The following is an 84,871-nucleotide window of genomic DNA, read 5'->3' as shown; positions in this document are numbered from 1 at the left end:
TATGGCTGCCTTTTTGTGATGCACTTTCTTGGCGGCCTGAGCTTTCTGTTCGGTGGTCGCTTTCTTATGCTGTTTCTTACTGTGATGTTTGACGGTCCCGGCATCCTTAGTGCTGGTGGCGGTACTGTGTGCCATCGGTGCGGCGGCCGGTGCGGCAGTCGGTTCGGCAGCGAACGCGGCAGAAGAAAGGCCCATCGCAGCAGCAACAACCAGAGCTAATACTTTATTCATTTTGCTATCCTCACTATTCGCTGATTGGTCAGCCCCGCAGTGGAGCCGTTGAGGATATGTTAGGTATTGGTGCCGCAATTGTCCGTGTGTGTTTGGTGTCGGTAGGTAACCGTATGTACAAACGTCTGGATGGCGTTGATTACGGCGCGACGGGCTGCTGCACGGACAGCCAGTAGGCGAGTAGGGCTAAGATATACAGTTTCTCTCCGCCGCTTAAGGCACGATCGGCTGGAATATGGTGCCACTTTGCCAGGCAACCGCGGCAGCAGGTGGCGGTGGCATGCTGGGCGATGAAGACCGGATGCCCCCGCATGGGGGTTTGGCGGCCATCGTTGGGGGGGAGGGGGGGCGCGAGGCGGGTCTCGATAAAGTCATGGGCATGGCGCAATATCTGCGCCATGCCCTGATGCTCCAGATAATGCCATTCGGCGCTGCCGAGGCGAAAGCGGCGGCGGAATGTCGAGCGTTGTAGCCGTTGCCAGACGGCGGTGGAGAAAGGTAACACGTGAGTCTCCGTGGAAAAAGGGAAAACCTACCTTGCACCTTTCGCCGCCGGATGACAATCCGTGCGTTCAGTTGCAGGCGGTGAATACATGGGATTGTGAATTTCTTCGCTGTCTCGTCGTTCTCTGCCCCAGATAGTCAAGACGAGGGGAGCGTACTGAGCGGTTGCTCGCCGGCAAAGATGTTACTGAGTGCGCCGCCGTTGGTCTTGGATCATCTGGCGCTGGCCCTGCTGACTTTCCTGCTGCTACTTCTCTGCCCGTTGTGTGCTCTCTCTTGGCTCGGCTCCTTGACTATCGTCAGCTCTTGCTCCTTGTCCGTCATAGTTCCGCAGGTTCAGATGCCCACCAGCGGTTAGGGAGTTATTCTGGTCATATCAGTGGCAGCTCCATCTGCGTAACAATCGAATCAACGAGCCTCTGTCGCGCCAGGAGTGACAGGTTAAACACGCGTTTCATCATCAGAACAGAGGTAGTGAAAACCGGACACTGAACCGTCTGTAGCATTCAGCATCGCCAATCATCTAAAGTTTTTATTTATTCAATAGCACTCATTACATAACATGTGTTTTATGATTAATATTATTTTTATTTATGGCAAAAATCATATTTCCCATGCCATCATTCAATTTAATATGTGGTTATTAATTTTTAAATATAATGATGTCTGGTTCACAATTCTAGCTAATTAAAGTTTAATATATTACTCAAGCTTGGTAATAAAAATATGCCAGTATGGTTACGTAATAAGGCATTTTATGCCTAAGTAATAGTGGCGTTCTCAATAAGTAACTTATTTTAATGTAATTATTGGATTGAATGTCATTATAAGAAATGGATGTGAATAACTTATCTAATACTAGTTATTATTTTATTGAGGGGAAACGCTGATTTGGATGTGTCATCAGTAAATTAGCTTACATTCCTTAAGCATCCTTTTTGTAGTGCTGGAGACAGGGAGTGATAGTGATTATTGCTCTGGGAATTAAAGAGAAGTGCCTAATATCATGTTGAGAAAATATTTTTTAACGCGATTTTTATCTATGTGACTGGAGAAAGAATAAGTGAATATAAAGAAAAAACCTATAATTATTGATACAGACCCAGGAATTGATGATGCAGTTGCTTTGGCCATTGCTATGCATCACCCAGATTTAGATGTTCGTTTAATTACTACGGTTGCCGGCAACGTCGATGTAGAGAAAACAACTAATAACGCATTAAAATTAGTTGACTTCTTTGGAAAGAATGTTCCTGTGGCAAAAGGTTGCAATAGTCCCTTACTTATTAAATTAGAAGATTCGGCCGATATTCATGGGGAAAGTGGGATGGATGGCTTTGCCTTTCCTAACGCAACCTCGACATGTTTAAAAATTCATGCTGTAGAGGCAATGCGTAAGGAAATTATATCTAGTAATGTACCCGTTACTCTTGTGCCAATCGCTGCTTTAACCAATATTGCCTTGTTGTTCACTCTTTATCCAGAAGTAAAACAAAAAATAAAAGAAGTTGTAATGATGGGGGGTTCTCTCTCAAGAGGGAATACGAATACGAGTGCTGAGTTCAATATATATGTTGATCCACATGCTGCGCAAATTGTCTTTCAATCAGGGGTTCCGTTAACGATGGTTGGCCTGGATGTGACGAGTCAAGCTGTATTAACAAATAATGAAGTACAGCTCATTAGAAGCCTTGGTAAACTTGGAGAAATGTTTTATGGGTTATTTTCTCATTATAGAGGCGGTAGCTTAACTACAGGTTTAAAAATGCATGACGTGTGTGCTATTGCATATTTAACATCTCCTGGCTTATTTAAAACTATGCAGACATTTATTGAAGTTGCTTTAGATGGACCTGGCGCAGGGGCGACAATTGCAGATTTAAAAATGAAATATCATCATAAAGCAAATGCAGAGGTCTGCGTGTCTATTGATGTTGAAGCATTTCAATTGTGGGTGATTGAAAAAATGAAAGCGATTAATAAAAAAGGAGAGTAAGCATGATAGAAATTTTATTAGTGTTGATAGCACTGGTTGTAGTTGCATATCTAATAATAAAAAAATACCATCCAGCGCTCAGTTTAATTATCTGCGCGCTCGGTTTGCTCATATGCGCATGGTTACTGGGGCACCCCATCTATCCGCAAGGGCAGGGAACAGGGTTTGGATTGTTTGATATATTTTTAGAATTTAAAGATACAATTGTCAAACAGGTAAGTCAAGCTGGTATTGTTATTATGATTCTCTTTGGTTATTCAAGCTATATGAATGCAATTGGTGCCAATCAAATGGCTGTGAATTTTTTAGTAAAGCCTTTGTTAAAGATAAAACACAAATCATTGTTTGTTCCGTTGGTGTTTTTACTTGGTAATTTAATGTCTTTGGTTGTTCCTAGTGCATCGAGCTTGGCGATTATTTTGATGGCTGTTTTATATCCAATGCTGACGAGTATGGGAATATCATCATTAACGGCTGCTGGCGTTATCGCAATGACGGCGACGATTATGCCGACACCATTGGGTGCCGATAACGTAATTGCGGCAAATACACTGGGTTATGATGTATTAAGTTATGTTGTTTGGCATGCTAAAATTTCATTGCCATCATTACTAATTATTGCTGTTGTACATTTTTTTTGGCAAAAATACTGTGATAAAAGAGACGGGGATGCTGCGTTTGTCTCTCTAAGTGAAGATGTTTTGAGTAAACAACAGAAAATTGACGTGCCCAGATTTTATGCAGTTTTACCCGTATTGCCGTTATTGTTAATTATTGGCGTAGGGATTGCTGGAGTATTTGTTAAGGGAATAGTGATGGATATTTTTGTTTTAACATTTATTTCTTTCTTTATTTCTGTTTTTAGTAAAGCGGTTCGTCTCAAATCATTTCAGCAAGTTCAAGATAAGGCCGTGGAGATGTTTAAAGGAATGGGGCAGGGGTTTAGTCAAGTTGTGATGTTGGTCGTTGGTGGTTCGTTATTTACAACTGCAATTCAAACATTAGGGATTATTGGCAGTATTATGTCTTCAGTGCAAACAGCAAACTCTGCGGGAATTATTACGACGCTAATTTTTAGTGGTGCAACAACACTTTTTGGTATGCTTAGTGGTGGTGGCTTGGCAATGTTCTATGCCATGATTGAATTAATTCCTGGGATTGCGGAGAAAGCGGGTGTTGATGGTATTTTAATTTCTTTACCAATGCAAATGATTGCAAATTTAACTAGAACAATTTCACCTGTGGCGGCAGTTGTGATGATTGTTGCATCTACGGTGGGAGTAAGTCCTATCAGAATTTTAAAGCGTACAAGTGTACCAACAATTATTGGAATAATTAGTGTGGTTGTTCTTTCTATCCTCGAGTTGCCTAACTAATTAGTGATTGAATTATTAAAGTTAAACTAGGCTGTATCCTTTAATCGCTTAACAGATTGTAAAAGAGATTGATGCCGCCTAGTTTCACCCATGACAGATTCTTGCATACCGTTTTGTCGTAACAGCTGGCAATGCCATACTGTTCTTTTAATAATCGGCTAAAACATTTTTCCACAACGTTACGGTAGCGTGGTAGTGATAAGCGCCATTGGCGAACGGTGAGCGCCTATCTGAAGCTATTGTTGATTAGATTTTCTGGTTATAACGACCGTTATCCCTTTTCGTTGAAGCGTGTAATGAAGTGCAAGCCCGCCGGCGTTAAGTGTTGTCAGCCGGTACGGCATAACCACGTCGCTGGCATGTTGCCAGTCTGGCGTTGCCTGCCGTAGGGAGAGTTTGCGCTCTTCGTGCTGGATGTAGGCTAGCTGCTTTACTTCTTTTGGTAGCGGATGACAATCCGTGCGTTCAGTTGCAGGCGGTGAATACATGGGATTGTGAATTGTTATCGCTAAGGTAAGATAACCCAAGTTAATCATGGGGGCGATGATGGCGCGACACAAAGGGATGGCGAAATGGTTATTGGCGCTCGCGTGCCTGGTGGTGCTGGTCTGCACCAGCCAGCGCATGGCCGGCGTGCATCAACTGAGCCAGTCGTTCCCCCTCGCTGTCTCGTCGTTTTCTGCCCCGGATAGTCAAGGCGAGGGGAGTGCACCGAGCGCCTGCTCGCCGGGGGCAAAGATGTTACTGAGCGCGCCGCCGTTGGCCTTGGAGCATCTGGCGCTGGCCCTGCTGACTTTCCTGCTGCTACTTCTCTGCCCCTTGCGTGATCTCTCCCGCCTCGTGCGCTATCGGCCTCCGGTGCGCTCGCCGGCGCAACGGCGTCTCCATCTCAGGTTGTGTGTCTTCCGCGAATAACGCCGGACGGGTGCGCTCGTCCTCTTTTACTGTTATTGGCGGAGAATAATTATGTCTTTGATTTTTAGGGCGCTGGCCATCGGCCTGTGCCTCTGGCTGCCCCTGGGGTGGGCAGCCGATAGCGGCTGGTTACTGGGCGACAGTAACGGCCAAGCCCGAGTGCGCTTTAGCGCCGCCCGGCAGGATGCGCAGCGGGTCGATCTGGTGGTGCAGGTAGCGCTCGCCAGTGGGTGGAAAACCTATTGGCGCGCTCCCGGCGAAGGGGGTGTGGCACCGAGTATCGCTTGGCGTACACCGTCGCTGGCGGTGCATTGGCGTTGGCCGGTACCGCAACGTTTTTCGGTGGCGGGGCTGACGGCGCAGGGGTATGTCAATGATGTCAGCTTCCCGATCCAGGTAAACACTACGGCGACCCGCCTGCAAGGTGTGCTGACCCTGCCGTTATGCAGTGATGTGTGTGTGCTGCATGATTATCCGTTCGATCTGGATCTATTATCTGCACCAACGGCCGAATTCCGTCATACCTTGGCGCAGGCGGAGGGAACGTTGCCGCTGGATCATGGCATGGTGGATCGGGTCAGCGCGGGTTATGAGCGCGGCAACCTGACCTTGCGCATCGACCGCGCCGGTGGCTGGCAACACCCGGCGATCTTCCTGGCGGGCCCCGAGGGGGCGGCGTTCGCCGCCCCGCAACTGTGGCAACAGGCAGAGACACTGTATGCCCGTGTCGCGGTCAGCGATGGCTGGCAGGGCACGGCCCCCGATCTGCGCGCGGTGCCATTGACGTTGGTGATCAGCGACGTCGGCGTGGCGCAACAGATGACGGTCAGTGCGGACGTGGCGAGTGTGGCACCGCCGGGGCCGCCGGCGGGCAGCGCGACGCTGCTCGGCGCGTTGCTTCTGGCGCTGGCCGGCGGTCTGATCCTCAATCTGATGCCCTGTGTGCTGCCGGTGCTGGCCTTGAAGTTGGGGAGTGTGCTGCATGCTCCGTTAGTGACGGCACGTCAGCTACGCCACCAGTTTCTGCTCTCGGCGGCGGGGATCATCGCCTCTTTCGCGTTATTGGCGGGCTTGATGAGCGTCTTGCGTCTCACTCAGCAGGCCGTCGGCTGGGGGATCCAGTTCCAAAGCCCTTGGTTTATCGGCGTGATGGGGGCGATCACCTTGTTGTTCGCCCTTAATCTATTCGGCTTTTTCTCGCTCACCCTCTCCAGCGCGTTGATGACCCGTCTGGCTGGCGCGTCCCAGGGACACTTCTGGCAGGGAATGTTTGCCACGCTGTTGGCGACACCGTGCTCGGCCCCCTTCATGGGCACCGCCTTGGCCTTTGCTCTGGCCGCGCCCTTGCCGCAATTGTGGCTGGTGTTTTTGGCACTGGGGGTAGGGATGAGCGCGCCTTGGCTGGCCATCGCCGCTTGGCCGCATCTGGCTACCTGGCTCCCGCGCCCCGGACGCTGGATGTTGCATCTGCGGACGATATTGGGGGTGATGATGCTGGCCTCCAGCCTGTGGTTGCTGTCGCTGCTGGCGGCTCACCTCGGTTGGCCTGTCATCGTGGCGTCGATGACGTTATTGGCGTTGCTATTGTTGGGGTTGAGCTGGCGACGCTACGCGCTCCGCGGCCTGGGATGGGCGCTGTTGACGACACTATTGCTGTCTGCCATCCCGTTGCTGATGTACGGGGAGAGTGCCCTGACGCCGCAGCAAGATCGCGTTGACTGGCAGCCGCTGAGCGAGCAGGCGGTGCAACAAGCCTTGCAGCAGCGCAAGCGCGTGTTCATCGATGTGACCGCCGACTGGTGTGTGACCTGTAAGGCGAACAAGGTGAATGTGTTGCTGCGCGACGAGGTGCAGCAGGCGCTGCGTGCCGACGATGTGGTGGCGTTGCGTGGCGATTGGACATTACCCTCGCCCGCGTTGGAGGCGTTCATGCGCCAGCGGGGCGCGGTGGCGGTACCCTTCAATCAAATTTACGGCCCGGCCCTACCACAGGGTGCGGTGCTACCTCCTCTGCTCGATCGCCGGCAGTTGCTGGCCCAATTGGCTGCGGCCAAGGAGTAAGCGATGAAGATCATGTTGCGGACAATGATGACGATGATACTGGTGCTGTTAACGTTGGCGGCCCCGGGGGCGAGGGCGGCGGATGATGCGGAGACGTTGCTGTTCCATAATCCGGCCACGCCGCGCCTGGGGGCCGCCGACGCACAGCTGACGGTGGTGGTGTTTACCGATTACAACTGCCCTTACTGCAAGCGTCTCGATCCGCTGCTGGAGCAGCTGGTCGAGCGCAATCCGCGGGTGGCGGTCGCCTTCAAGCTGCTTCCCTTCAAGGGGGAGAGCTCCCATCAGGCGGCACAGTTGGCACTGACCCTGTGGCGTCAACAACCCGAGCGTTTTCTGGCGTTACATCAGGCGTTGATGGCTAAGCGCGGTTATCATTCGACGGGATCGATACAGGCGGCGTTGCAGCGTAGCGGCAATGCCGGGCTCCAGGCCGATAGTCAGGGGACGATCCAGGAGTTGCGCGATTCGCTGCTGTTGGCGCAGGTGTTGGGGGTTCAGGGGACGCCGACGTTGGTTATTGGCAAGCAGTTGATCCCCGGGGCGATCGACTATGCCCAATTGGAGCAGGCGGTCGAGACCGCGCTGGCGCAACAGCCATGAGACGCCTGGGGCGTTGGGCGCGGCAGGGGGCGTTGCTATTGTTGTTGCTGGCTATGGTCACGGGGGTGATGGACATGCTGCGTCGCCCTCAGTTGCCGGCGGTGTTACCCGCGCAGTTAACGGATCTGGCAGGACGTCCGCTAGCGCTGACGGCGCTCAGCGCCGAACGCCCATTGCTGATCTATGTCTGGGCCAGTTGGTGCGGCGTATGTCGCGTGACCAGCCCAACGGTCGACGCCTTGGCTCGCCACGGTGAAAACGTGGTGACGCTGGCATTGCGCTCGGGAGATGATGCGCGTTTGAGCCAGTTGCTGACGCAGCGGGGGTGGCGCTTTCCGGTGATCAACGACGCCGATGGGCGCTTGAGCGCGGCGTGGCGAGTCGGTGTCACACCGACCTTCATCATTCTGTCGCGCGGACAGGTGGTCGGCAGCACCACGGGCTGGAGCAGCTATCCCGGTTTATGGCTGCGCTTGCGTTGGGCGCAATGGTTCGCCTAGCCTGACGGGACGCCCGGCGGTGTGGCGGCCGCTGGACGGACTGTCCCCACGATAAGCGACAGGCTGTGGTTAGGTATCACATTTATTTAGTGGCAGAATTAGCGCAGCTCAATCCAAACTGGCTAGCGGGTAGGAGAAACGATGAAGATTGTAGTCGATGAGAATATGCCGTACGCCGAGGCGCTGTTTGGCCGCCTCGGCCAGGTGCAGGCGGTGCGGGGGCGTCCGTTACCCACCGACGCACTGGCGGGCGCCGATGCGTTGATGGTTCGTTCGGTGACGGCGGTCAATCAGGCGCTGTTGGCCGATCAGACGGTGCGTTTCGTTGGCACCGCCACCGCTGGAACCGATCATGTGGATACCGATTGGTTGGCGCAGGCGGGGATCGGTTTCTCCGCCGCACCCGGTTGCAACGCGATCGCCGTGGTGGAGTATGTCTTTTCGGCCCTGATGATGCTGGCGGAGCGCGATGGCTTCGTGCTGCGTGATAAGACTGTGGGGATTGTCGGCGTGGGTAACGTCGGCAGCCGGCTGCAACGCCGCTTAGCGGCGTTGGGCGTTCGCACCCTGTTGTGCGATCCACCGCGAGCCGATCGCGGCGATGGCGAGATCTTCCATCGCCTGGCGGATCTGCAACGCGAGGCGGACATCATCACCTTCCACACTCCGCTGAATAAGTCCGGTCCTTATCAGACCTGGCATCTGGTAGATGAGGCGTTCCTCGCGGCGTTGCCGCCGGGGCGTATCTTGATCAATGCAGCGCGTGGCGCCATCGTCGACAATGCGGCACTATTGCGTGCCTTGCAAGCGGGACAAGATCTGCGTGTGGTACTGGACGTATGGGAGCCGGAACCGATGTTGTCGTTGCCCCTGTTAGCCTGTGTCGATGTCGCCACCCCGCATATCGCCGGCTATAGCCTTGAGGGTAAGGCGCGTGGCACCACCCAGGTGTTCGAGGCGTTCAGTGCCTTCCTCGGGCGGCCGGAGCGGGTCGCCTTGGCCGATCTGTTGCCGCCAGCGCCGGTGGCGGCGGTGCGTATTCAGGGCGCGCTCGATCAGGCGATGCTCAAACGTCTGATGCATCTGGTGTATGATGTGCGCCGTGATGATGCGCCGTTGCGCCGCGTCGCCGGGCAGGAGGGGGCATTCGATCGCCTGCGTAAGCACTATCCGGCGCGGCGGGAGTGGTCGTCGCTTCAGGTGATTTGCGACGATAGCGCCACGGCCGAGCTGGTGACGGCGTTAGGATTTAGCGCACGCATCGCCTGAATGGTGCGCAGACTGTAACATTTTATCGCCAGTGCGCCATGGTGCGTACTGGCGATTTTTGCTGAGTTATCAAGAGGACGGCAGGGCTCATGTTTGCCGTCCGAGGAGAGTTAAAATGAGCGAAGGCTGGAATATTGCCGTATTGGGCGCGACGGGAGCCGTTGGGGAAGCGTTACTGGAGCAGCTCCAGGCACGTGAGTTTCCGTTGGGAGAACTGTACCTGCTGGCCAGTGAGCATAGTGCCGGGGAGAGCATCCGGGTGAATGGCCGCCAGATGGTGGTGCAGGATGCGGCCAGCTTTGATTGGGCTCAGGCCCAGTTGGCGTTCTTCGTCGCCGGACGTGAGGCGTCGCTGCGCTATGCCGAGGAGGCGGGCAACGCCGGGTGTCTGGTGATCGACAGCAGCGATGCTTTTGCGCTGGAGGCGGATGTTCCGCTGGTGGTGCCGGGGGTCAATCCGCATGCGCTGGCCGAGTACCGCAACCGCAACATTGTGGCGGTGGCCGACAGTCTGACCAGCCAATTGTTAACGGCGATCCACCCGCTGAGTGCCGAGAATGGTCTGGCTCGCATCGGCGTGACCTGCCTGCTCTCTGCCTCCGCCCACGGTAAGGCGGCGGTAGACGAACTGGCCGGACAAAGTGCTCGTCTGCTTAACGGTATGCCATTCGAGCCGGGCCTGTTTCAGAAGCAATTGGCGTTTAACCTGTTGCCGTTGTTAGCGGACGAGCAGGGCAGTGTCTGCGAGGAACGCCGCCTGGTGGATCAGGTGCGTAAGGTGTTGCAGGAGCCGGGATTGCCGCTGACGGTGAGCTGCATTCAGTCACCGGTCTTTTATGGTCATGCCCAGTGTGTACAGCTAGAAACCCTGCGCCCGCTCAGTGCCGAGGAGGCGCGAGAGTTGTTGGCGCAGACTGGCGATATTCGTCTGAGTGACGAGGATGACTATCCGACCCAGGTGGGTGATGCCTCGGGTAATCCACACCTGAGCATCGGTTGCGTGCGTAATGATTATGGCATGCCGGAGGCGGTACAGTTTTGGTCGGTGGCGGATAACGTGCGTTTCGGCGGTGCGCTGATGGCCTTGGAGATCGCCGAGCGTCTGATGCAGGAGTACCTGTATTGATGACGCAGCAACCGTTGGCCGGGCAGACGGCGCGCCCGGTATATCACATCGCGTTGGGGATCGAGTACGATGGCAGCCGCTATGCCGGCTGGCAGCGTCAGCAGGAGGTCGATAGCGTGCAAGCCCGGCTGGAGGCGGCGTTGTCGCGGGTCGCCAGCGAGCCGGTGACGGTGTTCTGCGCGGGGCGTACCGATGCCGGGGTGCATGCTACCGGGCAGGTGGTACACTTCACTACTCATGCCTGTCGTCAGGAGGGGGCATGGACCATGGGAGTCAATGCTCACCTGCCGAAGGATATCGCGGTGCGCTGGGTCAAAGCGGTCAGCGCCGATTTTCATGCGCGTTTTAGCGCAACGGCCCGCCGCTACCGCTATGTTATCTATAATCACCGCTACCGTCCGGCGGTGTTGCAGAGCGGTGTGACGCATTTCTACCATCCGCTGGATGCCGAACGGATGGCGCGCGCCGGCCAGGCGTTGCTGGGGGAGAACGACTTTAGCTCGTTTCGCGCCGCCCAGTGCCAGTCGCGTACCCCGTGGCGTAACGTCTCTCACCTGTGGGTCAATCGTTATGGCCCCTATGTGGTGGTCGATATTAAGGCCAATGCTTTCGTCCACCACATGGTACGTAACATCGTTGGCAGTTTGCTGGAGGTGGGATGCGGCAACCAGCCTGAGGGGTGGATCGCCGAGTTGCTGGCTGCCCGCGATCGTACGCTGGCGGCGGCGACCGCCAAGGCCGCCGGGCTGTATTTGGTCGCCGTGGATTACCCGGCACAGTTTGCGCTACCACAGCCGCCGTTAGGGCCGCTGTTTTTACCCGATTGATAACCGGAGCCGTGATGGAATATTTACAGTGGATCGTTGATTTTATTCTGCATATTGATGTGCACTTGGCGCAATTGGTGGCCCAGTATGGCGTCTGGATCTACGCCATCCTGTTTTTGATCTTGTTCTGCGAAACCGGTCTCGTGGTTACCCCATTCTTGCCGGGGGATTCGTTACTGTTCGTCGCCGGGGCATTAGCCTCGTTACCGAGCAATGAGATGAACGTGCATCTGATGGTGGCGCTGATGGTCACGGCGGCGATCCTCGGCGATGCGTTGAACTACACCATCGGTCGCCTGTTTGGCGAGCGTTTGTTTAGCAACCCTGATTCGCGCATTTTTCGTCGCAGTTACCTGGACAAGACCCATGCGTTCTACGAGCGTCACGGTGGAAAGACGATTATTTTGGCGCGTTTTGTCCCTATCGTGCGCACGTTTGCTCCCTTCGTCGCCGGGATGGGGCATATGACGTACCGCCATTTCGCCGCTTATAACGTGATCGGCGCCCTGCTGTGGGTCCTCTCTTTCACCTACGCCGGGTATCTGTTCGGTAACGTGCCGCTGGTGCAGGAGAACCTGAAGCTGCTGATCGTGGCGATCATCGTGCTTTCGATCCTGCCAGGGGTGATCGAGATCTGGCGCCACAAGCGCCAGGCACGGCGTGCGATGCGCTCTAAGTAGGTCACAAAATCGCCGCGCTTCGCTCACGCGGAGTGGGTGAAAAATGTAAACTCGGCACGGTTCGACCAGTTTTTTATCTACACAGTCGAGCCGTTGTGGTTTAATGAACGGCATTTATGGTCTGTTACCTGCCGGTAAAAAGTGGCCCGTCTCCCTGAAGTCAAGGAGACGCTGGCGAAAACCCGTCTCAGTGTTGGCTGGGGCTTTATTTTGTTCTCTCGGCAGGGGCAGAGGACTGGCATTCCGCCAGGTTCAAACAGAAAGGTCATCGATGAGCTGGATTGAACGCATTCTTAATAAGAGCAATATCTCTCAAACCCGCAAGGCAAGCATTCCGGAAGGGGTATGGACCAAGTGCGATAGCTGCGGTCAGGTCCTCTACCGCGCCGAGCTGGAGCGCAATTTAGAAGTCTGCCCTAAGTGCGACCATCACATGCGCATGACGGCGCGTATGCGTCTGAATACGCTGTTGGACGAGGGGAGCCATGTCGAATTGGGCAGCGAGCTGGAGCCGAAGGATGTCCTGAAGTTTAAGGATTCCAAAAAGTATAAGGATCGTCTCGCCGCGGCTCAGAAAGAGACCGACGAAAAAGATGCGCTGGTGGTGATGAAGGGGACGTTGCACGGTATCCCGGTGGTCGCTGCTTCCTTCGAGTTCTCCTTTATGGGCGGATCGATGGCATCGGTAGTGGGGGCGCGGTTCGTGCGCGCCGTCGAGCAGGCGCTGGAGGATAACTGCGCCCTGATCTGTTTTTCCGCCAGCGGCGGCGCCCGGATGCAGGAGGCGTTGATGTCGCTGATGCAGATGGCGAAAACCAGCGCGGCGTTGGCGAAAATGCGCGAACGCGGTCTACCTTATATCTCGGTATTGACCGATCCGACGATGGGCGGCGTCTCCGCCAGCCTGGCGATGTTGGGCGATATCAACATCGGCGAACCGAAGGCCTTGATCGGCTTCGCCGGCCCGCGTGTCATCGAGCAGACGGTCCGCGAGAAGCTGCCGCCGGGATTCCAGCGCAGTGAGTTCCTGCTGGAGAAAGGCGCCATCGACATGATCGTGCGCCGCCCGGCGATGCGCGACAAGCTGGCCTGCCTGGTGGCTAAGATGACTGGGCGTCCGGCCCCATTGGACGAGGCGGTGCCGGCGGTGCACACGGCGGAAGACGGCGCACAGGCCTAATTCCCCGGTGAGCTTCCCCGGCTTAAGGCCGGGCGCGGCGTGGGGTATCGCCTGCGTCGCACCACGTTAGGGAACCGGTCCCGTTCCGGGGCCGTTCATCCTCCGCAACGGCTAGATTACGGGACGTAAAACAGCATGAATACGCTTCCTACTCCACAGGCGACCTCGCCACTCTCTACCTGGCTTGAGTATCTCGAGCAACTACATAATAAAACCATCGATCTCGGTTTAGCGCGCGTGCGGCGTGTCGCGCAGCATCTGGATCTGTTGACGCCGGCGCCCGTGGTTTACACCGTGGCGGGGACCAACGGTAAGGGCACGACCTGTCGTACGCTGGAAGCCATCTTGATGGCGGCCGGTTATCGGGTCGGGGTCTATGGTTCCCCCCACTTACTGCATTATCGCGAACGGGTACGTATTCAGCATCGCGAATTGGATGATGCGGCGCATGCCGCCGCTTTCGCCGCCATCGAGGCGGGGCGTGCGGGTGTGTCGTTAACCTATTTTGAGTTCGGTACCCTGGCGGCGTTGTACCTGTTCAAGCAGGCGGCGCTGGATGCGGTGATCTTAGAGGTCGGCCTGGGGGGACGTCTGGACGCCACCAATATCGTCGACGCCAGTGTGGCGGTGGTGACCAGTATCGCGTTGGACCACACCGATTGGCTGGGCGATTCGCGTGAGAGTATCGGTCGGGAGAAGGCCGGTATTTTCCGTGCGGGAAGACCCGCCGTGGTCGGTGAGGCACAGATGCCGGAGTCTATCGCGGCGGTGGCGGCACAGTGCGCGGCTCGATTGCTGCGACGTGGCGTCGACTGGGACTTCAGCGTCACGGCGTCGGGGTGGCGCTGGTGCGCCGGGGCTAACACGCTCGATGATTTGCCGTTGCCTCAGGTTCCGTTGGCCAATGCGGCGACGGCATTGGCGGCGCTGGCCGCCGGACCATTGGTCGTCGATGAGGCGGCTATCCGCCAGGGGCTATGCAATGCCTCCCTGCCAGGACGTTTTCAGCAGGTCGGGCAGGCACCGCGCCTGATCCTGGATGTGGCGCATAATCCGCATGCTGCCGCCTACCTGGTGCAACGCCTGCAAGCGTTGCCGCGGCCTAAGCGGCTGCGTATGGTGATCGGCATGCTGAGCGACAAAGACATCGCCGGCACCTTGGCCTGCCTGACGCCGCTGGTCGATGAATGGTACTGTGCGCCGTTGAGCGGGCCGCGTGGTGCGCCAGCGTCTGCGCTGACGGCGCACCTGCCGGCCGGCGCACGCGTGTTCGCCGATGTCGAGCAGGCTTGGCGCCAGGCGATGGCTGAGGCCGAGGCCGAGGATACGGTGGTGGTCTGTGGCTCGTTCCACACGGTCGCGCAAGTGATGGCGGTTCTACCGTCAGGAGGACGGGGTGGCGAGTAAGTTCCAAAACCGACTGGTCGGGACGGTGATCCTGGTCGCCCTGGGGGTGATCGTACTGCCTGGCCTGCTAGACGGCCAGAAAAGGCATTATCAGGATGATTTTGCTGCGATCCCGCTGGTACCGCGTCCGGGAGAAGACGATCCCACGGATGCCATTCCGCCGGTGACGCAACCGTTAAGCGAGACGCCGCCCACGGCGTCGCACACCGGGAGCGTCGCCGCGCCAGGCGGTACGGCGCCGCTGTCACCGCCGACCTCATCCAACACCGTCTCGCCGACGCGTGGCAACGGGGAACTGGTGGAGTTGAAACCGGTCGAGAGCCGGGCGCCGGAGCCGCGTAAGGTCGCGGAAGTACCGACGATTGCGCCGACTCAGCCGGTCGAGAGTCGGCCTAAACCCCGCGAAGCGGAGCGTCGCCCGGCAGTGGCCGAGCCGGCGAAGCGTGTGACACCGCCGGCCCCGGCCCCCGTACCGGCCCCCGCACCGTCGCCGCGCGCGGAGCAGGCGCCGGTCGGTCAAGCCTACGTAGTGCAGCTTGGGGCGTTACGGAACGCCAGCAAGGTGAACGAGATCATCGCCAAGCTGCGTCTTTCCGGTTACCGGGTCTACAGCGTGCCGGCGACCCCGGTACAAGGGGAGATAACCCGGCTATTCGTCGGCCCGGAAGCCTCGCGTGCCAAACTTCAGGCGGCGTTGCCGGAGCTGAACAGCCTGAGCGGACTGAATGGGCAAATCCGCAATTACAGCGTGCGTTAAGGCACGCATGGGAGAGGGATACGGCGCTGTCCGCATTGGCGGGCAGGGCCGTTTTTTTCATGAAAACGCGTGTGTGACGAGGCGGATTTATTTACGCCATGTCAGGGAAATCTGCTACGCAAACGTTTTCTTTTTCTGTTAGAATGCGCCGCGAGTAGGATAGCGCGGCAATTCATGCTTTGGAATTATCATGGTTTGGATTGATTGGGTCATTATTGGCATCATCGGATTTTCCGCTTTAGTTAGCCTGGTCCGGGGATTTGTGCGCGAGGCGTTGTCACTGGTTACCTGGGGGGCCGCGTTCTTTGTTGCCAGCCATTTTTACTCCTATCTGGCCGCCTTTTTTACCCGTTTTGAAGATGCGCTGGTGCGTAACGGTATTGCGATTGCGGTGTTGTTCATCGCAACCCTGATCGTCGGCGCTATCGTTAACTACGTGATCGGTTCTTTGGTGGAGCGTACCGGCTTGAGCGGTACGGATCGGGTGCTTGGCGTCTGTTTCGGCGCGTTGCGCGGTGTGTTGATCGTCGCAGCCCTGTTGTTCTTCCTGGATACCTTTACGGCGATGGCGCAGAGCGAAGAGTGGCAGCAGTCCCGGCTCATCCCGCAGTTCAGGCCTATCATCAGGTGGTCGTTTGACTATCTGCAAAGCACGTCGAGTTTCTTACCGGAGCATATGCCTGCCATGCCGCTCCGGTAACGCTGATGAGGAAATGACAACATGTGCGGTATTGTCGGTATCGCCGGTTTTACGCCGGTAAACCAGTCCATCTATGATGCATTGACGGTGTTGCAACATCGCGGCCAGGACGCCGCGGGCATCGTCACCATCGATGATAACCATACCTTTCGCCTGCGTAAGGCTAATGGGCTGGTGAGCGATGTGTTTGAGGCGCGCCATATGCAGCGTCTACAGGGAAATATGGGGATAGGGCATGTGCGCTATCCCACCGCCGGCAGCTCCAGCGCCTCCGAGGCACAGCCGTTCTATGTGAATTCCCCCTTTGGCATCACCTTGGCGCATAATGGTAATCTGACCAATGCCCATCAGTTGAAGCAACAACTGTTCGAGCATGCCCGGCGCCACGTCAATACCTCCTCCGATTCCGAAATCCTGTTAAATGTGTTCGCCTACGAGTTGGATCGCTACGATAGCTATCCGCTGAGTGAGGAGAATATCTTTGCCGCTGTCGCGGCGACCCATCGCCAGATCCGCGGTGCCTACGCCTGCGTGGCGATGATCATCGGCCACGGTATGGTTGCTTTCCGCGATCCGAACGGTATTCGTCCGCTGGTGATCGGTAAGCGTGACTTAGCGGATGGCCGCACCGAGTATATGGTCGCCTCGGAGAGCGTGGCGTTGGATACGCTCGGCTTCGACTTTATCCGTGACGTGGCACCGGGCGAGGCGATCTACGTCAACACCCAAGGGCAGCTGTTCACGCGCCAGTGCGCCCAGGAGCCAAAGAGTCACCCCTGCCTGTTCGAGTATGTCTATTTTGCCCGACCGGACTCGTTCATCGACAAGATCTCGGTCTACAGCGCTCGGGTGCGCATGGGGCAGAAGCTGGGGCAGAAGATCGCCCGGGAGTGGGAAGATCTGGATATCGATGTGGTGATCCCGATCCCGGAAACCTCTTGCGATATCGCCCTGCAAATCGCGCGCATCCTGGATAAGCCCTATCGCCAGGGGTTCGTTAAGAATCGCTATGTCGGCCGTACCTTCATCATGCCGGGTCAGCAATTGCGGCGTAAGTCGGTGCGCCGCAAGCTGAACGCCAACCGTGCCGAGTTCCGTGATAAGAATGTGTTGTTGGTGGACGATTCCATCGTACGCGGTACCACCTCTGAGCAGATTATCGAGATGGCGCGTGAGGCGGGGGCCCGTCGAGTCTACCTGGCCTCTGCCGCGCCGGAGATCCGCTTTCCGAATGTCTATGGTATCGACATGCCGAGCGTCAGTGAGCTGATCGCCCATGGCCGCGAGGTGGATGAGATCCGTCAACTGATCGGCGCCGACGGCTTGATCTTCCAGGATCTCGACGATCTGATCGCGGCGGTGGGGGAGGATAATCCGGATATCGAGCAGTTCGAGTGCTCGGTGTTTAACGGTGTCTACATTACGCGCGATGTGGATCAGTCCTACCTAGACTACCTGCAATCGTTGCGTAGCGATGATGCCAAGGCGCTGAGCAACCAGCAGCAGGCCGAGGATCTGGAACTGTATAACGAAGGCTAACGGGCACAAGGCCATCCTGTTCCCAATAACGGGCCGCAGTAGCGGCCCGTTTTCGCTTGCACCGTCTAACGGCTTGCGGCAAAGTCGCAGCAGCAGAATGAATGAGGATGAGTGACGGGCGATGAAACGACTGATTATCGGTATCTCCGGCGCCAGTGGCGTGATTTACGGTATCCGTTTACTGGAGGTGTTGCGTCCCCTCCCCGAGGTGGAGACTCACCTAGTGATGAGCCAAGCGGCGCGTCAGACGTTGGCCTTGGAGACGGATCGCAGTCTGCGCGAGGTCTTGGCCTTGGCAGATGTGGTGCATGATGTGCGTGATATTGCCGCGTCGATCTCCTCGGGTTCTTTTAAGACCGCCGGCATGGTGATCTTACCCTGCTCGATCAAGACCCTCTCCGGTATCGTGCACGGCTACAGCGATACGCTGTTGATCCGCGCCGCGGACGTGGTGCTGAAGGAGCGTCGGCCTCTGGTGCTGTGCGTCCGCGAGACGCCGTTGCACTTGGGGCATCTGCGTCTGATGACCAGCGCTGCCGAACTGGGCGCGCTGATCATGCCGCCAGTGCCTGCCTTCTACCACCGTCCCCAACGCATCGAAGAGATTATCGATCAGACGGTGAATCGGGTGTTGGATCAGTTGGATATCACCCTAGCACAGGAGTTGTTTCCTCGTTGGCAGGGTGGGCGTGGGGCGGCTGGTAGCGCGAGGTGAGGCGCTTATTGGGCGGCGATGTCGAATTGGCTGCCGTTGACTGCCGCCGCCGCCGGCGAGCAGAGCCATAGCACCAGATCCGCGATGCGATGCGATGCGTCGCCGGGGCTGGTGTGGTGTGCGTCGCTCGACTGTATGGGGGGCGGGGGGGGAATCGTGACGCTGGGGATCACCTGATTGACCGTGATGCCCTGCGGCCCCAGATCCTGCGCCATGGCACGCGTAAGCGCACCCAGCGCAGCGCGTCCCATAGCGCAAAGCGCGTCGCTGTGATCGCTCACTTGTCGCGTGCTGCTGATGTGGATAATGCGTCCCCCCGCCGGCATCTGGCGTGCGGCCAGTTGGCTGGTAAGAAACACCGCGCGAACATTGATGGCCATACTCTGTTCAAATTCGCGCAACTCGATCTCGTCGAAAGGCTTGCAGATGATCACCGCGGCGTGATTCACCAGAATATCGATACGTCCCCACTGTTCCAGCGTGTGGGTGATGGCGCGCACGCAAGTCTCTGGTTGACGAGCGTCAGTACGCAAGGCGACGATCTCGCCCCCCTGTTGACGGACTTGCGTCGTCAGTAGTTGGGCTTCCTGCTCCGCGTGGTGGTAGGTCAGCGCGACGCGTGCGCCGGCGGCGGCGAGTGCGCGGACGATGGCGGCGCCGCTGCCTTGGGCGCCTGCGGTGACCAGCGCGACTTTATCGTGCAATAAGGCTTGCTTCATAGATGCTCCACTGATGGGGCGCCGTGCCCGACACGGGTGTCGGGGATTGTCGCCACCGCGGTTTGCCGCGGCGGCCAGGTATAGCGCCAACGGTCGTGGGCGTGCTGTACGGTCTGGCCTCGGCGCACACCGTCTAGAGACACCCAGCCATCAGTGTAGTCAACGTGCTACATCGCTCCGGACGCCCGGTGCGCTCGCCTGCACATTATGTGCGTTTATTTGACGAGGTCATCCAATGCCTCGCGTAAATCGTAGTAACGGAACCCGAATCCCGCCTCTTCCAGACGACGCGGTAACACGCGTTGACCGCCGAGTAACATCAGGCTGGCCTCACCCAACAGGGCGCGTAGCGCTAGCGCTGGCATTCGCATCAGGGTCGGGCGTCCCAAGACCTCGCCGAGTGTCGCCACGAACTGCTCATTGCGTACCGGGTAGGGCGCGGTCATGTTAAACGGACCGTGCAAGGTGGGGTTATCAAGCAGATAGAGGATGGCGTTGATCATGTCGTCGAGATGGATCCACGACAGATATTGATGCCCGCTGCCTAATTCGCCGCCGAGGCCCAGGCGGAATAGCGGCAGCATCCGCCCCAACGCACCACCTTGTGCGGCCAGCACGATGCCGGTGCGCATCAGACAGACACGGGTTTGTTGGCTCTCGGCTTCGCGTGCCAGCGCTTCCCAGCGGGCGCACAGACGGTGAGTAAAGTCGTCCACGGTAGCATCGTCTTCATTTAACGGTGTATCGTCCTGGTTGCCGTAATAGCCGACGGCAGAGCCGGACAGTAACACGCTGGGGGGACGTTGGCTGGCCCGGATTAGGGTGGCCAGGCGTTGAGTGATCTGCCAGCGGCTGTCGCATAGCCGTTGCTTCTGCGCGGCGCTCCAGCGTTTGTCGGCGATCGGCTCCCCTGCGAGGTTGATGACCGCATCGTAGCCATCCAGCGAGCTGAGGGCATCGAGCGAGCTCAGCAGCGTGACCGCCGAGCCGAGCCGTTGCCTGGCCCGCGTCACGTCACGCGTCAGGGCCGTCAGGTGGTGGCCGAGAATGTGTAGCCGGGCGCAAAGCGCGCTACCGATAAGGCCGGTGGCGCCGGTGATCAAGATCTCCATAGGTAGGCTCCTTGCGGTGCACGCGGGTGCACCATCCGCTTCGCTTAATCCCCGCAACTGTAGCGCATGGTCATGGAGACCGAGTCGGCATAGCGCAGGGCGTAGAGTTTATCGACCTCTACTTCAGCATAGGTGACCCAGGGATGTTCACAAGCGATGTTTAACACATCCTGCGTCAATTTCTCCAGCAGGGCGAAGCGGTTTTGCTCTACATGAGCGATGATACGCTTGGTGATAGTGCGATAGTTAAGCGCATCAGCGATATCTTCGCTGTGGCGCGCGTGCTGTGCCGGGTAGTGAATAGCGACGTTGATCACCACATCTTGGCGGTTGGCGATCTCCTCCTCCTTGATACCGATGAAAGTACGTAAACGTAGGTTCTTGATTTTAATGATGGCGTCGGCAACGTGTTGACTCATAAGACATCCTGAATAATAACGACGATGGCAAGCGGCATCGGCCGCCCGTCACAATAACGGCATGTTACGCCTGGGCGAGTTGGTAGGCGCGCCGGGTTGCGGGACGCGCCTGGATAGCGTGGAGCCAGCGTGTGACCGCTGGGTAATCGGCCAGATCGATGCGTTGGCGCGGATGTAACACCACCCAGGGATAAGTCGCCATGTCGGCGATGCTGTAGGCGTCACCCGCCAGATAGGCGTGGCGCTGTAATTGGCGCTCTAGCACGCCGTATAGGCGTACGGCCTCCGTCTGGTAGCGCTCAATGGCGTAAGGGACCGGCAGTGGGGCATAGTAGTTAAAATGGTGACTTTGCCCGAGCATCGGGCCGAAACCGCTCACCTGCCAGAACAGCCACTGGAGGGTATCGGCGCGCGTTCGCAGATCGCGCGCGAGAAAGCGCCCGCTCTTTTCCGCCAGGTAAAGCAAGATGGCCCCGGACTCGAACAGGCTAAGCGGCGCGCCGCCGTCGGCTGGTTGCTGATCGACGATCGCAGGGATCTTGTTGTTGGGGGAGATGGCGAGAAAATCGGGGGTAAACTGCTGGTTGGCATCGAGTGCGATGCGGTGTAAACGATAGGCTAGGCCGCACTCTTCCAGAAACAGGGTAATCTTGTGGCCGTTGGCGGTCGGAGCATAATAAAGATCGATCATCATCTCTTCCTGTGAGTGAGGGGATGTCTGGCGACTATAGAGCAAATCGCAGGGGGAAAAAAGGACGATGTTAACAGATTGTTTTCTTATGGCGCGGCGTTAGCCTGGGCGGTGTTTATTCGCGCTGAGCGGGTCAGCCGGTGTTTCGCGCCGGAGGAAACATGGCATACTGTGTCAGAGAGGGGCCGCAGTCGTCGGACGTTGCGTGCCTACTTGCCCGCTGTTGACTGCCATCAGGAGTGTTTATGAATGCCTCTGCGATAGTTCTCTATTCCGATAGCCGTTATTTGAGTCCCTATGTGATGTCCGTCTTCGTCGCCCTGAAAGAGAAAGGGCTGCGTTGCGAACTGGTGCCTGTCGATTTGGCCGAGGGAGAGAATCACCAGGAGCCGTATGCAGAGATCTCGCTGACGCGTCGAGTCCCTACGTTGCTGGTCGATGGCTTTGCCCTGGCGGAGTCCTCCGCCATTTGTGAATACTTGGACGAAACTTTCTGCGCGCCGCACTATGCGCCGCTCTATCCGCGTGAGCGGCAGGCACGCGCGCTGGCGCGTGAGGTGCAGGCCTGGCTACGCAGCGATCTGGCCGCGTTGCGTCGGGAGCGGCCCAGCGAGGTGGTGTTCTGTGGTCAGCGCTTAGCGCCACTCTCCGCTGAGGCGGAGTATGAGGCGGCGCGTTTGGTGGCGGCGGCGCAACGTCTGCTGCCGTCCGGTCGGCAAAATCTGTTCGGCGAATGGTGTATCGCCGATACCGATCTGGCATTGATGCTGAACCGTTTGGCGCTGCATGATGACGGCCTGCCCGAGCGTTTGGTGGCGTATGCACATTTTCAATGGCAGCGCGCCTCGGTGTGTCAGTGGCTGGCCTTGGGGCGTCGTGGCGTCTGAGACTGGTGTCGTCTTCCCCGGCTGGTTACACTGTGCCTCTGCATCATGCCGTCGGGCGCAGGTGTAGGCTATGGTCGAGTGTTTGTTGAGAATTCCACGATGAAACTGATGTTTATCTCCGATATCCACGGCTCGCTCAGCGCGACAGAGCAGGCGTTGTCGTTGTTCGAGCGCAGTGGCAGCCAGTGGCTGATCCTGTTAGGCGATGTGCTGAATCATGGACCACGTAATCCGCTGCCGGATCACTACGATCCGCCCGCCGTTGCCGAACGCTTGAACGGTTATGCGTCACGCATCATCGCCGTGCGCGGCAACTGTGATAGCGAGGTCGATCAGATGCTGCTTACCTTCCCATTGATGGCATCGTGGCAGCAGGTACTGTTGCCGACGCGGCGGCTGTTTCTGACTCACGGTCATCTGTATCATCCGCAGCAATTGCCGCCACTGGCTGCCGGCGATGTGTTGGTCTACGGCCATACCCATCTGCCGCAGGCGCAGCGGCATGGGGAGCATATTTATTTTAATCCCGGCTCCATCAGTTTGCCGAAAGGGGGCAACGTACCGAGTTTCGGTATGCTGGAGGGGGAGCGGATGTGGGTTCAGGCTCTGCACGGTACAGAGAGACTGGCAGAGGTACGGTTGTAATTGACTTTGGCGAGGGGCCATGCCGCCGCAGGGGGCAGAGGCAGAGTGCGCGTAAGCGCGATTGAGAGAGTGTCATAGGGTAGCAGAGGATGGTGGAGCAGCAGGTTAATAGCGAGATCGAGTGGGTGGATATCGTCGATGAGCACAACGAGGTCATCGCGCAGGCCAGTCGGCAGCAGATGCGTGCGCAGTGCTTACGTCACCGTGCCACTTATATTGTGGTGCATAACGGTATGGGGCGGATCTTGGTGCAGAAGCGTACCGAGAGTAAGGACTTTTATCCCGGCTGGATGGATGCTACCGCCGGCGGCGTGGTGCAGAGCGGCGAGAATATGTTGGAGTCGGCGCGTCGTGAGGCGGAAGAGGAACTGGGGATCGCCGGTGTGCCTTTCGCCGATCATGGCCTGTTTTACTATCAACAGGCGGATTGCCGGGTGTGGGGAGGCCTGTTTAGCTGTGTCTCTCATGGCCCTTTCGCCTTACAGGAAGAGGAGGTGGAGTCTGTCTGCTGGATGACGCCGCAAGAAATCGCCGCCCAGTGCGATAGCTTTACCCCCGATTCTATTCACGCCTTGTCGCTGTGGATGGCGCGCAATAGCGACGGTGAGGCGCCGGCATTGTGTACCCGTTGCAGCGAGGTGGATGCGAGCCAACCGCCCGTATCTACGCCTCCGGCGCGTGCAACGGATGATGATGCCGACACACCGGCATAAAGCAATCATCAGGTTTGTAAATTTTATTTGATACAATTATCACATCTATTTGTTATGTAAAAAGTTACCGTAAAAATGGGATTTTTACATAAGGAAAAATGATGAAACCTGTATTGCCTCTGGTCGCCGGCATGATGCTGGCCGCCCTCTCATCCTTACCGGCCCAGGCGGGGCTGTTCTCGTCATCCGAGGTGGATGCGGAAAAGCAAGCGGTGCAATTGGCTCGCGAGACCGTACACGGTGAGTATCAACTGTTGACGGTGCAGGAGCTGAAGCAGTGGATGGATGAGAAGAAGCCGATGCTGATCGTCGACACCATGCCTTTTGCCGACTCTTACAAGAAACAGCATATTCCCGGAGCGGCCAATATGGCCTTTCCGATGGGGGATATGAATGTCTGGGATAACGCCACCATGGGAGCGACGACCCAGGCCGATTTCATCCGCCTGCTCGGTGCGGATAAGGCGCGGACGCTGGTGTTTTATTGCGGTTTCGTGAAGTGTGCGCGTTCACATAACGCGGCATTGTGGGCCAAGAAGCTGGGCTATCAGCACGTCTACCGCCTACCGGGGGGGATCACCGCCTGGAAAGAGGCCGGCTATCCGCTAGAGAAAGGCGGCTCGGCGGCAGCGAGCGAGGCGGCCAAGGGCGGTACCTGTACCCAAGGGTGTTAAGCATGGGGTTGCGGCGCTAGCCGTGTGTCCGACGCGGTGAACATATGATCCGGTCGGCATAAAAAAGGCTCCCAATGGGAGCCTTTTTGTTACGCCTGAGCCTGGATTTACTTCTGCTGGGCAGACTGGATGGCGGTTAGGGCGACGGTGTAGACGATATCGTCAACCAGGGCACCACGCGACAGGTCGTTGACCGGTTTACGCATGCCTTGCAGCATCGGCCCGATAGAGACCAGATCGGCGGAGCGCTGTACCGCTTTGTAGGTGGTGTTGCCGGTGTTCAGATCCGGGAAGATGAACACGGTGGCTTTCCCGGCGACCGGTGAGTTCGGCGCCTTCGACTTGGCCACATCGGCCATGATGGCCGCGTCGTACTGCAACGGACCGTCGATGACCAGATCCGGACGTTTTTCTTGCGCCAGACGGGTGGCTTCACGCACTTTCTCGACGTCGCTACCCGCGCCGGAGTTACCGGTGGAGTAGGAGATCATCGCGACGCGCGGCTCGATGCCGAAAGCGGCGGCGGAGTCGGCAGACTGGATGGCGATCTCAGCCAGCTGTTCAGCCGTCGGATCCGGGTTGATGGCGCAGTCGCCATAAACCAGAACCTGTTCCGGCAGCAGCATGAAGAAGACGGAGGAAACCAGTGAGCTACCCGGTGCGGTTTTGATCAGCTGCAACGGCGGACGGATGGTGTTGGCGGTGGTGTGTACCGCGCCGGAAACCAGGCCATCGACCTCGTTCTGCTCCAGCATCAGGGTACCCAGTACCACGTTATCTTCCAACTGATCGCGGGCGGCGACTTCGGTCATGCCCTTGTTCTTACGCAGCTCGACCAGACGCGGCACATACTTTTCGCGTACGGCGGCCGGATCGACGATCTCAATACCGTCGCCTAGCGTCACGCCTTGTGCGGCGGCGACGCGCTGGATGTCATCCGGGTTACCCAGCAACACACATTGTGCGATGCCGCGTTCGGCGCAGATAGCGGCCGCTTTCACGGTACGCGGCTCGTCACCTTCCGGCAGGACGATGCGCTTGCCTGCCTTGCGGGCCAGTTCAGTCAACTCGTAGCGGAACGCCGGCGGAGAGAGACGACGTGAACGTTCGGAGGTGGCGCTCAGGGAGTCGATCCACTCGGCATTGATGTGGCTGGCGACGAAGTCTTGCAGCTTCTCGATACGCTGGTGGTCGTCGGCCGGGACCTCCAGGTTAAAGCTTTGCAGGCTCAGTGAGGTCTGCCAGGTGTTAGTGTCGACCATGAATACCGGCAGGCCGGTCTGGAAAGCGCGTTCACACAGTTTGCTGACGCGGGCATCGATTTCATAGCCGCCAGTCAGTAGCAGGGCGCCGATCTCGACACCGTTCATCGCGGCCAGGCAGGCGGCGATCAGCACGTCCGGACGATCAGCGGAGGTGACCAGCAGAGAGCCTGCGCGGAAGTGTTCGAGCATGTGCGGGATGCTGCGCGCGCAGAAGGTGACGGACTTGATGCGACGGGTCTGAATGTCACCGGCGTTGATTACACGTGCTTTCAGGTGGTTAGCCATGTCGATGGCGCGGGTGGCGATCAGTTCGAGGCTCCAAGGGATGCAGCCCAGCACCGGCAGCGGGCTGTTGGCAACCACTTGGGCGACGTCCAGGCTAGCGACGCGGTTTTTGGTGGAGTCGTCGAAAATCTCTGACAGATCCGGACGGGTGCGGCCCAGTTCGTCGACCGGGGCGTTCAATTTATTGATAATTACACCGGCGATGTTTTGGTTCTTGCTGCCGCCGAAGCTGGAGCGAGCCAGTTCGATGCGCTCTTTCACCTGATCGATGCTGTCGTTACCCATCGCCATAACGAAGACGATTTCAGCGTTCAGCGTCTTGGCAATTTCGTAGTTCAGCGCGTTGGCGAATTGATGCTTACGGGTCGGCACCAGGCCTTCGACTAGCACCACCTCGGCATCTTTGGTGTTTTCGTGATAGCGCGCGACGATCTCTTCCATCAGCACGTCTTGCTGGTTAGAGCTCAGCAGCGCTTCGACGTAAGACATACGCAGCGGTTCGGCAGCCGGGATGGTGGAGTTGGCACGGATGATGGTGGTGGTCTGATCCGGCGCATCGGCATCGGTACGCGGCTGGGCGATCGGCTTGAACACGCTCAGGCGTACGCCTTTCTGCTCCATGGAACGAATGACACCCAGGCTAACGCTGGTCAGGCCAACGCTGGTGCTGGTGGGGATCAACATGATTGTACGGGACACGATAGCAACCTCTTTTGAGTAGTCCGCCGCGGCGACGGAAGCGGCGGCGGTAAAAGGGAGTCTTGCTGGCTGGCGGAGCCCTACAGCCTCGCCACCAGCGACACCGCCCGGGTGGGGCGGCGTCGGCGAGTTAGGCGGTCAGACGGGAAGCGTCTTGCGCGATAACCAGCTCTTCGTTGGTCGGGATAACCATGGCCAGGCGGCTGCCTTCTTTGGTGATCACGCCTGACTTGCCGAAGCGCGCGTCCAGGTTGCGCTGGTGGTCGATTTCCAGGCCCAGCAGTGCCAGCTTATCCAGCGTCAGTTCACGCACCATCGCGGCGTTTTCACCGATGCCACCGGTGAAGATGACGGCGTCCAGGCGGCCATCCATCAGTGCGGTGTAGGCACCGATGTATTTCGCCAGACGGTGGCAATACACGTCCATGGCACGTTTGGCATCGGCCTTGGTTTCGTAGTTGTCTTCGACATAACGGCAGTCGCTGGTGACTTCAGTCAAGCCCAGCAGGCCAGACTCTTTGGTCAGCAGGGTATTGATATCGGCGACGCTCATGCCCAGGGTATCGTGCAGGTGGAACACGATGGCCGGATCGATATCGCCGGAACGGGTCCCCATCACCAGGCCTTCCAGCGGGGTCAGGCCCATGGAGGTGTCGACACACTCGCCGTTACGGATGGCGCTGACGGAACCGCCGTTGCCCAGGTGGCAGGTGATAACGTTCAGCTCTTCTACCGGCTTGTTCAACATTTTGGCCGCTTCACGGCTGACATAGTAGTGGCTGGTGCCGTGTGCGCCGTAGCGACGGATGCCGTGCTCTTTATACAGGTGATACGGCAGGGCGTACAGGTAGGATTCTTCCGGCATAGTGGTGTGGAACGCGGTATCGAATACGGCGACGTTCTTCTCTTTCAGCAGCGGGAAGGCTTTGAAGGCTTCTTCGATGCCGATCAGGTGAGCCGGGTTGTGCAGTGGGGCAAACGGGATCGCATCCTTGATGCCTTGTAACACCTCGTCGTTGATCACGGCGGAGTGAGTGAACTTCTCGCCGCCGTGTACGATACGGTGACCGATAGCGGTCAGTGCGGCAGAAAGTTCCGGCTTCTGTGCCAGGATGGTGTTAACGATGAAGTTCAGAGCTTCACTATGAGCTGCGCCTGCGCCCAGCGCCGCTTCGTGTTTCGCACCGTCCATTTTCCATTTAATTCGGGCTTCAGGGAGGTTAAAACATTCGGCTAAACCAGACAGGTGCTCTTCACCGTTGACCGCGTTGATGATGGCGAATTTCAGGGAAGAACTGCCGCAGTTAAGAACCAGTACCAGCTTCGACATGGAAGTACCTACTTGTTATGCGTGGTTAGAAAGTGTACCAGACAGGCGCTAAGCGTAGCGCAATACGCTGCCGGCATTTATGATTAACATCATGTGCGGCACGATCTGGCATAAGGCCGCGGTACGTGCCGTTCATAAACGGTGTTGCATCAAAATAATCCGCCCTGTGGACGGCCACGGTATCCGGGGAAAGCGGCCAAGGCGCCTTGCGGTGCCGTGCATCTCTCCTCAAACCATGCAGGTTCACAGCAGCACGCTTGGGCGCCGCGGCATGACTGCCACTGTCCGTCGCTCCCTGCGGGGGAGTGTGCTGCTGTGAGCCCGCCCATCTAGCGTCAACGTGCCATATGAGGCAGGGTTGCGGCATCGACGGGGGGCGATGAGTGCGGACGTCAGCGGCGTGGAGGATTTTTTACCCTTCTTGACTGACGGCGGCCTCAAGGCCGGCTTAGAATACCGATAGCGGCCTTTAAAAACAAAATAAATTTGAGTCCGCCTATTTTTTGTAGTCATTTTACTGTGTTTGTTTAATATTTATCGAATAAATTGAGGTTGCCATGTCATCAGCTCCTACGCCCCATGTCGCCTGGTTCCGCCTTTTCCAGCGCGGTCAAATCTATATGAAGACGTGGCCGAATGAGAAACGGTTGGCACCGGTATTCCCCGAGCACCGGGTATCCCGAGCGACGCGTTTTGCCATCCGCTTTATGCCCCCCATCGCCATGTTTACCCTGTGCTGGCAGATCGCGTTGGGCGGGCAATTGGGCCCGGCCGTCGCGACGGCGTTGTTCGCCTGTAGCCTGCCGATGCAGGGATTATGGTGGCTGGGTAAACGTTCCGTGACGCCGCTCCCCCCTACGCTATTGCAGTGGTTTCATCAGCTACGCGACAAGTTGTCGGCGTCCGGCATCGCCTTGGCACCTATCGAAGGCGCGCCGACCTATCAGTCGTTGGCTGAATTGTTGCGCCGTTGCTGTAAGCAACTGGATAAGACCTTTCTAGACGATATTTAAAGAGGGCGCTGGTACCTTGGTTAATGTGTTGTAAGCAAAATACAGCACACTTGAAAATAGAAAGGCTGTCTTGGTAATGGGTACATCCTTTTATTGTGGCGAATTCCCGCCAAGATCAAAAAACATCTTTTAGTGCTCTGTTGGCGAATGGGGCAATATGTCATGCTGAACGGTAAACATTGATCGTGGTAACTCTGGCCGTCGTCGGCCAATAAGGACAGTAAAGATGGAAATGACCAATGCACAGCGCCTGATCCTCTCAAATCAGTATAAGATGATGTCGATGCTCGACCCTGACAATGCCGAGCGCTATCGTCGTCTGCAAACTATCATCGAGCGAGGATTCGGGCTGCAACTGCGAGAGCTCGATCGTGACTTCGGCGAGCTGCCGGAAGAGACCTGTCGCACCATCATCGACATTATGGAGATGCATCATGCGCTGCAAGTCTCTTACAATAACCTGAAGGAGCGTCAGGATATCGATGCCCGTCGCTTGGAGTTCTTAGGCTTCGATGCAGCGACAGAGGCGCGTTATCTGAGTTATGTCCGGTTCCTGGTCAATACCGAAGGGCGCTATACCCATTTCGATAGCGGTACACACGGCTTCAACGCCCAAACCAAGATGTGGGAGAAGTACCTGCGCATGCTGGCCGTTTGGCATGCCTGTCCGCGCCAGTACCATTTAAGTGCCGTGGAGATTACGCAAATTCTGAATGCGTAACGCCGGCTGATTTTGCTATGAGGAGTACCCGTGAAGTGTAAAGGTTTTTTGTTTGACCTGGATGGAACCCTGGTGGATTCATTGCCGGTGGTGGAACGTTCGTGGATTAACTGGGCCAAGCGTCAAGGGATCAATCCTCAGCAAGTACTGGCGTTTATTCATGGCAAGCAGGCGATTACCTCTTTGCGCCATTTTTTGCCGGATGCCGATGCCGCGCGTCTGGAGGAGGAGTTTGCGTGGCTGGAGGAGCTGGAGTCGCGCGATACCGACGGTATCGTGGCCATGCCCGGCGCTGCCGAGTTGATCGCCACGTTGCAGACGCTGCAACTCCCTTGGGGGATCGTCACGTCTGGCACGGTGCCGGTCGCTTATGCGCGCTGTAAGGCCGCGGGCTTGCCGAAACCAGCGGTATTTGTCACCGCCGAACAGGTACAGCGTGGCAAGCCGGAGCCGGATGCCTACCTGTTAGGCGCGCAGAAGCTGGGCCTTGCGCCGGGCGCCTGCGCGGTGGTCGAGGACGCCCCCGCAGGGATCTTGGCCGGTTTGACCGCCGGTTGTCAGGTGATTGCCGTTAATGCGCCCGCAGAGACGCCAAAACTGGATAAGACGACCTTGGTATTGCGTAGCTTGGCGCAAATCACCGTGACCCGTGTCGGCGATGAGGCTGAGATCCTACTGACGCAAGATTAAGCGTTCAGCCGATCGCTCCCGGCGGCGAGGCCTCGCGTTACGTCTCGCCGCCGTCTCTTCTGGCCTCGATACCTGATACCGCCTATACGCATTTTCGCCAGGGCGCGGTGCGTCCACGGGTGCCCCCGTCTCAGCTCCCTCCACCTCGTTACATGCCGCCGGTTCAACGCGAAGGGGGTCGCTATGGCTATGGCACGCGTTTTCCTGCTGGCGCCATAGCATTCCGCTTTCCTGTGAACTTGCTTGTGCTAAGCGCTCCACTCCACGCATTCCATGTCCATATCGCCTCGCCGCGCTCATTTGCCAGCGTGCCGCCGTGGGGCGAGAGACTTGTCATCTCGCCATGATGAATGAGAGAACAGGGCGAGCGCCGAGGCAGGCGATCAGCTTACCCGCCGCCGCTAGCCGAGGGGGATTACGGCAATAGGCGTACGGGTAGTGGCATGCGACGGGCTGGCGCCGCCTTTCCCTGCCGCCAGGGGACGGCGAGGCGGATGAAATCCCCCTGCATCCCGCGCTTATTTTGTGGCATAGTGAATAATAGCTAACCCGTTTGTGTTATCCATGGTTGATGGATAGGCCCTACGTTCGTGGGGGAACAACGGCAGGAGAGGGATTGCAATAGGGAGAGCCCGTGAACGGTCAGTTAGTGTGGGTTTTGAGTCTGTTGGTGGTTGCCATCATTCTGTTCGCCACCAACCGGCTGCGTATGGATGTCGTCGCCCTGCTGATCATCGTGGCGTTTGTGTTGAGTGGGACGCTAACGTTGGCCGAGGCGACGGCCGGTTTCAGTGATCCCAATGTGTTGCTTATCGCTGCCTTGTTCGTGATCGGCGATGGCTTGGTGCGTACCGGTGTCGCCTATCAGGTCGGCGAGTGGTTGATGCGGGTAGCCGGTGACAGCGAAGCCAAGATGTTGGTGCTGTTGATGGCGACGGTCGCCACGCTGGGGGCGGTGATGAGTTCGACCGGGGTGGTGGCTATCTTTATTCCGGTGGTGTTGAGTGTGGCGGCGCGCATGAAGACCGCGCCGGGCCGCCTGATGATGCCGCTGAGTTTCGCCGGATTGATCAGCGGTATGATGACCCTGGTGGCGACGCCCCCCAACATGATCGTCAGCAGTGAACTGGTACGCGAAGGCTTTTCCGGCTTACGCTTCTTTAGCGTTACCCCGATCGGGGTGATGGTGCTGCTGTTAGGCATCGGCTACATGTTGGTGGTGCGGCATTGGCTGGGCGCGACGACGCAATCCTCCGACAAAGAGCACTGGCAGCGGCGTACTTTCCGCGATCTGATCCGTGACTATCGTCTGGCTGGGCGCGCTCGGCGCTTGGCGTTGCGCCACGGTTCGCCGTTGATCGGTCATACCTTGGATGAGTTGCATCTCCGCGCGCGTTATGGTGCCAATGTGGTAGGCATCGAGCGCTGGCGTAAGTTCCGGCGGGTGATGGTGAGCGCCTTTGGCGATACCGAGTTGAAGGCGCGCGACGTGTTATTGATCGACATGTCCGATCCTGAGGTGGATGTGCGCACGTTTTGCGCCGAGCAATGGTTGGAGCCGATGGTGTTGCGCGGCGAGTATTTTTCGGCGCAGGCGCGCGATGTCGGCATGGCTGAAGTCACTCTGGTGCCGGAAGCCGAGGTGATTGGTAAAACTCTGCGTGAGGTAGCGTTTCGTACCCGCTATGGGCTCAATGTGGTCGGCATTCGACGTAATGGCGGCGCGCTGGAAGGGAAACTGGTGGATGAGCCACTACAGATGGGGGACATCCTGTTGGTGATCGGTAGCTGGCGCCAGATCCGCCAGTTGCGTCAATTGCAGCAAAATGCGCGTAATTTTGTGGTGTTGAGCCTGCCGGCGGAGGTCGACGACGAAGTCCCGGCGCTCTCGCAAGCACCCCATGCCCTGTTCTGTCTGGCGTTGATGATCGCCATGATGCTCACGGCGGAGATCCCCAATGTGATCGCCGCCCTGATCGCTTGCCTGCTGATGGGGAAGTTCCGTTGCATCGATATGGAGAGCGCCTATAAGGCGATCCATTGGCCTAGCCTGATCCTGATCGTCGGTATGTTGCCGTTCGCCTTGGCGTTGCAGAAGACCGGTGGCATCGAGCTGGCGGTGCGTGGCTTGACCGAGGCCGTCGGCGGCCTGGGCGCGCGCGGTATTCTCGGCTGTCTGTTTGTGCTGAGTGCGGTGATCGGCCTGTTTATCTCTAACACCGCCACCGCCGTGTTAATGGCGCCGATCGCCATCGCAGTGGCGCGTGAATTGCAACTGTCGCCTTACCCTTTCGCCGTTATCATCGCCATCTCCGCCTCGGCGGCCTTTATGACCCCGGTCTCTTCCCCGGTGAATACCCTGGTTCTGGGGCCGGGTAACTACCGTTTCGGTGACTTTGTCCGCGTCGGCGTCCCCTTCACCCTGTTGGTGATGGTACTCAGCGTGGCGGTGGTGCCCTGGTTGTTTCCATTCTGAGGGAGCCCCCCGGTTTGGCGGGGGGAGCGGCTTACAGCGGCGTATCCTGGCTTATCTCATCCAGTGACAGCGTGAAGCTGGGGACGAATACCGTCATGAAGTAGTCCATCTCCGGGCTATGGCGTTGTGCCAGGGTCTTCTCCAGGCGCGCTTTGGCCAACAGAAACTCTTGGTTGCCGGCGGAGAGCTCTTCCAGACACTTGAGGTAGGCGCATAAGGCGTCGGCCTGCTTGATGATCTGGCGCTCCTCCTCGGGGTAGTGGCGCTCGTCGATCAAGGGTAGAAAGTCTTGGCGTAACTCGGCAGGCAGCATGGCCAGCAACTTCTGCTGCGCCACCGCCTCGATCTTCTTATATTCGTGAGCGATTTGCGGATTGTAGTACTTGATCGGTGTCGGTAGATCACCGGTGAGAACCTCACTGGCGTCGTGGTACATCGCTTGTAACGCTACGCGCTCCGCATCCACGCTACCGCCGAATTTACGATTTTTGATGATCGCTAAGGCGTGAGCGACGAAGGCGACTTGAAGACTGTGTTCGGAGACGTTTTCGGTGCGCACATTACGCATCAGCGGCCAACGGCTGATCAGCTTTAGACGGGCCAAATGGGCGAAGAAGTGACTTTGGCTAGAACTCATGGCGGTGTTATGCCTGTCGCAATAGAAAGGGTGTTGCCATTATGCGCTAAAAAAGCGTACGGCGCCCGTCGGCGCCGTAGTCGATCAGTATTTCTGATGGTAGCCCGCGAGGAAGCGCCCCAACTTGTGGATCGCGCTATCCAGTTCGTCCACACGGGGAAGGGTGACGATGCGGAAGTGATCCGGCTCCGGCCAGTTGAAAGCGGTCCCCTGCACCAACAAGACTTTCTCCTGTAGCAACAGATCCAGCACCATCTTCTGGTCGTTGTGGATGTTAAAGCGCTTGGTGTCGACTTTGGGGAACATATACAGCGCACCGCGCGGCTTGACACAAGAGAGGCCGGGGATCTGGTTGATCAACTCCCAGGCCCGGTTGCGCTGTTCATACAGACGACCGCCGGGGCAGATAAATTCGCTGATACTCTGGTAACCGCCCAATGCGGTTTGGATGGCGTGCTGCATCGGTACGTTAGCGCACAGACGCATGGAGGCCAGCATCTCCAGCCCTTCGATGTAGCCTTTGGCGTGCTTTTTCGGCCCACTGAGTACCATCCACCCCTGGCGGAAGCCGGCGACACGGTAAGTCTTCGACAGGCCGTTGAAGGTGATCACCAGCAGATCGGGGGCCAGTGAAGCGATAGAGATGTGTTGGGCATCGTCATACAGGATCTTGTCGTAGATCTCATCGGCGAAGATGATCAGATTGTGCTCCCGCGCCAGATCTACGATCTGTTCGAGCAAGGCCTTGCTGTAGACGGCCCCGGTCGGGTTGTTGGGGTTGATGATGACAATGCCGCGGGTGCGCGGGGTAATTTTACTGCGGATATCGTCGATGTCTGGGAACCAGTCCGCTTGCTCGTCACAGCGATAATGGACTGCATGGCCGCCGGAGAGCGCCACGGCGGCGGTCCATAATGGATAGTCGGGCGCCGGTACCAGCATTTCGTCGTTGCTGTTGAGTAAGGCCTGCATGGACTGCACGATCAGTTCGGAAACACCGTTACCGATGTAGATGTCTTCGACGGTGACGTCATGGATGTCGCGGGCCTGATAGTGTTGCATAATGGCCTTACGCGCCGAGTAGAGTCCCTTAGAATCGCTGTACCCTTGCGCCGTCGGTAGGTTTCGGATTACGTCGACCAGGATTTCATCCGGGGCCTCGAAGCCGAAAGGGGCGGGGTTACCAATATTCAGTTTGAGGACTTTGTTACCTTCTTCTTCCAGACGTTTGGCTTCTTTCAGTACCGGGCCGCGAATGTCGTAACAGACGTGGTCCAACTTATGGGATTTTTCAATCGGAGACATAACACAATGGCCTTAATGTGATTCAGCGTTGCCGCTGACGGATCGGTGTCCTTACTGACACGGCAATCAAAATACTGTACTCCCCACGATCGGGCTTTAGAAGACAGATGCCTGTTTTTAGTGCAAAACAGTATTATTTGGCCATAATTGTTAGCAAAAAAAATGGAATTACTGCTTTTTTGTGAAGTTTTTAACTTAAATATGTGTATAGATCGGAATTTAATTTTGGTTTCAGCGTCGAGCTACGTAAAGTTGAGAGAACAGTAGAGGGAGAATCGGGTGAAAAAATCAAGCCAAGTACCGTGGGTGGCCCCCTTGTCGCGGCTACCGTTTAGTCTGATGCCGTTGCTACGTCTACAGCGTCGCCACTATGGTATGGTGCTGAATCCTGTCCGCTGGTGGGGGCGCTTCCCGCGTCTATTTTGGCTGATCGCCCTGTTTGTCGGTTATCTCGAACGCCGTCAATCCTCGCTGACGCCTAGCCTGCGCGCCTTGGTGATGACCCGAGTTTCCCAGCGTTGCGATTGTGCTTTCTGCATCGATGCCAACAGCCTGCGACTGGCGCAGCATAGTGGATCGCTGGAGAAGGTGTTGGCGGTAGCCGACTGGCAACAGGCCGACTGTTTCGTGAGCGCCGAGCGCGCGGCCTTAGCTTACGCCGATGCGGTGACTGCGACGCCGCCGCAGGTGACGCCTGAATTGCAACAAGAGTTGCGCCGTCATTTCGATGATCGCGCCCTGACGGAGTTGACGGCGCTGGTGGCGTTTCAGAATCTCTCGGCGCGTTTTAACGCCGCGTTAGCCATTCCCGCGCAAGGTTTGTGTACGCCACCGACGGGACGCTCAGGGGGCGAAGATGCTTGATCGTTACCTGCACCCCCCGTTGAAACCCGTACTGGCGCGCCTGGCCGTAGGCTTGGATCGTCGCGGCCTGCGTGCCGACCATTTGACCCTGGTGGGCTTCGCCATCGGGGCGCTGGCGCTGCCGCTGCTGGTGATGCAACAGTATGGCGCGGCGCTGCTGGCGGTGGGGCTAAACCGATTATGCGATGGTTTGGATGGGGCTCTGGCGCGTCGGCAGGGCTTGAGCGATGCTGGCGGATTTCTGGACATTTCCCTCGACTTCCTCTTCTATGCCTTGGTACCGTTAGGCTTTGTCCTGGCCGATCCTCAGCATAATGCCTTGCCTGGCGCCTGGTTGCTCTGTGCCTTCATCGGCACCGGTAGCAGTTTTTTGGCTTTCGCCGCGCTGGCGCAGAAACATCGCCTAGAGACGCTGGCCTATCCGCATAAGTCGTTCTATTACTTAGGCGGATTGACGGAGGGGACGGAGACTATCGCGTTATTCGTGGCGTTTTGTCTCTGGCCGACGTTGTTCGCTCCGCTGGCCTGGCTGTTCGGTGCCTTATGTTGGTTTACGACCTTGACGCGGATCTGGGGCGGCTATCATACCCTGCGCCGAGTGGCGCAGGGGAAGGGCGAGCCAACGCCCTAGAGGGGGAGCATTACCAACTGCTCTCTGGGCCGCGCTCGCCGTGCACTTGCGGATTGGCCGGATTGGCGGACCATTCGTACCAGCCGCCATCATAGACCCCGATATGCGGCCAGCCCATGGCGCGGGCGTACATGAAGGCCTCGGAGGCGCGCCAGCCGGTACCGCAGTAGAAAGCGACCTGTTGGTTCGGTGTGATATGCCAGGCGCGCCACATGGCGGCGATATCATCCGCAGAGCGCATGGTACCGTCTGGGTTGTGAAAATCTTCCATATGGGTCGCATCGCTTCCGGCGTGGCCCCAACGGGCGCCGGCGATCTCCCCTTTAGGCTTGATATAGCTATAACCACTGGTCGTGCCGATGAATTCCGGCCAAGAGCGGATGCTGACCAGGGAGGCATCGTGGCGTCCTAATAGTTGGCGGGCCTGTGCCGTCGAGAGCATCAACTGCGGCGCGCCCGGTAGCGGGGCACCGAAGTCGGGGGCTGGCGTTGGGGCGGCGGGCAGGCCACGTTCGACCGGCAAATCGGCTTGTTGCCAGGTTTGGAAGCCGCCGTCTAACAAGCGCACATCTTGTACGCCGGCATACAATAGGATCTGCGCGACCCGGGCGGCGGCGTAGACGTCGCGACCGTAGAGGATCACGGTGGTATCATGGCGAATGCCTTGTTTAGCCAGCAATGCCTTCAATTGGGCGTCGGGGACTTTATTCCACAGCGGTTCGCTTTCTACCGTATTGGTGTCGATGTAACCGGCTCCGGGAATATGGCTGAGCAGATACTGTTTCGGCGCCCCCCAGGCCGCCTCGAACAGCTTCCATGCTCCGTGCGGAGCGTTGGCGACCGGCTTACCCTGTTGCAGATCGGCGATCCACTGTGGGTAGACCAGCTGTTCATAATGTGCCAGGCGCTGCAAGCGTGCCGGTTGTGTCAGGGCATCGCTTAGCGTGGTGACATGGTGGAAACCAAGCTGAGTGAGGCGTTGCGTTACCGCGCTGATCTCGGCTGGGTTGCCATACAGCGCCAGGGTTTGTTGTGGCGTGATATGGTGGGCATCGGCCCACTGGCGCAGTTGCTCCTCATTCATCTGCGGCAACCAACTGGCGGCCAGATTCAGGGCTCCGGGTTCATGACCGGAGAGGCCCTGAGCGGGCCAGCCATTATAGAAGGCGCTGGGGCGGGTATCGATGATGACCCCCTGTTGTGCCTGGAGGGCGGTGAGCGGCAGTGCCTGGGTGGCGGCGCTGGCGTTCAGCGAAAGGGTCAGCCATAGGGCGGCGAGCAGTGCAAAGAACGGTTTCATACACCATTATCCATCATACAAAAGTACGCGAGAGAGTGGGCGATGCTACACCAATCCGCGTTAAACGCACAGTCGTTAGCCTGCTAACTTGGCGCGGGTGACACGTCGCTGGCGATTTGGCCGAGTGAGAGAGTGAGAGAGGCGATGTCGAACGGAATGAAAAGGGGACTCATCGCGCTGGCGCTGATCGCCGCGCTGTTGCTGGCCGGGGGAAGCGCCATGCATCAACAACTGGCGCAGATCTGGCAATTGCTGGCGTCATTGGATATCGACGCGTTGCTTGGCTACCTGCGTAGTTTCGGCCCCTGGGCGATGGTGGTCTCTTTTTTCCTGATGCTTTTTCAGGCCTTGGCCGCCCCCTTGCCCGCCTTTGTCATCACCTTGGCTAACGCCGCCTTGTTTGGCTGGTGGCAGGGGGCTTTGCTCTCATGGTTTAGCGCCACAGTGGCGGCAGCCGTTTGCTTTGTCCTTGCTCGTCTATTAGGGCGCGATGCGCTGGCGCGTTGGCTCGCCGCACCAACGTTGCAGCGTTGCGATCGCTTCTTTCAGCGTTATGGCCGCTATACCGTGCTGATCTGCCGCCTACTGCCTTTTGTCTCTTTCGATGCCGTGAGTTATGCCGCCGGTTTGACTGCGATGGGCTTTGGGGAGTTTCTGCTGGCGACTGCGATCGGCCAACTACCGGCAACGCTGATTTATTCCTATGTCGGTGCGATGTTGAGCGGGAGTTTGCAAATGATAGTCTGTGGCTTATTGGTATTATCGGCAATAAGCATTATGATTTACGCAATCAAGCACCAGCCAACGGCTAATGATTAATTTAAATTAATATTTCTTGACCATTAAAAGGATATCGCGCATATGGATTGCATTAACTTTTCTTAACTGTTCGCTATAGGCGAAGCTTTCATTCTGTCGAATCTACCGTAAAAGAAAAAACCCTTTATTATCATTGTGTTGATTGCGGCATTCTGCCGCAGGTTCACGATTCCTTGTAGTATTTTGCAGCAAAAAAGTAGTTGATTGCCCCTATGTTTTCTTTGTCATTTTCAGCCATAATTATTGATAACGTAGCGTGATCTTTATCGTTCTGTTAGCTAGGGATTGAGGTGAATTATTGCAATTTCTAGCCGGGCTAATCTTAACCTTAAAGATTGTCCTATTGTCGAGAATGCCAGGGTAAATTATTTTTGATTTATAACGAGAAAAGATATGAGCAACGGACCACGTCCCCCCATCAATCTGGATTTGGATTTACTACGCACCTTTGTCGCTGTTGCGGACGTAAAAACGTTCGCCGCCGCCGCAACCTGTGTACAACGCACCCAATCGGCTGTGAGCCAGCAGATGCAGCGCCTGGAACAGTTGGTGGGAAAAGAGCTATTTGCCCGTCAGGGACGCAATAAGTATCTGACTGAGCATGGCGTCCAGTTGTTGAGTTATGCCCGCAAGATCTTGCGTTTTAACGACGAAGCTTGCTATTCATTGCTCAATGACCATCTGCAAGGCACATTGGTGATCGGTGCGACCGATGACAGCGCCGATAGCATTCTGCCACAACTGCTTGGCCGCTTTACTGCACTCTATCCTAAGTTGGCGATCGATGTGCGCATGCAGCGCAACGCCGATATCCGCCTCATGTTGTTGAATAATGAAGTCGACATGGCGATTTACACCGGCCGACGCGAGCCCGCATTACCCGGGATGCTGTTGCGTCGCTCACCGACGGTGTGGTTTTGTGCTACCGACTATGACTTTACTCCCGGTGCGCCGTTGGATCTGGTGGTATTGGATGAACCCAGTGCCTACCGCGATCTGGCCACTGCGGCATTGGATGCACAGGGGCGGCCTTGGCGCTTGGCCTATGTCGCCACCACCTTGCCGGCCCTTCGCGCGGCGTTAAAGGCAGGATTAGGGATCTCGGCGCGACCGATCGAGATGATGAGCTCGTCGTTGCGCGTTTTGGGGGAGGCTGACGGGTTGCCGCGTTTGCCGGATACCGAATACAGCCTGTGCCTGGCGTCGCACTGCACCAATTCCTTGGCGCAGGCCTTGTTCGATGCGTTGCGTGAGGGCGGGACTTCGGCGTTGGACGCGGGATCACTCGCATTGATTGCGCCAGCGGATGATAATGCATTGTGAATGTTTATCTATAAAACGATATATTATTCGGCACTATAATTAATTTATTGAATATTACCGGCGCTCGGCGCCGGTTTATCCTATTTTCTCCTCTTGTTTTCCTCTCCCGTGACTTTTCATTTTATAAATAGAAATCATTCGCAATAAAGCGTAAGGGAGCGCTGCGTTGTCATTTAGACTGGAATAAACCGCGATTTTTATTAATATCATCACAGGATTAAACGTGCGCTAGATCATAAAAATGTCGCAGATACCTCATCCTATGGACAGGCATGGCGTCAATAAATGATATAGTAGAAACCATACGTTCACGTTTTTTTACATTCCAGCCACGTTTATTGGGTATTTTATACTGCTGATCAACGTTTGGATGTGCGAGAATCTGTTCGTATGTTTATTTTTTGTTAACATGACTTGCATTTAACGTTGCTAATGTTGACAAAAGGTTATCAAGAAGAGTAGAACACACAGGATACATACGCTGTCTGTGTCAGTGGGTGCATCGGCCAACGAGCAGCCGCTCCTGTGATGATTTCCTTCCCTTGGGCGTTGTGGTGATTGCCGGCTGGAGCGATTCGGCAACGGCAACTACCGCGTTAAATGAGTAAGCATAGAGTATGTCAACAGCCACTGAAGTTATCGCCCAGCATTGGGCATTCGCCGTTTTTGTCCTCGTCGCTCTCGGACTGTGTGGGTTCATGTTGCTTGGGGCGTACGCTCTGGGGGGCAAGGCGCGCGCGCGCACCAAAAATATCCCCTATGAATCCGGTATCGACTCGGTCGGCTCAGCCCGGTTGCGTCTCTCCGCCAAATTTTATCTCGTCGCCATGTTTTTCGTCATTTTCGACGTCGAGGCGCTCTATTTGTACGCTTGGTCGGTTTCCGTGCGTGAAAACGGCTGGCTGGGTTTTGCCGAAGCCGCCCTGTTTATCTTGGTGCTGCTGGCCGGCCTATTTTATCTGGTGCGTATCGGTGCCCTGGATTGGACCCCCGCCCGCTCTAAGCGCCGTATTACACATGAAAGTACTATCGTCATGACCGATAAGCGTCCGCAGTAACACTGGGTGTGACGCTAGGATTTACCCGCTTTATCAAGATATGAGGCAACAAAGATGGATTACACGCTGACGCGCATCGATCCTGATGGTGACAATGATCGCTACCCACTGCAAAAACAGGAGGTTGTAAGCGATCCCTTAGAGCAACACGTGCACCGCAGCGTCTATATGGGCAAGCTCGATCATGCATTGCACGATATGGTCAACTGGGGGCGCAAAAATTCGTTGTGGCCTTACAACTTCGGTCTCTCCTGCTGCTATGTGGAAATGGTGACATCGTTCACCGCGGTGCATGACGTGGCGCGTTTTGGTGCGGAAGTTTTACGTGCCTCGCCGCGTCAGGCGGACTTTATGGTGGTTGCTGGCACCTGCTTTACCAAGATGGCACCGGTCATCCAGCGCCTGTATGACCAGATGCTGGAGCCGAAATGGGTGATTTCCATGGGGGCCTGTGCCAACTCCGGCGGCATGTACGACATCTATTCCGTGGTGCAAGGGGTGGATAAGTTTATTCCGGTGGATGTGTATATCCCGGGTTGTCCGCCGCGGCCGGAGGCTTACATGCAAGCGCTGATGCTGCTGCAAGAGTCGATCGGTCAAGAGCGCCGGCCGCTCTCTTGGGTGGTGGGCGATCAAGGGGTTTATCGCGCCAACATGCAGTCGGAGCGTGAACGCAAGCGAGCAGAGCGCATCGCGGTGACCAACCTGCGTACCCCCGACGAAATTTAAGCGCGACGCGGCGGGTCGCCGCGTTTGCCGTTGGCCTTTAGCCCGTTTTGCCCCGCGCTGGCGGTGGCAAGTGTCATTCAATGCGTGGTGATAAAAAATTATGACAGATTCGACGACGCACGATCGCGAGATGCCGGCGTGGCAGACCCACGACCATCTCGACGATCCGGTTATCGGGGAGTTGACCAAGCGCTTTGGGCCGGAGGCGTTTAGCGTCCAGCCGACCCGGACCGGCATGCCGGTGGTATGGGTCAAGCGTGAACAGTTGCTTGAGGTGATGGCGTTCCTGAAACAGTTGCCGAAGCCTTATGTGATGCTGTTCGATTTGCACGGTATGGATGAACGCCTGAGAACTCACCGCCAAGGACTGCCGGCGGCGGATTTCTCCGTGTTCTACCAGCTGATTTCCATCGATCGTAACCGCGACATTATGCTGAAAGTCGCCCTGGCCGAGCAAGATCTGCATCTGCCGACGGTGACCCGTCTGTTCCCTAACGCCAACTGGTATGAGCGGGAAACCTTCGACCTGTTCGGCATCACCTTCGACGGTCATCCTCATTTGACGCGTCTGCTGATGCCGCGCACCTGGCAGGGACACCCGCTGCGTAAAGACTACCCGGCCCGTGCCACTGAATTCGATCCGTTCGAGCTAACCAAGCAGAAGCAGGATCTGGAGATGGAGTCGCTCAAGTTTCGCCCGGAAGAGTGGGGCATGCAGCGCGGCACCGCCAATGAAGACTTTATGTTTCTTAACCTGGGGCCGAACCATCCGTCATCCCACGGTGCCTTCCGCATCGTATTGCAGCTGGATGGGGAGGACATTGTCGACTGTGTACCGGACATCGGCTATCACCATCGTGGTGCCGAGAAGATGGGCGAGCGCCAGTCCTGGCACAGCTACATCCCCTATACCGATCGTATCGAATATCTGGGCGGTTGCGTCAATGAGATGCCTTATGTCTTGGCGGTCGAAAAGCTGGCCGGTATCGAGGTACCGGAGCGGGTGAAGGTGATCCGCGTGATGCTCTCCGAGCTGTTCCGCATCAATAGCCATCTGCTGTACATTTCTACCTTTATCCAGGACGTTGGCGCCATGACGCCGGTATTCTTCGCCTTTACCGATCGTCAGAAGATCTATGACATCGTCGAGGCGGTGACGGGCTTCCGTATGCACCCTGCTTGGTTCCGTATCGGTGGTGTGGCGCATGACCTGCCCAAGGGCTGGGATCGTCTGTTACGCGAGTTCCTGGAGTGGATGCCGAAGCGCCTGGACTCCTATGTTAAAGCAGCGTTACAGAACACCATCCTGAAGGGGCGCTCTGTCGGCGTGGCGGCCTATAGCGCCAAAGATGCGCTGGCCTGGGGTACCACTGGCGCCGGCCTGCGTGCCACTGGCATCGCTTTCGACGTGCGTAAGTGGCGTCCCTATTCCGGCTATGAGAACTTCGAGTTCGAAGTCCCGACCGCCAGCAACGGTGACTGCTATGACCGTGTGATGCTGAAGGTGGAAGAGGTGCGTCAAAGTCTGCGCATCCTGCATCAATGCCTGAAGAACATGCCGGCGGGACCGTTCAAGGCCGACCATCCGCTGACCACACCGCCGCCGAAAGAGCGCACCTTGCAGCACATCGATACCCTGATCAACCACTTCCTCCAGGTTTCCTGGGGCCCGGTGATGCCGGCCAACGAATCGTTTCAGATGGTCGAAGCTACCAAGGGGATCAACAGCTACTACCTGACCAGCGATGGCAGCACCATGAGTTATCGCACGCGTATCCGTACACCGAGCTATGCGCATTTGCAGCAGATCCCTTCGGTAATCCGTGGCTGTCTGGTGTCCGACCTGATCGTGTACCTCGGCAGTATTGATTTTGTTATGTCAGATGTGGACCGCTAACCATGACAGAAAACGTATTGGAGAAGGATTCGGTTTTCGTGCTCAGCGCCAACGCGCGCGCCGAGATTGAGCATGAGATCCAACATTACGAAGATCCGCGAGCCGCTTCGATCGAGGCGTTGAAGATCGTGCAGAAAGAGCACGGCTGGGTACCGGATGCGGCCATCGACGCCATCGCCGAGGTACTGGGTATCCCGGCCGCCGACGTGGAAGGGGTGGCGACATTCTACAGCCAGATCTTCCGCCAGCCGGTCGGACGCCACATCGTGCGTTACTGTGACAGTGTAGTGTGTCACATCACCGGTTATCAGGGGATCAAGGCGGCGCTGGAGAAGACGCTGAATATCCAGCCGGGCGAGACGACCCAAGATGGCCGTTTTACCCTGTTGCCAACCTGTTGCCTGGGGAATTGCGACAAGGGGCCGAACATGATGATCGACGAGGATCTGCATGATCATCTGACGCCTGAGCGCGCCATCGAACTGTTGGAGCGTTACAAATGAGAGAGATTATTCGTACCGCTGAGACCCATCCGTTGACCTGGCGGCTGCGCGACGACAAACAGCCGGTATGGCTGGAGGAGTATCGTGCCAAGAATGGTTACCAGGCCGCCGCGCGCGCCCTGAAAGGGATGGCGCAGGATGAGGTGGTGACGCTGGTTAAGGATGCCGGCCTGAAAGGGCGTGGCGGCGCGGGCTTCTCTACCGGCCTGAAGTGGAGCCTGATGCCCAAAGACGAAAGCATGAATATCCGCTACCTGCTGTGCAATGCGGATGAGATGGAACCGGGCACCTACAAAGACCGTCTGTTGATGGAGCAGTTGCCGCACCTGCTGGTGGAGGGGATGCTGATCGGCGCCTATGCGCTGAAGGCTTACCGCGGTTATATCTTCCTGCGCGGCGAGTATGTGACGGCGGCGGAGAACCTGCGCCGGGCGATCGCCGAAGCCCGTGCGGCTGGGCTGCTGGGCAAGAATATTCTCGGTAGTGGCTTCGACTTTGAACTGTTCGTGCATACCGGTGCCGGGCGCTACATCTGCGGCGAGGAAACAGCATTGATCAACTCGCTGGAGGGGCGTCGGGCTAACCCGCGTGCCAAGCCGCCGTTCCCGGCTTCGGCGGGTGTCTGGGGCAAGCCGACCTGCGTCAATAACGTCGAGACATTATGCAACGTGCCGGCGATCGTCGAACACGGTGCCGCCTGGTATCAGGGGTTGTCCGCCGGCAAGAGCCAGGATGCGGGCACCAAGCTGATGGGTTTCTCCGGACGGGTGAAGAACCCCGGCCTGTGGGAGCTGCCTTTCGGCACCACCGCGCGCGAGATCCTGGAGGATTACGCCGGTGGGATGCGCGACGGCCTGAAGCTGAAGGCGTGGCAGCCGGGCGGGGCGGGGACCGACTTTTTGACCGAGGCACACCTGGATCTGCCGATGGACTTCGCCAGCATCGGCAAGGCCGGTAGTCGCCTGGGTACCGCGTTGGCGATGGCTGTCGACCATGAGGTCAACATGGTTTCGCTGTTGTGTAACCTGGAATCCTTCTTCGCCCGAGAGTCCTGCGGTTGGTGTACGCCATGCCGCGATGGTCTGCCGTGGGGGCTGAAGATCTTGCGCGCCTTGGAGCGCGGCGAGGGACAACCGGGGGATATCGAAACCCTTGAGCAGCTGTGCCGCCTGTTGGCACCGGGCCATACCTTCTGCGCCCACGCCCCCGGGGCGGTGGAGCCGTTGCAGAGCGCGATTAAATATTTTCGTGACGAGTTCGAGGCTGGCATTGCCCGCGAGACGGTCGGCAACCTCAACCCGATTCGTGGCATTCAGCCTAACTTGCTGAAATCGCGTTGGTAATTGCATCCTGTCGCCGCGGTTGCGCGGCAGGATAAGGTTTTCTTATTTTGGAAGCATGTCAATGGCAACAATACATGTAGACGGCAAGGCGTATGACGTCGACGGGGCGGAGAACCTGCTACAGGCCTGTCTCTCCCTCGGCCTCGACATTCCCTACTTTTGCTGGCATCCGGCGCTGGGCAGCGTCGGCGCCTGCCGCCAGTGTGCGGTGAAGCAGTATCAGAACGCCGAGGATACCCGCGGGCGTCTGGTGATGTCCTGTATGACGCCGGCCGCCGATGGCACCTATATCTCCATCGATGATGAAGAGGCCAAACAGTTCCGCGAGAGCGTGGTCGAGTTCTTGATGACCAACCACCCGCATGACTGCCCGGTGTGTGAAGAGGGCGGCAACTGCCACTTGCAGGATATGACCGTGATGACCGGCCATCGTCTGCGCCGCTACCGTTTCACCAAGCGTACCCATGAGAATCAGGATCTGGGGCCATTCATCTCCCACGAGATGAACCGCTGCATCGCCTGCTACCGCTGTGTGCGTTATTACAAAGATTATGCTGGCGGTACCGATTTCGGTGTCTACGGCGCGCACGACAACGTCTACTTCGGTCGTCCGCAGAGCGGGACGCTGGAAAGCGAGTTCGCCGGCAACCTGGTGGAAATCTGCCCGACCGGGGTGTTTACCGACAAGACCCACTCCGAGCGTTACAACCGTAAGTGGGATATGCAGTTTGCGCCGAGCATTTGCCAGCAGTGCAGCGTCGGTTGTAACACCAGCCCCGGCGAGCGTTATGGTGAACTGCGCCGTATCGAAAACCGCTTCAACGGTACCGTGAACCACTACTTCCTGTGCGATCGCGGCCGCTTCGGCTACGGCTACGTCAACCTTAAGGATCGTCCGCGCCGTCCGCAACAGCGGCGTGGTCAGGACTGGATCGAGCTCAACGCCGAGCAGGCGCTGCAAGGCGGGGCCGATATCCTGCGGCGCGCCAAGAAAGTGATCGGTATCGGCTCGCCGCGCGCCAGTGTGGAGAGCAACTTCGCCCTGCGTGAGTTGGTCGGGGCGGAAAACTTCTATAGCGGCATCGAGGTGGGCGAACTGAAACGCCTGAACCTGATGCTGTCGGTGTTGCGTGAGGGGGGGATCTATACGCCGTCGTTACGCGAGATGGAGCAGTATGATGCGGTGTTGATCCTCGGTGAGGATGTGACCCAGACGGCGGCGCGTATCGCCCTGGCGCTGCGTCAGGCGGTGAAGGGTAAGGCACAGGCCATGGCCGCCGCCCAGCGAGTGGCCGATTGGCAGATCGCCGCGGTGCAGAACATCGGTCAGCATGCCAAGTATCCGCTGTTCATCACCAGTGTGGATGAAACACGTCTGGATGATATCGCCGCCCTTAACTACTGTGCTCCGGTGGCCGATCAGGCTCGCCTCGGTTTCGCCGTGGCCCATGCCTTGGATGCTGCCGCCCCGGCGGTCGAGGGGTTGTCGGACGAGGTGCAACGTCAGGTCGATATCATCGCCCAGGCGCTGGCTGGCGCGCGCAAGCCGCTGATTGTCACCGGTAGCGGTGCGGGCTATACCCCGATGATCGAGGCGGCGGCTAACGTGGCGCGCGCCTTGAAACAGCGTGAGCTGGAGGTCGGCATCACCTTTGTACCGGCTGAGGCGAATAGCATGGGGCTGGCGATGTTGGAGGCCTCCTCGCTGGATAATGCGTTGGTACAGTTGGAGCAGGGCTATGCCGACACGGCGATCGTGCTGGAAAACGATCTCTACCGTCATGCGCCGCGTGCGCGCGTCGATGCAGCCTTGGCCAAGGCCAACGGCGTGATCGTCATCGACCATCAGCGTACCGCCATCATGGAGCACGCCGATCTGGTGTTGTCGGCGGCAAGCTTCGCCGAAAGCGACGGAACGCTGGTCAACCAGGAGGGGCGTGCGCAGCGTTTCTTCCAGGTATTCGATCCGGCGTTTTACGATGATCCGAAGAAGAAGTCACCGACCATCATGTTGGAGGGGTGGCGTTGGTTACATGCCCTGCGTGTCAGCGCCGGTCGGCAGGCGCCGGATTGGACCCAGCTCGATCAGGTGATCGCCGACTGCGTGCAGGCCTGTCCGCAGTTTGCCGGTATGGTCGACGCGGCGCCTAATGCTGCTTTTCGTATCCGTGGGCAGAAGTTGGCGCGTGAACCGCACCGCTACAGCGGGCGTACCTCGATGCTGGCCAACATTAACGTGCATGAGCAGCGCCAGCCGCAGGATAAAGATACCGCTTTCGCCTTCTCGATGGAGGGCTACAGTGCGCCGCAGGCTGAGCGTCAAGAGTTTGCCTTTGCCTGGGCTCCTGGCTGGAACTCGCCGCAGGCTTGGAACAAGTTCCAAAACGAGGTGGGGAGCCACCTGCGTTTCGGCGATCCGGGGGTGCGTCTAATCGAGACTGGCACGGGGAGTTTGCCTTATTTCACTCAGGTTCCGGCAGCATACCAGGTACATGGCTGGGTGATCGCCCCGTACTACCACCTGTTTGGCAGTGACGAGCTGACCCAGCGTGCCCCGGTGATCCAGCAGCGCATGCCGCAGGCCTGCGTCCGTGTCAGTCCGGAGGATGCCGCGCGCATGGGCGCGCAAGCAGGTGCGCTGATCGAGGTAACCTGCGCCGGCGAGGCGTTGCGTCTGCCGTTGCAGATCAGCCCACGGCTGCAACCGGGTCAGGTCGGCTTGCCATTGGGCATGCCAGGGATATCGCCGGTACTGAACGGCGTTAAAGTGGATTCAATGCGGGAGGCTGCGCTATGAGCGTAATAACGCCGGATTCGGTGGAGATCCTTCTCACCGTGCTGAAGGCTGTGGTGATCCTGCTGGTGGTGGTCACCTGTGGGGCCTTTATGAGCTTCGGCGAGCGGCGCTTGCTGGGGCTGTTCCAGAACCGCTACGGGCCAAGCCGTGTGGGCTGGGGGGGCTCATTGCAGTTGGTGGCAGACATGATCAAGATGTTTTTCAAGGAGGATTGGGTTCCGCCGTTCACCGATCGCTTGATCTTCACCTTGGCACCGATGATCGCCTTCTGCTCACTGCTGCTCTCCTTCGCCATCGTGCCGGTAGCGCCGGGTTGGATGGGGGCCGATCTGAACATCGGTATCCTGTTCTTCCTGATGATGGCGGGGCTGGCGGTGTATGCGGTGCTGTTCGCCGGTTGGTCGAGCAACAACAAATACTCGCTGTTGGGGGCGATGCGCGCCTCGGCACAGACCCTGAGTTACGAGGTATTCCTCGGTCTGTCGCTGATGGGCGTGGTGGCGCAGGCGGGCTCCTTCAACATGCAGGTGATCGTCGATTCGCAGACCCATCTGTGGAACATCATTCCGCAGTTCTTCGGCTTCTTGACCTTCATCATCGCCGGCGTGGCGGTGTGTCACCGTCACCCGTTCGATCAGCCTGAGGCTGAGCAAGAGTTGGCCGACGGTTACCATATTGAATACTCCGGGATGAAGTTCGGTCTGTTCTTCGTCGGCGAATATATCGGTATCGTCACCATCTCGGCGTTGATCGTTACCTTGTTCTTCGGCGGTTGGCATGGCCCGTGGCTGCCGCCGTTTATCTGGTTCGCCATCAAGACCGCTTTCTTTATGGTGATGTTCATTCTGGTACGCGCCTCCCTGCCGCGTCCCCGCTATGACCAGGTGATGGCCTTCGGTTGGCGTATTTGTTTGCCGCTGACGCTGATCAACCTGCTGGTCACGGCGGCTGTCATTTTGTATCACGCTTAGTCAAAGGGGTGAGTGTAACCATGACATTGAAAGAGTTAGTGGTTGGTTTCGGCACCCAAGTACGCAGCCTGTGGATGATCGGCTTGCATGCTTTCGCCAAACGCGAAACCAAAATGTATCCGGAGGAGCCGGTTTACCTGCCTCCGCGTTACCGTGGCCGCATCGTGTTGACGCGCGATCCAGACGGGGCGGAGCGCTGTGTGGCCTGTAACCTGTGTGCGGTCGCTTGCCCGGTCGGCTGTATCTCGTTGCAGAAGGCGGAGACCGAGGATGGCCGCTGGTATCCAGAATTCTTCCGCATCAACTTCTCGCGCTGCATTTTCTGTGGCATGTGCGAGGAGGCGTGCCCGACCACGGCGCTACAGCTGACCCCAGATTTCGAGATGGGGGAATTTCGGCGTCAGGATCTGGTGTATGAGAAAGAGGATCTGCTGATTTCCGGGCCGGGGAAATACCCTGACTACAACTTTTACCGTATGGCCGGTATGGCGATCGATGGCAAAGCCAAGGGCGAGGCCGAAAACGAAGCCAAACCGATCGACGTCAAAGGTCTGTTGCCCTAAGGAGCCGAGCATGGAATTTGCCTTTTATGTGGCGGCGCTGGTGGCGGTGTTGGCGACGATCCGTGTGATCACCCATACCAACCCGGTACATGCGTTGCTCTATCTTATTGTCTCACTGCTGGCGGTGGCGGCGGTGTTCTTCTCCCTCGGTGCCTATTTCGCCGGGGCGTTGGAGATCATCGTCTATGCCGGTGCCATCATGGTGCTGTTCGTCTTCGTAGTGATGATGCTCAACTTGGGTCACTCGGTGGTCGAACAGGAGCGTGCCTGGCTGCGTCCTGGGGTGTGGATCGGCCCGGCGTTGTTGACGCTGATCCTGCTGCTGGTGGTGCTGTATGCGATTTCGACCCTGCAAGGTGGGACGATCAGCGGCCAGGTCGTGGACGCCAAGGCGGTGGGGATCGCTCTGTTCGGGCCCTATGTGCTGGCCGTGGAGCTGGTCTCCATGTTGCTGTTAGCCGGGCTGGTGGTGGCCTTCCATATCGGTCGTGAACATCGTCAGGGCGAGGTTCTGAGCAATCAGAACTCGACTCAGGGCGGCGCGGCGAGCACGCCGCGCAATAAAGCGGAGGAGCGCGCATGATCCCGTTACAACATGGGCTGATTTTGGCAGCCATTCTGTTCGTGCTGGGGCTAACCGGTTTGTTAATCCGGCGCAACCTGCTGTTTATGTTGATCAGTCTGGAAATCATGATCAATGCGGCGGCGTTGGCCTTTGTGGTGGCCGGTAGCGTGTGGGGCCAGGCCGACGGCCAGGTGATGTATATCCTGGCGATCAGCCTGGCGGCGGCGGAGGCCTCCATTGGTTTGGCGCTGTTGCTCCAGTTGCATCGTCGCCGCAACACCCTGAATATTGATACTGTCAGTGAGATGCGCGGATGAACCTACTCTATTTAACCATTCTGCTGCCGTTGCTCGGGTTCCTGATCCTGGCCTTCTCGCGTGGCCGGCTGTCAGAGAATAGTACGGCGATCATCGGGGTTGGCTCCGTCGGGCTGGCCGCCCTGGTCACCCTGTATGTTGGCTTTGACTTCCTGACGGCGGATCAAGGCGGCGGTTTCGTCTATAACCAGCACCTGTGGAACTGGATGGCCGTTGGCAACTTCACTATCCCGGTGACCCTGAGCCTGGATGGGCTGTCGTTGACCATGCTGTCGGTGGTCACCGGGGTTGGCTTCCTGATCCACCTGTTCGCCTCGTGGTATATGCGTGGTGAGGAGGGCTATTCCCGCTTCTTCGCCTATACCAACCTGTTTATCGCCAGCATGGTGGTATTGGTACTGGCGGATAACCTGATGCTGATGTATCTCGGTTGGGAAGGGGTGGGACTGTGTAGTTATCTGCTGATCGGCTTCTACTATACCAATCCAGATAACGGGGCGGCGGCGATGAAGGCCTTCATCGTCACGCGCGTCGGCGACGTCTTCCTGGCTATCGGCCTGTTCATTCTCTATCACCAGTTGGGGACCCTGAATATCCGTGAACTGATGGTGCTGGCTCCGCAGCAATTGGCGGTCGGCTCCCCGGCGATCACCTGGGCGACCCTGATGCTGCTGGGAGGCGCGGTGGGTAAGTCGGCACAGCTACCGTTGCAGACCTGGCTGGCCGACGCGATGGCCGGTCCGACGCCGGTCTCCGCATTGATCCACGCCGCGACCATGGTGACGGCGGGGGTCTACCTGATCGCCCGCACTCATGGCCTGTTCGTGCTGGCACCGGAGGTGCTGCACCTGGTGGGGATCATCGGCGCGGTGACGCTGGTGCTGGCCGGCTGCGCCGCTCTGGTGCAGACGGACATCAAGCGCGTGTTGGCCTACTCCACCATGAGCCAGATAGGCTACATGTTCTTGGCGTTGGGCGTGCAGGCCTGGGATGCGGCTATCTTCCATCTGATGACCCATGCTTTCTTCAAGGCGCTGCTGTTCCTGGCCTCCGGCTCGGTGATCCTGGCCTGCCATCATGAACAGAATATCTTCAAGATGGGCGGTCTGCGTCATAAACTGCCGTTGACTTATCTGTGCTTCCTGGTGGGGGGCGGGGCTTTGGCGGCGTTGCCGTTGATCACTGCCGGCTTCTACAGTAAGGACGAGATCCTGTGGGGAGCGCTGGCCTCCGGCCATGTTAACCTGATGATGGCCGGGCTAGCGGGCGCTTTCCTGACCTCTCTGTATACCTTCCGCATGATCTTCATCGTGTTCCACGGCGAGGCGCATACCCAGGCCCATGAGGTCAAGGGGTGGACGCACAATCTGCCGTTGATCGTATTGATGATCCTGTCGACCTTCGTCGGTGCATTGATCACGCCGCCGCTGGCCGGGGTCCTGCCGGCCATGCCGCAGGGCGAGGGCGGCAAGATGACGCTGGAGATCGCCTCCGCCATCGTCGCCATCGCCGGGTTACTGCTGGCGGCGCGTCTCTACCTGGGGCAGCGTCAGTGGGTCAACCAGATTGCCGCCAGTGCGCCGGGACGCTTCTTGTCGACCTGGTGGTTCCATGCCTGGGGTTTTGATTGGTTGTACCAGCGGATCTTTATTCAGCCGTTTAAGGCCGTCGCCTGGCTGGTGCGCCGCGATCCATTCGATCGCCTGATGAACCTGTGTGGCTGGGTGGCGCGTCTGGGTAATCGCGTGCTGGTGGTCAGTGAAAACGGCCAACTGCGTTGGTATGCCGCATCGATGGGTATGGGGGCAGTGGTCGTTTTGGCGCTGTTGTTATTGGTTTAGTGAAGCACGTTAAAGCGGGTGAGGGGACGACCCTCGTCTCCTCCGTTTGAATGTATTCAGAATAAGGGAAACAAAACGCCATGTTATTACCTTGGCTAATTCTTATCCCGCTGATCGGCGGTCTGCTGTCCTGGCAGGGTGAACGCCTGGGGCTGAAAGCGCCGCGCTGGATTGCGCTAGTGGCGATGGGCCTGACGTTGGCGCTCTCCCTGTACCTTTGGTTACAGGGCAACTATGGCCTGATGCAGCCGGCGGGGATCCCGCAGTGGCAGTCGAGTTTCTCGGCGCCATGGATCCCCAGCCTGGGCATCTCTTTCCACTTGGCGCTCGACGGTCTGTCGCTGTTGATGGTGGTGCTGACCGCGCTGCTGGGGGTGTTGGCGATCCTCTGTTCCTGGAATGAGGTACATCGCTATCAGGGCTTCTTCCACCTGAACCTGCTGTGGATCCTGGCGGGGGTGATCGGCGTCTTCCTGGCCATCGACATGTTCCTGTTCTTCTTCTTCTGGGAAATGATGTTGGTGCCGATGTACTTCTTGATCGCCCTGTGGGGTCATAAGGGATCGGACGGTAAGACGCGTATCAGCGCGGCGACCAAGTTCTTCATCTATACCCAGGCCAGCGGTTTGGTGATGTTGATCGCCATCTTTGGCTTGGTATGGGTACACTACAACGCCACCGGGGTATTGAGTTTCGATTATGAAGTGTTGCTCAATACGCCGATGAGCCATACGGTGCAATACCTGCTGATGCTGGGTTTCTTCATCGCCTTCGCCGTCAAGATGCCGGTGGTGCCGTTGCATGGCTGGCTGCCGGACGCACACAGTCAGGCGCCGACCGCCGGCTCCGTCGACTTGGCCGGTATCCTGTTGAAGACCGCCGCCTATGGCTTGCTGCGCTTCAGTTTGCCGCTGTTTCCTCAAGCGTCGCATGAATTTGCGCCCATCGCCATGGCGCTGGGGGTCATCGGCATCTTCTACGGTGCCTGGATGGCCTACGTGCAGACCGATATTAAGCGCTTGATCGCCTACACCTCGGTATCGCACATGGGGTTCGTGATGATCGCCATCTACTCGGGCAGTCAGTTGGCGTTCCAGGGCGCGGTGATCCAGATGATCGCCCATGGTCTCTCCGCCGCCGGTCTATTCATCATCACCGGCCAGTTGTATGAGCGTCTGCATACCCGCGACCTGCGCGAGATGGGCGGTCTGTGGGGGCGCTTGAAGTACTTGCCGGCGTTGTCGCTGTTTTTCGCGGTGGCGACCTTGGGGATGCCGGGTACCGGTAATTTCGTCGGTGAGTTCATGATGATGTTCGGCAGCTTCCAGGTGGTGCCGGTGACCACGGTGGTCGCCAGCTTCGGCCTGGTGTTCGCCTCGGTTTATTCGCTGGTGATGATGCAGCGTGCTTACTACGGTGCGCCTAAGTCTGACCAGCCGCTGGCGAGCCTGAGCGTGCGTGAATTATCGCTGATCCTGCTGCTGGTGGTATTGCTGGTGCTGTTGGGGATCTTCCCGCAGCCGGTGCTGGATACGTCTAGCGCGGCGATGGGGAATATTCAGCATTGGTTTGCTTCTGCTTCAACTTTAACCACAAGGCCGTAAATCGCCATGACAATAACTCCTCAAAATCTGATCGCATTGCTACCGCTGTTGATCGTCGGATTGACGGTGGTGGTTGTGATGCTGTGCATTGCGTGGCGACGCAACCACTTCGTCAACGCGACGGTGACCGTGATCGGCCTCAACGCGGCGCTGCTCTCTCTATTGCTGGTGGCCGCCGCGGTGCCCAGCGACATCACGCCGCTGATGCATGTCGATGGTTTCTCGATGTTCTATATCGCGCTGGTGCTGATGTCGGCGCTGGCGACGTGTACTTTCGCCTATCCGTGGTTACAGGGCTATCCGGATAACCGCGACGAGTTCTACCTGCTGGTGCTGATCGCCACCTTGGGCGGCATCTTGCTGGCTTGCGCCAACCACCTGGCGGCGTTGTTCCTGGGGATCGAACTGATCTCCTTGCCGCTGTTCGGCTTGGTGGGTTACGCCTATCGCCAGAAGCGTTCGTTGGAGGCGGCGATTAAGTATGCCATTCTCTCTGCCGCCGCTTCCGCCTTCCTGTTGTTCGGTATGGCGCTGCTGTACGCGCAATCCGGCGATCTCTCCTTCGCCGGTCTGGGCTATACCCTCGGCGGGGATCGGTTAACGCAGCCGTTGGTGTTGGTTGGTCTGGGAATGATGCTGGTCGGTTTCGGCTTCAAGCTGTCGCTGGTGCCTTTCCAGTTGTGGACGCCGGACGTCTATCAAGGGGCGCCGGCACCGGTCTCTACCTTCCTGGCGACCGCCAGCAAGATCGCCATCTTTGCGGTGTTGTTGCGTCTGTTCATCCTGTTACCGGCAACCGACAGCGAGGCGATGCGCGTGGTGTTAGGGGTTATCGCCTTCGGCTCCATCTTGTTCGGTAACCTGATGGCAATCACCCAGAGCAACATCAAGCGTCTGCTTGGCTACTCCTCCATCGCCCATCTGGGCTACCTGTTGGTGGCGTTGATCGCGGTGCAGAGCGAGGGGATCGCCGTCGAGACTGTCGGGGTCTACCTGGCCGGCTATCTGTTCGCCAGTCTGGCGGCCTTCGGTATCGTCAGCTTGATGTCTAGTCCGTATAGCGGGCCGGACGCCGAGTCGCTCTACTCCTATCGCGGCCTATTCTGGCATAAGCCGATCCTGTCGGCGGTGATGACGGTGGCGATGCTCTCCCTGGCCGGTATCCCGATGACGCTGGGCTTCATCGGTAAGTTGTTCGTGGTGATGGCGGGGGTCAGCGCCGGGCTGTGGTGGCTGGTCGGCGCGGTGGTGGTCGGTAGTGCCATCGGCCTGTACTACTATCTGCGCGTGGCTGTCAGCATGTATCTGCGCGCGCCGCAGACCTTGATCCGCGATACACCGAATAACTGGGCGTTGACCGCCGGTGGTGTGGTGGTGCTGCTCTCTGGGGTGTTGGTGGTGCTGACGGGGATCTTCCCGCAGACGCTGATCTCGCTGGTGCAGTTGGCGCAGCCGATGCCATAAGGGTAAGGCGCCAACAGACGCTGCTGCGTGACAACAATGCCGGGCCTGGTGCCCGGCATTGTTGTCTCTGTCCTCAGCGGGGGGCGGTTAGCGTAGAATGGAGAACAGCAGATCGCAGGTGAAGCAACTGATGCTAAAGACGCACAGACGGATCCAGGTACTCTCGACGCCGATCATGATGGACAGTAGCGTCATGCCGAGACTGAAGATCACCGTGATGAGTAGGCTAGGCCAGGTAGACATCGTATTCCCTCCCAGGAAGAGGCCGGCGGTGGGATGCAGGTTATCCGCCGGCTCGTCTGCGCCCCGGCGGCCGTCGCCAACGGGGCATCCGCTTTTATTATGCGCCAGCGCGCGCGTAATACCAGCGAGCGGGAGTCACAAGAGGTCGAAGTGCGCACGCTTCACGCGTTGCGAGTCGCAGCCGATAAACACATTGATCCGTCCAGGCTCGGTTACCTGACGCAGTTGGGCGTTCCAGAAGCGCAGTTGCTGGGGTGTCAAGGTGAAGCTGACTCGGCGCCGCTCGCCTGGTTGCAGCATCACTTTGCGGAAGTCTTGCAAGGATTTCAGCGGACGGCTGAGGCTGGCAACCGGATCCTGGAGGTAGAGTTGCAACACCGCTGCGCCGGCCCGCCGACCGTTATTGCTAACCTCGATACTGGCCTCGATCTGCCCGTCGCGCGTCAGTTGCGGGGCGGAAAGGGTGATCTCGGAGAGCGTGAAGGTGGTGTAGCTCAGACCGTAACCGAACGGATAGAGTGGGCCGTTGGCTTCGTCGAAATAGTGCGAGCTGTACTTCTCCGGCTGTTGCGGATCGTAGGGGCGGCCAGTATTCAGGCGGCTGTAATAGGTCGGGATCTGGCCGACGGAGCGCGGGAAAGAGATTGGCAGCTTGCCGGAGGGATTGACGTCGCCGAACAGCACGTCAGCGACGGCGTTACCCCCTTCAGTACCGGGAAACCAACTCTCCAGGATGGCGTCGGCCTGCTGATCTTCATGCACCAAGGTTAATGGGCGGCCATTCATCAGCACCAAGACCAGCGGCTTGCCGGTCTGCTTCAAAGCGGCGATCAGAGCCTGCTGGCTCTGCGGCAGGCCGATGTGGGTACGGCTAGAGGCCTCATGGGCCATACCTTGCGCCTCACCGACCACCGCTACCACCACATCGGCACGGCGAGCGATGGCGACCGCCTCGTCGATCATCACCTGGGCGGGACGCGGGTCGACGCTAACCGAGGGGCCATACTGGTTGAGAAACTGGAGAATATCCGCCTCATTGCTGACGTTGGCGCCGCGTGCGTACAGCACCGTGCCGAGACCGGCCATGGCGCGGCGAATGCCGCTGAGGATGGTCACCGCCTGGGCGGGATTACCGGCGGCGGACCAGCTGCCGATGACGTCCCGTTGGCTGTCCGCCAGAGGCCCCACCACGGCGAGCGTGCCGCGACGGTTCAGCGGGAGCGTCTCCAGGCGGTTCTTCAGCAACACCAGGCTCTGAGCGGCGACCGTGCGCGCCTCGGCGCGGTGTAGGCGGTTTTCGGCATCCCTATCCAGCGGATCGCTAGCGGCGGGGCCGAGGTGACGATAGGGATCGTGGAATAACCCCATATCATACTTGACGTTGAGCACGTGGCGGCAGGCATTGTCGACCTCGCTGAGGCTGACACGCCCGCTTTTCACCAGGCCAGGCAGATAGCGGCTGTAGTATTCGTCGCTCATGCTCATGTCGATGCCTGACTGGATGGCCAGGCGCACCGCATCCTGGGGATCGCTGGCGACACCGTGATTAATCAGCTCCTTAATGGCGCCGTGATCGCTGATGGTGATGCCCTGGAAGCCCCATTGCTCGCGCAACAGTGTTTTCAGCAACCAGGGATTGGCGCTGGCCGGGGTGCCGTTGATGGCGTTGAGGGAGACCATGACGCCGCCGCTGCCGGCATCCAACGCCGCCTTATAAGGCGGGAGGTAGTCTTGGAACATGCGCTGCGGGCTCATGTCGACGCTGTTGTAGTCGCGACCGCCCTCGACCGCGCCGTACAGAGCGAAGTGTTTGACGCTGGTCATTAAGGCATGGCGATCACTGACGCGCGCGCCCTGCATCGCCTTGACCATCAATCGCCCCATCTCCGCGGTGAGGTAAGTGTCTTCGCCGAAGCCTTCGGAGGTGCGTCCCCAGCGAGGGTCTCGGGTGACGTCGACCATCGGTGCCCAGGTCATGTTTAGACCATCCTCGCTCGCCTCATAGGCAGAGATACGTCCGACGGTGCCGATCAACTCACGATCCCAACTGGCGGCCAGACCGAGGCTGATCGGGAAGATGGTGCGTTGGCCGTGGATCACGTCGTAGGCAAAGAACAACGGAATCGCCATCCGGCTGTGATTGACCGCCTGATCCTGCATGCCGCGAATACCGCGTCGGGTGACGGTATTGAAGATGGCGCCGACCTGGCCGTCGGCGATCATCGCGTAGACCTTCTCCTTGGGATTATCGGGGCCGACGCTGATCAGGCGTAATTGGCCGATCTTCTCTTCCAGGGTCATGCGTTGCAGCATCTGGTCGACGAAGGCGTCGCGCGGGAGGGCGGGGTCGGGCCAGGTATCAGGGTAGGGCGTGGTCGCGGCGAGGGCGGGTGCCGTGAGCAGGGCGCCGAGCAGGCCGAAGGGGCGAAGCCATTTCATGGTGTTCAGGTTCTCTTTGCCAGGGCTGCGTAACGCAGCGTAATCGGATAAATAAGTGGAGATATATCATACAGGTGAATGCTGATAGCGTAGCGGCGATTTATCGGTTATGTGGGGCGGATCGCCCGGCATAGCGGCGTGGTAAGGGGGGAGCGAAAAAGAAACGGGGCGGCGCAGGCCACCCCGTGGCGAGACGCGCTTAGCGCGTCTTCTTAGGCGGCATCATCAGCAGCAGGGCGTTGTCACGGATCACGTAATGATGGAACAACGCGGCGGCGGCATGCAGGCTGATCAGCGCATAGCCGATGTTGGCTAACAGCTCATGCCATGTTTTAAGCTGTGACTTGATCGCCGGATCCGGGCTGACCCACGGCGTGATGGTCATGCCGAGAAACGACCAGGTCTTACCACCATAGGCCATCATGGCGACGCCGAGCAGCGGGATAGCCAGGAACCAAAGATAGAGCGCCAGATACATCAGGCGCGCCATCAGGTGTTGCCAGCGCGGAGGGGAAGGGAGGATCGGCGGATCTGGCAGGATATGACGCAGTCCTAAACGGATGAGCATGATGATCCAAACCAATACGCCGGCGTTGTAGTGGGTCTCGCGCATCAGCAAGTAAGGCGCCGAGTTTTTCTCAAACAGGCCGCGAAACTCGATGCTGATATAGGCGATGATAATCAGTAATAGGGTTATCCAATGTAGGGATATCTGTATCTTACTAAAACGTTGCATGGTATCTCACTCTTATCAGGAGGCTACATTGTAGACGAAATCATTAATTCGAATAGTAGTCTTAGGCCGGTAAATCGGCCACAAACGTGCTTTCAGAATATTATCAAGTGTAATTAATTATCATTTTCAATTATTGGCTTCGCCGTATCGTTAGAGGCAGAGAAATATGGTGGGAAAAAGGTTTCGCTGAGGATACGTCATTAGGTATGGTGGCGGGTGTTCTCAACCTTCTTTAACTGGCTTAAATGCATTAGCTACATTAAGCCGATTAACCTCAGTTGGCTTTAGGCTTATTTATCTTTGGGACGCTAATTGATGCCGTGACGGATAGAGCAGAAAAGGTAGAGAGAATGTGTCGGCGACTGTAGGGGATACGCATGGAATGAGGATAAATTAGGCGTTGAACAAATAACAGACGCGGCGCTCCTATTTGCCGAATGTAGTGATAAATTATGGGCAATTAGGTGGAAAATAACACTGAATGTTGATTTATGAATAACCAAGTAGGCGACGACGTGATGTTATTATTAAATCTAAACAATGCACAAATGCAATAGATAGGCTGTTATGCATAATAATACCCGTAGAATATTTGTGTGTAATTAAGCGAATCATTTGCCTGGTTTTTGTACAGCAAAGCCAGGCTGAATCGCTTTGTTTCACATAAATATCCCTATTGTGTAAAAAAAGCCAGTCAACTTGATAGAGATCAACCACAGCGGGGGGGGCAAATCCTTAGCATTGCGCCCTTGAAAGCATTCCACCAGACGAATGCGCACAAACAGGAAACTGCAGAATGGTTGAGGATTCTTTTTTATCCGCTCACGGCATCAATCGCCGTGACTTTATGAAACTGTGCGCGGGCATGGCCGCCACACTAGGGTTAAGCTCCAATGCGGCGGCGGAAATGGCGGCGGCAATCACCAGCCCACAGCGTCCCCCGGTGATTTGGATCGGCGCTCAGGAGTGCACGGGGTGTACTGAAGCCCTGTTACGCTCGACTCACCCGACCTTGGAAACCTTGCTGCTGAATACCATCTCGCTGGAATACCATGAGGTGTTGTCATCGGCGTTCGGTCACCAAGTGGAAGAAAACCTGCACAATGCCATGGAGCGTTATAAGGGCAAATATGTCCTGGTGGTCGATGGTTCCATTCCGCTGAAAGATGGCGGGGTCTATTGCATGGTGGCGGGCGAACCGATCGTCGATCAGATCCGTAAGGCTGCCGCCGATGCGGCCGCGGTGATCGCCATCGGCTCTTGCTCTGCCTGGGGTGGCGTACCGGCGACCGGCGGCAACCCGACCGGCGCGGTCAGCTTGGAAGAGGCGTTAGGGCATCCGGTGATCAACATCCCGGGCTGTCCGCCGAACCCGCATAACTTCCTGACTACCGTGGTCTACTACATCACCTACGGTAAGTTGCCGGAGCTGGACAGCAAGCATCGTCCGCTGTTCGCCTATGAGCGTCTGATCCACGAGAACTGCGAACGTCGTCCGCACTTCGACGCCGGTCGTTTCGCCAAAGAGTTCGGCGACTATGGTCATCGTCAGGGATGGTGCCTGTATCACCTCGGTTGTAAAGGGCCGGAGACCTACGGTAACTGCCCGACGCTGGAGTTCTGCGACATCGGTGGCGGTATCTGGCCGGTGGGCATCGGTCACCCGTGCTATGGCTGTAACGAGCAGGGTATCGGCTTCACCAAGGGGATCTTCCAACTCTCCAGCGTAGAAAACCCGACGCCGCGCGCGGAAAAACCGCTGGTGGACAATAAAGAGGGCGGCCACATTTCGCCAACAGCTACCGGTCTGATCGGCGGTGCGCTGGGTATTCTGGCCGGGGTCAGCCTGATGGCGGTGCGTGAACTGGGTCGCCAGCAGAAGCGTAATCAGGCGGATCAACACGATTCACGGGAGGAGTAAACCGTGAACAGACGAAATTTCCTTAAATTCGCCTCCGTCGGTGCGCTGGCGGCTGGCACTGCCGCGTCCGGCAGCGCCCAGGCGGCGGCCGAGAATAAACCGCCGATTCCAACGGCGGTCGGGATGCTGTATGACTCCACCCTGTGTGTGGGCTGCCAAGCCTGTGTCGCAGAGTGCCAGCGTCTGAATAAGAATGCGTTGAACCCGAACGGCGATCCTATCTGGTCGAACAACGACAAGTTGACGCCCTATACCAATAACATCATCCAGGTATGGCGTGATGGTAGCGGGATCAATAAGGATCAGTTGGAGAACGGCTACGCTTACATCAAGAAGCAGTGCATGCACTGCGTCGATCCTAACTGTGTTTCAGTCTGCCCAGTTTCGGCGCTGAAGAAGCACCCTGTCACCGGGATCGTCATGTACGATCCAGACGTTTGCACCGGCTGTCGTTACTGCATGGTGGCCTGTCCGTTCGACGTGCCGAAGTACGATTACGATAACCCGTTCGGGGCGATCCATAAGTGCGAACTGTGTAATCAGAAAGGGCTGGAGCGTATCGATCAGGGTAAACTGCCGGGCTGCGTCGAGGTGTGTCCTGCCGGTGCGGTGATCTACGGTACCCGTGAAGAGCTGCTGGCCGAAGCCAAGAAGCGTCTCGCCGCGCGTCCCGGCTCCGAGTATGCCTATCCGCGTCAGACGCTGCACAGCAACGACAGCTACCTGCATCCGGTCGCGCACTATCAGCCGTATGTCTACGGCGAGAAAGAGGGGGGCGGGACGCAAGTGCTGGTGCTGGCGGGCGTACCTTACGAGAAGCTGGGGATGCCGCAGTTGGATGAGTTGTCGACCGGTGCCCGTTCCGAACATATTCAGCATACGCTGTATAAAGGCATGATCCTGCCGTTGGTGGTCTTGGCCGGTCTTTCGGTAATGACCTATCGAAACACCAAGAATCACCATGACGGAGACGATGATAATGAGTGAGCATAAAGCCAGTCCGCTCGGCGGGCGTCTGGTCAGCTGGCCCGTCGTGTTGCTGGCCCCCTTCATCCTGTTATGCGGGATGTTTATCCTGAAGCGTTTGATCTTCGGTATCGGTTCTGTTGCCGATCTGAACGGGGGATATCCCTGGGGGATCTGGATCGCCTTCGACCTGTTGATCGGTACCGGTTTCGCCTGTGGCGGCTGGGCATTGGCCTGGGCGGTGTATGTCTTTAACCGCGGCGAGTATCATCCGTTGGTGCGTCCGGCGCTGCTGGCCAGCCTGTTCGGTTACTCTCTCGGCGGCCTGTCCATCACCATTGACGTCGGCCGTTACTGGAACCTGCCGTACTTCTACATTCCGGGGCACTTTAACACCTCCTCGGTATTGTTCGAGACGGCGGCCTGTATGACGGTGTACATCGGCGTCATGGCGCTGGAGTTCGCCCCGGTGATCATGGAGCGTTTTGGCTGGAAGGTTTCGCTGAAGCGGCTGAATAAAGTGATGTTCTTTATTCTGGCGTTGGGCGCGTTGCTGCCGACTATGCACCAGTCTTCCATGGGGTCGCTGATGATCTCCGCCGGTAAGAAAGTGCATCCGTTGTGGCAAAGCTATGAGCTGTTGCCATTGCTGTCGGTGCTGACCGCGTTCATCATGGGCTTCGCCATCGTGGTGTTCGAAGGTTCGCTGGTGCAGGCGGGGTTGCGCGGACGCGGCCCAAACGAGAAGACCCTGTTCGCCAAATTGGTGCGCGTGATCCAGGTGTTCCTGCTGATCTTCTTGGCGCTGCGTTTCGGTGAACTGGCGATGCATGATAAACTGCACTACTTGTTCCAGTTTAATCGCTACGCCATCAGCTTCTGGTGTGAAGCCATGCTGATGTTGTTCCCGCTGCTGGCATTCTGCTCTGCACGCTGCCGTGAAGACTCGCGTATCCTGTTCGTCGGGGCCTTGAGTATGCTGCTCGGCTCGGCGCTATGGCGTTTGAACTATTCGTTGCTGGCTTACTCGCCGGGCAACGGCTACGGCTATTTTCCAACCTCCGAAGAGGTGCTGATTTCGATGGGCTTCGTCGCCATCGAGGTCGTTGCTTATTTGCTGCTGATCCGGTTGTTACCGGTATTGCCAGCGCTTGACCATTTAAAACACCAAGGTTATCAGGCCCAAGGGAAAGCTAAAGTATGAGCCAACGTATTACTATCGACCCGATTACCCGCATCGAGGGCCACCTGCGCATTGATTGCGAAATCGAAAACGGCAAGGTGACCAAAGCCTGGTCATCCGGCACCATGTGGCGCGGGATGGAAGACATCGTGAAAGGGAACGATCCGCGCGATGCCTGGATGATCGTGCAGCGTATCTGCGGCGTATGTACCACCATTCACGCCATCGCCTCCGTCCGTGCGGTGGAGAGCGCCGTCGGTGCTAAAGTGCCGGTCAACGCGCAGTACATTCGTAACTTGATCTTGGCGGCGCATAGCATCCATGACCACATCGTTCACTTCTATCAACTGTCTGCGATGGACTGGGTGGATATTACCGCCGCGCTGAAAGCCGATCCGAACAAGTGTGAAGCGATGTTGCAGGGCGTCTCCGCCTGGAAACTAAACAGTGCCGGTGAATTCGCTAAGGTACAGCAGAAGATCCGTAACTTGGTCGACAGCGGTCAGTTGGGTATCTTCGCCAACGGCTACTGGGGCCACAAGGAGATGAAACTCTCCCCGGAAGTGAACCTGATCGCCGTCGCGCACTACCTGCAAGCGTTGGAGTGCCAGCGTGACGCTAACCGCGTGGTCGCTATCCTGGGTGGTAAGTCTCCGCACATCCAGAACTTGGCGGTCGGCGGTGTCGCTAACCCGATCAACCTCAACGCGCCGAGCGTGCTCAACCTGGAGCGCCTGATGTACGTCAAGATGTTCATCGAACGTCTGGGCGACTTCATCGAGCAGGTCTACAAAGTGGATGCGGCGATCATCGCGGCCAACTATCCGGAGTGGATGACATTGGGCCGTGGCGCCAAACATTACCTGAGCGTGCCGGAGTTGCCGACCGACGGCGACGGCGGTAGCTTCCTGTTGCCGGGCGGCTACATCGAAAATGGTGATATGGCTAACTACCGTCCGATCACCAGCCAGCAGGATCCATGGCTGATCGCCGGTATCGCCGAGTCCAGTAAGCACGCCTGGTATCAGGATGACGCCAACCTGAAGCCGTGGGAGGGTAAAACTGAGCCGAACTACACCGGCTGGCAGGAAGACGGCAAGTATTCCTGGGTGAAATCGCCGACCTTGTACGACCAGGTGGTTGAAGTGGGCCCGTTGGCCGATCTGCTGGTTAAGCTGGCCGCCAAGCATGAAGACACCGTTAAGCATTACAATGAGGTGAATGGCCTGTACCACAGCCTGACCGGTCAGAAGTTGCAGGTCGAACAGTTGCACTCCACCATGGGCCGTATCATCGGTCGCGCGGTGCGTTGCTGCGTACTGAAAGATACCTTGATGCAGCAATGGCAGGCGCTGATCGACAACATCGGCAAAGGCGATCATGTCGCTTATATCCCGGCCGAAATCGATCCGAATAAAGAGTACCGTGGCGTCGGCTTCGAAGAGGCACCGCGTGGTGCGCTCTCTCACTGGATCGTCATCAAAGGCGGCAAGATCGCCAACTACCAGGCCGTGGTACCGTCAACCTGGAACTCCGGCCCGCGTAACGGCCAGGATGAACCGGGCCCGTACGAACAAGCGCTGGTGGGTACCCCGGTAGCCGACATCAACAAGCCGCTGGAAGTGGTGCGTACCGTGCACTCCTTCGACCCGTGCATGTCTTGTGCGGTACACGTGGTGAATACCCAGGACGGCGAAACCACCAAGGTAAAAATCCTGTAATGAATACGCTGATTCTCGGGATTGGAAACCTGTTGCTCAGCGATGAGGCGGTCGGCGTGCGTATCGTCGAACGCCTACAGCGCGACTATCACTTCCCGGCTAACATCGAGCTGATGGATGGTGGCACCGCCGGCATGGAGCTGTTGGAATACCTGGCCTGTCGCGATCATCTGATCGTGGTGGACGCGGTGCTCAGCGGCAACGAGCCGGGCACGGTGATCACCCTTCGTGACGACGAGGTGCCGGCAATGTTTAGTCGCAAGATCTCGCCGCACCAGCTGGGGCTGGCCGATGTCTTATCGGCGTTGCGTTTGACGGACGAGTTCCCTAAACAGCTGACGCTGGTAGGGGTCGAACCGCAGTCGCTGGAGCCCAACATCGGTCTGACGCCGGCGATCGCCAGCGCGGTACCGGTCGCGATGGATCGGGTATTGGCCATCCTGCGTGAGCAGGGAGTACAGGCCAGGCATCAGGGAGATAGGCATGCACAGTGAAGAGAATGCTATGCAGCGTGACGAGCATGCGCTGGGTATGGCGGCCGCGTGCGTCGGGTTCGAGCATGATCCTGCCGCGTTGTTGGTCGAGCAGTATCAGCAGATCGCCCACGGCGAGATGCATGATCTGCCGTTCTTCCGCGCCGGGATCCCGGTTTGTGCCGTGATGCGTCCGTTTGAGGGCCAGTGGGTCGGTTGTGTGCTGACTCCGTGGATGTTGAGCGTGGTGATCCTGCCGGGGCCGGATCAAGCCTGGCCGGAACGTAAGATCGGTGACCGTCTGGCGCTGCAACTGCCACGCGGTAACATGACCTTCATGGTCGGCGAACTGCCGCAGAGCGGGCAACTGCTCTCCTGTTCGCTGATGTCGCCTCTCGATCCCCATTTGCAGGCGGAGCAGGCGGAGCAATTGATGCACGACACCTTGACCATGTTGCTCTCTTTGCCGGTGGCGGAGGCGCATGACGTCGACCTATCACGACGTGCGTTGTTCAGCCGTCGCGGTTAATCCCCGCGCGTTAACGCTAACAAACACCCCGCGTTCGCGGGGTGTTTTTTTTCACTGGTTAACAGGCTGGATGATTAGGCGCCTTCGAAGTGATACTTCAGGTCGGTGGCGTGGGTCATTTTGGTCACGACCTGACTGGTCAGTTGATCGGTCAGCTTCAACGCGCGCCGCATGGTCTGATCCTCAAACTGTTGCAGCAGTTGCTGGGCCTTCTTCGGCTGAGACTTGTAGAGCGTCAGGTATGCTTGCTCCATGCTCTGCTGACGTTGGGCCGTCTGCTGCTCGAACTGATGGTAGGCGCGCTGTACATCAGGCGCATAGGCGTTGTAATCCTGCATCACCAGGGTTTGCAGCGTGCGGAACTTCCAGTTGACGGAGTCATCGCTAGCCTGATCGCTCCCCTTGTCATAGCCCGGCAGGTAGTGCTCGATGCCTTGATAGTAAGGAACATAGACACTGAGCGCAGACATGCCGAAGGCGACATATTCCACTTCGCCGATCGCCTTGGGTAGGTTCGGGCGTACCTGGAGGATGTGCGACTCTTGGGTGCGGAACACCGAGATCGGGCGGTAAGGCTCTTTCGGGTTGTTGTTGGCATAGGGGTCGTGCGCGGTCCCCTGATAATGGTTACGCAGCGCCTGCTCTACGTCGGTAATACTGATTTTCTTGGCCGGGGTGAGGAAGACCGGGAAGTTTTTACCGTCGGTGATGGTGGTCTTCAACTGCGGGTTGAACAGGTGCTGAAGGGTCCAGACGCGCGGGTAGTTATAAGTCACATCGTTGGCGAGGTCTTGAGAATAGGCCTTGTGGAAGTCGAAGGCGCCGTCTTTCGGGCTGTACAGGCCATGCTGTTCGGCAAAGCTGATCAGGGTCGGAGAGGCTAGGTAGTTTGCGGTGTCTTTCGGATCATATTGACGCAGCCGGCCCTGATTGGCCGAGACAAAGTACTTGTCAGCCGGCAGACGGGTCGCCATCCACTGATGGCCGCTACCGGTTTCCAGATACCATAGATCGTGCTGGTCGACGAAGGCGACGCCGAAACCTTCCCCAGCGCCCTGCTGTTCGATGATCTTGCCCAGCAACTCGACGCCCTCCCGCGCGCTATGGATACGCGGCAGGATCACGCTCTGAATGGCGTCTTCGGTGATGCCGGTCTTCTCTACATAGGGATCAAATTTCAGTGCCGGTTGACCATTGTAGATGGTTTCGGTCGCCGTCATCCCGACGCCGGCCGAGTTGAAGCCCGCTTCCCCCATCGACGTGTCTTGGGTATCGAAGTCGTGGATGGCGGTATAGCTCAGGGCTTCTTTGGGCAGCGGGTAAGTGAAGTCATTGCCGTGGGATTTAAACACCCCATGCTGATTATGGGCCGCTGGGTGGATGACCATATGTTTGGCATTATTGGCTGAGTAGTCTTCATTACGTGCAGTGATAAAAGAACCATCGGTCGTGGCTTGATTGCCCACCAGTATCGTGGTGCAAGCCATCGCTTGGCCCATACATAGGGTCGCAATTGTGGCCGCCAGTAGAGTGGTTTTCATAAGTAACTCCAATAGTTATAAGTATTGTAAAGCCTCTTCACCTTAGATCGGGCTACGGTCAGTTACAAAGCCTGCTAATAAAAACAGCGTTACCTTTTGTAAGCAGAAATGACCAGGTTAGGGATATGGGATAGTCGTATGAGCGGCGGGCATAAAAGCAGCAATAAATGTGATTTATCTCACTTTATGATGTAATAGTAACAGGGCGACTAATTGTTGGTGTGATGGTGGTCAATGAATATGGCGTATTCGTCGCTACACTACGCTTTTTGTATCAGGAGAGTCTGTGATGTCCGTTCTACTTGCCATTGCCTTAACTACCGGCATCCTGTCTGCCGTGTGGGGCTGGCTCGCCATCAGTCTAGGACTGTCGGCCTGGGCCGGCTTCTTGGGCTGTACCGCCTATTTCGCTTGCCCGCAAGGCGGTTTGAAAGGACTCGGTATCTCGCTCTGTACGTTGTGCAGCGGTGTATTCTGGGCGGAGATCATCATCAACGGCAGTGCATTACAGCCGCATTTGGAGCTGTTGGGCTATGGGTTGACCGGAGTGGTGGCGTTCCTGATGTGCGTTCAGGCGCGTCAGCGCTGGCTCTCTTTTGTTCCCGGTACCTTCATCGGCTGCTGCGCTACCTTCGCTGCCGGCGGTGATTGGCGCTTGGTATTGCCGTCGCTGCTGCTTGGCTTGTTGTTCGGTTATGCGATGAAGAACAGTGGGCTGTGGTTGGCGGCGCGTAGTCGGCATAGCGCCGCCGCTAACACGGATGAGGTAGGCGCCCGGTAACGCGTTGTACGCCCCCGCTGGCGGCTTTTTCGCCGATTGTCCGCCAGTGCGAGCGATATCACTTTCATGCGCTGTTTTTCTGCCTAATCCCCCGTATAATTCATGGCTTAACGCTTTTATCCCCGACCGAGGTTGTCGTGCATCAATTTACCACTCTGATCGAACGCATCGTCCCCTTGTTAGACGCAGTGGCCCACTCCGGGCCGGGACTGGTCAGAGTGGCGCTGCCTTTCCGAGCGCAAGCGGGGGAGGGAATGTTGGCGTGGCTCGCCTCGCAACCACTCTATCCTCAATTTTATTGGCGTCACCGTAGCGACGAAGAGGAGGCGGCGGTATGCGGCGCCTTGCAGATCTTTCGCGATGCCGAACAAGCCCAAGCCTTTATCCGTCAGCAGAATAACCCGGCGTTACGCATCTGGGGTCTGAATGCTTTCGATCGCGTGGCGGTGCCAGGGATCGGTGAGGTGGCGAGTCTCCTCTTTTTGCCCCGACTGGCGCTGTTGCGTCGTGGCGATGAGGCGGAGTTAGTGGTCTATCTGTACAGCGATCACTCGCTGCGCGACGATTTGGCTTGCGCCTTGCGCGATCTGGCTACCTTGTTACCGCCTCAACCGTTGGGCTCCTTACAGGCTACGGTGTTGAGTGCGGCGCATCAACCGGATCGCACCGCCTGGTGCGCCCTGCTGCAACGCGCATTGGCCGCCATTGCCCGCAATGATTTCGCCAAGGTGGTGATGGCGCGCCGCACCACCTTGACGCTAAGTGAGCCGTTGCGCGCGGCACAGTTTCTCGCCGCTAGTCGAGCGGTAAATCACCGTTGCTATCACTTTATGCTGGCACTAGCGCCGCATCGCGCCTTCCTCGGTTCGTCGCCGGAGCGGTTATATCGTCGTATCGGGCGCAAGCTGGAGACCGAGGCGTTAGCGGGCACGGTGGCACGTGGCGAAAACGATGAGCAATGCCGCGCCAATGCGATTTGGCTGATGCAAGATGGTAAGAACCAGCATGAAAACCTGCTGGTGGTGGACGATATTTGTCAACGGCTGCGTGGCAGCGCCGGGGCACCGACCCTGGAGGTGATGGCGGCGGAGATCGTGACATTGCGTAAAGTCCAACATCTGCGACGCACCATTCATGTGACGCTGAATCAGCAGGACGATGCCGACTGCCTGCGCCGTTTGCAGCCGACGGCGGCGGTCGCCGGCTTGCCTCGAGAGCCGGCGCGGCGTTTCATCATGCGAGACGAGCCGTTCGATCGCGGTTGGTATGCGGGCTCGGCCGGTTACCTCTCCCTTACCCGGGCAGAGTTCGCTGTAGCCCTGCGTTCGGCGTTGGTCGCCGACCAACAGATCCACCTGTATGCCGGGGCCGGTATCGTCGCCGGTTCCGATCCGCAGCAGGAGTGGCTAGAGATCGAGAATAAGGCGGCCGGACTACGCACCCTCTTGGAGGGTGAAAGCGTGTGAGCGTGACGCGGCTCTTTGAACCGACGCGCTGTTATCGTGAGCGTGCATCGATTGAGGTCTGGGAACGCCTGGTGTACCATATTGGTCATACTTTAGATTTGATTTTCTTTTAAATCATGGTGTTATGTTTCCCTTACCGGGGTTACGCGATGCCAACGCGTGCGTCATTGGCTGGCGCAGCCAGCCCGCTCGCCTGAGCGCAGGACGCGCAATCCGCTAAGTAACTATTGAGTCGCCATGTCATCTATTCTGTTTAACCGTCGCTGGGCTACGGTGCTGCTTGAGGCGTTGACCCGTCACGGTGTATATCATGTCTGCATTGCTCCCGGTTCCCGCTCCACGCCGTTGACCATGGCGGCGGCGGCCAATCCCCGTCTCCACTGCCATACTCACTTCGATGAGCGCGGGCTGGGCCATCTGGCGCTCGGCTTGGCAAAGGTCAGCGGTCAGCCAGTGGCGGTGATTGTCACCTCGGGAACCGCCGTTGCCAACCTCTATCCGGCGCTGATCGAGGCCGGGCTGACGGGAGAGCGTTTGATCTTATTGACCGCCGATCGCCCGCCTGAGCTGATCGACTGCGGTGCCAATCAGGCGATCCGCCAGCAGAACATGTTCGCCTCTCATCCGAGCGAAACCCTTAACCTCCCCCGACCGACCCCGGACATCTCCGCCGCCTGGCTAGCCTCTAGTGTCGACAGCGCTATGGCTCGTCTCGATCATGGTGCGTTGCACATCAATTGCCCCTTCGCCGAACCCCTGTATGGCGAGGACGACGACGATCAGCAGGCTTGGTCGGCGGCGTTGGGGGATTGGTGGCAGGGGCAAACGCCCTGGTTACAGGAGAGTGTGCCCTATGCGGGGGCGGCACCGCTGGGTGAGGCCGATTGGCCGCAGTGGCGTAGCCGGCGTGGCGTGGTGCTCATCGGTCGCGTACATGCTCGAGCCGGGCGTCTGGCCGCCGAGTGGGCCGCTACGCTGGGGTGGCCGGTGATCGGCGATGTGCTGTCGCAAAGCGGCCAGCCGTTGCCCTGTGCCGATCTGTGGCTGAATCATCCCGCCGCGCGCCATGCGCTGGCGCAGGCCGAGTTGGTGGTGCAGTTTGGGGCCAGTCTGACGGGCAAGCGGGCGCTACAGTGGCAGGCAGCCTGCCAACCACAGCGTTATTGGCTGATCGATCCGCTGCCGGGGCGGCTCGATCCGGCCTGTCACCGTGGTCGTCGCCGGGTGGCAGCGATTGAGGCATGGCTCGCGGCCCATCCGCCCCTGCCACGCCAACCCTGGGCCCCCGAGTTGGCGACGTTGGCCGAGCGTGCCGCGCAGTGCGTAGCGGATGAGGTGCAAGAGTGTTTCGGTGAGGCGCAAGTCGCCCACCGCCTGGCGCAGCTGTTGCCGGCGCAAGGGCAGCTGTTTGTCGGCAATAGCCTGATCGTGCGGTTAATCGATGCGTTGGGGCAGTTGCCAGCGGGTTATCCGGTGTACAGTAACCGTGGCGCCAGTGGTATTGATGGATTGGTTTCTACTATCGCCGGGGTGCAGCGCGGTGCAGGAAAGCCGACGCTAGCGATCCTCGGGGATCTGTCGGCACTTTATGATATCAATGGGTTGGCGCTATTACGCCAGGTCAGCGCCCCGACAGTGGTGATCGTGGTGAACAACAATGGCGGGCAGATCTTCTCCATGTTGCCAACGCCACCGGCGGAGCGAGAACGTTTCTATTTGATGCCGCAGAACGTGGATTTCCGCCATGCAGCGGCATTGTTTGATCTACGTTATGCCTGCCCGACAGACTGGGAGGCCCTGTGCGCCGCGGTCAGCCAGGGCTGGCAGCAGGATGGCTGTACGCTGATCGAGTTACGCGTCCCCAGTACGGCAGGGGCCGAGACGCTCCAACGCTTGCTGGCCAAGGTGGCGACGTTGTGATCTTAGCCAGCCAGCGTCTACCCGGGCGGCATCCTGCGGCGCCGATCCTGGTGTGGCTGCATGGTTTTCTCGGCAGTCAGCAAGAGTGGCTCCCCTTGGCGCGGCAGTTGCCCGAGTTCGCCCATCTGCTGATCGATCTACCGGGACACGGTGCCTCGGCGACGTTGCGGGTGGCCGATTTTGCCCAGTGTGATGCGGCGCTGCGGGCGACCTTGGCCGCGGCCGGGGTGACGCGCTATGGGCTGGTCGGCTATTCATTGGGGGGACGGTTGGCGATGTACCATGCCTGCCACGGCGCAGCCGGATTGTGGGCGCTGGCGATCGAAGGTGGTAATCCCGGTCTGACGACGCCGGCGGCCCGCCAGGCTCGGCGCGAGCATGACGCCCGTTGGGCCGCTCGTTTGCGTGGTGAACCGATGGTGCAGGTGCTGGCGGACTGGTATCGTCAGGCGGTCTTCGCCGATCTGGACGCGGCACAGCGCCAAGCGCTGGTGATGTTGCGCGCCGCTCAATCCGGTGAGGGCTTGGCGCAGATGCTACAGGCCACCTCGTTGGGTAATCAGCCGCCATTAGGGGCGGCCTTGGCCACGTTACGCTGTCCGCTGTGTTATCTATGCGGTGAGCGGGACGCTAAGTTTCGCGCGCTGGCCGAGCATTGGCGTCTGACGCCGCGTCTGATCGCCGACGCCGGACATAATGCCCATCGCGCCAATCCGCAGGCGTTTCTCTGCGCACTGCGTGATTTTTTAACCACATGTCATCCCGGTTGAGGCGCCAGATGCGCTGAACCCGGGCCGAATCATCATTAACAGGAAGCGTATTATGCTGTATCCGAGCGAACAAGAGCTGTATGCCCCGATCGCGTGGCAAGATTGCAGCGGCGACTTTGAGGATATTCTCTATCACAAGTCGGCCGACGGGATCGCCAAAATCACCATCAACCGCCCGCAGGTGCGTAATGCTTTCCGTCCCTTGACGGTGAAGGAAATGCTGCATGCGCTGGCCGATGCGCGCTATGACGACGGCATCGGGGTGATCGTGTTGACCGGTGCCGGCGACAAGGCGTTCTGTGCCGGCGGCGACCAGAAGATCCGTGGCGACTACGGCGGCTACCGCGATGATAGCGGCGTCCACCATCTCAACGTCCTCGACTTTCAGCGCCAGATCCGCACCTGCCCGAAGCCGGTAGTGGCGATGGTGGCCGGTTACGCGGTCGGCGGCGGCCATGTGCTGCATATGATGTGCGATCTGACCATCGCCGCCGAGAATGCCCAGTTCGGTCAGACCGGGCCGAAGGTCGGCTCGTTCGACGGCGGCTGGGGCGCCTCCTATATGGCACGCATCGTCGGCCAGAAGAAGGCGCGCGAGATTTGGTTCCTGTGCCGCATGTACGACGCTCAGCAGGCGCTGGACATGGGGTTGGTCAACACCGTGGTGCCGTTGGCAGCGCTGGAGCGCGAGACCGTACGTTGGTGCCGTGAGATGCTACGTAACAGCCCGATGGCGTTGCGTTGCCTGAAAGCGGCGCTGAACGCCGACTGCGATGGCCAAGCCGGCCTTCAGGAGCTGGCGGGTAACGCCACCATGCTGTTCTACATGACGGAAGAGGGTCAGGAAGGGCGTAACGCATTCAATGAGAAGCGTCAGCCGGACTTTTCCAAATTTAAACGGAATCCGTAATGCGTCAGGTCTCGTTGTATCGCTACAGTCTGCCGGTGGAAGCCGGTGTCGCGCTGCGTAACCAACGGCTGAAAAGCCGCGAGGGGTTGCTGGTACGCCTGAGTGAGGCGGGGCGTGAGGGGTGGGGCGAGATCGCGCCCCTGCCGGAGTTTAGCCGAGAGACGTTGTCCGAGGCGCAGCAGGCGGCCACCGACTGGCTGGCGGCTTGGCAGGCGGGCGAGAGCCCGGCGGAGAGCGCGCTGCCTTCGGTCGCCTTCGGTGTGAGCTGCGCGTTGGCGGAGTTGGACGGCACGTTGCCGCAAGCGGCTAACTACCGCTCGGCCACGTTGTGCAACGGCGACCCTGACGCCCTGTTTCATGCGCTACAGTCCATTCCGGGCGAGAAGGTGGCCAAGGTCAAGGTCGGGCTCTACGAGGCGGTGCGTGACGGGATGATCGTCAACCTGCTGCTGGAGGCCTTGCCTGATTTACGTTTGCGTCTGGATGCTAATCGCAGTTGGACGCGCGCCAAGGCGGATGGTTTCGCCAAATATGTTAATCCGACCTGGCGTGATCGCATTCTGTTCCTGGAGGAGCCCTGTAAGACGCGCGATGAGTCGCGGGCTTTCGCGCGTGACACGGGCATCGCCATCGCCTGGGATGAGAGTGTGCGCGATCCTGACTTCCGCGTCGAGGCCGAGCCGGGCGTCGCGGCCATCATCATCAAGCCGACCCTGACCGGCAGCTTGCAACGTTGCCAACAGCTGGCGCAGCAGGCACAGCAAGCCGGCCTGAGTGTGGTGATTAGCTCCAGTATTGAGTCTAGTCTGGGGCTGGGGCAATTGGCGCGTCTGGCCGCCTGGCTAACGCCGGGCACGGCGCCGGGGCTGGATACTCTGGCGCTGATGCGTGCGCAGCTGCTGCGCCCTTGGCCGGAGAGCACGCTGCCGCTGTGGGGACGCGATCAGCTGGACGAGGTCTGGCGGGCGTGATGATCTTCGGCGATTGGCCATGGCGTCACTGGGCGCGGCAACGACCAACGGCTTGCGCATTGCGTCTGGCGGGGCAGGAGGTCGATTGGCAGCAGTTCGCGCAGCGCGTCACGGCGTTGGCTGCGGGCTTAGCGGAGCAAGGCGTGACGGCGGGCGCGGTGATCGCCCTGCGTGGTAAGAACAGCGTCGAGATGCTGTATGCCTATCTGGCGTTATTGCAGCTCGGCGCGCGAGTGTTACCGCTTAATCCGCAGCTTCCCGAGACACGTCTGGCCGAACTGCTGCCGTCGTTGACGGTAGCAGCATGCGTGGATCTGGCCGGGGAAACCCCCATCACCTGGCCCGCCAGCGTGGCGGTGTTATCCCTACGATCGAGGGCGGGGGAGGCCAGCGCTGCGTGGCAGCCTGAACGCCAGGCGACGCTGACGCTGACCTCTGGGTCGAGTGGTTTGCCCAAGGCGGCGGTACATAGTGCCGCTGCGCACCTGGCCTCGGCGGCGGGGGTGCTTAGCCTGATGCCATTGAGCGCACAGGACAGTTGGCTGCTGTCGCTCCCTCTGTTCCACGTTTCGGGACAGGGGATCCTCTGGCGCTGGTTGCTGGCCGGAGCCTGCCTAGTCTGGCGCCCGATGCATCCGTTGCATCAGGCATTGGCTGGCTGTAGTCACGCCTCACTGGTGCCGACTCAGCTGTGGCGCCTGTTGCAGTCGACGCAGCCAGTGGCGTTGCGCGATGTGCTGTTGGGCGGAGCGATGATCCCGTTAGCCCTGACGCAGGAAGCCGAGGCGCGTGGCATTCGTTGCTGGTGCGGCTATGGCCTGACGGAGATGGCGTCGACCGTCTGCGCCAAACGGGCCGACGGCTTGCCTGGGGTCGGTCACGCGTTGCCGGGACGAGAGGTGCGTCTGGCCGCGGATGGCGAAGTGCTGTTGCGTGGCGCAAGCCTGGCCTGCGGTTACTGGCAGGCGGGGCAGTTGCGCCCGTTGTTGGCGGACGATGGCTGGTTCCATACGCGCGATCGCGCAGTATGGACGGCGGGCGAACTGTGCATTCAGGGACGCATGGATAACCAATTCTTCAGTGGCGGAGAGGGGATCCAGCCGGAGGATATCGAGCGTATCCTGTTGCAGCATCCCGCCGTGTCACAGGCTTTCATCGTGCCGGTGGCGGATGCCGAATTCGGCCAGCGCCCCGTGGCGGTGGTGGAGAGTGAGGTGGCGCTGACGGTGCTAAGTGCCTGGCTGGCGCCACGTGTGGCGCGTTTTCAGCATCCGGTGGCGTGGTTGCCGTTGCCCGCTGCGCTGAAAGGCGGGGGGATCAAGATCGCCCGACGCCAAGTACAGCAGTGGGCGCAGGCGACCTATCAGACATCGTCCAACGCTGAACGCTAGTCTTCCCTGCCGGTGGTGTCACCTCCGTTGATAAGGCTTAGTCTTAAAGTGAGCGTCTCGTAGGGTGACGAGACGCTTTTTTTATTCTGTTTCCGTCCGCTTACCGTTATGCTAACGCCGCCACGGCGCACTGCGCCAGGTTGCCTGATGTCGCCACCCACATCGATAGACGAGGTGTCGCCGTCGAGTCGGGGCATCGGCGGGCATGGATCGGCCAGGGCCGTCCGTAGGACGGTGAATGTCTGGCCTAGGCCGGGGCGGCTCTCCCGTACGACGGGAGAGTGGCCCGGCATCGGGAGGCGGTTATGGGACACATTTTTTTAATGATTGATAAGGAAAATTCAATGAAGAAGTCGTTTTACTGCCTGGTAGCTGGCAGCGCGCTACTGCTGAGCGGGGCGGCGCAGGCGATCAGCTTGAATGGGCAAGCCGGGAAAAACTTCACTAATTTTGAAGCGGGTTTAGGGACCGAATCCTCGGGCCTGTACTCCACCCTGAACTGGGCGCACAGCGATAACGACGGCGATATCGTTGGCCTGGGTCTGGGGTTGGGCATCCCCTTGGGCTCCGCCATCGTCTCTGTCGGTGGTAAGGCCATGTATTTGAATCCGAAGCACAGTGGCGGCGGCAGCGACGATTACGCTGTGGCGATCGGCGGCGGCATCAATCTGCCGTTGGGCCAGAGCTTTGCCCTGTACGGCTCCGCCTACTACTCGCCGGACTCCCTCTCCAGCGGGATCAAGGATTATACGGAAGCCACCGGCGGTGTGCGTTGGAATGTGATGCGTCCGCTGAGCGTGGATGTCGGCTACCGTTACGTCAATCTGGCCGGGAAAGACGGTCACCGCGATAACGCCATCGCCGATGGCCCTTACGTCGGGGTTGGCCTCAGCTTCTGATGCCTCGCAGGGCGGCAGCACGCCGCCCTCTTAATGCTTCCCATATCCCCATTGCTCAGTACATCAACGGTAATCCCAATCCGCGTTTGACCGCCATCAGCGTCTGTTGGCTGACCGCCCGTGCCCGCTCGCTTCCTTGACGTAAGATTTGTAAGAGCATGGCCGGATCGGCGAGAAATTCGGCACGTCGCTGGCGTATCGGCGCGAGCAATTCCTGTAGGCACCCCTCCAATTCACGCTTGCATTGGCTGTCGCCAAGGCCGCCTCGCCGGTACTGTTCCTTCATTTGTGCCACGCGCTCGGCATCGGGATGAAAGGCATCCAGGTAGGTGAACACCACATTGCCCTCGACACGACCTGGATCGCTGACGCGTAGGTGTTGCGGGTCGGTATACATGGCGTGTACCGCCGTGCGGATCTGTGCGGCGGTCGCGCCGAGGGGCAGTGCGTTGCCCAGGGACTTCGACATCTTGGCGTTACCGTCGATGCCCGGTAAACGCCCTACTTGGCTGAGAATCGCCTGGCAGGGACGCAACACGGGCTGTGGCAGCAGGCGATTCATACGTTGCACCAACTCGTTCGTCTGCTCCAGCATTGGCAATTGATCGTCGCCGACCGGGATGCGCTCGGCATTGAAGGCGGTGATATCGGCAGCCTGGCTGACCGGATAAAGCAGAAAGCCTGCCGGCAGATTAGCGCTGAAGCCCTTCTGGGTAATCTCTGCTTTGACCGTCGGATTGCGTGCCACCCGCGCCACGCTGACGATGTTCATATACAGCATGGTCAGCTCGGGGAGGGCCGGGAGGGCCGATTGCAGACACAGAGTGGTGCGCGAGGGATCGAGGCCGACCGCCAAATAGTCGGCCATCACCTGTAGGATATTGTCCGCCACCTTGCGCGGATTGCTGCCATTGTCGGTTAACCCTTGTAAGTCGGCGATCATCACATACAACGGGAAACGACGCTGCAATGCGAGGCGTTGGCGCAGCGAGCCGACGTAATGGCCGAGGTGCAGCGGGCCGGTAGGACGATCGCCACTCAGGCAGACGGGTGGCTGGGCAAATTCGAGATCGGTCGATAACATGGTCGTACTCCATTTAAGCGATAAATACGCCGAAGTGCGACCCTCTGAAAAACGCATCAAGCCGCCTTCCGGCGGCTTGATGACTGAGATTACTCACACACAGTAACGTGCCGCCGCGAGATACGACGCCACCAACCTACTACGCTGTACTGAGAGTGTGTGCGATTCATTCCATTACCTTACTCGTTTACCCCACCTCGGGCAAGAGGCCGGTAGCGATCGCCAATTGGATGGCGATCACCGCGCCACCACACAGTAACACCAGCCAGAGCAGCGGGCGTCCGCCTGCGACGCGGTAGCCGCTGCTCTGCTCGCCATGCTGGCGACGGGTTTGCCAGACGAGTAGCGCGGGCAGCAACAGAGCCAGTACCGCCAGCGCGATAGCGGCATAGCCCAGCGCCATCACGAATCCTTGCGGGTAGAACAAGGCGAAAGCCAGCGGCGGCAAGAAGGTCAACAGCCCCGTTTGCACGCGTCCGCTCGCGTTACGACGGCGCTTAAAGAGATCGCCCAGGTAGTCGAACAATCCGAGGGAGACGCCGAGGAAAGAGGTCGCCAGCGCCAAATCGGCGAACAGATGCACCGCCAGCTCAACGTGTGGGGTCGCCACCACGGCACGCACCGATTGCAGTAGGCCATTTAACCCTGCATGGTTGGCCATCAGACCGAGGAAGGTGGTGTTGCTAATGCTACCCAAGGTGGCCAACTGCCAGAAGATGTAGGCCAACAATGGGATGGCGCTGCCGACGATGAAGATCAGTCGCAGGCGGCGCATGTCACCTTTCATGTAGCTGACGATGCTGGGGACGCTACCGTGGAAGCCAAATGAGGTGAAGATCACCGGGATGGCGGAGAGGGCCAAGCCCTTTTCCAGTGGCAGGCTGAGTAGATTGGTGTAGCGAACATGCGGCATCATCAGCGTCAACATCACCACCAGCAGGATGATCTTGGCGCTAAACAGCAGGCGGTTGAACAGATCGACGGAGTGGGTACCGACGCAGACGATGGTGCCGCCGACCAGGGTAAACAGCAACACACCAAGCAGCGGTGAGACGGGTAACGCCAGCCATTGACCGAGGCTGGCGGCCAGCAGCTCGCCAGCACCGCTAATGTAGGCGGCGGTGAGGGCATACATCAGAAACAGCATGCTGACGCCGGCCAACCATTGGCCGGGACGCCCGAGGTAGCGGCGTGCCAAGGTGCCTAATCCCTCATTCGCCGGCGCGTGCTGATAGACTTCGACCATCAGCAGGGCGGTATAGCACATCAGAGCCCACAGCCCGATCAACATTACCAGGGTGGTACTAAAGCCGACGCCGGCGGCGGCCAGGGGCATCGCCAACATCCCTGCGCCGATCGTGGTCCCAGCCACGATAAAAATACTGCCAATAGTCCGATTCTTCACGCTTTCCTCTGCTTTACTGCTCCAGGGAGTTATTTCAGCGCAGCGTACGGGAAATTTTTGCCTCCGTCAAATCGGCGTTACATTATATGTAATAATAAGTTTACGTCATGAGCGGAATCCTATTTTGTGCGCTGCCCGCAGCGTAAAACGGGCCGCGGGCGTTGTCACCCGCGAGTGCACTTCTTAAAGTGGGACACGGCCTAAAACGGAGTGAATTATGTTACGAGTTGAGATGCTGAGCAGTGGCGATGAGGTACTACATGGGCAGATCCTGGATAGCAACGCGGCCTGGCTGGGGCGTTGGCTGTTCGATCATGGTTTGCCGCTGAGTGCGCGTGCCACGGTGGGGGATGAGATCGGTGCGTTGTGTGCCGCTATCGAGGCCGCGAGCCGCCGGGCTCAGGTGCTGATCGTCAATGGTGGCCTGGGGCCGACCAGCGATGATCTGACGACTCAAGCGGCGGCTCGGGTCGCAAACCTGCCCTTGGTCGAGGATAGTGAATGGCTGGCACGGATGCAGGCGTGGTTTGCCCAGCGAGGTCGAGCGATGGCGGAGAGCAACCGGAAGCAGGCATTGTTGCCCGCTGGCGCGCAGCGCCTGGATAACCCGATCGGCACCGCCTGCGGTTTTGCTTTGACGCTGCATGATTGTCTCGTTTTCTTTACACCTGGTGTGCCAAGCGAGTTTTACCGCATGGTAGAGCAGCAGATCATGCCGCGTATACAGCAGCATTTTGTGTTGCCTGCGCCGCCGCTGTGTCTGCGTCTGACCACCTTCGGGCGCAGCGAGAGTAGCCTGGCCGAGCAGTTGGATGGCCTGACATTGCCCGCCGAGTGTCGGCTCGGTTACCGTTCGGCGGCGCCGATCATCGAGCTAAAGTTGACCGGGCCGGCCACCCAGGCGGCGGCGATGCAGGCACTGTGGGCGCAGGTGCGCACCTTGGTGGCCGCGAATCTGTTGTATGAGGGCGAGCAAAGTGTGGCGCGGCGGGCCAGCGCGGCGCTACACCACGCGGGGCTGCGTTTGGCGCTCAGTGAGCAATTCAGCGCCGGCTTGATCCATGGCTGGCTGCGTGCGGCGGATGCACCGTTGGCCAATGGCGAGCTGCTAGCCGCGGGCGGTCATCCTTCGCTCTTTCAGGTGATGGGGCGGGCGCGTGAGTTGGCGGCCCGCAGCGGGGCGGCGCTGACGTTGGCCAGCGGCGAGCTGCTGGCGGGCCAACTGACCCTGGCGCTCCATACGCCGCAAGGGAGTTATGGCCAGACGCTGCATTATGCCGCGGCTCATCATAGCCAGACGCTACGCCGCGAGGTCTGCGCGACCATCGCCCTGGATATGTTGTGCCGTTATCTGGCCGGGGCGTCGCCGTTCGGCGCGTATGAGTGGCCGACGCGCGTCGCCTGCGAGCATGCCGCCTAGCCCAGTTGTTGCAGCACACGTTCGATGGCCGCGTGCAGCCGTACGCGGTCGTGGCGGTAGGGAATGTCGTCGGCGGCTAGCACGCCTTGCACGATGCAGCAGGAGGGGGGCAGATCATGGCTGTCGGTTTGCGGGCCGACGATGACGGCATCGATGGCGCGTCCTCCCATCGCCGCTGTCATCTGCTGTAACTTTGCCGCTAGTCGTAATGTGCCGGCCGGGCTATGTTCGCGCGCCAGATTGCCGATGTAGACCAGCGGTGCGCGGCTGCGGTGCAGCGCCTGGCTCAGTTCCTCGACCAGTAGGATCGGCATCAGGCTGGTGAGGTAGCTACCGGGGCCGATCAGAATCAGGTCGGCGTGGCCGATGGCCTCCACCGCCTCGCGGGTAGCGCTGACGGCGGGTGAGAGGTACAGTTGGCGCGGCATGTGTGTCAGTTGGTCGATGTTGACCTCACCGTGAACCTGCGCGCCTCCGTCATCGACAGCGTAGAGATCGGTGGCCTGCTCCGACATGGGGATCAGTTGGGCATCGACCTTCAGTAGGCTACGGATCAGGTTGATGGCCTCCAGGGGACGCACGCTCAGATGGTCCAACGCCTTGAGCATCAGATTGCCCAGGTTGTGGCCGGCCAGCTCGCCCTGGCCGCCGAAGCGGTATTCAAACATCGCCGAGGCGACGCTGGGTTCGGTGATCAACTGGTTGAGACAGTTACGCATATCCCCCCAGGCGATCCCGCCTTCATCGCGGCGGATGCGGCCGGTCGAGCCCCCGTTATCGGTGGTCGTGACGATGCCGGTCAGGCGAGGCCCGAGGGTGCAGAGGGCTGACATGACACGGCCCAACCCATGACCGCCGCCGAGGGCGACGACGCAATCCAGATCGGCCAGGGTACGGTTTCGCATAAGGCTCCTTGTTGAGGCGCTGGCGCAGAGGGCGCCTAAGATAGCGGATCGGCGTCGAAAAGGCGATGCGAGGCATTCGGGGCGTGATATGTATCAATTGCAAGCGGCGCCAATTTGATTACTATGTGTAGTAACTTACTGAGATATAAGCGTTATATTTTTCATTATATAGCGATGACTGCGCTCCCCCGCCAAGGGGAGGCGGTCGCGGGTCGGTGATGTCGCGGGCTGGGGCGCTATGTTGCGCAAGACGGCTAGCCACGCGGCACGGCGGCCTTGGCCGTGACGATGCTACGCTTTGGGCGTCATCGGTGCGACTTTTTTGAACTCCGAGCCATGTTGCCTAAGTCCACGCAGTCGGCGGGATATGGCGTCTTGGCCGTGGCCTCGCGCCACCAGGGTGTCAGGTAGAAATGCCGATGCCTCCCGACTTGGAAAGGTGTTTATGGACTCCCAATTAACCGACGCTTTTGCGCGCAAGTTCTATTATCTGCGCCTCTCTGTCACCGATGTTTGCAACTTCCGTTGCACCTACTGCCTGCCGGATGGCTATCGCCCGGCTAGTCACGTCGCGCAGCGTTTCCTGTCGTTGGATGAGATCCGTCGGGTCAGCCGGGCTTTCGCCGCGCTGGGAACCGAGAAGGTACGTCTGACGGGGGGCGAACCCACGCTACGGCGCGATTTTTGCGATATTATCGGCGCCGTGCGTGAGAATCCAGGCATCAAGACCCTGGCGGTGACCACCAACGGTTATCGCATGGCACGCGATGTGGCCGCCTGGCGTCAGGCGGGGCTGAGCGCGATCAACGTCAGCGTCGACAGCTTGGATGCGCGGCAGTTTCACGCCATCACCGGCGAGGACCGCTTTGCGCAGGTGATGGCGGGGATCGACGCCGCCTTCGAGGCCGGCTTCGAGCGCATCAAGGTGAATACTGTGCTGATGCGCGGCGTCAACGATCAGAGTCTCAACGCCTTCCTACACTGGATCCGCCATCGCCCGATTCAGATGCGTTTCATTGAGCTGATGGAAACCGGCGAGGGCAGTGAGCTGTTTCGCCGCCATCATGTCTCGGGCGAGCTGATCCGTCGTCAACTGCTGGCGGCTGGCTGGCAGCGCCGCCTGCCCGGGCGGAGCGATGGTCCGGCCCAAGTATTCTGGCATCCGGACTATCAAGGTGAGGTCGGCCTGATCATGCCTTACGAGAAAAACTTCTGCGCCAGTTGCAACCGGCTGCGGGTTTCCGCCCTCGGCAACCTGCATCTGTGCCTGTTCGGCGAGCAGGGGATGACGCTGCGCGATCTCTTGCAACAGGATGAACAGTTGCCGGCGCTCCAGGCGCGCATCGCCGCAGCCCTACAACACAAGCGGGAGCGGCATTTCCTGCATCAGGGCGACAGTGGGCATACCCAGAATCTCTCTTTCATCGGCGGCTAGTCCGCCGGTTGGGCCAATCCGTAACAGCGAAAAAATTATGAGCCAGTTAACCCATATCAACGCGGCCGGCGAAGCGCACATGGTCGATGTCTCCGCCAAGGCGGAGACGGTACGCGAAGCGCGCGCCGAGGCCTATGTCACCATGCGTCCTGACACCTTGGCGATGATCATCGATGGCAAGCATCCTAAAGGGGATGTGTTCGCCACCGCGCGTATCGCCGGCATTCAGGCCGCCAAGAACACCTGGCAGTTGATCCCGCTCTGCCATCCGCTACTGCTCAGCAAGGTAGAGGTGACGCTGAGCGTCGAGCCAGCGCACCATCGGGTACGTATCGAAACCTGTTGCCGCCTGTGTGCGAAAACTGGCGTCGAGATGGAGGCGTTAAGCGCCGCTTCGGTGGCGGCCCTGACCATCTACGACATGTGTAAGGCGGTACAGAAGGATATGGTGATCGGGCCAGTGCGCCTGTTAGCCAAGAGCGGCGGTAAGTCCGGCGATTTCCGTGTCGAGGAGGCGTAATGATCCAAGTGCTGTTTTTTGCTCAGGTGCGTGAACTGATCGGTTGTGCTCAGCTGGCTTGCGAACCCTGCCGAGATGTGGAAACCCTGCGCCGACAGCTGGCGCAGCGTGGCGATAAGTGGGCCTTGGCGTTGGAGTCGGGTAAGCTGTTGGCTGCCGTCAACCAGACGATGGTGCCTTTCGATCATCCGTTGCAGGAGGGAGATGAGGTGGCCTTCTTCCCGCCGGTCACTGGAGGTTGAGATGACACAGAGTCGGATTGTCGTTAGCGCAGCCCACTTTACGGTCGGCGATGAGTACCAGTGGTTGGCACAGTGTGACGAGGAGGGTGCGGTGGTGACCTTCACCGGCAAGGTGCGCAACCATAACCTGGGGGATGACGTCAGCGCGTTAACGCTGGAGCACTATCCGGGAATGACGGAGAAAGCCCTGGCGCAGATTGTCGAGCAGGCGCGTGCACGTTGGCCGCTGGGGCGGGTGTCGGTATACCACCGCATCGGGCCGATGCAGCCCGGCGAGGAGATCGTCTTCGTCGGCGTGACCAGCGCCCATCGCGGCATGGCCTTCCAGGCGGCGGAGTTCATCATGGATTATCTGAAGACCCGCGCCCCCTTTTGGAAGCGTGAGGCGTCAAACGGCGGCGAGCGTTGGGTCGATGCGCGCGACAGCGACCGCCAAGCCGCCGAGCGCTGGTGAGCGTACACCGCCTGTGCGTGGAACATGGATTTCCCGGCGGGGCTAGCCTATAACTGTTGTGATCATCCGTAGACAAAAGGAGTCGAGATCATGGCAGTCATCGTTATTGTGTATCACAGCGGTTACGGGCATACCGCCCGCGCCGCTGAGGCGGTAGCGCAAGGGGCGCAAGGCATCGACGGCGTACAGATTACGTTGATGCCCATCGACAGCGAGGGCAATCTCCCCGAGCACGGCTGGGAGCAGTTGGCCGCGGCTGATGCCATCATCATGGGGTCGCCGACTTACATGGGTGGGCCATCTTGGCAATTCAAGAAGTTCGCCGACGCCTCCTCCAAACCCTGGTTCAGCCAGCTGTGGCGCGATAAGTTGTTCGCCGGTTTCACCAATTCCGCCAGCATGAACGGCGACAAGCTCTCGACCCTCGATTACCTGTTCCATCTGTCACAGCAGCATGGTGGGGTGTGGGTGGGGATGGGGATGCTGCCGGCCAACAACAAGGCGGCGCAACGTAATGATGTGAACTATATCGCCGGCTTCTCCGGACTGATGACCGTTTCACCCTCCGACGCGACACCGGATGAGGCACCCTTGCCGGGCGATCTGGAGACGGCACGGCGTTTCGGGGCTCGCGTAGCCACCTTGGCTCTGCGTTGGGGCGCTACGGCGTAATGGCGTAAGCCTGGCTGTACGCCGTCCGGGTGGCGCTTGACGGCGTATGGCGTGATTGTTTGCGCGAGATCGCGTTTTTTTATGTTAGGCTTAGCGGGATTAATCGAGGGTGTCCGCGCTATCCATCGCTGGCGGGCACAGTTTTTGTATGCATTATCAAGGGGCATTCCATGGATCGTTACCCACGTACAAACGGCACACTGGTTGAGCGTGCCGGTAGCGGCCTTCAGGCCTATATGGCGCAAGTATATGGCTGGATGTGCTGCGGATTGTTGCTGACGGCGCTGGTTGCCTGGTATGCCGCCCGGACGCCGGCGGTACTGGAACTGATCTTCGCCAACAAGATGGTCTTCTTCGGGCTGATCATTGTGCAACTGGGGGTGGTGTTCGTCCTGTCGGGGATGGTTAACCGCCTGAGCGGGGCTGCCGCTACCGGCTTGTTCATGTTCTACTCGTTGCTCACCGGGCTAACCCTGTCGAGCATCTTCATCGTCTATACCTACAGCTCTATCGCCAGTACCTTTGTGGTCAGCGCCGGGATGTTTGGCGCCATGAGCCTGTATGGCTATACCACGAAACGCGATCTGAGCGGGATGGGCTCGATCCTCTTTATGGCGT

The 84,871-nt window shown here is 58.5% G+C and carries 81 protein-coding genes, 1 pseudogene and 1 riboswitch (1 of these 83 running past the window's edge); of the genes and pseudogenes, 63 read left to right on the top strand and 19 right to left on the bottom strand.

Annotation, left to right across the window (positions count from 1 at the left end; genetic code table 11):
• Both asr and EHO01S_RS02940 read right to left on the bottom strand, forming a co-directional pair.
• The coding region (asr, locus tag EHO01S_RS02945) for an acid resistance repetitive basic protein Asr (RefSeq protein WP_024522561.1) at positions 1-231 on the bottom strand (231 nt) is incomplete at its 3' end.
• 139 nt (positions 232-370) lie between these two features.
• The gene (locus tag EHO01S_RS02940) at positions 371-736 is read right to left on the bottom strand and encodes a DUF4186 domain-containing protein (protein ID WP_024522560.1); all 366 of its coding nucleotides are present in this window, start codon (positions 734-736) and stop codon (positions 371-373) included.
• Between the two features lie 96 nt (positions 737-832).
• Between EHO01S_RS02940 and EHO01S_RS18085 the strand changes: the two genes are divergently transcribed.
• The gene (locus tag EHO01S_RS18085; RefSeq protein ID WP_174375472.1) at positions 833-1,093 is read left to right on the top strand and encodes a hypothetical protein; all 261 of its coding nucleotides are present in this window, start codon (positions 833-835) and stop codon (positions 1,091-1,093) included.
• A 19-nt stretch (positions 1,094-1,112) separates the two neighbouring features.
• Here EHO01S_RS18085 and EHO01S_RS19450 read toward each other — a convergent pair.
• Positions 1,113-1,208, bottom strand: a pseudogene (locus EHO01S_RS19450) (IS5/IS1182 family transposase); the annotation flags it as partial.
• A 596-nt stretch (positions 1,209-1,804) separates the two neighbouring features.
• Between EHO01S_RS19450 and rihC the strand changes: the two are divergent.
• The 16 genes from rihC to EHO01S_RS02855 all read left to right on the top strand — a co-directional run bounded on the left by rihC (position 1,805) and on the right by EHO01S_RS02855 (position 18,386).
• On the top strand, positions 1,805-2,731 hold the full coding sequence (rihC, locus tag EHO01S_RS02930) for a ribonucleoside hydrolase RihC (RefSeq protein WP_035370192.1): 927 nt from the start codon (positions 1,805-1,807) through the stop codon (positions 2,729-2,731).
• A 2-nt stretch (positions 2,732-2,733) separates the two neighbouring features.
• Positions 2,734-4,107 (top strand): C4-dicarboxylate transporter DcuC, encoded by a 1,374-nt coding sequence (gene dcuC / locus EHO01S_RS02925; RefSeq protein WP_024522558.1) that lies wholly within the window; start codon positions 2,734-2,736, stop codon positions 4,105-4,107.
• Between the two features lie 546 nt (positions 4,108-4,653).
• Positions 4,654-5,022 carry a hypothetical protein gene (locus tag EHO01S_RS02920; RefSeq protein WP_024522557.1) on the top strand — a complete coding sequence of 123 codons (369 nt, stop codon included), beginning with the start codon at positions 4,654-4,656 and terminating at the stop codon, positions 5,020-5,022.
• A gap of 51 nt (positions 5,023-5,073) precedes the next feature.
• Positions 5,074-7,083, top strand: coding sequence for a protein-disulfide reductase DsbD family protein (locus tag EHO01S_RS02915; protein ID WP_035370187.1), 2,010 nt, complete (start codon positions 5,074-5,076; stop codon positions 7,081-7,083).
• Between the two features lie 3 nt (positions 7,084-7,086).
• Complete coding sequence (locus EHO01S_RS02910; protein WP_024522555.1) at positions 7,087-7,686, top strand: DsbA family protein; 600 nt, start codon at positions 7,087-7,089, stop codon at positions 7,684-7,686.
• The gene (locus EHO01S_RS02905; RefSeq protein WP_024522554.1) at positions 7,683-8,186 is read left to right on the top strand and encodes a protein disulfide oxidoreductase; all 504 of its coding nucleotides are present in this window, start codon (positions 7,683-7,685) and stop codon (positions 8,184-8,186) included. The genes EHO01S_RS02910 and EHO01S_RS02905 overlap by 4 nt, the downstream gene beginning before the upstream one ends.
• Positions 8,187-8,327: 141 nt before the next feature.
• A complete protein-coding gene (pdxB, locus tag EHO01S_RS02900; RefSeq protein WP_024522553.1) occupies positions 8,328-9,455 on the top strand; it encodes a 4-phosphoerythronate dehydrogenase PdxB in 1,128 nt (375 codons plus the stop codon).
• 115 nt (positions 9,456-9,570) lie between these two features.
• Positions 9,571-10,581 (top strand): aspartate-semialdehyde dehydrogenase, encoded by a 1,011-nt coding sequence (locus tag EHO01S_RS02895; protein ID WP_024522552.1) that lies wholly within the window; start codon positions 9,571-9,573, stop codon positions 10,579-10,581.
• Positions 10,581-11,408 carry a tRNA pseudouridine(38-40) synthase TruA gene (gene truA, locus EHO01S_RS02890; RefSeq protein ID WP_035370185.1) on the top strand — a complete coding sequence of 276 codons (828 nt, stop codon included), beginning with the start codon at positions 10,581-10,583 and terminating at the stop codon, positions 11,406-11,408. Before EHO01S_RS02895 ends, truA begins: the two co-directional genes overlap by 1 nt.
• 14 nt (positions 11,409-11,422) lie before the next feature.
• Positions 11,423-12,088 (top strand): DedA family protein, encoded by a 666-nt coding sequence (locus EHO01S_RS02885; RefSeq protein WP_024522550.1) that lies wholly within the window; start codon positions 11,423-11,425, stop codon positions 12,086-12,088.
• A 271-nt stretch (positions 12,089-12,359) separates the two neighbouring features.
• Positions 12,360-13,268, top strand: coding sequence for an acetyl-CoA carboxylase, carboxyltransferase subunit beta (gene accD / locus EHO01S_RS02880; RefSeq protein WP_024522549.1), 909 nt, complete (start codon positions 12,360-12,362; stop codon positions 13,266-13,268).
• A 135-nt stretch (positions 13,269-13,403) separates the two neighbouring features.
• Positions 13,404-14,675 (top strand): bifunctional tetrahydrofolate synthase/dihydrofolate synthase, encoded by a 1,272-nt coding sequence (gene folC, locus EHO01S_RS02875; protein WP_024522548.1) that lies wholly within the window; start codon positions 13,404-13,406, stop codon positions 14,673-14,675.
• Positions 14,665-15,432 (top strand): cell division protein DedD, encoded by a 768-nt coding sequence (dedD, locus tag EHO01S_RS02870; protein WP_024522547.1) that lies wholly within the window; start codon positions 14,665-14,667, stop codon positions 15,430-15,432. Before folC ends, dedD begins: the two co-directional genes overlap by 11 nt.
• Positions 15,433-15,622: 190 nt before the next feature.
• Positions 15,623-16,132, top strand: coding sequence for a colicin V production protein (gene cvpA / locus EHO01S_RS02865; RefSeq protein WP_024522546.1), 510 nt, complete (start codon positions 15,623-15,625; stop codon positions 16,130-16,132).
• Between the two features lie 21 nt (positions 16,133-16,153).
• Complete coding sequence (gene purF / locus EHO01S_RS02860) at positions 16,154-17,671, top strand: amidophosphoribosyltransferase (protein ID WP_024522545.1); 1,518 nt, start codon at positions 16,154-16,156, stop codon at positions 17,669-17,671.
• Positions 17,672-17,792: 121 nt separating this feature from the next.
• Complete coding sequence (locus EHO01S_RS02855) at positions 17,793-18,386, top strand: UbiX family flavin prenyltransferase (RefSeq protein ID WP_024522544.1); 594 nt, start codon at positions 17,793-17,795, stop codon at positions 18,384-18,386.
• Positions 18,387-18,391: 5 nt separating this feature from the next.
• On the opposite strand, the gene EHO01S_RS02850 is transcribed toward EHO01S_RS02855, so the two are convergent.
• From EHO01S_RS02850 to EHO01S_RS02835, 4 genes are all read right to left on the bottom strand, one after another.
• Complete coding sequence (locus tag EHO01S_RS02850) at positions 18,392-19,105, bottom strand: SDR family NAD(P)-dependent oxidoreductase (protein ID WP_024522543.1); 714 nt, start codon at positions 19,103-19,105, stop codon at positions 18,392-18,394.
• A 215-nt stretch (positions 19,106-19,320) separates the two neighbouring features.
• Entirely contained in the window at positions 19,321-20,217 is an 897-nt protein-coding gene (locus tag EHO01S_RS02845; protein WP_024522542.1) for a TIGR01777 family oxidoreductase, read from the bottom strand.
• A gap of 44 nt (positions 20,218-20,261) precedes the next feature.
• Positions 20,262-20,636 carry a dihydroneopterin triphosphate 2'-epimerase gene (gene folX, locus EHO01S_RS02840; protein WP_024522541.1) on the bottom strand — a complete coding sequence of 125 codons (375 nt, stop codon included), beginning with the start codon at positions 20,634-20,636 and terminating at the stop codon, positions 20,262-20,264.
• A gap of 64 nt (positions 20,637-20,700) precedes the next feature.
• Complete coding sequence (locus EHO01S_RS02835; RefSeq protein ID WP_024522540.1) at positions 20,701-21,327, bottom strand: glutathione binding-like protein; 627 nt, start codon at positions 21,325-21,327, stop codon at positions 20,701-20,703.
• 245 nt (positions 21,328-21,572) lie between these two features.
• Between EHO01S_RS02835 and yfcF the strand changes: the two genes are divergently transcribed.
• From yfcF to EHO01S_RS02815, 4 genes are all read left to right on the top strand, one after another.
• Complete coding sequence (gene yfcF, locus EHO01S_RS02830; protein ID WP_024522539.1) at positions 21,573-22,214, top strand: glutathione transferase; 642 nt, start codon at positions 21,573-21,575, stop codon at positions 22,212-22,214.
• A 99-nt stretch (positions 22,215-22,313) separates the two neighbouring features.
• Positions 22,314-22,859 (top strand): phosphodiesterase, encoded by a 546-nt coding sequence (gene yfcE, locus EHO01S_RS02825; protein ID WP_024522538.1) that lies wholly within the window; start codon positions 22,314-22,316, stop codon positions 22,857-22,859.
• 89 nt (positions 22,860-22,948) lie between these two features.
• Positions 22,949-23,572: an NUDIX hydrolase YfcD gene (yfcD, locus tag EHO01S_RS02820; RefSeq protein ID WP_024522537.1), complete on the top strand. Its 624-nt coding sequence runs from the start codon at positions 22,949-22,951 to the stop codon at positions 23,570-23,572.
• A 101-nt stretch (positions 23,573-23,673) separates the two neighbouring features.
• Positions 23,674-24,246, top strand: a complete 573-nt coding sequence (locus tag EHO01S_RS02815) for a rhodanese-like domain-containing protein (RefSeq protein WP_024522536.1) — start codon at positions 23,674-23,676, stop codon at positions 24,244-24,246.
• 107 nt (positions 24,247-24,353) lie between these two features.
• Here EHO01S_RS02815 and pta read toward each other — a convergent pair whose 3' ends face one another.
• Positions 24,354-26,495, bottom strand: coding sequence for a phosphate acetyltransferase (gene pta / locus EHO01S_RS02810; protein WP_024522535.1), 2,142 nt, complete (start codon positions 26,493-26,495; stop codon positions 24,354-24,356).
• A 130-nt stretch (positions 26,496-26,625) separates the two neighbouring features.
• Complete coding sequence (ackA, locus tag EHO01S_RS02805) at positions 26,626-27,825, bottom strand: acetate kinase (RefSeq protein ID WP_024522534.1); 1,200 nt, start codon at positions 27,823-27,825, stop codon at positions 26,626-26,628.
• Positions 27,826-28,382: 557 nt separating this feature from the next.
• Between ackA and yfbV the strand changes: the two genes are divergently transcribed.
• The 4 genes from yfbV (at position 28,383) to EHO01S_RS02785 (ending at position 32,725) form a co-directional block, all read left to right on the top strand.
• A complete protein-coding gene (gene yfbV / locus EHO01S_RS02800) occupies positions 28,383-28,838 on the top strand; it encodes a terminus macrodomain insulation protein YfbV (RefSeq protein WP_024522533.1) in 456 nt (151 codons plus the stop codon).
• Between the two features lie 226 nt (positions 28,839-29,064).
• Positions 29,065-29,559 (top strand): YfbU family protein, encoded by a 495-nt coding sequence (locus tag EHO01S_RS02795; RefSeq protein ID WP_024522532.1) that lies wholly within the window; start codon positions 29,065-29,067, stop codon positions 29,557-29,559.
• A 30-nt stretch (positions 29,560-29,589) separates the two neighbouring features.
• Positions 29,590-30,249 carry a sugar phosphatase gene (locus EHO01S_RS02790; RefSeq protein WP_024522531.1) on the top strand — a complete coding sequence of 220 codons (660 nt, stop codon included), beginning with the start codon at positions 29,590-29,592 and terminating at the stop codon, positions 30,247-30,249.
• Between the two features lie 634 nt (positions 30,250-30,883).
• Complete coding sequence (locus EHO01S_RS02785) at positions 30,884-32,725, top strand: SLC13 family permease (protein WP_024522530.1); 1,842 nt, start codon at positions 30,884-30,886, stop codon at positions 32,723-32,725.
• Between the two features lie 31 nt (positions 32,726-32,756).
• Here the strand turns inward: EHO01S_RS02785 and yfbR are convergent, their stop codons facing one another.
• Positions 32,757-33,362, bottom strand: a complete 606-nt coding sequence (yfbR, locus tag EHO01S_RS02780) for a 5'-deoxynucleotidase (protein WP_024522529.1) — start codon at positions 33,360-33,362, stop codon at positions 32,757-32,759.
• An 84-nt stretch (positions 33,363-33,446) separates the two neighbouring features.
• Positions 33,447-34,667: a pyridoxal phosphate-dependent aminotransferase gene (locus EHO01S_RS02775; protein ID WP_024522528.1), complete on the bottom strand. Its 1,221-nt coding sequence runs from the start codon at positions 34,665-34,667 to the stop codon at positions 33,447-33,449.
• Positions 34,668-34,946: 279 nt separating this feature from the next.
• Between EHO01S_RS02775 and EHO01S_RS02770 the strand changes: the two genes are divergently transcribed.
• Together EHO01S_RS02770 and EHO01S_RS02765 are read left to right on the top strand one after the other, a co-directional pair.
• Complete coding sequence (locus EHO01S_RS02770; protein WP_024522527.1) at positions 34,947-35,531, top strand: carboxymuconolactone decarboxylase family protein; 585 nt, start codon at positions 34,947-34,949, stop codon at positions 35,529-35,531.
• Positions 35,524-36,162, top strand: coding sequence for a CDP-alcohol phosphatidyltransferase family protein (locus EHO01S_RS02765; RefSeq protein ID WP_024522526.1), 639 nt, complete (start codon positions 35,524-35,526; stop codon positions 36,160-36,162). The genes EHO01S_RS02770 and EHO01S_RS02765 overlap by 8 nt, the downstream gene beginning before the upstream one ends.
• Before the next feature lie 10 nt (positions 36,163-36,172).
• Here EHO01S_RS02765 and EHO01S_RS02760 read toward each other — a convergent pair whose 3' ends face one another.
• Positions 36,173-37,462 (bottom strand): rhodanese-like domain-containing protein, encoded by a 1,290-nt coding sequence (locus tag EHO01S_RS02760; protein WP_024522525.1) that lies wholly within the window; start codon positions 37,460-37,462, stop codon positions 36,173-36,175.
• Positions 37,463-37,606: 144 nt separating this feature from the next.
• Between EHO01S_RS02760 and EHO01S_RS02755 the strand changes: the two genes are divergently transcribed.
• The 15 genes from EHO01S_RS02755 (at position 37,607) to nuoN (ending at position 55,256) form a co-directional block, all read left to right on the top strand.
• Positions 37,607-38,281: a TVP38/TMEM64 family protein gene (locus EHO01S_RS02755; protein WP_024522524.1), complete on the top strand. Its 675-nt coding sequence runs from the start codon at positions 37,607-37,609 to the stop codon at positions 38,279-38,281.
• A gap of 393 nt (positions 38,282-38,674) precedes the next feature.
• On the top strand, positions 38,675-39,604 hold the full coding sequence (locus tag EHO01S_RS02750) for a LysR substrate-binding domain-containing protein (RefSeq protein WP_024522523.1): 930 nt from the start codon (positions 38,675-38,677) through the stop codon (positions 39,602-39,604).
• A 617-nt stretch (positions 39,605-40,221) separates the two neighbouring features.
• A complete protein-coding gene (locus tag EHO01S_RS02745; protein WP_024522522.1) occupies positions 40,222-40,662 on the top strand; it encodes an NADH-quinone oxidoreductase subunit A in 441 nt (146 codons plus the stop codon).
• A 54-nt stretch (positions 40,663-40,716) separates the two neighbouring features.
• Positions 40,717-41,391: a NuoB/complex I 20 kDa subunit family protein gene (locus EHO01S_RS02740; protein WP_024522521.1), complete on the top strand. Its 675-nt coding sequence runs from the start codon at positions 40,717-40,719 to the stop codon at positions 41,389-41,391.
• A gap of 100 nt (positions 41,392-41,491) precedes the next feature.
• A complete protein-coding gene (gene nuoC, locus EHO01S_RS02735; protein WP_024522520.1) occupies positions 41,492-43,288 on the top strand; it encodes an NADH-quinone oxidoreductase subunit C/D in 1,797 nt (598 codons plus the stop codon).
• A 2-nt stretch (positions 43,289-43,290) separates the two neighbouring features.
• Positions 43,291-43,791: an NADH-quinone oxidoreductase subunit NuoE gene (nuoE, locus tag EHO01S_RS02730; protein WP_024522519.1), complete on the top strand. Its 501-nt coding sequence runs from the start codon at positions 43,291-43,293 to the stop codon at positions 43,789-43,791.
• Entirely contained in the window at positions 43,788-45,134 is a 1,347-nt protein-coding gene (gene nuoF, locus EHO01S_RS02725; RefSeq protein ID WP_024522518.1) for an NADH-quinone oxidoreductase subunit NuoF, read from the top strand. Before nuoE ends, nuoF begins: the two co-directional genes overlap by 4 nt.
• Positions 45,135-45,195: 61 nt before the next feature.
• Positions 45,196-47,931 (top strand): NADH-quinone oxidoreductase subunit NuoG, encoded by a 2,736-nt coding sequence (gene nuoG, locus EHO01S_RS02720; protein ID WP_024522517.1) that lies wholly within the window; start codon positions 45,196-45,198, stop codon positions 47,929-47,931.
• Positions 47,928-48,902, top strand: a complete 975-nt coding sequence (gene nuoH, locus EHO01S_RS02715; protein ID WP_024522516.1) for an NADH-quinone oxidoreductase subunit NuoH — start codon at positions 47,928-47,930, stop codon at positions 48,900-48,902. The genes nuoG and nuoH overlap by 4 nt, the downstream gene beginning before the upstream one ends.
• 20 nt (positions 48,903-48,922) lie before the next feature.
• Positions 48,923-49,465, top strand: coding sequence for an NADH-quinone oxidoreductase subunit NuoI (gene nuoI, locus EHO01S_RS02710; protein ID WP_005288223.1), 543 nt, complete (start codon positions 48,923-48,925; stop codon positions 49,463-49,465).
• Positions 49,466-49,475: 10 nt separating this feature from the next.
• Positions 49,476-50,048 (top strand): NADH-quinone oxidoreductase subunit J, encoded by a 573-nt coding sequence (gene nuoJ, locus EHO01S_RS02705; RefSeq protein WP_024522515.1) that lies wholly within the window; start codon positions 49,476-49,478, stop codon positions 50,046-50,048.
• Positions 50,045-50,347, top strand: a complete 303-nt coding sequence (nuoK, locus tag EHO01S_RS02700) for an NADH-quinone oxidoreductase subunit NuoK (protein WP_005288207.1) — start codon at positions 50,045-50,047, stop codon at positions 50,345-50,347. Before nuoJ ends, nuoK begins: the two co-directional genes overlap by 4 nt.
• Complete coding sequence (nuoL, locus tag EHO01S_RS02695) at positions 50,344-52,188, top strand: NADH-quinone oxidoreductase subunit L (protein ID WP_024522514.1); 1,845 nt, start codon at positions 50,344-50,346, stop codon at positions 52,186-52,188. Before nuoK ends, nuoL begins: the two co-directional genes overlap by 4 nt.
• Before the next feature lie 80 nt (positions 52,189-52,268).
• The gene (gene nuoM / locus EHO01S_RS02690; RefSeq protein ID WP_024522513.1) at positions 52,269-53,792 is read left to right on the top strand and encodes an NADH-quinone oxidoreductase subunit M; all 1,524 of its coding nucleotides are present in this window, start codon (positions 52,269-52,271) and stop codon (positions 53,790-53,792) included.
• A 6-nt stretch (positions 53,793-53,798) separates the two neighbouring features.
• Positions 53,799-55,256: an NADH-quinone oxidoreductase subunit NuoN gene (gene nuoN, locus EHO01S_RS02685; RefSeq protein ID WP_024522512.1), complete on the top strand. Its 1,458-nt coding sequence runs from the start codon at positions 53,799-53,801 to the stop codon at positions 55,254-55,256.
• A gap of 87 nt (positions 55,257-55,343) precedes the next feature.
• Here the strand turns inward: nuoN and EHO01S_RS19135 are convergent, their stop codons facing one another.
• The 3 genes from EHO01S_RS19135 to EHO01S_RS02670 form a co-directional block, all read right to left on the bottom strand.
• A complete protein-coding gene (locus EHO01S_RS19135; protein ID WP_167352254.1) occupies positions 55,344-55,499 on the bottom strand; it encodes a hypothetical protein in 156 nt (51 codons plus the stop codon).
• A gap of 135 nt (positions 55,500-55,634) precedes the next feature.
• Positions 55,635-57,938 (bottom strand): beta-glucosidase BglX, encoded by a 2,304-nt coding sequence (gene bglX, locus EHO01S_RS02675; protein WP_024522511.1) that lies wholly within the window; start codon positions 57,936-57,938, stop codon positions 55,635-55,637.
• 199 nt (positions 57,939-58,137) lie between these two features.
• Positions 58,138-58,674: a cytochrome b gene (locus EHO01S_RS02670; RefSeq protein WP_024522510.1), complete on the bottom strand. Its 537-nt coding sequence runs from the start codon at positions 58,672-58,674 to the stop codon at positions 58,138-58,140.
• 796 nt (positions 58,675-59,470) lie between these two features.
• Between EHO01S_RS02670 and hybO the strand changes: the two genes are divergently transcribed.
• From hybO to hybE, 6 genes are read left to right on the top strand one after another with little or no spacing between them, the layout of a single operon-like run.
• Positions 59,471-60,595: a hydrogenase 2 small subunit gene (gene hybO, locus EHO01S_RS02665; protein WP_024522509.1), complete on the top strand. Its 1,125-nt coding sequence runs from the start codon at positions 59,471-59,473 to the stop codon at positions 60,593-60,595.
• Between the two features lie 3 nt (positions 60,596-60,598).
• On the top strand, positions 60,599-61,582 hold the full coding sequence (gene hybA / locus EHO01S_RS02660; RefSeq protein WP_024522508.1) for a hydrogenase 2 operon protein HybA: 984 nt from the start codon (positions 60,599-60,601) through the stop codon (positions 61,580-61,582).
• Complete coding sequence (gene hybB / locus EHO01S_RS02655; RefSeq protein WP_024522507.1) at positions 61,575-62,765, top strand: Ni/Fe-hydrogenase cytochrome b subunit; 1,191 nt, start codon at positions 61,575-61,577, stop codon at positions 62,763-62,765. Before hybA ends, hybB begins: the two co-directional genes overlap by 8 nt.
• A complete protein-coding gene (hybC, locus tag EHO01S_RS02650; RefSeq protein ID WP_024522506.1) occupies positions 62,762-64,465 on the top strand; it encodes a hydrogenase 2 large subunit in 1,704 nt (567 codons plus the stop codon). The genes hybB and hybC overlap by 4 nt, the downstream gene beginning before the upstream one ends.
• Positions 64,465-64,959, top strand: coding sequence for a HyaD/HybD family hydrogenase maturation endopeptidase (locus tag EHO01S_RS02645; protein ID WP_024522505.1), 495 nt, complete (start codon positions 64,465-64,467; stop codon positions 64,957-64,959). The genes hybC and EHO01S_RS02645 overlap by 1 nt, the downstream gene beginning before the upstream one ends.
• Positions 64,949-65,467 (top strand): hydrogenase-2 assembly chaperone, encoded by a 519-nt coding sequence (hybE, locus tag EHO01S_RS02640; protein WP_024522504.1) that lies wholly within the window; start codon positions 64,949-64,951, stop codon positions 65,465-65,467. Before EHO01S_RS02645 ends, hybE begins: the two co-directional genes overlap by 11 nt.
• A gap of 74 nt (positions 65,468-65,541) precedes the next feature.
• Here hybE and EHO01S_RS02635 read toward each other — a convergent pair whose 3' ends face one another.
• Positions 65,542-67,008: a C69 family dipeptidase gene (locus EHO01S_RS02635; protein ID WP_024522503.1), complete on the bottom strand. Its 1,467-nt coding sequence runs from the start codon at positions 67,006-67,008 to the stop codon at positions 65,542-65,544.
• A 289-nt stretch (positions 67,009-67,297) separates the two neighbouring features.
• Here EHO01S_RS02635 and EHO01S_RS02630 point away from each other — a divergent pair, with 289 nt between their 5' ends.
• From EHO01S_RS02630 to EHO01S_RS02595, 8 genes are all read left to right on the top strand, one after another.
• Positions 67,298-67,789 (top strand): DUF1097 domain-containing protein, encoded by a 492-nt coding sequence (locus EHO01S_RS02630; protein ID WP_024522502.1) that lies wholly within the window; start codon positions 67,298-67,300, stop codon positions 67,787-67,789.
• Positions 67,790-67,926: 137 nt separating this feature from the next.
• A complete protein-coding gene (gene menF / locus EHO01S_RS02625) occupies positions 67,927-69,255 on the top strand; it encodes an isochorismate synthase MenF (RefSeq protein WP_024522501.1) in 1,329 nt (442 codons plus the stop codon).
• 237 nt (positions 69,256-69,492) lie between these two features.
• On the top strand, positions 69,493-71,175 hold the full coding sequence (menD, locus tag EHO01S_RS02620) for a 2-succinyl-5-enolpyruvyl-6-hydroxy-3-cyclohexene-1-carboxylic-acid synthase (RefSeq protein ID WP_024522500.1): 1,683 nt from the start codon (positions 69,493-69,495) through the stop codon (positions 71,173-71,175).
• Entirely contained in the window at positions 71,172-71,945 is a 774-nt protein-coding gene (menH, locus tag EHO01S_RS02615; protein WP_024522499.1) for a 2-succinyl-6-hydroxy-2,4-cyclohexadiene-1-carboxylate synthase, read from the top strand. Before menD ends, menH begins: the two co-directional genes overlap by 4 nt.
• Positions 71,946-71,997: 52 nt before the next feature.
• Positions 71,998-72,855, top strand: a complete 858-nt coding sequence (gene menB, locus EHO01S_RS02610; protein WP_024522498.1) for a 1,4-dihydroxy-2-naphthoyl-CoA synthase — start codon at positions 71,998-72,000, stop codon at positions 72,853-72,855.
• Positions 72,855-73,826, top strand: coding sequence for an o-succinylbenzoate synthase (menC, locus tag EHO01S_RS02605; RefSeq protein WP_024522497.1), 972 nt, complete (start codon positions 72,855-72,857; stop codon positions 73,824-73,826). Before menB ends, menC begins: the two co-directional genes overlap by 1 nt.
• Positions 73,826-75,217, top strand: a complete 1,392-nt coding sequence (menE, locus tag EHO01S_RS02600) for an o-succinylbenzoate--CoA ligase (protein ID WP_035370183.1) — start codon at positions 73,826-73,828, stop codon at positions 75,215-75,217. The genes menC and menE overlap by 1 nt, the downstream gene beginning before the upstream one ends.
• A 344-nt stretch (positions 75,218-75,561) precedes the next feature.
• Positions 75,562-76,116, top strand: coding sequence for a YfaZ family outer membrane protein (locus EHO01S_RS02595; RefSeq protein WP_024522495.1), 555 nt, complete (start codon positions 75,562-75,564; stop codon positions 76,114-76,116).
• 55 nt (positions 76,117-76,171) lie between these two features.
• On the opposite strand, the gene trpS is transcribed toward EHO01S_RS02595, so the two are convergent.
• Both trpS and tyrP read right to left on the bottom strand, forming a co-directional pair.
• A complete protein-coding gene (gene trpS / locus EHO01S_RS02590; RefSeq protein WP_024522494.1) occupies positions 76,172-77,200 on the bottom strand; it encodes a tryptophan--tRNA ligase in 1,029 nt (342 codons plus the stop codon).
• 187 nt (positions 77,201-77,387) lie between these two features.
• On the bottom strand, positions 77,388-78,605 hold the full coding sequence (gene tyrP, locus EHO01S_RS02585; RefSeq protein WP_024522493.1) for a tyrosine transporter TyrP: 1,218 nt from the start codon (positions 78,603-78,605) through the stop codon (positions 77,388-77,390).
• 217 nt (positions 78,606-78,822) lie between these two features.
• On the opposite strand from tyrP, the gene EHO01S_RS02580 reads away from it, so the two are divergent.
• On the top strand, positions 78,823-80,025 hold the full coding sequence (locus EHO01S_RS02580; protein ID WP_024522492.1) for a nicotinamide mononucleotide deamidase-related protein YfaY: 1,203 nt from the start codon (positions 78,823-78,825) through the stop codon (positions 80,023-80,025).
• On the opposite strand, the gene yvcK is transcribed toward EHO01S_RS02580, so the two are convergent.
• Positions 80,022-80,930: a uridine diphosphate-N-acetylglucosamine-binding protein YvcK gene (yvcK, locus tag EHO01S_RS02575; RefSeq protein WP_024522491.1), complete on the bottom strand. Its 909-nt coding sequence runs from the start codon at positions 80,928-80,930 to the stop codon at positions 80,022-80,024. The two genes, EHO01S_RS02580 and yvcK, sit on opposite strands and share 4 nt — an antisense overlap.
• Before the next feature lie 315 nt (positions 80,931-81,245).
• A riboswitch (molybdenum cofactor riboswitch) is annotated at positions 81,246-81,388 on the top strand.
• On the opposite strand from yvcK, the gene moaA reads away from it, so the two are divergent.
• From moaA to EHO01S_RS02545, 6 genes are all read left to right on the top strand, one after another.
• Complete coding sequence (gene moaA, locus EHO01S_RS02570; RefSeq protein WP_024522490.1) at positions 81,376-82,365, top strand: GTP 3',8-cyclase MoaA; 990 nt, start codon at positions 81,376-81,378, stop codon at positions 82,363-82,365. Its footprint overlaps the riboswitch before it by 13 nt.
• 37 nt (positions 82,366-82,402) lie before the next feature.
• Positions 82,403-82,885, top strand: coding sequence for a cyclic pyranopterin monophosphate synthase MoaC (moaC, locus tag EHO01S_RS02565; RefSeq protein WP_024522489.1), 483 nt, complete (start codon positions 82,403-82,405; stop codon positions 82,883-82,885).
• Positions 82,885-83,127 carry a molybdopterin synthase sulfur carrier subunit gene (gene moaD / locus EHO01S_RS02560; protein WP_024522488.1) on the top strand — a complete coding sequence of 81 codons (243 nt, stop codon included), beginning with the start codon at positions 82,885-82,887 and terminating at the stop codon, positions 83,125-83,127. The genes moaC and moaD overlap by 1 nt, the downstream gene beginning before the upstream one ends.
• Position 83,128: 1 nt before the next feature.
• Positions 83,129-83,581, top strand: a complete 453-nt coding sequence (gene moaE / locus EHO01S_RS02555; protein WP_024522487.1) for a molybdopterin synthase catalytic subunit MoaE — start codon at positions 83,129-83,131, stop codon at positions 83,579-83,581.
• A gap of 90 nt (positions 83,582-83,671) precedes the next feature.
• Positions 83,672-84,253 (top strand): flavodoxin family protein, encoded by a 582-nt coding sequence (locus EHO01S_RS02550; protein ID WP_024522486.1) that lies wholly within the window; start codon positions 83,672-83,674, stop codon positions 84,251-84,253.
• A 170-nt stretch (positions 84,254-84,423) separates the two neighbouring features.
• Positions 84,424-84,871 carry the 5' portion of a Bax inhibitor-1/YccA family protein gene (locus EHO01S_RS02545; RefSeq protein ID WP_024522485.1) on the top strand. Its footprint extends 263 nt past the window's final position, so 448 of the gene's 711 nt are visible here — the first part of the coding sequence; it begins with the start codon at positions 84,424-84,426; its stop codon lies off the right edge, out of view.

This window comes from Edwardsiella hoshinae NBRC 105699 = ATCC 33379, from assembly GCF_000474215.1.
Lineage (GTDB): Bacteria > Pseudomonadota > Gammaproteobacteria > Enterobacterales > Enterobacteriaceae > Edwardsiella > Edwardsiella hoshinae.
This window is presented reverse-complemented; position numbering and strand designations above follow the sequence as displayed.

Bases quoted from the DNA above. Each gene is read 5' to 3' on its own strand.
- cvpA (WP_024522546.1), top strand. From the start codon at position 15,623: ATGGTTTGGATTGATTGGGTCATTATTGGCATCATCGGATTTTCCGCT.
- EHO01S_RS02775 (WP_024522528.1), bottom strand. From the start codon at position 34,667: ATGTCTCCGATTGAAAAATCCCATAAGTTGGACCACGTCTGTTACGAC.
- moaE (WP_024522487.1), top strand. From the start codon at position 83,129: ATGACACAGAGTCGGATTGTCGTTAGCGCAGCCCACTTTACGGTCGGC.
- yvcK (WP_024522491.1), bottom strand. From the start codon at position 80,930: ATGCGAAACCGTACCCTGGCCGATCTGGATTGCGTCGTCGCCCTCGGC.
- EHO01S_RS02595 (WP_024522495.1), top strand. From the start codon at position 75,562: ATGAAGAAGTCGTTTTACTGCCTGGTAGCTGGCAGCGCGCTACTGCTG.
- nuoH (WP_024522516.1), top strand. From the start codon at position 47,928: ATGAGCGTAATAACGCCGGATTCGGTGGAGATCCTTCTCACCGTGCTG.
- yfbV (WP_024522533.1), top strand. From the start codon at position 28,383: ATGTCATCAGCTCCTACGCCCCATGTCGCCTGGTTCCGCCTTTTCCAG.
- menB (WP_024522498.1), top strand. From the start codon at position 71,998: ATGCTGTATCCGAGCGAACAAGAGCTGTATGCCCCGATCGCGTGGCAA.
- EHO01S_RS02755 (WP_024522524.1), top strand. From the start codon at position 37,607: ATGTCGAACGGAATGAAAAGGGGACTCATCGCGCTGGCGCTGATCGCC.
- hybE (WP_024522504.1), top strand. From the start codon at position 64,949: ATGCACAGTGAAGAGAATGCTATGCAGCGTGACGAGCATGCGCTGGGT.
- hybO (WP_024522509.1), top strand. From the start codon at position 59,471: ATGGTTGAGGATTCTTTTTTATCCGCTCACGGCATCAATCGCCGTGAC.
- EHO01S_RS02855 (WP_024522544.1), top strand. From the start codon at position 17,793: ATGAAACGACTGATTATCGGTATCTCCGGCGCCAGTGGCGTGATTTAC.
- hybB (WP_024522507.1), top strand. From the start codon at position 61,575: ATGAGTGAGCATAAAGCCAGTCCGCTCGGCGGGCGTCTGGTCAGCTGG.
- EHO01S_RS02745 (WP_024522522.1), top strand. From the start codon at position 40,222: ATGTCAACAGCCACTGAAGTTATCGCCCAGCATTGGGCATTCGCCGTT.
- EHO01S_RS02845 (WP_024522542.1), bottom strand. From the start codon at position 20,217: ATGGAGATCTTGATCACCGGCGCCACCGGCCTTATCGGTAGCGCGCTT.
- nuoM (WP_024522513.1), top strand. From the start codon at position 52,269: ATGTTATTACCTTGGCTAATTCTTATCCCGCTGATCGGCGGTCTGCTG.
- nuoE (WP_024522519.1), top strand. From the start codon at position 43,291: ATGACAGAAAACGTATTGGAGAAGGATTCGGTTTTCGTGCTCAGCGCC.
- menD (WP_024522500.1), top strand. From the start codon at position 69,493: ATGTCATCTATTCTGTTTAACCGTCGCTGGGCTACGGTGCTGCTTGAG.
- EHO01S_RS02760 (WP_024522525.1), bottom strand. From the start codon at position 37,462: ATGAAACCGTTCTTTGCACTGCTCGCCGCCCTATGGCTGACCCTTTCG.
- menC (WP_024522497.1), top strand. From the start codon at position 72,855: ATGCGTCAGGTCTCGTTGTATCGCTACAGTCTGCCGGTGGAAGCCGGT.
- yfcD (WP_024522537.1), top strand. From the start codon at position 22,949: ATGGTGGAGCAGCAGGTTAATAGCGAGATCGAGTGGGTGGATATCGTC.
- folX (WP_024522541.1), bottom strand. From the start codon at position 20,636: ATGAGTCAACACGTTGCCGACGCCATCATTAAAATCAAGAACCTACGT.
- EHO01S_RS02740 (WP_024522521.1), top strand. From the start codon at position 40,717: ATGGATTACACGCTGACGCGCATCGATCCTGATGGTGACAATGATCGC.
- yfcF (WP_024522539.1), top strand. From the start codon at position 21,573: ATGAATGCCTCTGCGATAGTTCTCTATTCCGATAGCCGTTATTTGAGT.
- moaA (WP_024522490.1), top strand. From the start codon at position 81,376: ATGGACTCCCAATTAACCGACGCTTTTGCGCGCAAGTTCTATTATCTG.
- EHO01S_RS02850 (WP_024522543.1), bottom strand. From the start codon at position 19,105: ATGAAGCAAGCCTTATTGCACGATAAAGTCGCGCTGGTCACCGCAGGC.
- EHO01S_RS02635 (WP_024522503.1), bottom strand. From the start codon at position 67,008: ATGAAAACCACTCTACTGGCGGCCACAATTGCGACCCTATGTATGGGC.
- nuoI (WP_005288223.1), top strand. From the start codon at position 48,923: ATGACATTGAAAGAGTTAGTGGTTGGTTTCGGCACCCAAGTACGCAGC.
- truA (WP_035370185.1), top strand. From the start codon at position 10,581: ATGACGCAGCAACCGTTGGCCGGGCAGACGGCGCGCCCGGTATATCAC.
- EHO01S_RS19135 (WP_167352254.1), bottom strand. From the start codon at position 55,499: ATGTCTACCTGGCCTAGCCTACTCATCACGGTGATCTTCAGTCTCGGC.
- nuoN (WP_024522512.1), top strand. From the start codon at position 53,799: ATGACAATAACTCCTCAAAATCTGATCGCATTGCTACCGCTGTTGATC.
- EHO01S_RS02905 (WP_024522554.1), top strand. From the start codon at position 7,683: ATGAGACGCCTGGGGCGTTGGGCGCGGCAGGGGGCGTTGCTATTGTTG.
- moaC (WP_024522489.1), top strand. From the start codon at position 82,403: ATGAGCCAGTTAACCCATATCAACGCGGCCGGCGAAGCGCACATGGTC.
- purF (WP_024522545.1), top strand. From the start codon at position 16,154: ATGTGCGGTATTGTCGGTATCGCCGGTTTTACGCCGGTAAACCAGTCC.
- pdxB (WP_024522553.1), top strand. From the start codon at position 8,328: ATGAAGATTGTAGTCGATGAGAATATGCCGTACGCCGAGGCGCTGTTT.
- bglX (WP_024522511.1), bottom strand. From the start codon at position 57,938: ATGAAATGGCTTCGCCCCTTCGGCCTGCTCGGCGCCCTGCTCACGGCA.
- EHO01S_RS02835 (WP_024522540.1), bottom strand. From the start codon at position 21,327: ATGATCGATCTTTATTATGCTCCGACCGCCAACGGCCACAAGATTACC.
- yfbR (WP_024522529.1), bottom strand. From the start codon at position 33,362: ATGAGTTCTAGCCAAAGTCACTTCTTCGCCCATTTGGCCCGTCTAAAG.
- EHO01S_RS02915 (WP_035370187.1), top strand. From the start codon at position 5,074: ATGTCTTTGATTTTTAGGGCGCTGGCCATCGGCCTGTGCCTCTGGCTG.
- EHO01S_RS02895 (WP_024522552.1), top strand. From the start codon at position 9,571: ATGAGCGAAGGCTGGAATATTGCCGTATTGGGCGCGACGGGAGCCGTT.
- trpS (WP_024522494.1), bottom strand. From the start codon at position 77,200: ATGTTATCGACCGATCTCGAATTTGCCCAGCCACCCGTCTGCCTGAGT.
- moaD (WP_024522488.1), top strand. From the start codon at position 82,885: ATGATCCAAGTGCTGTTTTTTGCTCAGGTGCGTGAACTGATCGGTTGT.
- EHO01S_RS02670 (WP_024522510.1), bottom strand. From the start codon at position 58,674: ATGCAACGTTTTAGTAAGATACAGATATCCCTACATTGGATAACCCTA.
- nuoJ (WP_024522515.1), top strand. From the start codon at position 49,476: ATGGAATTTGCCTTTTATGTGGCGGCGCTGGTGGCGGTGTTGGCGACG.
- nuoL (WP_024522514.1), top strand. From the start codon at position 50,344: ATGAACCTACTCTATTTAACCATTCTGCTGCCGTTGCTCGGGTTCCTG.
- EHO01S_RS02765 (WP_024522526.1), top strand. From the start codon at position 35,524: ATGCTTGATCGTTACCTGCACCCCCCGTTGAAACCCGTACTGGCGCGC.
- EHO01S_RS02630 (WP_024522502.1), top strand. From the start codon at position 67,298: ATGTCCGTTCTACTTGCCATTGCCTTAACTACCGGCATCCTGTCTGCC.
- folC (WP_024522548.1), top strand. From the start codon at position 13,404: ATGAATACGCTTCCTACTCCACAGGCGACCTCGCCACTCTCTACCTGG.
- EHO01S_RS02910 (WP_024522555.1), top strand. From the start codon at position 7,087: ATGAAGATCATGTTGCGGACAATGATGACGATGATACTGGTGCTGTTA.
- nuoG (WP_024522517.1), top strand. From the start codon at position 45,196: ATGGCAACAATACATGTAGACGGCAAGGCGTATGACGTCGACGGGGCG.
- EHO01S_RS02920 (WP_024522557.1), top strand. From the start codon at position 4,654: ATGGCGCGACACAAAGGGATGGCGAAATGGTTATTGGCGCTCGCGTGC.
- EHO01S_RS02645 (WP_024522505.1), top strand. From the start codon at position 64,465: ATGAATACGCTGATTCTCGGGATTGGAAACCTGTTGCTCAGCGATGAG.
- menE (WP_035370183.1), top strand. From the start codon at position 73,826: ATGATCTTCGGCGATTGGCCATGGCGTCACTGGGCGCGGCAACGACCA.
- EHO01S_RS02750 (WP_024522523.1), top strand. From the start codon at position 38,675: ATGAGCAACGGACCACGTCCCCCCATCAATCTGGATTTGGATTTACTA.
- nuoC (WP_024522520.1), top strand. From the start codon at position 41,492: ATGACAGATTCGACGACGCACGATCGCGAGATGCCGGCGTGGCAGACC.
- EHO01S_RS02885 (WP_024522550.1), top strand. From the start codon at position 11,423: ATGGAATATTTACAGTGGATCGTTGATTTTATTCTGCATATTGATGTG.
- nuoK (WP_005288207.1), top strand. From the start codon at position 50,045: ATGATCCCGTTACAACATGGGCTGATTTTGGCAGCCATTCTGTTCGTG.
- EHO01S_RS02580 (WP_024522492.1), top strand. From the start codon at position 78,823: ATGTTACGAGTTGAGATGCTGAGCAGTGGCGATGAGGTACTACATGGG.
- dcuC (WP_024522558.1), top strand. From the start codon at position 2,734: ATGATAGAAATTTTATTAGTGTTGATAGCACTGGTTGTAGTTGCATAT.
- EHO01S_RS02550 (WP_024522486.1), top strand. From the start codon at position 83,672: ATGGCAGTCATCGTTATTGTGTATCACAGCGGTTACGGGCATACCGCC.
- EHO01S_RS02815 (WP_024522536.1), top strand. From the start codon at position 23,674: ATGAAACCTGTATTGCCTCTGGTCGCCGGCATGATGCTGGCCGCCCTC.
- hybC (WP_024522506.1), top strand. From the start codon at position 62,762: ATGAGCCAACGTATTACTATCGACCCGATTACCCGCATCGAGGGCCAC.
- ackA (WP_024522534.1), bottom strand. From the start codon at position 27,825: ATGTCGAAGCTGGTACTGGTTCTTAACTGCGGCAGTTCTTCCCTGAAA.
- accD (WP_024522549.1), top strand. From the start codon at position 12,360: ATGAGCTGGATTGAACGCATTCTTAATAAGAGCAATATCTCTCAAACC.
- nuoF (WP_024522518.1), top strand. From the start codon at position 43,788: ATGAGAGAGATTATTCGTACCGCTGAGACCCATCCGTTGACCTGGCGG.
- yfcE (WP_024522538.1), top strand. From the start codon at position 22,314: ATGAAACTGATGTTTATCTCCGATATCCACGGCTCGCTCAGCGCGACA.
- EHO01S_RS02795 (WP_024522532.1), top strand. From the start codon at position 29,065: ATGGAAATGACCAATGCACAGCGCCTGATCCTCTCAAATCAGTATAAG.